The 115343-nt window shown below is 70.9% G+C and carries 98 protein-coding genes, 1 tRNA gene, 2 rRNA genes, 1 other RNA gene, 3 pseudogenes and 1 riboswitch (2 of these 106 only partly in view); of the genes and pseudogenes, 38 read left to right on the top strand and 67 right to left on the bottom strand.

Annotated features, from left to right (window positions below; genetic code table 11):
* Both ACZOOI_RS19105 and ACZOOI_RS19100 read left to right on the top strand, forming a co-directional pair.
* Window positions 1–107: the end of a DUF6325 family protein gene (locus tag ACZOOI_RS19105; protein ID WP_465276994.1), read on the top strand. The gene continues 334 nt to the left of window position 1, outside the view; only the last 107 of its 441 coding nucleotides appear in the window; the start codon falls outside the window, past its left edge; the stop codon is at window positions 105–107.
* Between the two features lie 114 nt (window positions 108–221).
* A complete protein-coding gene (locus ACZOOI_RS19100) occupies window positions 222–686 on the top strand; it encodes a YqhG/Tai3 family protein (protein ID WP_465276993.1) in 465 nt (154 codons plus the stop codon).
* A gap of 112 nt (window positions 687–798) precedes the next feature.
* Here ACZOOI_RS19100 and ACZOOI_RS19095 read toward each other — a convergent pair whose 3' ends face one another.
* Window positions 799–1125: a rhodanese-like domain-containing protein gene (locus ACZOOI_RS19095; protein WP_465276992.1), complete on the bottom strand. Its 327-nt coding sequence runs from the start codon at window positions 1123–1125 to the stop codon at window positions 799–801.
* A gap of 43 nt (window positions 1126–1168) precedes the next feature.
* On the opposite strand from ACZOOI_RS19095, the gene ACZOOI_RS19090 reads away from it, so the two are divergent.
* A complete protein-coding gene (locus ACZOOI_RS19090) occupies window positions 1169–1798 on the top strand; it encodes a TetR/AcrR family transcriptional regulator (protein ID WP_465276991.1) in 630 nt (209 codons plus the stop codon).
* Window positions 1799–1863: 65 nt separating this feature from the next.
* On the opposite strand, the gene ACZOOI_RS19085 is transcribed toward ACZOOI_RS19090, so the two are convergent.
* Entirely contained in the window at window positions 1864–2517 is a 654-nt protein-coding gene (locus tag ACZOOI_RS19085) for a hypothetical protein (RefSeq protein ID WP_465276990.1), read from the bottom strand.
* Between the two features lie 84 nt (window positions 2518–2601).
* A complete protein-coding gene (locus ACZOOI_RS19080; protein WP_465276989.1) occupies window positions 2602–3843 on the bottom strand; it encodes an MFS transporter in 1242 nt (413 codons plus the stop codon).
* A 189-nt stretch (window positions 3844–4032) separates the two neighbouring features.
* On the opposite strand from ACZOOI_RS19080, the gene gndA reads away from it, so the two are divergent.
* On the top strand, window positions 4033–5469 hold the full coding sequence (gene gndA, locus ACZOOI_RS19075) for an NADP-dependent phosphogluconate dehydrogenase (RefSeq protein WP_465276988.1): 1437 nt from the start codon (window positions 4033–4035) through the stop codon (window positions 5467–5469).
* 203 nt (window positions 5470–5672) lie between these two features.
* On the opposite strand, the gene ACZOOI_RS19070 is transcribed toward gndA, so the two are convergent.
* The 3 genes from ACZOOI_RS19070 to ACZOOI_RS19060 all read right to left on the bottom strand — a co-directional run bounded on the left by ACZOOI_RS19070 (window position 5673) and on the right by ACZOOI_RS19060 (window position 7238).
* Window positions 5673–6203 (bottom strand): hypothetical protein, encoded by a 531-nt coding sequence (locus ACZOOI_RS19070; protein ID WP_465276987.1) that lies wholly within the window; start codon window positions 6201–6203, stop codon window positions 5673–5675.
* 136 nt (window positions 6204–6339) lie between these two features.
* Window positions 6340–6423: transfer RNA gene (locus tag ACZOOI_RS19065), tRNA-Leu, on the bottom strand.
* Between the two features lie 179 nt (window positions 6424–6602).
* Window positions 6603–7238, bottom strand: coding sequence for a TetR/AcrR family transcriptional regulator (locus ACZOOI_RS19060; RefSeq protein ID WP_391588959.1), 636 nt, complete (start codon window positions 7236–7238; stop codon window positions 6603–6605).
* A gap of 196 nt (window positions 7239–7434) precedes the next feature.
* Here ACZOOI_RS19060 and ACZOOI_RS19055 point away from each other — a divergent pair, with 196 nt between their 5' ends.
* Window positions 7435–8895 (top strand): purine-cytosine permease family protein, encoded by a 1461-nt coding sequence (locus tag ACZOOI_RS19055; RefSeq protein WP_465276986.1) that lies wholly within the window; start codon window positions 7435–7437, stop codon window positions 8893–8895.
* A gap of 104 nt (window positions 8896–8999) precedes the next feature.
* Window positions 9000–10643 carry an amidohydrolase gene (locus ACZOOI_RS19050; RefSeq protein WP_465276985.1) on the top strand — a complete coding sequence of 548 codons (1644 nt, stop codon included), beginning with the start codon at window positions 9000–9002 and terminating at the stop codon, window positions 10641–10643.
* Between the two features lie 13 nt (window positions 10644–10656).
* On the opposite strand, the gene proP is transcribed toward ACZOOI_RS19050, so the two are convergent.
* Both proP and bcp read right to left on the bottom strand, forming a co-directional pair.
* The gene (gene proP / locus ACZOOI_RS19045; protein WP_465276984.1) at window positions 10657–12117 is read right to left on the bottom strand and encodes a glycine betaine/L-proline transporter ProP; all 1461 of its coding nucleotides are present in this window, start codon (window positions 12115–12117) and stop codon (window positions 10657–10659) included.
* Between the two features lie 88 nt (window positions 12118–12205).
* On the bottom strand, window positions 12206–12682 hold the full coding sequence (gene bcp, locus ACZOOI_RS19040) for a thioredoxin-dependent thiol peroxidase (protein WP_465276983.1): 477 nt from the start codon (window positions 12680–12682) through the stop codon (window positions 12206–12208).
* Between the two features lie 241 nt (window positions 12683–12923).
* On the opposite strand from bcp, the pseudogene ACZOOI_RS19035 reads away from it, so the two are divergent.
* The 7 genes and pseudogenes from ACZOOI_RS19035 (at window position 12924) to ACZOOI_RS19005 (ending at window position 18749) form a co-directional block, all read left to right on the top strand.
* A pseudogene (locus tag ACZOOI_RS19035) lies at window positions 12924–13963 on the top strand (energy-coupling factor ABC transporter permease).
* A 2-nt stretch (window positions 13964–13965) separates the two neighbouring features.
* Complete coding sequence (gene cbiQ, locus ACZOOI_RS19030) at window positions 13966–14727, top strand: cobalt ECF transporter T component CbiQ (protein WP_465276982.1); 762 nt, start codon at window positions 13966–13968, stop codon at window positions 14725–14727.
* Window positions 14728–14760: 33 nt separating this feature from the next.
* Window positions 14761–15525, top strand: a complete 765-nt coding sequence (locus ACZOOI_RS19025; protein ID WP_465276981.1) for an energy-coupling factor ABC transporter ATP-binding protein — start codon at window positions 14761–14763, stop codon at window positions 15523–15525.
* Between the two features lie 110 nt (window positions 15526–15635).
* Window positions 15636–16121, top strand: coding sequence for a DUF3618 domain-containing protein (locus tag ACZOOI_RS19020; protein ID WP_465276980.1), 486 nt, complete (start codon window positions 15636–15638; stop codon window positions 16119–16121).
* Window positions 16122–16306: 185 nt separating this feature from the next.
* Window positions 16307–16609 carry a GroES family chaperonin gene (locus ACZOOI_RS19015; protein ID WP_052173837.1) on the top strand — a complete coding sequence of 101 codons (303 nt, stop codon included), beginning with the start codon at window positions 16307–16309 and terminating at the stop codon, window positions 16607–16609.
* Window positions 16610–16817: 208 nt separating this feature from the next.
* The gene (locus ACZOOI_RS19010) at window positions 16818–17480 is read left to right on the top strand and encodes an RICIN domain-containing protein (RefSeq protein ID WP_465276979.1); all 663 of its coding nucleotides are present in this window, start codon (window positions 16818–16820) and stop codon (window positions 17478–17480) included.
* Window positions 17481–17600: 120 nt separating this feature from the next.
* Window positions 17601–18749 carry an LLM class flavin-dependent oxidoreductase gene (locus ACZOOI_RS19005; RefSeq protein ID WP_465281236.1) on the top strand — a complete coding sequence of 383 codons (1149 nt, stop codon included), beginning with the start codon at window positions 17601–17603 and terminating at the stop codon, window positions 18747–18749.
* Between the two features lie 15 nt (window positions 18750–18764).
* Here the strand turns inward: ACZOOI_RS19005 and ACZOOI_RS19000 are convergent.
* A pseudogene (locus tag ACZOOI_RS19000) lies at window positions 18765–20296 on the bottom strand (molybdopterin-dependent oxidoreductase).
* Between the two features lie 286 nt (window positions 20297–20582).
* Between ACZOOI_RS19000 and ACZOOI_RS18995 the strand changes: the two are divergent.
* On the top strand, window positions 20583–21278 hold the full coding sequence (locus tag ACZOOI_RS18995) for a GNAT family N-acetyltransferase (RefSeq protein ID WP_465276978.1): 696 nt from the start codon (window positions 20583–20585) through the stop codon (window positions 21276–21278).
* A gap of 67 nt (window positions 21279–21345) precedes the next feature.
* Here ACZOOI_RS18995 and ACZOOI_RS18990 read toward each other — a convergent pair.
* The 8 genes and pseudogenes from ACZOOI_RS18990 to ACZOOI_RS18955 form a co-directional block, all read right to left on the bottom strand.
* A pseudogene (locus ACZOOI_RS18990) lies at window positions 21346–21658 on the bottom strand (AAA family ATPase); the annotation flags it as partial.
* A gap of 38 nt (window positions 21659–21696) precedes the next feature.
* The gene (locus ACZOOI_RS18985; RefSeq protein ID WP_465276977.1) at window positions 21697–22806 is read right to left on the bottom strand and encodes a PucR family transcriptional regulator; all 1110 of its coding nucleotides are present in this window, start codon (window positions 22804–22806) and stop codon (window positions 21697–21699) included.
* Between the two features lie 190 nt (window positions 22807–22996).
* A complete protein-coding gene (gene rdgB, locus ACZOOI_RS18980; protein ID WP_391588975.1) occupies window positions 22997–23599 on the bottom strand; it encodes an RdgB/HAM1 family non-canonical purine NTP pyrophosphatase in 603 nt (200 codons plus the stop codon).
* A 116-nt stretch (window positions 23600–23715) separates the two neighbouring features.
* Window positions 23716–24114 (bottom strand): hypothetical protein, encoded by a 399-nt coding sequence (locus ACZOOI_RS18975; RefSeq protein ID WP_465276976.1) that lies wholly within the window; start codon window positions 24112–24114, stop codon window positions 23716–23718.
* A 278-nt stretch (window positions 24115–24392) separates the two neighbouring features.
* Entirely contained in the window at window positions 24393–25118 is a 726-nt protein-coding gene (rph, locus tag ACZOOI_RS18970) for a ribonuclease PH (RefSeq protein ID WP_391588977.1), read from the bottom strand.
* A gap of 53 nt (window positions 25119–25171) precedes the next feature.
* Window positions 25172–25927, bottom strand: coding sequence for an MBL fold metallo-hydrolase (locus tag ACZOOI_RS18965; protein ID WP_465276975.1), 756 nt, complete (start codon window positions 25925–25927; stop codon window positions 25172–25174).
* On the bottom strand, window positions 25924–26739 hold the full coding sequence (gene murI / locus ACZOOI_RS18960) for a glutamate racemase (RefSeq protein ID WP_465276974.1): 816 nt from the start codon (window positions 26737–26739) through the stop codon (window positions 25924–25926). The genes ACZOOI_RS18965 and murI overlap by 4 nt, the downstream gene beginning before the upstream one ends.
* A 185-nt stretch (window positions 26740–26924) precedes the next feature.
* The gene (locus ACZOOI_RS18955; RefSeq protein ID WP_465276973.1) at window positions 26925–27722 is read right to left on the bottom strand and encodes a quinone oxidoreductase family protein; all 798 of its coding nucleotides are present in this window, start codon (window positions 27720–27722) and stop codon (window positions 26925–26927) included.
* Between the two features lie 110 nt (window positions 27723–27832).
* Between ACZOOI_RS18955 and ACZOOI_RS18950 the strand changes: the two genes are divergently transcribed.
* On the top strand, window positions 27833–28144 hold the full coding sequence (locus ACZOOI_RS18950) for a hypothetical protein (protein WP_465276972.1): 312 nt from the start codon (window positions 27833–27835) through the stop codon (window positions 28142–28144).
* A gap of 224 nt (window positions 28145–28368) precedes the next feature.
* On the opposite strand, the gene ACZOOI_RS18945 is transcribed toward ACZOOI_RS18950, so the two are convergent.
* The 7 genes from ACZOOI_RS18945 to clpS all read right to left on the bottom strand — a co-directional run bounded on the left by ACZOOI_RS18945 (window position 28369) and on the right by clpS (window position 33265).
* Complete coding sequence (locus tag ACZOOI_RS18945; protein ID WP_465276971.1) at window positions 28369–29319, bottom strand: PLP-dependent cysteine synthase family protein; 951 nt, start codon at window positions 29317–29319, stop codon at window positions 28369–28371.
* A complete protein-coding gene (locus ACZOOI_RS18940; protein WP_020553365.1) occupies window positions 29319–29600 on the bottom strand; it encodes a ubiquitin-like small modifier protein 1 in 282 nt (93 codons plus the stop codon). Before ACZOOI_RS18940 ends, ACZOOI_RS18945 begins: the two co-directional genes overlap by 1 nt.
* Window positions 29601–29785: 185 nt before the next feature.
* The gene (locus tag ACZOOI_RS18935; protein WP_321170724.1) at window positions 29786–29884 is read right to left on the bottom strand and encodes a putative leader peptide; all 99 of its coding nucleotides are present in this window, start codon (window positions 29882–29884) and stop codon (window positions 29786–29788) included.
* Window positions 29885–30093: 209 nt separating this feature from the next.
* Window positions 30094–30507 carry a M67 family metallopeptidase gene (locus ACZOOI_RS18930; protein ID WP_465276970.1) on the bottom strand — a complete coding sequence of 138 codons (414 nt, stop codon included), beginning with the start codon at window positions 30505–30507 and terminating at the stop codon, window positions 30094–30096.
* A gap of 134 nt (window positions 30508–30641) precedes the next feature.
* Window positions 30642–32051, bottom strand: a complete 1410-nt coding sequence (locus tag ACZOOI_RS18925; RefSeq protein ID WP_465276969.1) for an amino acid permease — start codon at window positions 32049–32051, stop codon at window positions 30642–30644.
* A 250-nt stretch (window positions 32052–32301) separates the two neighbouring features.
* Entirely contained in the window at window positions 32302–32901 is a 600-nt protein-coding gene (locus ACZOOI_RS18920) for a DUF2017 domain-containing protein (RefSeq protein WP_465276968.1), read from the bottom strand.
* Window positions 32902–32974: 73 nt separating this feature from the next.
* Window positions 32975–33265 (bottom strand): ATP-dependent Clp protease adapter ClpS, encoded by a 291-nt coding sequence (gene clpS / locus ACZOOI_RS18915; RefSeq protein ID WP_391588984.1) that lies wholly within the window; start codon window positions 33263–33265, stop codon window positions 32975–32977.
* Window positions 33266–33380: 115 nt separating this feature from the next.
* Between clpS and ACZOOI_RS18910 the strand changes: the two genes are divergently transcribed.
* Both ACZOOI_RS18910 and ACZOOI_RS18905 read left to right on the top strand, forming a co-directional pair.
* On the top strand, window positions 33381–34319 hold the full coding sequence (locus ACZOOI_RS18910) for an RDD family protein (RefSeq protein ID WP_465276967.1): 939 nt from the start codon (window positions 33381–33383) through the stop codon (window positions 34317–34319).
* Between the two features lie 190 nt (window positions 34320–34509).
* Window positions 34510–35235, top strand: coding sequence for an RDD family protein (locus ACZOOI_RS18905; protein WP_465276966.1), 726 nt, complete (start codon window positions 34510–34512; stop codon window positions 35233–35235).
* Here ACZOOI_RS18905 and ACZOOI_RS18900 read toward each other — a convergent pair.
* On the bottom strand, window positions 35219–35422 hold the full coding sequence (locus ACZOOI_RS18900) for a hypothetical protein (RefSeq protein ID WP_158696122.1): 204 nt from the start codon (window positions 35420–35422) through the stop codon (window positions 35219–35221). The two genes, ACZOOI_RS18905 and ACZOOI_RS18900, sit on opposite strands and share 17 nt — an antisense overlap.
* A gap of 182 nt (window positions 35423–35604) precedes the next feature.
* Between ACZOOI_RS18900 and ACZOOI_RS18895 the strand changes: the two genes are divergently transcribed.
* Complete coding sequence (locus tag ACZOOI_RS18895; protein ID WP_465276965.1) at window positions 35605–37404, top strand: immune inhibitor A domain-containing protein; 1800 nt, start codon at window positions 35605–35607, stop codon at window positions 37402–37404.
* 678 nt (window positions 37405–38082) lie between these two features.
* Here the strand turns inward: ACZOOI_RS18895 and ACZOOI_RS18890 are convergent.
* From ACZOOI_RS18890 to ACZOOI_RS18875, 4 genes are all read right to left on the bottom strand, one after another.
* Window positions 38083–38706, bottom strand: coding sequence for an isochorismatase family protein (locus tag ACZOOI_RS18890; RefSeq protein WP_391588988.1), 624 nt, complete (start codon window positions 38704–38706; stop codon window positions 38083–38085).
* A gap of 54 nt (window positions 38707–38760) precedes the next feature.
* Window positions 38761–40065, bottom strand: coding sequence for a nicotinate phosphoribosyltransferase (locus tag ACZOOI_RS18885; protein ID WP_465276964.1), 1305 nt, complete (start codon window positions 40063–40065; stop codon window positions 38761–38763).
* A 319-nt stretch (window positions 40066–40384) separates the two neighbouring features.
* Window positions 40385–41200, bottom strand: a complete 816-nt coding sequence (locus tag ACZOOI_RS18880) for an SDR family NAD(P)-dependent oxidoreductase (protein ID WP_465276963.1) — start codon at window positions 41198–41200, stop codon at window positions 40385–40387.
* 85 nt (window positions 41201–41285) lie between these two features.
* Window positions 41286–41648 carry an FmdB family zinc ribbon protein gene (locus tag ACZOOI_RS18875; protein WP_465276962.1) on the bottom strand — a complete coding sequence of 121 codons (363 nt, stop codon included), beginning with the start codon at window positions 41646–41648 and terminating at the stop codon, window positions 41286–41288.
* Between the two features lie 219 nt (window positions 41649–41867).
* Between ACZOOI_RS18875 and alaS the strand changes: the two genes are divergently transcribed.
* Window positions 41868–43169 carry an alanine--tRNA ligase gene (gene alaS / locus ACZOOI_RS18870; RefSeq protein ID WP_465276961.1) on the top strand — a complete coding sequence of 434 codons (1302 nt, stop codon included), beginning with the start codon at window positions 41868–41870 and terminating at the stop codon, window positions 43167–43169.
* Window positions 43170–43506: 337 nt separating this feature from the next.
* On the opposite strand, the gene ACZOOI_RS18865 is transcribed toward alaS, so the two are convergent.
* Both ACZOOI_RS18865 and ACZOOI_RS18860 read right to left on the bottom strand, forming a co-directional pair.
* A complete protein-coding gene (locus ACZOOI_RS18865) occupies window positions 43507–44367 on the bottom strand; it encodes a helix-turn-helix transcriptional regulator (RefSeq protein ID WP_465276960.1) in 861 nt (286 codons plus the stop codon).
* 621 nt (window positions 44368–44988) lie between these two features.
* On the bottom strand, window positions 44989–46356 hold the full coding sequence (locus ACZOOI_RS18860) for an FAD-binding oxidoreductase (RefSeq protein WP_465276959.1): 1368 nt from the start codon (window positions 46354–46356) through the stop codon (window positions 44989–44991).
* A gap of 72 nt (window positions 46357–46428) precedes the next feature.
* On the opposite strand from ACZOOI_RS18860, the gene ACZOOI_RS18855 reads away from it, so the two are divergent.
* Window positions 46429–46899 (top strand): Lrp/AsnC family transcriptional regulator, encoded by a 471-nt coding sequence (locus tag ACZOOI_RS18855; RefSeq protein ID WP_465276958.1) that lies wholly within the window; start codon window positions 46429–46431, stop codon window positions 46897–46899.
* A gap of 34 nt (window positions 46900–46933) precedes the next feature.
* Here ACZOOI_RS18855 and ACZOOI_RS18850 read toward each other — a convergent pair whose 3' ends face one another.
* The 11 genes from ACZOOI_RS18850 to ACZOOI_RS18800 all read right to left on the bottom strand — a co-directional run bounded on the left by ACZOOI_RS18850 (window position 46934) and on the right by ACZOOI_RS18800 (window position 58733).
* Window positions 46934–47713 (bottom strand): YlbL family protein, encoded by a 780-nt coding sequence (locus ACZOOI_RS18850; protein WP_465276957.1) that lies wholly within the window; start codon window positions 47711–47713, stop codon window positions 46934–46936.
* Window positions 47714–47935: 222 nt separating this feature from the next.
* Entirely contained in the window at window positions 47936–48607 is a 672-nt protein-coding gene (locus tag ACZOOI_RS18845) for an IclR family transcriptional regulator (RefSeq protein WP_391588997.1), read from the bottom strand.
* A 576-nt stretch (window positions 48608–49183) separates the two neighbouring features.
* Window positions 49184–50965, bottom strand: a complete 1782-nt coding sequence (locus ACZOOI_RS18840; RefSeq protein ID WP_396012709.1) for a DEAD/DEAH box helicase — start codon at window positions 50963–50965, stop codon at window positions 49184–49186.
* Window positions 50966–51011: 46 nt separating this feature from the next.
* A complete protein-coding gene (locus ACZOOI_RS18835) occupies window positions 51012–51209 on the bottom strand; it encodes a hypothetical protein (protein WP_465276956.1) in 198 nt (65 codons plus the stop codon).
* Between the two features lie 155 nt (window positions 51210–51364).
* The gene (locus ACZOOI_RS18830) at window positions 51365–52771 is read right to left on the bottom strand and encodes an MFS transporter (protein WP_465276955.1); all 1407 of its coding nucleotides are present in this window, start codon (window positions 52769–52771) and stop codon (window positions 51365–51367) included.
* A 112-nt stretch (window positions 52772–52883) separates the two neighbouring features.
* Complete coding sequence (locus ACZOOI_RS18825; RefSeq protein ID WP_465276954.1) at window positions 52884–55055, bottom strand: xanthine dehydrogenase family protein molybdopterin-binding subunit; 2172 nt, start codon at window positions 55053–55055, stop codon at window positions 52884–52886.
* A gap of 13 nt (window positions 55056–55068) precedes the next feature.
* Window positions 55069–55638 (bottom strand): (2Fe-2S)-binding protein, encoded by a 570-nt coding sequence (locus tag ACZOOI_RS18820; protein WP_391589003.1) that lies wholly within the window; start codon window positions 55636–55638, stop codon window positions 55069–55071.
* The gene (locus tag ACZOOI_RS18815) at window positions 55635–56468 is read right to left on the bottom strand and encodes an FAD binding domain-containing protein (protein WP_465281235.1); all 834 of its coding nucleotides are present in this window, start codon (window positions 56466–56468) and stop codon (window positions 55635–55637) included. Before ACZOOI_RS18815 ends, ACZOOI_RS18820 begins: the two co-directional genes overlap by 4 nt.
* Window positions 56469–57313: 845 nt before the next feature.
* The gene (locus ACZOOI_RS18810; RefSeq protein ID WP_355546342.1) at window positions 57314–57631 is read right to left on the bottom strand and encodes a DUF3039 domain-containing protein; all 318 of its coding nucleotides are present in this window, start codon (window positions 57629–57631) and stop codon (window positions 57314–57316) included.
* A gap of 165 nt (window positions 57632–57796) precedes the next feature.
* Complete coding sequence (locus ACZOOI_RS18805) at window positions 57797–58354, bottom strand: YqgE/AlgH family protein (RefSeq protein ID WP_391589004.1); 558 nt, start codon at window positions 58352–58354, stop codon at window positions 57797–57799.
* Window positions 58355–58358: 4 nt separating this feature from the next.
* Window positions 58359–58733 carry a VanZ family protein gene (locus tag ACZOOI_RS18800; RefSeq protein ID WP_465276953.1) on the bottom strand — a complete coding sequence of 125 codons (375 nt, stop codon included), beginning with the start codon at window positions 58731–58733 and terminating at the stop codon, window positions 58359–58361.
* Between the two features lie 151 nt (window positions 58734–58884).
* Between ACZOOI_RS18800 and murA the strand changes: the two genes are divergently transcribed.
* Window positions 58885–60228 carry a UDP-N-acetylglucosamine 1-carboxyvinyltransferase gene (gene murA, locus ACZOOI_RS18795; RefSeq protein ID WP_465276952.1) on the top strand — a complete coding sequence of 448 codons (1344 nt, stop codon included), beginning with the start codon at window positions 58885–58887 and terminating at the stop codon, window positions 60226–60228.
* Between the two features lie 157 nt (window positions 60229–60385).
* On the opposite strand, the gene ACZOOI_RS18790 is transcribed toward murA, so the two are convergent.
* The 7 genes from ACZOOI_RS18790 to ftsE form a co-directional block, all read right to left on the bottom strand.
* Entirely contained in the window at window positions 60386–60667 is a 282-nt protein-coding gene (locus ACZOOI_RS18790; RefSeq protein ID WP_355539945.1) for an HU family DNA-binding protein, read from the bottom strand.
* Between the two features lie 234 nt (window positions 60668–60901).
* The gene (locus ACZOOI_RS18785) at window positions 60902–62308 is read right to left on the bottom strand and encodes an NAD-dependent malic enzyme (protein WP_391589007.1); all 1407 of its coding nucleotides are present in this window, start codon (window positions 62306–62308) and stop codon (window positions 60902–60904) included.
* A gap of 426 nt (window positions 62309–62734) precedes the next feature.
* Window positions 62735–63104, bottom strand: a transfer-messenger RNA (tmRNA) gene (gene ssrA, locus ACZOOI_RS18780).
* Between the two features lie 161 nt (window positions 63105–63265).
* Window positions 63266–63745, bottom strand: coding sequence for an SsrA-binding protein SmpB (gene smpB / locus ACZOOI_RS18775; protein ID WP_026218821.1), 480 nt, complete (start codon window positions 63743–63745; stop codon window positions 63266–63268).
* Window positions 63746–63859: 114 nt separating this feature from the next.
* Entirely contained in the window at window positions 63860–65107 is a 1248-nt protein-coding gene (locus ACZOOI_RS18770; protein ID WP_465276951.1) for a peptidoglycan DD-metalloendopeptidase family protein, read from the bottom strand.
* A gap of 153 nt (window positions 65108–65260) precedes the next feature.
* Window positions 65261–66166: a permease-like cell division protein FtsX gene (gene ftsX, locus ACZOOI_RS18765; RefSeq protein WP_465276950.1), complete on the bottom strand. Its 906-nt coding sequence runs from the start codon at window positions 66164–66166 to the stop codon at window positions 65261–65263.
* A 56-nt stretch (window positions 66167–66222) separates the two neighbouring features.
* Complete coding sequence (gene ftsE / locus ACZOOI_RS18760) at window positions 66223–66912, bottom strand: cell division ATP-binding protein FtsE (protein ID WP_020553326.1); 690 nt, start codon at window positions 66910–66912, stop codon at window positions 66223–66225.
* Between the two features lie 236 nt (window positions 66913–67148).
* On the opposite strand from ftsE, the gene ACZOOI_RS18755 reads away from it, so the two are divergent.
* Window positions 67149–67331 (top strand): hypothetical protein, encoded by a 183-nt coding sequence (locus tag ACZOOI_RS18755; protein ID WP_465276949.1) that lies wholly within the window; start codon window positions 67149–67151, stop codon window positions 67329–67331.
* Between the two features lie 390 nt (window positions 67332–67721).
* Here the strand turns inward: ACZOOI_RS18755 and ACZOOI_RS18750 are convergent, their stop codons facing one another.
* The gene (locus tag ACZOOI_RS18750) at window positions 67722–67913 is read right to left on the bottom strand and encodes an LPXTG cell wall anchor domain-containing protein (RefSeq protein WP_360307270.1); all 192 of its coding nucleotides are present in this window, start codon (window positions 67911–67913) and stop codon (window positions 67722–67724) included.
* 100 nt (window positions 67914–68013) lie between these two features.
* On the opposite strand from ACZOOI_RS18750, the gene ACZOOI_RS18745 reads away from it, so the two are divergent.
* On the top strand, window positions 68014–68718 hold the full coding sequence (locus ACZOOI_RS18745) for a hypothetical protein (protein ID WP_465276948.1): 705 nt from the start codon (window positions 68014–68016) through the stop codon (window positions 68716–68718).
* A 342-nt stretch (window positions 68719–69060) separates the two neighbouring features.
* Here ACZOOI_RS18745 and prfB read toward each other — a convergent pair whose 3' ends face one another.
* The 3 genes from prfB to ACZOOI_RS18730 form a co-directional block, all read right to left on the bottom strand.
* On the bottom strand, window positions 69061–70173 hold the full coding sequence (gene prfB, locus ACZOOI_RS18740; protein ID WP_391589011.1) for a peptide chain release factor 2: 1113 nt from the start codon (window positions 70171–70173) through the stop codon (window positions 69061–69063).
* Between the two features lie 37 nt (window positions 70174–70210).
* Window positions 70211–72274 (bottom strand): protein kinase domain-containing protein, encoded by a 2064-nt coding sequence (locus tag ACZOOI_RS18735; RefSeq protein ID WP_465276947.1) that lies wholly within the window; start codon window positions 72272–72274, stop codon window positions 70211–70213.
* 148 nt (window positions 72275–72422) lie between these two features.
* Window positions 72423–73910, bottom strand: a complete 1488-nt coding sequence (locus ACZOOI_RS18730; RefSeq protein ID WP_465276946.1) for a serine/threonine-protein kinase — start codon at window positions 73908–73910, stop codon at window positions 72423–72425.
* 289 nt (window positions 73911–74199) lie between these two features.
* Here ACZOOI_RS18730 and ACZOOI_RS18725 point away from each other — a divergent pair, with 289 nt between their 5' ends.
* Entirely contained in the window at window positions 74200–76830 is a 2631-nt protein-coding gene (locus ACZOOI_RS18725) for an FHA domain-containing protein (RefSeq protein WP_465276945.1), read from the top strand.
* A gap of 119 nt (window positions 76831–76949) precedes the next feature.
* Here ACZOOI_RS18725 and ACZOOI_RS18720 read toward each other — a convergent pair whose 3' ends face one another.
* Window positions 76950–78230, bottom strand: coding sequence for a serine hydroxymethyltransferase (locus tag ACZOOI_RS18720; RefSeq protein ID WP_465276944.1), 1281 nt, complete (start codon window positions 78228–78230; stop codon window positions 76950–76952).
* Between the two features lie 32 nt (window positions 78231–78262).
* A riboswitch (ZMP/ZTP riboswitch) is annotated at window positions 78263–78351 on the bottom strand.
* Between the two features lie 158 nt (window positions 78352–78509).
* Here ACZOOI_RS18720 and ACZOOI_RS18715 point away from each other — a divergent pair.
* From ACZOOI_RS18715 to ACZOOI_RS18695, 5 genes are all read left to right on the top strand, one after another.
* The gene (locus ACZOOI_RS18715; RefSeq protein ID WP_465276943.1) at window positions 78510–79721 is read left to right on the top strand and encodes an ABC transporter ATP-binding protein; all 1212 of its coding nucleotides are present in this window, start codon (window positions 78510–78512) and stop codon (window positions 79719–79721) included.
* Window positions 79718–81064, top strand: a complete 1347-nt coding sequence (locus ACZOOI_RS18710; RefSeq protein ID WP_465276942.1) for an ABC transporter substrate-binding protein — start codon at window positions 79718–79720, stop codon at window positions 81062–81064. Before ACZOOI_RS18715 ends, ACZOOI_RS18710 begins: the two co-directional genes overlap by 4 nt.
* Window positions 81065–81073: 9 nt before the next feature.
* Window positions 81074–82435: an ABC transporter permease gene (locus ACZOOI_RS18705; RefSeq protein WP_465276941.1), complete on the top strand. Its 1362-nt coding sequence runs from the start codon at window positions 81074–81076 to the stop codon at window positions 82433–82435.
* Window positions 82436–82455: 20 nt separating this feature from the next.
* Window positions 82456–83352 carry a carbohydrate ABC transporter permease gene (locus ACZOOI_RS18700; RefSeq protein ID WP_465281234.1) on the top strand — a complete coding sequence of 299 codons (897 nt, stop codon included), beginning with the start codon at window positions 82456–82458 and terminating at the stop codon, window positions 83350–83352.
* Window positions 83353–83605: 253 nt separating this feature from the next.
* A complete protein-coding gene (locus tag ACZOOI_RS18695) occupies window positions 83606–84031 on the top strand; it encodes a hypothetical protein (RefSeq protein ID WP_465276940.1) in 426 nt (141 codons plus the stop codon).
* Window positions 84032–84132: 101 nt separating this feature from the next.
* On the opposite strand, the gene ACZOOI_RS18690 is transcribed toward ACZOOI_RS18695, so the two are convergent.
* Window positions 84133–89016, bottom strand: coding sequence for an NAD-glutamate dehydrogenase (locus ACZOOI_RS18690; protein ID WP_465276939.1), 4884 nt, complete (start codon window positions 89014–89016; stop codon window positions 84133–84135).
* A 370-nt stretch (window positions 89017–89386) separates the two neighbouring features.
* On the opposite strand from ACZOOI_RS18690, the gene ACZOOI_RS18685 reads away from it, so the two are divergent.
* Complete coding sequence (locus ACZOOI_RS18685) at window positions 89387–89950, top strand: DJ-1/PfpI family protein (protein WP_465276938.1); 564 nt, start codon at window positions 89387–89389, stop codon at window positions 89948–89950.
* Between the two features lie 24 nt (window positions 89951–89974).
* Here the strand turns inward: ACZOOI_RS18685 and pruA are convergent, their stop codons facing one another.
* From pruA to ACZOOI_RS18670, 3 genes are read right to left on the bottom strand one after another with little or no spacing between them, the layout of a single operon-like run.
* Window positions 89975–91603 (bottom strand): L-glutamate gamma-semialdehyde dehydrogenase, encoded by a 1629-nt coding sequence (gene pruA, locus ACZOOI_RS18680; RefSeq protein WP_465276937.1) that lies wholly within the window; start codon window positions 91601–91603, stop codon window positions 89975–89977.
* Window positions 91604–91659: 56 nt separating this feature from the next.
* Entirely contained in the window at window positions 91660–92319 is a 660-nt protein-coding gene (locus ACZOOI_RS18675; RefSeq protein ID WP_465276936.1) for an HAD family hydrolase, read from the bottom strand.
* A gap of 26 nt (window positions 92320–92345) precedes the next feature.
* Window positions 92346–92807 carry a DUF6912 family protein gene (locus ACZOOI_RS18670; RefSeq protein ID WP_465276935.1) on the bottom strand — a complete coding sequence of 154 codons (462 nt, stop codon included), beginning with the start codon at window positions 92805–92807 and terminating at the stop codon, window positions 92346–92348.
* A gap of 268 nt (window positions 92808–93075) precedes the next feature.
* Here ACZOOI_RS18670 and ACZOOI_RS18665 point away from each other — a divergent pair, with 268 nt between their 5' ends.
* A complete protein-coding gene (locus tag ACZOOI_RS18665; RefSeq protein WP_465276934.1) occupies window positions 93076–93669 on the top strand; it encodes an Rv3235 family protein in 594 nt (197 codons plus the stop codon).
* Between the two features lie 196 nt (window positions 93670–93865).
* On the opposite strand, the gene secA is transcribed toward ACZOOI_RS18665, so the two are convergent.
* Window positions 93866–96634 carry a preprotein translocase subunit SecA gene (gene secA / locus ACZOOI_RS18660; protein WP_465276933.1) on the bottom strand — a complete coding sequence of 923 codons (2769 nt, stop codon included), beginning with the start codon at window positions 96632–96634 and terminating at the stop codon, window positions 93866–93868.
* Window positions 96635–96773: 139 nt separating this feature from the next.
* On the opposite strand from secA, the gene ACZOOI_RS18655 reads away from it, so the two are divergent.
* Window positions 96774–97304, top strand: coding sequence for a GNAT family N-acetyltransferase (locus tag ACZOOI_RS18655; RefSeq protein ID WP_465276932.1), 531 nt, complete (start codon window positions 96774–96776; stop codon window positions 97302–97304).
* Between the two features lie 28 nt (window positions 97305–97332).
* Window positions 97333–98541 carry a winged helix-turn-helix domain-containing protein gene (locus tag ACZOOI_RS18650; RefSeq protein WP_465276931.1) on the top strand — a complete coding sequence of 403 codons (1209 nt, stop codon included), beginning with the start codon at window positions 97333–97335 and terminating at the stop codon, window positions 98539–98541.
* 116 nt (window positions 98542–98657) lie between these two features.
* On the opposite strand, the gene ACZOOI_RS18645 is transcribed toward ACZOOI_RS18650, so the two are convergent.
* From ACZOOI_RS18645 to mtrA, 6 genes are all read right to left on the bottom strand, one after another.
* The gene (locus tag ACZOOI_RS18645) at window positions 98658–99368 is read right to left on the bottom strand and encodes a response regulator (protein WP_052174179.1); all 711 of its coding nucleotides are present in this window, start codon (window positions 99366–99368) and stop codon (window positions 98658–98660) included.
* A gap of 219 nt (window positions 99369–99587) precedes the next feature.
* Complete coding sequence (hpf, locus tag ACZOOI_RS18640) at window positions 99588–100268, bottom strand: ribosome hibernation-promoting factor, HPF/YfiA family (protein WP_355539874.1); 681 nt, start codon at window positions 100266–100268, stop codon at window positions 99588–99590.
* Entirely contained in the window at window positions 100156–100521 is a 366-nt protein-coding gene (locus ACZOOI_RS18635) for a phosphoribosyltransferase family protein (RefSeq protein ID WP_465281233.1), read from the bottom strand. Before ACZOOI_RS18635 ends, hpf begins: the two co-directional genes overlap by 113 nt.
* Window positions 100522–101288: 767 nt before the next feature.
* Entirely contained in the window at window positions 101289–103064 is a 1776-nt protein-coding gene (locus ACZOOI_RS18630) for an LpqB family beta-propeller domain-containing protein (protein WP_465276930.1), read from the bottom strand.
* On the bottom strand, window positions 103061–104845 hold the full coding sequence (gene mtrB, locus ACZOOI_RS18625; protein ID WP_465276929.1) for an MtrAB system histidine kinase MtrB: 1785 nt from the start codon (window positions 104843–104845) through the stop codon (window positions 103061–103063). Before mtrB ends, ACZOOI_RS18630 begins: the two co-directional genes overlap by 4 nt.
* A 16-nt stretch (window positions 104846–104861) precedes the next feature.
* Window positions 104862–105539 carry an MtrAB system response regulator MtrA gene (mtrA, locus tag ACZOOI_RS18620; RefSeq protein WP_026219725.1) on the bottom strand — a complete coding sequence of 226 codons (678 nt, stop codon included), beginning with the start codon at window positions 105537–105539 and terminating at the stop codon, window positions 104862–104864.
* Window positions 105540–105922: 383 nt separating this feature from the next.
* Here mtrA and ACZOOI_RS18615 point away from each other — a divergent pair, with 383 nt between their 5' ends.
* From ACZOOI_RS18615 to ACZOOI_RS18595, 5 genes are read left to right on the top strand one after another with little or no spacing between them, the layout of a single operon-like run.
* Complete coding sequence (locus ACZOOI_RS18615; RefSeq protein WP_465276928.1) at window positions 105923–107347, top strand: hypothetical protein; 1425 nt, start codon at window positions 105923–105925, stop codon at window positions 107345–107347.
* Window positions 107344–108009 (top strand): DUF4129 domain-containing protein, encoded by a 666-nt coding sequence (locus tag ACZOOI_RS18610; RefSeq protein WP_465276927.1) that lies wholly within the window; start codon window positions 107344–107346, stop codon window positions 108007–108009. Before ACZOOI_RS18615 ends, ACZOOI_RS18610 begins: the two co-directional genes overlap by 4 nt.
* The gene (locus tag ACZOOI_RS18605; RefSeq protein ID WP_465276926.1) at window positions 108006–109148 is read left to right on the top strand and encodes a DUF4350 domain-containing protein; all 1143 of its coding nucleotides are present in this window, start codon (window positions 108006–108008) and stop codon (window positions 109146–109148) included. Before ACZOOI_RS18610 ends, ACZOOI_RS18605 begins: the two co-directional genes overlap by 4 nt.
* A complete protein-coding gene (locus ACZOOI_RS18600) occupies window positions 109145–110113 on the top strand; it encodes an AAA family ATPase (protein WP_465276925.1) in 969 nt (322 codons plus the stop codon). Before ACZOOI_RS18605 ends, ACZOOI_RS18600 begins: the two co-directional genes overlap by 4 nt.
* A gap of 6 nt (window positions 110114–110119) precedes the next feature.
* Window positions 110120–111415, top strand: coding sequence for a DUF58 domain-containing protein (locus ACZOOI_RS18595; RefSeq protein ID WP_465276924.1), 1296 nt, complete (start codon window positions 110120–110122; stop codon window positions 111413–111415).
* A 1155-nt stretch (window positions 111416–112570) separates the two neighbouring features.
* On the opposite strand, the gene rrf is transcribed toward ACZOOI_RS18595, so the two are convergent.
* Together rrf and ACZOOI_RS18585 are read right to left on the bottom strand one after the other, a co-directional pair.
* Window positions 112571–112687: ribosomal RNA gene (gene rrf / locus ACZOOI_RS18590) — 5S ribosomal RNA — on the bottom strand.
* Window positions 112688–112813: 126 nt separating this feature from the next.
* Window positions 112814–115343, bottom strand: a 23S ribosomal RNA gene (locus ACZOOI_RS18585); it runs 599 nt beyond the window's last position.

The following is a 115343-nucleotide window of genomic DNA, read 5'->3' as shown; positions in this document are numbered from 1 at the left end:
CTCGGATCCGCGATTCGGGCGGCCGGCTGCTCTCCTACACCCGCTTGCCGCAGTCCGTACTGGACGATGCGGAAGAGGCACTGGCCGGGACGCCCGACGGCACCTGAAGGGGAACGCATCGATTCCCGGATGGTAAAGCCGGGCAAAATGTCGCAACCCGCCCCACCGATTGGACGTCTCCACCGGTGCAAGGGCACATCCCCAAGCAAGCGGAGGTCGACATGACCGCCAGGATTCGCCGTACGGCCGCCATCACACTGGCCGCCGGACTCCTCCTCTCCGCCGGCGCCGCCGCTCCGGCACTCGCCGCCGACGGCGGTGCACCACCCGGCGCGCATCAGTCCCGACGGATCGGTGTCGTGGAGAAGGTAACCGCCTTCTACGACCAGTACCTGTCCGCCGTCAACGGCACCAACCCGAACATGGACCCGACCGAGGTTCGCAACGAGTTCCTCACCCCCGAACTGAACGCCCGCCTGGACGCATGGGCCGAGCAGAACATGGCCGACCCGGTCTTCCGCGCCCAGAACACCCCGCAGAGCCGCGACGTCCGCTACGAGGGCAGCGGCGCGGGCAGCGCAACGGTGATCGTCACCGAACACTTCGGCGACTCCACGATCGACGTCTGGTACCGGGTCCCCCTGGCCGGCGGCCGCATCACGGACCTCACCGACGCACCGCAGTAGCCGGCACCCACACCGGCACACCGGGCGAGGGCGCCTCCGCTTCGGCGGGGGCGCCCTTCCGTGTGCCGGCGGGGGTCGCCGATCAGGTCCGTGCGCCGGCGGGAGTCGCCGGTCAGGCGGATTCGGTCGGGAGGCCGGCGTCGGTCCAGTCCTCGATGCCCTCGGCGTACTTGCGGACGTTGGTGTAGCCCAGGTGGGTGAGGCGGTCGGCGACCTGGCCGCTGTTCGGGCACGCAGGGTTGGAGCAGTACGTGACGATCGCCGCGTCGCGATCGGGCAGCAGGGTCGGGGCGAGCGTGTCCACCTCGTCCCGGACCAGGGCGAGTGCGCCGGGCAGGTGCTGCTTGGCCCAGTACTCGCCGCCGAGCGCGTCGACGACGGTCACGGTGCCGGCCGCGATCTCGGCGCGCAGTTCGTCCCGGGTGATCAGTGCGGTCATGGTGGTGCCTCCATCATGGCAAGAATCGGACTATAGTCCGGTTGTGGCTCACGACGACACTAACGGACCGCAGTCCGGTTATGCAATCCATCTGGACCTGCTCCGCACCCCACCCCCCAGGGAACGCGCCGACGCGGCCCGCAACCGCGCCGCGGTACTCGAGGCCGCCGCAAGACTGTTCGCCGAACACGGCGTGGCGGCGGTATCGATGGACCAGGTGGCGGCGGCGGCCGGCGTCGGCAAGGGCACCCTCTTCCGCCGCTTCGGCGACAAATCGGGCCTGGCCACGGCACTTCTCGACACCCGAGAGCGCGCACTGCAAGAGGCGATCCTGCACGGCCCACCACCCCTGGGCCCGGGAGCACCGGCGGACGAACGCCTCACCGCATTCGTCGACGCCTACCTCGACTACCTACTGGAACACCTGGACCTGGTCCGCATGTCGGAGACGTCCTCCCCCGGCGCCCGCCACCGCATCGGCGCCTACCGCTTCTGGCACCGCCACGTGACGATCCTGCTGGACGACGCCGCGACGCCGGACCCGGAGCACGCGGCACACGCGCTCCTGGCCTCCCTGGCGGCCGAACACGTCACCGCCCTGCTTCCGGACCTGGGCCCGGAACGGATCCGCGCGGGCGTACTCCGCCTGGCCCGCGCCGTGGTGCATCCCTAGCCCGGCTGACGGGCCGACCGATGCCGCGTATCGGTCATCGCGCGAGGCCCCGAAGGGCCGATACGTCAGCGGCCGACCGCCGTTGCGGGGTGCGCCCGCCAACTCTCCTCGTACGGGATCCGCGTGCCCGGCGTGTGGCCCGCGTCGAGGTGCGCGAGCAGAGTCTCGACGTAGAGGTTCTTCCCGTCCGTACGCATCGGGGCGATCTTCGCGCCGGAGAACTTCCGGACGATGCTCGCGTCGGCGTCCGTCCACAGGCGGTCCGCGGCGAGCGCCAAACGGTCGAGGAGGTACTCGAACGTGGCGTGTGAGAACTGGAGTTCCGACCCGGCGGGCGGTTCGAGAGTGGGGTGAGCCGTGAAACCGCGCAGCTTGACCAGCGCGTCGGACTCGGGGATGGCCTCACCCTCCTCGGCCGTCGCCAGGTTCTCCAGATGGTTCAGCCCGTTGCGCAACCGCTGCGTGACGCCCTGCTCGGTGCGCTCCGACACACACCGCCCGACGAGTTCGGCACCGTTCAGCGACAACGACGCGGCGGCGAGATACTGCCCATGGCTCACCAACAGTCCCGCCGACGCGATGAATTCGCGCAGCACACCGGCGGTGTACAGGTACTTGCAGCCGTACGGCGGTATCCCGTACCGCGCGGAGACCGGCGCCCAGACCTCGGCCTCACCCCGCGGCAGCGCGTGCCGGGTACGGCGAATCGATGACTTCATGGCCACATGGGTACCGGTGCGGGCAATCCTCCGACAACCGGATTTCTCCCCGAAGCAGCCCGATCGGCCACGCCGGGGGCGGGCTCAATCGCCCGTCGGCTTCGTGGTTCGGGTGGTGGGTGAGGTCGGGTGTGCCGTCGGGTCCGTCGGGTGGTGGCGAAAGAGGATCGGGGCTGCGGCCAGGGCGGCCAACAGGGTTCCCGCGCCCGCCAGTTGGAGGGCGCCGGCGCCGCCGAGCGAGGTGGCGGCGGGGCCGCCGAGTGCCGTGCCGGTCAGGTTCGCGCCGTTGAGGGCCGCGCCGGCGGAGGCGAAGGCGCGGCCTCGGGTCTCGCGCGGGACGCGGGCGTGGATGAGGTTGCGGATGGCCAGGTTCTGTAGCGCGTTGGCCACGCCGGTGAGGACGAACGCGGCGAAGGCGAAGGCGAATATCGGCACGGTCGCGCCGACGAACAGGGCCCCGCCCATCATCACCCCGGCCCCCGTCAACACCCGGGGCTGCCAGGCCAACGGGATGCGCGCGGCCAGGAACGCCGCGGCGAGGAGCATCCCGATGGTGTGCCCGGCGACCAGCCACCCGTAGCCGGCGTCCGAGGCGCCCAGGTCGTCCCGAATGAAGAAGACCCGCGCCACGTTCATCATCGCGGTGAATACGATCGCCGTCGCCAGCGCCGGGATCGCCACCCGCAACAACCGATCGCCACCGAGCACGCCCACCCCCTGACGCACCTGGCCGAGCCACCCGAGCCGCGCACCGCCGGCCGCCGTCGGCTCCCGGCGGATCCGCAGCACGACGAACACGCCGGCCACCACCGCGAAGGACCCCGCGTTGCCCAGCAGCACGGCCCGATCACCGACCGCGGCCACCAACACCCCGGCCGCCGCCGGGCCCACCGCATTGCCGACCGAGCGAAACGTCTCCAGACGGGCGAACCCTCGGGGCGTGTCCGCGTCGCCCACGATCTCCGGTACGAGCAGTTGCAGGGTCGGCGAAACCACCGCAAGGCCCGCACCCAGCAGCACCAGAAGCACGATGGTGGCCACCACGTCCGTGGTGAGCGCCAACCCGAGCGCGACCACCGCCTGGAACCCGGTCACCGCCACGACCAGCCGACCGCTCTCGACCCGGTCGAGCAACGGTCCCGCCAACGGACCGACCACCACGAGCGGCAGCACACTCGCGATCACCAGCGCGGAGATCACCGCCCCGGACCGCCCCTGATCGTGTAATCGCAGGGTCAACACGACCATCGCCATCTGGTCCCCCATCGAGGACAACCCGTAGGCGGCGGCCACCACGGAGAGCACGACATTCGGATTCCGGCGCATCCGGCGATGCTGCCGGCCACGGGGGCGTCCGGGTATGGCCGGCGTGTTGCGGGCAGGGGATTAACCCCGGGCGCGGACGATGTTGTCGCAGTGATCGCACAAGTCGGTCATGGATCGGGTTCGCGGTCTCGACGGTCGTCCCGGTCCCTCCTCTCCGGATGCCCGGACAGACAGCAGGAGTTGACGAAGATGGCGGAGCGAGCTCGGATCGGTGTCACCGGACTGGCCGTGATGGGGCGCAACCTGGCCCGCAACTTTGCCCGGCACGGCCACACCGTCGCCGTGCACAATCGCACCTCGGCCAAGACCCGTGCCCTGGTCGAGGAATTCGGTGGCGAGGGCACTTTCCTACCCGCCGATACGGCCGAGGAGTTCGTGGCGCTACTGGAGCCGCCGCGGCGGCTGGTGATCATGGTCAAGGCCGGGGCGCCCACCGACGCGGTGATCGACGAGTTCGCCGCACTTCTCGAACCCGGCGACATGATCGTCGACGGCGGCAACGCGCACTTCGCCGACACCCGCCGCCGCGAGGCCGAGCTGCGCGAGCGCGGCATCCACTTCGTCGGCACCGGGATCTCCGGCGGCGAGGAGGGCGCCCTGCTCGGCCCGAGCATCATGCCCGGTGGCTCCCCCCAGTCCTACGCCGCGCTCGGCCCGATCCTGGAGGACATCGCCGCGAAGGTGGACGGCGTACCGTGTTGCGCGCACATGGGCCCGGACGGCGCCGGTCACTTCGTCAAGATGGTGCACAACGGCATCGAGTACGCCGACATGCAGCTGATCGCCGAGGCGTACGACCTGCTCGATCGCGCCTTGGGGATGCAACCCGCGCAGATCGCCGAGGTGTTCAAGACCTGGAACACCGGCCGGCTGGAGTCCTACCTGATCGAGATCACCGCCGAGGTGCTCGCACACATCGACGCGGCCACCGACAGGCCGTTCGTCGACGTGGTCCAGGACCGGGCCGAACAGAAGGGCACCGGCCGCTGGACCGTGCAGACCGCCCTCGACCTGGGGGTTCCGGTCAGCGGCATCGCCGAGGCGGTGTTCGCCCGGTCCCTGTCCGGCCACGCCGACCTGCGCGCGGCGGCGCAGGGTCTGCCCGGACCGACCCGCACCACGCTCGACGGCGAGGACGCGGACCGCTTCGCCGACGACGTCGAGCAGGCGCTGTACGCGTCCAAGATCGTGGCCTACGCGCAGGGCATCCACCAGATCGAGGCAGGCAGTGCCGAATACGACTGGTCGATCGACCCGGGTACGGTCGCCGAGATCTGGCGCGGCGGCTGCATCATCCGGGCCCGCTTCCTGAACCGGATCCGGGAGGCGTACGACGCCGACCGCAAGCCCGACTCGTTGCTGACCGCCGACTACTTCCGGAACGCGATCGGCGGCGCCCAGGACGCCTGGCGTCGAGTGGTGGCCACCGCCGCCGAACTGGGCATCCCCACCCCCGGCTTCGCCGCCGCGCTGTCCTACTACGACGGCCTGCGCTCGCCGCGACTGCCGGCTGCGCTGATCCAGGGCCAGCGGGACTTCTTCGGCGCGCACACCTACCGCCGAGTGGACCGCGAGGGCTCCTTCCACACCGAGTGGTCCGGCGACCGCACGGAACACGCGGTCTGACCGAGGGCCCGGCCCGAAGACCACAGGTCACCGGCCGCCCGCCACCGGCCACAACCCGCCGTCCGCCGTCCGCCGTCCGCCGTCCGGCAGGGACCACAGGTCGGTCCCTGCCGGCTCGGCCCGTCTCAGTCCGGCCCGTCTCACCCCGGCCCGGCCCAGCCCGCCGGGCGCGATCCACACCGGCCAGCCCGATCAGCCCCGCCTCACTCCCACCGCCCCGCCAGCAGCCGGGTCATCGCACCCGTCAACGACCCGCGCAACTGCCGGCGCACCGGCGGTGTCAGGTGCCGCAACCACAGATGCGCCGCCCGATCGCCCATCAGCCCCACACACAACAGCGGATCCTCGAACAGGAACGCCGGGGCATGCCAGTTCATGCACGCGTTCGGATCGGGGTCCACCGCCGGCACCCGCCGGATGCCGACCGCGGCCAGCCCGGTGGCACACAACAGACAACAACCGCTTCCGAGATCGCCGCCCGGGTCGGCGAACTCGCCGGTCTCCAAAGGCAGTCCGAGCATCCGGGCCTGCTGGAGGCAATCCATCTCGGCGTGCAGCCCGCGCTTGGGCGAGCCCTCGAAAATCCGCCGGCCGAAGCTCATCACGCACTCCGCGTCGGGCTTGGCCGGCACCGCCCGCCCGAACGTCTCGACCCGCCCCTCGGCGACCCGCACCCACCCCACCCAGTCACCGGCGATCTTCGGCACGATCATCTCCGCGGGGGGCGTCTGCACCCGGCCACCGGAAACCTTCGGACAGTACTCGCAGTGCATGGCGCCTCCCCAGGGACGACATGCCGCAAGCTAGCGTGCGCGGGGTCGGGGCCGCCAGCACAAGACCGGCCGAAAACCACCGGAAAATCACCACTTGTGCGGCCGAAGGGACTCGAACCCTCATATCCTCTCGGACGGCAGGACCTAAACCTGCTGCGTCAACCAATTGCGCCACGGCCGCGCGCGACCGACCTGCGCGACAACGCCCCGAGGTCGACCACGCTTCATGCTAGTGCCCGCCGCATCGAGCGGCCGGCACATATCCCCCCGCGACCAACCGTCCGGCCGAGCCCGGGCCGCCGCCGAGCCGGTACCGACGCCGACGCCGAGCCGACACCCGGGCGCCCCCAACGCGCACGCTCAGCGAATCAGTCGCCCGGTCGCCCGCCGCGCCATCGCCAACGCGCTCTCCCGAGTCGTCCCGCCGAGCCCGAGCACCGTGCGCGTACTCAACCCCTCCAGCAGCGCGAGCAGCTCCGACGCGACCGCTTCCGGGTCGTCGATCAGCAGTACGTCCCGGTCCGCGCCCCGGACCAGGATCGTGACCAGGTCGGCCTGCCAGCCGAGGTCGATCTCGTCCTGAGCCACCCGCAGTTCCGCGTTGCCGGCCGTCCTGGCCCAGAGCTCCAACCACAACATCCAGCGCGGATCGCGCGGGCCGACCGGCAGGTACAGGTCCAGGAACAGGTCCAGCTTGCGGTCCGCCGCGACCCGGCGCGCGAGCAGTCGGGCGCGCTCCTCGCCCAGCCGGTCCTCGCTCCAGCGCAGCGCGGCCAGCAGCAGCTGATCCTTGCTGCCGAAGTAGTACAGGATGTGCCCGCCGCTGGTGCCCAGGCGCTCGGCGAGGCCGGACATCGTCAGCTTGGCCAAGCCGTGCTCGGCGATCGCCGCGATGGCCTCCTCGAGCATCCGGTCCTGGGCGATCCGACCGTCGCTCCGCCTCGTGGCCACCACCGACACCCGCCTTTCGACCGCGCGGCCGACCCGCTCGCGCAAGGGCTCGACCCTATCCCGCCGGCGACGGATACCTTGAACGACAGTCAAATTCTGGTCGGGTTCGCCACGAACTCTTGACACCCTCCCCACCCACAGCGCACCTTGAGTGGCGTTCAAAGTTCTTGAATGCCATTCAAGCTTCCGGTCCGGTCTCACGTCCTCGAAGCCGAGCCGCACACCACGAAGAGGAGGTCCGGTGACCCTGCCCCGCACGGACTCCACAGGCGACTCCGCGAGCAGAACCGCGAGCGCCGGCCCGAGCGTCACCCCGCCCGGCTTCGGTACGGGGGTCGCCTCCGACGAGCTCTTCCAGGTGGAGACCCACGGCATCGACCCGATCCCGGACGACGAACGGCACGGCAGCGCCAAGGACGTCTTCTGGCTCTGGTTCGGCTCGAACCTGTCGTTCACGTTCGTCATCAACGGCACCCTCGCGGTGATGTTCGGCCTGTCCTTCTGGGCCGCCATCGCCGTGGTCGTGGTCACCGGCCTGTCGTTCTTCGCGGTCGGCGCGCTCGGCTTCGCGGGTGTCCGCACCGGCACCGCGACCCTGGTGATCTCGCGCGCCGCGTTCGGCGTACACGGCAACTTCCCGGCCGGGCTGCTCAACTGGGTCGTCGGAATCGGCTACACGATTCTCAACACCGTCGTCGGCACCTTCGCGCTGGAAGGACTGTTCGCCAAGCTCGGCTGGGCCGGCGGCGACCTCGCCCGGGTGGCCGCGCTCGCGATCACCCTCTCGCTCACCTTCGCCGTCGCGATGTGGGGGCACGCCACCGTGCAGGCCGCCGAACGCTGGATGGCCTACGTACTGGGCATCGGCTTCGGCCTGCTGATCCTGTTCGTGGTTCCGGGCCTGGAGACCGGAGCGGCGCCGGAGACCTCGAACACCTTCCACGCGATCTCGCTCGCCGTGCTCGTCCTGGTCGCCGGCCCGATCTCCTACCTGCCGATGCCCTCGGACTACACCCGCTACCTGCCCCGGGACACCTCGCTGCGCTCGATCACCCTGTGGGGCGCGGCCGGCGGCATGCTCTCCTCGGTGCTGCTCGGCGTGGTCGGCGTGGCCGCGGCCACCCAGGCGGACATGACCGACCCGGTGGCCGGGGTCGCCGACCTGGTGCCGAACTGGTTCGAGGCGCTGTTCCTGCTGCTCGTGGTGGGCGGCTCGATCACCAACTCGATCCTGACCCTGTACTCCTCCAGCCTGAACCTCCAGGTGCTCGGCATCCCGTGGTCGCGCTCCAAGGGCATCCTGGTCAGCACCGCGTTCATCCTGGTCGGCTCGTTGTGGGCGCTGTTCAACGGCAACTTCACCGACAACCTGACCAGCTTCCTGTCCGTGCTCGTGGTGGTGTTCGCGCCGTGGGGCGGGGTGTTCATCGCGGACACGCTGATGCGCCGCTGCCGCTACGACGCCGACGGCCTGCACGACATGCGCGGCGGCGCCTACTGGTACCGCAACGGCTTCCATCCCGCCGGGATGATCGCGCTCGGCGCCGGCATCGTCTTCGCGTGCCTGACCGCCGAGTCCGCGCTGTGGACCGGCGCGCTGGTGGAGACCTTCGACGGCGACTTCACCCTGCTCGGCGCGGTCGTCTCCGGCGTCCTGTACTGGCTGCTCGCCCGCCGCGAACCGCAGTTCGCCGAGCACTGACCCACGGCACACCTCACCCCGAGACCCCCGACCCACACCACCGATCACCCCGAGGCCCCCGGCCCGCCCCCGCACCACGTTTCCGCACCATCCCTGGAGTCACCGTGTCCCGCACCGCCGATCTGGTCCTGCGCAACGCCCGCATCCACACCGTGGACCCCGACCTTCCCGAGGCCGAGGCACTCGCCGTCCGCGCGGGCCGGATCGCCTGGGTGGGCGCGGACGCCGACGCCGCGGACTGGATCGGCCCGGACACCACAGTGCTCGACGGTGCCGGGCGGCGCGTGTTGCCCGGCTTCATCGACGCGCACAACCACGTGCGGCTCGGCTCGGACGACGCGTGCGTGCAGTTGGCGGGCGTGCGCACGCTGGCCGGCATCCACGAGCGGATCGGCGCCTGGCTGGCGGCCAACCCGGACGCCGAGTGGATCGAGGCGGAGGCGTTCGACTACTCGGCGATCCCGGACGGCCGGATGCCGCGCGCGAGCGACCTGGACCCGGTCACGGGCGCGGTGCCGGCCTTCGTGCTCAGCTACGACGTGCACACCGCGTGGCTCAACAGCGCCGCGATCAAGCGGCTCGGCATCACCCGGGACAGCGACATCCTGCCGTTCGGCCGGGTGGACAAGGACGCCGAGACCGGCGAGCCGACCGGCTTCATCAAGGACTTCGCGGTCCGCGGCCTCTCCCGGGACGGGCACCGCGCACTGCGCGACCTGGGCCTGCCGTGGGCGTCGGCCGACCGGCAGTACGGCCGACTGGCCAAGAGCCTGGACGACGCGATCCGGTTCGGCATCACCACGGTGGTCGAGCCGCAGAACTCGCTCGACGACCTGGCCCTGTACACCCGTGCCCGACAGGAGGGCCGGCTGCGCTCGCGGATCGTCGCGGCGCTGTTCCACCCGCGCGGCACCACTGCGGCGGATCTGGACGAGTTCGCCGAGGCCGCGCGCACGTACGCGGACGACCGACTGCGGGTGGGCCCGCTCAAGCTGTACATCGACGACGTGGTCGAACCGCGCACGGCCGCGCTCCTGGAGCCGTACCGAGGTTGTGCGCACCACCGGGGCGAGACGTTCTACCCGGCCGAGGAGTTCGCCGACCTGCTGGCCGAGTTGGACGGACGCGGCTTCCAGTGCTTCGTGCACGCCACCGGCGACCGGGGCATCCGCACCGTCCTGGACGCGGTCGAGCACGCCCGTACGGTCAACGGCGCGCGGGACGCGCGGCACCAGGTCGTGCACGTGGAGTGCCTGGACCCGGCGGACGTGTCGCGCTTCGCCGAGTTGGGCGTGGTCGCCTGCATGCAGCCGCGGCACTGTGCGCCGGAGATCGCCGGGCCCGGTCAGGATTGGGCGGAGAACGTCGGCGAGGAGCGCTGGCACAAGGCGTGGCCGATGCGCAGCCTGCATGCCGCCGGTGCGGTGTTGGCGCTGTCCAGCGACTGGAACGTGGCCGAGATGGACCCGATGGTCGGCGTGTACACCGCGCTCACCCGGGCGCCGCTGGCCGGCGGCCCGTCCTGGATCCCGGCCGAGACGCTCGACGTCGAGACCACCGTGCACGGCTACACGATGGGTTCGGCGTACGCGAACTTCCTGGAGCACGAACGCGGTTCGCTCACCGTCGGCAAGCTCGCCGACTTCGTCGTGCTCTCCCGGGACATCATGACCATCGCCCCGGCCGAGATCCCCGGCACGGTCTGCGACGTGGTCGCGGTCGGCGGCGAGATCGTGCACACCGCCTGATCCCCGGCCGGGATCACCGCTGCGCGGCCACCAGTTCCCGCGCCTCCTCGATCGTCTCCACCGCGGGCGGCGAGCCCATCAGCGGCTTGCGGGCGGTCTCGGACATCGCGAGCGCGGCGACCAGGCCCACGGCCGCCGCGAGCATCATGTACAGGGCCGGCATGTAGTCGTTGCCCGTCCCGTCGACCAGCGCCTCGGCCACGAACGGGGTGGTGCCGCCGAACAGCGAGACCGAGATGTTGAACGAGACGGACAGCGCCCCGGAGCGGATCTCGGTCGGGAACAGGGCGGGCAACGCGGCGGACATGGTGGCCAGGAAGCAGACCAGGACCAGGCCCAGGATCAGCAGGCCGATGAAGATCGGCACCAGGTCGCCCTGCTTGATCAGCACGAAGCACGGCAGCGGCAGCACGATGAAGCCGACGCAGCCGGTGATGATCACCGGCTTGCGACCGATCCGGTCGGTCAGCCCGCCGAGCGGGTGGATCACCGCCAGCAGCACGATCATCACCACGACGATCTGCAGCAGGCCGTGCGTCTCGTTGTAGCCGAGCGTGTCGGAGAGGTAGGTCGGCATGTACGAAAGCAGCATGTAGTCGTTGACGTTGTACGCCGCGACCAGCGCGATGCAGACGACCATCGCCCGCCGCTGGCCCAGGAAGATCCGCTTGAACTCGCGCACGGTCTCGTGCCCGTGTGCGTCCTCCGCTTCGTCCGCCTTCGCCCCCGCCGACTTCTCCATCACCTTCGCGAACGCCGGCGACTCCTCCAGCCGCAGCCGCAGGTACAGCCCGATCACCCCGATCGGGCCGGCCACCAGGAACGGGATGCGCCACCCCCACGTCCGCATCTCGTGATCGCTGAGCACCGCGGTCAGCAGCGTGACCAGGCTCGCCGCCAGGATGTAGCCGATCAGCGTGCCGAACTCCAGGTAGCTGCCGTAGAACCCGCGCCGCTTGTCCGGGGCGTACTCGGCGATGAACGTGCTCGCGCCGCCGTACTCGCCCCCCGCCGAGAAGCCCTGAAGCATCCGGAACAGAATCAGCAGGCCCGGCGCGGCGAGGCCGATCGTGGCATAGCCGGGAATCAGCCCGATGCACAGCGTGCCGCTCGCCATCATCAGCATCGTGATCGCGAGCACCCTCTTGCGCCCGATCCGGTCGCCGAGCGGCCCGAAGAAGAACCCACCGAGCGGCCGGACCAGGAACGCGGCGGCGAACGTGGCGAACGAGGACAACGTCTGCGCGGCGTCGTTGCCGGACGGGAAGAACACCTTGCCGATCGTCACCGCCATGTAGGCGTAGATGCCGAAGTCGTACCACTCCATGGCATTGCCGAGCATGGTCGCCTTGACCGCGGTGTCCACGGTCTTGGCATCGACGACCGTGATGTCTTCCTCGCGCACCTGTCTCCTCTGTCCCGGGGTGGTCCTCGCGTCCCAGGTTGGGGCAGGAGATCGCGCCGGGGCGGGCACGACACAGGTTTTACCGCACAAAAAGCCCTGATCCGCCCCATGATCGGGCGAATCAGGGCAACAGGACTCCGAGCGGGCCGAGTCGGGCTCAGGCGGCGTCCAGCTTGAGATCCTTGATCAGCTTGGCCACGTGGCCGGTCGCGCGCACGTTGTACAGCGCCCGCTCGACCTTGCCGCTCTCGTCGACGACGAACGTCGAGCGGATCACGCCCTTGACGGTCTTGCCGTACATGGTCTTCTCGCCGAACGCGCCGTACGCCTCCAGCGTGCTCTTGTCCGGGTCGGCGAGCAGCGTCACCGTGAGGTTCTCCTTCTCCCGGAACTTGCCGAGCTTCTCCGGCTTGTCCGGCGAGATGCCGACCACGTCGTAGCCCGCGCCCGCGAGCAGCGCCAGGTTGTCGGTGAAGTCGCACGCCTGCTTGGTGCAGCCCGGGGTCAATGCGGCCGGGTAGAAGTACACGATGACCTTGCGGCCCGCGTAGTCGGACAGCGAGACGTCCTTGCCATCGGCGTCGGACAGGGTGAAGGCGGGGGCGGTGTCGCCCGCCTGGAGGCGGTCGCTCACGAAGAACTCCTCGGATCGCTCGGCAACGTACGCCGCAACGCTAGCGCTGTGCTCCGACCGATTCGGGCCCCCGACCCCTCGGCGCGGTCGCGCGTCCCGGGGCACCCCGTTCGTCAACGTCGGGCAAAAAACGATGCGCGCACGCCACTGTTGCCACCATCACCCAATTGCGAGTCTTTTGCAATTGCGGCGACAAGACATAAAATCCGACAGCCGAATCCGGCATTTCGGGAGGGGCCACATGCACATACCCAACGGGTTCATCGACGGCCCCGTATCGGCGGGAGCCGCAGTCGTCGCCGTCGCCGGGATCGCCGTCGGCCTGCGCGGCGCGCGTCGGGAACTGGACGAACGCACCGCGCCGCTGGCCGGCCTGGTCGCGGCCTTCGTCTTCGCCGTCCAGATGCTCAACTTCCCGGTCGCCGGCGGCACCAGCGGCCATCTCCTGGGCGGCACCCTGGCGGCCATCCTGGTCGGCCCGTACACCGGCATGTTGTGCGTGGCGGTGGTGCTGCTGATGCAGGGCCTGTTCTTCGCCGACGGCGGCCTGACCGCGCTCGGCCTGAACATCACCATCATGGGCATCGTGACCGTCGTGGTCGGCTACGGGCTGTTCCGCCTGGTACTGGGCCTGCTGCCCGCGCGGCACTCGTCCGTGCCGGTCGCCGCGTTCGTCGGCGCGCTCGTCTCGGTCCCCGCGGCGGCCTGCGTGTTCACCGGCTTCTACGCGATCGGCGGGACCACCGACGTGTCGATCGGCAAGGTGGCCGGCGCGATGATCGGCGTGCACGTCCTGATCGGCGTCGGCGAGGCGATCATCACCGCGGCCACCGTCTCCAGCGTGCTGGCGGTCCGGCCCGACCTCGTCCACGGTGCGCGCGGCCTCGCGCGTCCGCTCGTACTGCACTCGGCAGGGGGATCCCGATGACCCGCGTCCGTACCCGCACGCTGCTGATCGCGGGCGTCCTGCTCGCCCTGGTCCTGGCCGGCTTCGTGAGCTATTACGCCAGCCAGAGCCCGGACGGCCTGGAAAAGGTGTCCGCCGACAAGGGCATCGACGCCAAGGAGCAGGACCACCAGTTCAAGGACGGCCCGCTGGCCGACTACAGCGTCAAGGGTGTGCACAACGAGCGGCTCTCCGGCGGCCTGGCCGGGGTGATCGGCGTGGGCGCGACCCTGCTGGTGGGCACCGGCGTGTTCTGGTTGGTCCGCAGGCGCTCCACCGGCGCCGACCCGGCCGGCGCCCGCACGGCCGGCTCCGGCGCGGGAACCGGCGCCTGATCGTGTCGGCCGGACCCGGGCATCGGCTGTATCGGCCCGGCGACTCGCCGGTCCATCGGCTGCCACCGCACTGCAAACTGCTCGCGCTGGTCGGCTTCGTGGTGGCCACCGTGTCCACGCCGCGCGAGGCCTACTGGGCGTTCGGCGGGTACGCCGTGCTGCTCGCCGCGGTCGCCGCGGTCGCCCGGGTGCCGGCCGGCTTCCTGCTGCGGCGCATGCTCGTCGAGCTGCCGTTCGTGGGCTTCGCGCTGCTGCTGCCGTTCGTCGCGAACGGGCCGAGCGTCGAGGTGCTGGGCCTGTCGGTCAGCCGGGACGGCCTGCTGGGCGCCTGGAACATCATGGCCAAGGGCACCCTCGGCGTGGTCGCGGGCGTCCTGCTCGCGGCCACCACCGAACTGCGCGCCCTGCTGCTGGGCCTGCAGAAGTTGCGGATGCCGCCGCTGCTGGTCCAGATCATGTCGTTCATGCTGCGCTACGGCGGGGTGATCACCGCCGAGATGGGCCGGATGCGCATCGCCCGCGAGTCGCGCGGCTTCGTCGCACGCGACCTGCGGCAGGCCCCGGCGGTGGCCAAGTCCGCCGGCGCGCTGTTCATCCGCTCCTACGAGCGCGGCGAGCGGGTGCACCTGGCGATGCTCAGCCGGGGCTACACCGGGACCATGCCGGTCGTCCTGGACACCCAGGCCACCGCCGCCCAATGGGCCGCCGCCGCGGCGCTGCCGGGGGCGGCGCTGGTGGTGTGGGCGGGTGCACTCATCCTGTGAACGTGCGCAGACCCCAGGAACGGAGTACCCCACGTGAGTGAAGCGACCGGCGACGCCGCCCCCTCGCTGGCCGTCCGCGGCCTCGCCTACGCCTACCCCGACGGCCACCAGGCCCTGTACGGCGTCGATCTGAGCATCGCCCGCGGCGAACGTGTCGCGCTGCTCGGCCCCAACGGCGCCGGCAAGACCACCCTGGTGCTGCACCTCAACGGCATCCTGACGGCCGGCGCCGGCACCGTCGAGGTGGCCGGCCTGCCGGTGGCCAAGGAGCACCTGCGCGAGATCCGCCGCCGGGTCGGCATCGTCTTCCAGGATCCGGACGACCAGCTGTTCATGCCCACGGTCCGCGAGGACGTCGCGTTCGGCCCGGCCAACCTGGGCCTGCGCGGCGCCGCGCTGGAGGAGCGCGTACAGCACGCCCTGGCCCGGGTGGGCATGGCCGGCTTCGCCGATCGCCCGCCGCACCACCTCAGCTACGGCCAGCGCCGCCGGGTCGCGGTGGCCACGGTGCTCGCGATGGAACCGGAGATCCTGGTCCTGGACGAGCCGTCCTCGAACCTGGACCCGGCGAGCCGGCGCGAGCTGGCCGAGGTACTCCGTTCGCTCGATGTCACCGTGCTGATGGTGACCCACGACCTGCCCTACGCGTTGGAGCTGTGTCCGCGCGCGCTGGTGCTGGCCGGCGGCGTCGTGGTCGCCGACGGGAGCACCCGCGACCTGCTCCTGGATCGTGACCTGATGGCCGCCCACCGACTGGAGCTGCCGTACGGATTCGACCCGTCGTCGGTCCCGGCCTGAACCGCCTCGACCCCGACCGCCGGCGCCACGGCACCCGGTTGACGCGGCTGCGGGGATGTACCTGACAGACTTGGGGAACACACGAGCGCAGGGGCCGGAGAGGACGGGTTGTGAGCGACCACGGGCGGGAACTGTCTCCGGCGGAGTTGGAGCGGCAAGGCCGGGCGGCGTTGGGCCGTCCGGTGACGGCACACGCTGAGCGGAGTCGGGTGGAGTCGGTGAACGGTGCGCACAGGGCCGACGTTGCGAACGCCGGACACAAGGATGGGAAGGCCGTCGACAAGCACACGAACGGCGACCAGCCGGACCGGCGCTCGCCACAGCAGATCGAGCGGGACATCGAGGCGGCCCGGGCGAATCTGGCGGTGACGCTGGACGAGATCGTCGACCGGGTGAAGCCGGCCAATGTCGCGGCTCGCGCCAAGGACAAGGTCCGGGCGCAGTTCATCGACAGCGACACGGGCGCTCCGCGCAAGGAGCGGATCCTGCCGCTGGCCGGCGGGGTGGCGGGGCTGCTTCTGCTGGTCGTACTGGTGAAGACCAAGGGCAACGGCGACAAGAAGGTCAAGACCCGAAAGAACGGCAGGAAGCGCTGAGGTCCGCCGCGCCGACGCCGGGCCGACCTCGCCGGGCCCGGCCGAGGCGGAATCGGATCGGGACATACACCTCCCGGTGACGCATGTTCGGCGTCGGGCGGGTAGCTTGTCGAAGCGTGAGTTCCGACAGGTCCCAGTCTTCGAGTAACAACGCCCACGACCTCGGCGAGAAGCTGCCCATCCGCATGCTGCACGACCGTGTCCTGGTCCGCCAGGACGCGGCGGAGGGTGAGCGCCGTTCCGGCGGTGGCATCCTCATCCCCGCGACCGCGCAGGTCGGCAAGCGGCTGGCATGGGCCGAGGTGGTCGCGGTCGGCCAGAACGTCCGCACCGTCGAACCGGGCGATCGTGTCCTGTACGACCCCGAGGAGCGCGCCGAGGTCGAGGTGCGCGGTGTTCCGTACGTCCTGCTCCGCGAGCGCGATCTGCACGCGGTCGCCGCCGAACGCATCGAGGTCTCGGGCGAGGCCACCGGCCTCTACCTCTGACCTCCGACACCGGGCCGACCGCCGAGAGATCTCCGTATCGCCGACAACGCCGGGTGGTGAGCCGTTCACCACCCGGCGGCTTCGTCCGCGCCCGCATATCGCGGGCCCGGACGGACCCGTTCGGGTCGGGTGACTCCCTCCCGCGGGTGAACTCTTCTGCCAGGATGACCCGATCCGCACGAAGAGCCGGCCAAGAGGAGAGGGACAGATGCCGCGACGTCGGATCTGGATAGCGGCGCTGTGCGCGGTCGCACTGGTGGGTTTCCTGGGCGGCGGCCTGGTCGGGGTGTTCGGCGGCGGTGGCGGTGACACGTCCGCCGCTGCGGCGACGTCGCCCGGATCGAGCAGCGCATCCCCCAGCCCGTCCGCGGCGGTCGCGGCACAAATCAGTTCGCCGCCGACCACCGCCCCGCCCACCTCGGCGTCCCCGTCGCCGTCCAAGAGCCCGTCGGCCAAGCCGGCCCTGGCCGCGGGCGCACGCTATGTGCTGACCCTCGGGGACGGTCGGGCGATGGACGTGAGCGGCGCCAGCGACCGGGACCGGGCGGCGGTGATCGCCTACCCGGCGGGAGCGGGCAAGGCGAATCAGCAGTGGGTGGTGCGCGACGCGGGCGGCGGCTTCGTCCGGCTGGAGTCGGTGCTCTCGCACAAGTGCCTGGAGGTGTCCGGCGGCCGGGAGTCGCGGGCGTATCAGGACGACTGCGGGCGCGCCGAGAACCAGTTGTGGAAGCCGCAGGCCAGCGGTTCCGGGGTGGTGCTGCTCGCCCGCAACGGCTCGGCACTCGGGCTGGGCGAGCAGATCAAGGGCCTCCAGGGGCTCGGTCTGGTGCCGGCCGGCTCGGGCGCGGTGTGGCAGGCCGGCAGCGTGTGAGCGGGTGCCGGACGGCGGGCCGGACCGGCCGAGCCGCGCCGGCGATCGAGTTCGCGTACGACAGCTCCCCTTATGTCCGAATGTGACCCCCTGCACGCCTACCGGACGGAACAGCGCGGGATGCCATGCGGTTGCACCTCAGTGCGAACGCGGAGCACCGGCACGAGCACGGGTGCGCCGATCGGGCGGGCGGGAAACGGGCGAGGAAGAGGACGCGGAGTGGACGCTGTAAAGCTGTCGGTACTGGACGTGGCGCCGGTGGGAACCGGGTATTCGGCGACCGAGGCGCTGCGCACGAGCACCGAGTTGGCCAAGCGGGCCGAACAATGGGGCTTCCATCGGTTCTGGGTGGCGGAGCACCACAACATGCCCGGCATCGCCAGCTCGTCGCCGCCGGTACTGCTCGCCCACCTGGCCGCGCACACCTCCACCCTGCGACTGGGCTCGGGCGGGGTGATGTTGCCCAACCACGCCCCGCTGGTGGTCGCCGAGCAGTTCGGCACGCTCCAGGCGCTGCACCCCGGGCGGATCGACATCGGCATCGGCCGTGCTCCGGGCACCGACCAGGTCACCATGCGCGCGCTGCGCCGCGGTGGCGGCGCCGAATCGGTCGAGGAGTTCCCGCAGGCGCTCGGCGAGCTGATCGGATTCGTCACCGGGTCCTTCGCCCAGGACCACCCCTACTCGCGGATGCACGCGGTGCCCGGTCCCGCGTCCGGGATCGAGGCGGGCGGCGAGTTCGCGACCGCCGAGGCGCCGGTGTGGCTGCTCGGGTCCAGCGGCTACAGCGCCCAACTGGCCGGGATCCTGGGCCTGCCGTTCGCGTTCGCGCACCACTTCAGCGGGCAGCACACGGTGCCCGCGCTGGAGCTGTACCGCGAATCGTTCCAGCCGTCCGCGTCGCTCAAGGAGCCGTACGCGATGATCGCGGCCGGGGTGATCGCGGCCGACACGCACGAGCAGGCGGAGCGGCTCGCGCTGTCCCAGGCGTTGTCCATGTTGCGGCTGCGCAGCGGCAATCCGGGCCGGATGCCCTCGCCGGAGGAAGCCGAGGCCTATCCGTGGACGCCCGCCGAGCGGGAGTTCGTGGCGAACTACCGGCGCCAACACATCAGCGGCGACCGGGCCGAGGTACGGGCCGGCATGCGGGAGTTGCGCGAGCGTACGCAGGTGGACGAGCTGATGGTGATCAGCAACGTGTACGGGCACGACGCGCGGATCCGCTCGTACGAGTTGATCGCGCAGGCGTGGGGGCTGATCGAGGAGTGATCCCGCCGCCGGGACTCAGCGCACGGTGACCTCGATGTGGTGGTGGCCGGTGGCGCCGTCCGGGATCACGTCCGCGTTCCTGGCGGTCTGCACCGCGCCGGTGCCGTCCGTGGCCCGGACCCGCAGGGTGTGCCGGCCCGGTATGGCATTCCACAGCAGGCGGTACTGCCGCCACGTGTCGGTGGTGGTCTGCGGCGCGAGCTCGGCCGGCTGCCACGGGCCGTCGTCCACCTGGATCTCGACCGCGGCGATGCCCCGGTGCTGGGCCCAGGCGACGCCGGCGATCGGGACCGGGCCGGCCTTGACGGTGCCCGCGTCCCTGGGGGTGTCCAGGCGCGACTGGGTCTTGATCGGGGCCTGCCGGGCCCAGCCGAGCCTGACCCAGTAGGCGCTGAACGCGTCGAACCGGGTCACCTCCAGGTCCACGATCCACTTGCACGCGGACACGTATCCGTACAGGCCCGGCACCACCATCCGGACCGGGAAGCCGTGTCTGATCGGCAGCGGCTCGCCGTTCATCGCGTACGCCAGCATCGCGTCGCGCCCGTCCAGCACCTCGCGCAGCGGCGTGCCGATGGTCATCCCGTCCGGTGATCGGGAGACGAGCTGGTCGGCGCCGGGGCGGATGCCGGCCTCGCGCAGCAGGTCGGCCAGCGGGGTGCCCAGCCAGCGGGCGTTGCCGATCAGGTCGCCGCCGACGTCGTTGGACACGCAGGCCAGCGTGATGTCCCGCTCGATCGCGAAGCGCTCCCGCAACTGCCGGTAGTCCAGCCGGATTTCCCGATCGACCAGGCCGTGGATCCGCAACTCCCATTCCTCGGCCCGCAACTGCGGCACGGTGAACGCGGTGTCGATCCGGTAGAAGTCGGCGTTCGGGGTCAGGTACGCGGTCAGGCCGGGTTCGACCAGGCCGGGGCCGGCCGGGGCGGCGGCGCTGATCGGCGTGGGGAGGTTCCCGGCGACCGCGGCACGGGACTTCTCCGCGTTGAACCGGGCGTGCTGGAGCATCCGGCCGCCGAAACCGGCCACCGCGGCGACGGCGGAGGCGCCGACCAGGAGCACCGTGCGGCGCGAGGTGTCGGGAGCCGGTTCGCGCACGTCGTCCTCGGGCGCGCCCGGCAGCGGGCGGGCGAGCGGGCGGCGGTCGACCAGGTCGGGGCGGGTCAGCAGGACCAGCGTCAGCACCCCGAACAACGTGCCCACCGACACCGGGGCCAGGTCGGCGGCTTCGAACGAGGGCCGGTCGACCGCGGTCCATGCGGCGAAGGCGCCGAGCGCGAGCACCCCGGCGATCCCGTAGCCGAGCCGGCGGGCGGCGAGCACGCCCAGCCCGGCGGCGAACAGCGCGAGCAGCACGGCGATCACGGTCAGCAGGAACGCCTTGTCACCCGTCCCGAGGGGCGGATCGCCCACTCGCGCGGCCCCTGCGGCGCACGATCGGTGACCGCTCCGCTGATCGTCACGAACGGGGTGGCCTCCGGCCGTACGAACGCCGCCACCACCTCGGTCACCCCGAGCGCCACCGCGGCCGAGACCACACCGATCAACGCGGCACCGGACCGACCAGAACGCCGCACAACGCCACCTCACGCTCGGAAACGACTCGAAGAACGACTCGGGAAGGAGTCGGAAAGCACTCGGGAACAGCTCATGGAACGGCTCACGGAACCGCGCCCGGAACCGCTCCCCGAACAGGTGCGTCCATCGTGACTCCGGAGCGGCTCGCGCGGGGGAATCCGCTGCTTACCGTTGTGTGACGAAGCGTCAGCGGCTTATTGCGAATACCTTGCAATAAGCTTTCCGGGTCGAGTCGTCGATCCACCGGGGGAAGCAGTGACCACCGTCGTCCGCGAACACCTTCCGTTCTCCGCCGCCGAACTGATCCGGGCCTGGGTCACCGGCTGGGCGCCCGCCCGGGAGGTGCCGCCGCCGGTCGAGGTGGCCGGCGGCTTCCGGTTGCACGTGGGTCTGCCGGGCCATCGGGTGCGGTACGTGCTCTTCGACGTCGAACGGGTGGCCGAGCTCGCCCGGACCCGAACCGCTCCCGGGACCTGGATCAAGGTGCTCGCCCCGGCGGAGCGGCTGCGGCCCCTCCTGACCCCCGCGTGGACCGTGGGCGAGCCGGAGTACCCGATGACCGGGCCGCTGCGGCGGGCGGCGGCAAGTGTGCCGAACGGCTACACGCTCGAGGTCGAGCCGGTCGGCGCGGTGGTCCTGGTCCGGCTGCGCGCCGCCGACGGCACCGTCGCCGCCCACGGTCGGATGGCGGTGACCGGAGAGACCGCGGTGGCGGACCGGATCGGCACCGATGCGGCACACCGCCGTCGGGGTCTGGGCAGCGTGGTGATGACCGCCCTCGGCGACGCCGCCGCCGCACGGGGCGCCCACACCGGGGTCCTGGTGGCGAGCCCGGACGGGTACGCGCTGTACACCACGCTGGGCTGGACGCGGCACGGCGTGCTCACCCCGGCGTGGATCCCGGAGCCGGCGCCGGATTCGGTGCCGGCTCAACCCCGACCCGCCAGGTAGGCCCGCTTCACCCGCGCCCAGCGCACTTCCTCGGCGGGCGTCAGCCGGCCGCGCAGTTCGGCCGGCCCAGGACGTTGTTGCCCAACTCCAGCGCGAAGCCGATCTTCTCGATCTCGCGGCGTGCGGCGGCGTCCGGTGCGGCAGTCGGGTCCAGGGACGGTGGTGCCCTGCCCCGGGGCCGGGCCGTCGATCCGGACGAACGCCAGGCCCAGGCGGGCCGCGACGTACGCCAGGAGCGTGGTCTTGCCGTAGCCGGGCGGCGACAGCAGGAGCAGCAGGCCCTGGCTGTCGGTACGCCGTCCGTCGCCGACGGCACCCGACTGCCTGGCCGGATCGTCGCCGATCAGCGGCAGGTAGACGTCGTCGATCAGCCGGTTGCGGCGGACGCGGCGCGACCCGACGACGAGGCGGGGCGCGGCTACAGCGGGGTGGCGGGCCAGCCCAGGAGCCGGGCGCCCAGGGCGGCGGTCTCCAGGGTGTAGCGCTGGAGCGCGTCGCCGGGGTCGTATCCGGTCAGCGTCCGGATCCGCTCCAGCCGGTAGGAGAGCGTGCGCACGCTGATCCGCAACCGGCGGGCGGCCTCGGCGTTGACGTACCCGGCCGCCGCACACGCGGTGATCGTCGCCAGGAGCGGGCCCGCGCCGCCGCGCGCGTGCACCAGCGGACCGAGCGCGGTACGGACCAGGTCGGCCATCGCCGCCCGGTCGCGCATCAGCACCGGGAACACCAGCAGGTCGCCGGCGTCCAGCACGGTGCCCGGCAGATCCAGCCGCACGGCCAGGTCGAGCGCACCCAGCGCCTCCTCGTAGGACGCCACCACGCCGCTCGCGCCGGCGTGCGGTCGGCCCAGCGCGACCCGATGCGCACCCTCGTGGCCGGGGCCGGTCCGGGTCGCATACTCGGCGAACGCGGCGAGCACCGACTGCTCGTTGTCCGCCGCGATGCACACGAGCCGGCCGTCCTTCGTGGTCAGCAACACGTCGCGCTCGCCGAACCGGCCGATCAAATCCCGCTCGACCCGACGGACCAGCGCGTGCACCTCGTCGTAGTCGTTCGCGCCCACGGCCACCGCGACCGTGTGCGCCCGGGCCAGGCGCAGCCCGAACCGCTCGGCGCGCTCGGCCAACCGGCCCGGGTCGCTGCGGCCGTACAGCAGGTCGTCGACGAACTCGCGACGGGCGGCCTCCTCCCGACGAACCGCCAGCCGCCGCGCGTGCTCGTGTCCCGCACCGAGGGCGGCGATCGCCGCATCCAGCGCGGCCAGCACCGCGTCTCCGCCGCGGGCCGCCTCGCCGACACTCGCCGCGCGCCCGATGCCCGGCAGCGTGCCCCACGCGCGGCGCGTCTCGCGCAGGTACAGCCCGACCAGCGCGCGCCAATCGTGGCCGGCCTCCGCCGCGCGCTCGCCCGCCTCCGCCAGTGCGTGCAACTCCGCCCGCCGCAGCAGCCGTCCGGTCCCGGAGACCTCCCCGAGCACCTCGGCCCACCCGTCCGCGAACTCGACGGATATGCCGTCGCCGCCGTCCACTCCCGGTCCCCCCGAAGCCCCACCACGTTGCCGAAGACCTCGACGGAAACGCTACCAACGTTGCCGATTCCCGGCAGCGACCCGGCTCGGCGGCGCGCCCCGTGGCCACGTACGTTGCTCGGTCGCCCGAGGGCGGTTCGGGATGTGCGGCAGCCGGCCACCGAGCAGACGTTGCCCAGCGGGTCGGGTGTCAGCCGATCAGTTCGGAGACGATCGGCGCCAGGGCACGAAACGCCTTGCCCCGGTGGCTGATCGCGTTCTTCTCGGCGGCGCTGAGCTCGGCGGCGGTACGGGTGTCGTCGGCGACCTGGAGGATCGGGTCGTAGCCGAAGCCGCCGGAGCCGCGCGGTTCGCGGGTCAGGGTGCCCTCGAACCGGCCCTCGACCACCCGCTCGGTGCCGTCCGGCAGGGCGAGCGCCGCCGCGCAGGCGAACCACGCGGCGCGGTGTTCGTCGCCGATGTCGGACAACTGCGCGAGCAGCAGCCGCAGGTTGGCCGCGTCGTCGCCGTGCGTACCGGCCCAACGCGCGGAGAAGATTCCGGGCATGCCGTTGAGCGCGGCCACGCACAGGCCGGAGTCGTCGGCGATCGCCGGAAGTCCCGTGGCCTGCGCGATGGCGTGCGCCTTGAGCAGAGCGTTGGCCGCGAAGGTGAGGCCCGTCTCGGGCACGTCGGGGACCTCCGGATAGGCGTCCATGCCGACGAGTTCCACGTCGAGCCCGACGTCCTTGAGGATCTGCTGAAGCTCGACGACCTTGTTGGCGTTGCGTGTGGCGAGTACGAGACGGCTCATGCGGCAAGCCTAGGCGGTGTCCGGCGGCGCGGGGCCATCGAGATCCGCCGGGCGGCGCGCCGCCCGGAACCGCGCCCGGCGGCCCCGGATGCGATCCGGACCGCCTCGCGGACCTGCTACTTCACACAGATGGTGGTCAGGTTCTTCGCGCCGTTGATCAGCGGCTGCACGTCGCTCGCACTCAGGTTCCCGCCGTTGGCGGTCTTGGTGCTGAGCTGGGTGATCACGTCGCCGAGGCCGTTCGCGGCGTTCTTCGCGTCCTTGGAGTCCAGGTCCTCGGTCTTGTCGTCCAAGGTCTTCTGGAGGTTGTCGAGCGCCTTGCGGGCGGCGGCCGGGTCGTTCAGCACATTGCCCAGGGCGGCGATGTCGTTGGTGAGGTTGGTGGCCAGTTCGGCACACGAGATGGCCTGCTGCGCCTGCTCGCACGCGGCGGTGGCGAACAACGCGCCCGCCATGACGGTGGCCGCGATCGTGGTGCGCAGGACCCGGCGGGAACGGTACGTGGCGCGGAACATGGAGCTCCTCGTCAGGGACGGGCCGATCGGCCCGGTCGTGGCTCTGCTGATCGGGATGACCAGGTGCCACGACCGTACTGGTGCCCGGCCCCGCGCCGGGCCGGCGGTGGCACACCCGATGCGTGCCGGTTGCGCGTACGTGACACTCGCAACCGGCACGTGACCACCACTTGCGGTGATATGCCGGAAAGCGGCCCCGGGGGCCTGCTTCCCCGCTTCCGCCGCTTGCGAAGCTTGTGCCGCGCCGCTTCCGTGGGTGCCCGGGGCTTCGGTGCGGCTCAGGACTCCAGTGCGAGTTGCTGGAGCACCGTGAGTTCCTCGCACCCCTGCGCGCCGAGGTCGAGCAGGTTGTTCAGCAGCACGCGGTCGAACGGCTCCTTCTCCGCGGTGCCCTGCACCTCGACGAAACGCCCGTCGCCGGTGCACACGATGTTCATGTCGGTCTCGGCGCGGACGTCCTCCTCGTACGGGAGATCGAGCATCGGCACGCCGTCGATGATGCCGACGCTGACCGCCGCCACCGAACCGATCAGCGGGTTGGCGCCTTTGCGGGTGAGCTTGTGCTCGCGCGCCCAGGTCACCGCGTCGGCGAGCGCGACGTAGGCGCCGGTGATCGCCGCGGTCCGAGTGCCGCCGTCGGCCTGGAGCACGTCGCAGTCGAGGTGGATCGTGGTCTCGCCGAGCGCCTTGGTGTCGATCACCGCGCGCAGCGAACGACCGATCAGCCGCGAGATCTCGTGCGTACGCCCGCCGATCCGGCCCTTGACCGACTCGCGGTCGCCGCGCGTGTGGGTGGCGCGCGGCAACATCGAGTACTCGGCGGTGACCCAGCCCTCTCCGCTGCCCTTGCGCCAGCGCGGCACACCTTCGGTGACGCTCGCGGCGACCAGGACACGCGTGCGGCCGAACTCGACGAGGACCGAGCCCTCGGCGTGGTCGAGCCACTTGCGCTGGAACGTGACCGGACGGAGCTGGTCGGGGGTACGGCCGTCTACTCGTGACATGGCCCCAGCCTAAGCGGTGCCACGCAGGGTTTCGGACCGGCCGCCCGGTGCGCCTAGACCGTGTGCGAGGCGTCCGGCAGAGCCAGCTCGACGGCGCCGGAGAAGGTCTTGCGGGCGTCCTCGAGATTGCGCCCGCGGCTCGTCCACGGCGGAATGTGGGTGAGCAACAGCCTTCCCACGCCCGCTCGTTCGGCATGCTCGCCGGCCTGCCGACCGTTCAGGTGCACGTGCGGCAGGTCCTCCCGGCCGTGCTCGAAGGACGCCTCGCACAACAACAGGTCGGCGCCGCGCGAGATCCGGACCAGGTCGTCGCTGACCCCGGTGTCGCCGGAGTAGACCAGCGATCGGCCGCCGACCTCGATCCGGTAGGCGTACGACTCGACGGGGTGCGGCATGCGGTCCGCGGTGATCCGGAACGGGCCGACCTCGAACGTGCCGGTGACCACCGTGCGGAAGTCGAACACGTCGGCCATCCGCCCGTTGTCGATCGCGCCCTCGACGTCGTACGCCCGCGCGATCCGCTCGTGCGTGTCGGCCGGTCCGTACACCGGCAGCCGAGGCAGTTCCCCGGCCGGGCAGTACTTGCGGGCCACGAAGTAGCAGGTGAGGTCGAGGCAGTGGTCCGCATGCAAGTGGCTGAGCAGCACCGCGTCGACCGAGGCGAGCGTGGCGTGCCGTTGCAGTGCGCCGAGAGCGCCATTGCCGAGATCGATCAGGATCCGGGCCCCGTCGGCTTCCAGGAGGTAGCACGAGCAGGGGCTGTCCGGCCCGGGGAAGCTGCCGGAGCAGCCGACGACGGTGAGTTTCACGTGAGGGCTCCGAGCGCGTCGACGTGCGCGAGTTCGGGGCCGAGGAACCGGCGACCTACGTCGCGGAACTGGGCGGGATCGCCCGTGGTGAGGAATTGGTGGTCGGGCGCGGCCCGCCCGACGTCGCGCATCAGGCCGCCGGCCGCGAGTGCGCGGTAGACGTCCTTGGCGGTCTCCTCCGCACTGGAGATGAGCGTGACCTGCTCCCCCATCACGTAGGAGATGACGCCGGTGAGCAACGGGTAGTGCGTGCAGCCGAGGATCAACGTGTCCACGCCCTCGGACACGACCGGGTCGAGGTAACCCCGGGCGACCTTGAGCAGTTCGTCGCCCCCGGTCACCCCGCGCTCGACGAACTCGACGAAGCGCGGGCAGGCCTGCGTGGTGAGCCGAATGTGCGGCGCCGCGGCGAACGCGTCCTCGTAGGCCATCGAGGTCTTGGTCGCCTGTGTCGAGATCACCCCGACCCGCCCGTTGCGGGTGGCCGCCGCGGCCCGCCGGGTGGCGGGCTTGATCACTTCGACGACCGGGACGCCGTACCGCTCGCGCGCGTCCCGCAACATCGCGGCGGACGCGCTGTTGCAGGCTATGACGAGGATCTTGACGCCCTCGTCCACGAGCCGATCCAGGCATTCCAGCGCGTACCGGCGGACCTCCGCGATCGGCCTCGGCCCGTAGGGCTGCCGCGCGGTGTCGCCGAGATAGCGGATCGGTTCGTTCGGAAGCTGATCGAGCACGGCCCTGGCCACGGTGAGGCCGCCAAAGCTGGAATCGAAGATTCCGATCGGCGCGTCGTTGGATGCGAATGCCACTCCCCGAGAGTACGCAGTGGAGGGGTACGTCCCGGTGCACAACGGGCACGGGGGTGACCGACGTCATACATAACCGCGCTACGCGCGGGGCGGCTTCGCCGCTCTCCTCGCGCCCCGCCAACCGGGCACCGCCCCGCACTCGTCGACCGAGCGCAGCCCACCCCCGCCCCGCCCGACCCGCCCGACTACGGCACCAACACCACCCGTCCCGACTGCCCCCGCGCGTCCAGCACCCGGTGTGCCTCCGCCGCCGCGGTGAGCGGCAGCCGCGTGTGCACCGCAACGCGCAACCGGCCCGAACCCAGGTGGTCGGCCGACTCGGCCGTGTCCCGACGCGCCTCCGCCGGACTCGCCGCCCGCCAGGCGAGCAGCGAGAACCCGGCCACCGACCGCAACGCGAACAGGTCCGTGACGGGAACGGCGACCAACTCGCCACTCGCCGCGCCGTATACCGCGATCCGCCCCAACGGAGCCAACACGTCGAAGCTCCGCCGCAGTATCTCGCCGCCCACCGAGTCGAGCACGACATCCACCCCTCGCGGCGCCACCTCGCGCACCCGCGCGGGCCAATCCGGGTCGGTGTAATCGATCGCGAAGTCGGCGCCGTACTCCTCGACGAAGGCGAGCTTGTCCGCCGAACCGACCGTGCCGATGACCGTCCCGGCACCCAGCAATGTGGCGAGCTGCACCGCGAGATGACCGATACCGCCCGCCGCGGCATGCACCAACACCGTTTCCCCGGCCGCGAGTTGCCCGGTACGCAGAGCCCGCAGCGCCACCGGTGCGGCCATCGGCAGCGCGCCCGCAGCGCCGGCATCCAGCCCGTCGGGCACCTCGACGAGCCACTCGGCGTCCGCGACGACGAAGTCGGCGAACGCGTCCTCCGCCAGTCCCGCGACCCGGCGGCCGACCTGCCACTGCGTCACATCCGGACCGACCGCCTCGATCACACCCACCACATCGCCCGTGAGCACGCCCGGCAACGGCCGCCGGAACAACGGCCCGGCGGCCGGTCCGAGCCGGGCCGCCGCCCCTGGGCCCGGGTGCCCCGGCGGCCGAGCGGCTGTTCGCCTTCCTCGACGCCATCGTCGACGTGGTCGCTCGCAACAAGGGCCTGCCGGCCGCCCTCGGCCACGCCGACACGACCGCCGCCGCGAAGTCGGACGAGGACCCGCGCACCGCGCACCCCGTCTACGGCTTCTGGCACGGACACATCACCGACCTGCTCGCCGCCGAGCACCCCGACCTGGACGCCGAACTCCAGGCACACATCCTGCCGGCCGGCCTACAGAGTCGGTCGATCCTGCTCCTGCTCGAACAGGGCGAGGCGGCACGCCTGGCCGCCGCCCTCCGCGCGCTGGCCCGCGCCCTGCTGCACACCCCGACCGAGGACACCACCGGCTGAGGACATCCACCGGCTGAGCGCGCGCACGGCCCGCCCACCCGCCGAATCGCGAGCGCACGCGGCATGACGGGCCCGAAACAACCGCCGGACCGCAAAAACCGATCGCCCCCGGCGCCGGGGGAACGGCGCTCGGGGGCGATGGAGGCTCGGGGTGCAACAGGCGTTCGGGAGAGACGCAGGGAACCCGCTCGCGGCTCAGCCCCGCAGGTCGAGCCCGACGAAACTCAGGCCCACAACTGACCCTGCAGGCCCTCGACCGCGGCCTCGGTGGTCTCGGCCGTGTAGATCCCGGTGGACAGGTACTTCCACCCCGCGTCCGCAATCACGAACGCGATGTCCGCGGACTCGCCCGCCTTGACCGCCTTGCGCGCGATCCCGAGGGCCGCGTGCAGCACCGCGCCGGTCGAGATGCCCGCGAAGATGCCTTCCTTCTCCAGCAGTTCCCGGGTACGCCGAACCGCGTCGGCGGAGCCGACCGAGTAGCGCGTGGTCAGCACCTCGGCGTCGTACAACTCCGGCACGAAGCCCTCGTCGAGGTTGCGCAGGCCGTACACGACGTCGTCGTAGCGCGGCTCGGCCGCCACGATGGTCACGCCCGGCACCTTCTCGCGCAGGTAGCGGCCGACACCCATCAGCGTGCCGGTGGTACCCAGTCCGGCCACGAAGTGGCTGATCGTCGGCAGGTCCTCGAGCAGTTCGGGGCCGGTCGTGGCGTAATGCGCGTCCGGATTGGCCGGGTTGCCGTACTGGTACAGCATCACCCAGTCGGGATTCTCGGCCGCGAGTTCCTTGGCCACCCGTACCGCCGTGTTGGAGCCGCCCGCCGCCGGCGACCCGATGATCCGTGCACCCCACATGCGCAGCAGTTCGCGGCGTTCCTCGGAGGTGTTCTCCGGCATCACGCAGACGATCCGGTAACCCTTGAGCTTGGCCGCCATCGCCAGTGCGATGCCGGTGTTGCCCGAGGTCGGCTCCAGGATCGTGCAGCCGGGGGTGAGCAGCCCGTCCCGCTCGGCCGCCTCGATCATGTGCAGGGCCGGGCGGTCCTTGATCGAGCCGGTCGGGTTGCGGTCCTCCAGCTTGGCCCACACCCGCACGGTCGGCGAGGGCGACAGGTTCGGCAGGCCGACCAACGGGGTGCGGCCCACCGAGTCGAGCAACGATTCGTAGCGCATCAGATCGAGCCGCCGGCGACCGCCGGAAGAATGGTGACCGTGTCGCCGTCGTCCAGCTTGGTGGTGAGCCCGCCGGTGAACCGCACATCCTCGTCGTTGAGGTAGACGTTGACGAAGCGGCGCAGTTCGCCGTTCTCCTCCACCAGGCGAGCACGTACGCCCGGGTGCCGGGCCTCCAGGTCGACCAGCAGGTCGGCGAGTGTGTCGCCGGAGCCGGGGACGGCCTTGGCGCCGTCGGTGTAGGTGCGAAGGATGGTCGGGATGCGGACCTCGATGGCCATGGATGCGCTCCTCTGGTGTTGACTCGAACGGAGAGAACGCAGTCCGGACGCGGGCCGCACCCCGACGCTCCAGCGGAGACGGTGGAAACCGTGGAGGCCGTGGGGCGGGGGATCGTTCGCATGCGCCGGTGCTGCGGGACTTGCCTGCTGCCTGGGGTGCCTGGTGAACCGATCCGAAAGCGGGATCAGCCCACGCGCGCAGCGCGACAGAGGGCGCTGGAGAGTCGGCACAGATCGACGTGCAGGCGCGCGACGAGAAGCGCGCCCGGGGCACCGCCCGGCACTGCTTCCGTCGTATTCACGCCCGCATAACGCATATGGTCATGCTAGCCATTCCCCCGGCCCGCTCCGATGTGATCTCGCATGCCGGAACAGCCCATACCGACAGGTGAGACGCGGACGGCCGCGAACGCCCACCATATCGGTCACATCACCCCGAACCGGCCGCCTCGCAAAGCCGCCGACCGGACCGGGGGCGGATCGACCCACCGGATCAATAGGCGTCCACCACGTTGACCTCCTCCTCGGTGATCACCCCGTCGACGATCCGGTACGACCGGAACTCGTACGTCTCCTCGTCCCGCGTCGACACCAGCACGTAGTGCGCATTGGGCTCGGACGCGTACGACACGTCCGTGCGCGACGGGTACGCCTCGGTCGCGGTGTGCGAGTGGTAGACGATCACGGGCTCCTCGTCGCGTTCGTCCATCTCCCGGTAGAGCTTGAACAGGTCGGCCGAGTCGAACTCGTAGAACGTGGGCGACCGCGCGGCGTTGAGCATCGGGATGAACCGCTCGGGGCGGTCGGTGCCCTCGGGCCCGGCAACGACGCCGCACGCCTCGTCGGGGTGGTCGGCACGGGCGTGGGCGACGATCCGATCGCGCAGGGCTGCGGTGATGGTGAGCATGCCCCGAGCGTACTGAGCGCCTCCGAGAGCCGCGCGACACCTCGACCCCACCGCCCGACGCGTGCCCGCCACGCGCCCGCCGCCCCGCCGCCCCGCCGGCGCTCCGCCCGTCCGCCCATCCGCCCATCCGCCCATCAGACCTTCATCGGCCTCCCGCGGCGCGCCGGGATGTACGCCGCGACCAGGAAGGCCACCCAGATCGGCACCACGTACAACGCGATCCTGGTGTCCGCGGAGAACCCGAGCAGGACCACCACCATCGCCAGGAAGGCCAGCACCACCCAGCCCGTGTACGGCGCACCAGGCATCCGGAACCCGTGCCCCTCCAGCCGCCCCCGGTCGACCGCACGCCGGTAGCGCATCTGGCAGGCGACGATCATGCCCCACGTCCACAACGCACCCACGGTGGCCACCGAGGTGATGTACATGAACGCCTTGTCCGGCACCAGCGCGTTGATCAGTACGCCGACGCCCATCACGATCGCCGACACGGTGATCGCCATCGCCGGCACCCGCTGCGAACTGAGCGTGCTCACCTGCGGCGGCGCCTGCCCCTCGACCGCGAGCGTGCGCAACATCCGGCCGGTCGAGTACAGGCCCGAGTTGCACGAGGACAGCGCGGCGGTGAGCACCACGAAGTTGATGATCGCGGCCGCCGCCGGGATGCCCACCCGGTCGAAGACCAGCACGAACGGGCTCTCCTTGGCGTGGAAATCGGTCCACGGCGCGAGCGAGAGGATGACCAGCAGGGCGCCGATGTAGAACAGCCCGATCCGGAACGGGATGGTGTTGATCGCACGCGGCAACACCTTCTCCGGGTCCTGCGCCTCGCCGGCGGTGACCCCGACCAGTTCGACACCCAGGAAGGCGAACATCACGATCTGGAGCACCAGCAACGTCTCGCCGACACCGTTGGGCGCGAACCCGCCGTCCGACCACAGATGCGACACGGACGCCTGGTCGCCGGCCTCGCCGAAGCCGAAGAGCAACACCCCGATGCCGACCAGGATCATCCCGATGATCGCGGTCACCTTGATCATCGAGAACCAGAACTCGAACTCGCCGAACAGTTTGACCGAGATCAGGTTGGCGGCGAACAGCACCAGCAGCACCACCAGCGCGGTGACCCACTGCGGAATCCAGGACCACCAGTACTGCACGTAGACGCCCGCCGCGGTGATCTCGGCCATCCCGGTGACCACCCACATCACCCAGTACGTCCAGCCGGTCACGAAGCCGGCGAACGGCCCGAAGAACTCCCGGGCATACTCGGCGAAACTGCCCGCCACCGGGCGGTACATCAGCAGTTCCCCCAGCGCCCGCATGACGAAGAAGATCAGCACGCCGGCCACCGCGTAGGCCGCCACCAGCGAGGGTCCGGCCTTCTCGATCGCACCACCCGCACCCAGGAAGAGCCCGGTGCCGATCGCGCCACCGATCGCGATCATCTGAATCTGGCGGCTGTGGAGTCCCCGTTCGTACCCTTCGGCGTCGACACTCGGTTCGGCCGCACTCGCGCTCGATCCGGCCTCGGTGTCCGTCATGATCGCTCCCGTTCGTTGGTACGGAGGCCGTATTACCAACGAACACGAGCGGAAACCCGAATTCCGATCGATCCCGGCGTGTCCCCTTTTCCGCGGGTACGTCGTGACCACCGGCGCACACCACGCCGCCCGAACCCACCCGCACACCGAGCGGCCGGCGCCCACTGCACACCAGGTGGCCCCGGGTCCGCGTCCACACCACGCGACCTCGCGGCACGCCGCGGCGCCGCGCGCCCGGCTCGCCGACCGGCTACAGCGCCCCGAGCAACGAGTCCTGCAACCCGCCCAGCCAGTGGAAGACCGCGAACAACCAGCGTCGCGGATCGTCGTCGGCCAATTTGGCCTCGAACTCCTCCATGTCCTCGGTGACTTCGAGCCGGGTGCCGATCACCAGCCGCAGGTCGTTGAGCGTGCCCAGCCAGCCCTGTACACCCTGTGAGTCGAGCACGACGCGGTGTTCACCGCCCTGCGTGCGCAACTCCTCGGCGTCCGCCGGTTCGGTCAGGTCGATCAACTCGGCCAGGTCGGCCAGCACGATCCGCGCGTTGTCCCGCTTGCGCAGCCGCAGGTCGGTCTCGGTGTAGCGGCGGAACTCGGCCGCGGCCTCGGCGTCCTCGGCGTAGGCGTCGGGCAGCAGGCGGGCCAGCGCGGGGTCGTCCGGGGTGACCGGCACGTCGGTCGAGCCGATCCCGGTCAGGCCCAGCTCGGCGGCCAGCGGATCGGTCACGTCGTCGTCGGGCGAGACCATCTCCACCAGTTGACCGCACAGATCGGCCAGCACCCGCACGTGCATGTCCTCCAGGACGATCTCGGGCCGACCCGAGCGTCCGCGCATGAAGAGGCCGTTCACAGGCTGTGCAACTCCCGGAGAGTGTGGGGCGGGAACCGGAGGGGCCGGCCGGGCCGAGCGAACCGAGCGGGTGTCACTTGTCGTGCTGGATGGTGGCCCACAGGCCGAACCCGTGCATCGCGGTGGTGTCGCGCTCCATCTCCTCGCGCGTCCCCGACGAAACCACGGCCCGGCCCTTGTTGTGCACGTCGTGCATGAGCTTCTCCGCCTTCTTCTTCGGATAGCCGAAGTAGGACTGGAAGACGTAGGTCACGTACGACATCAAGTTGATCGGGTCGTTCCAGACGATGCACACCCAAGGGGTCTCCGCCCGGACGTCCTCTTCGGGCTTCTGCTTCTCGACCTCGATGGGAGCGACACTCATGGGTCCCATGCTGCCATCCGGGCTGGGCCCGGGCGAACCGGCTCGACGAGAGCGATCGGACCCGGATATGACCCGGGGCGTACCCGTCACCCGTCCCGTACGGCAAAATGGGCCCATGTCCTCTGCACCCGCACCGGGTTGGTACCCGGATCCGGAGATCACCGGCCACATCCGTTACTGGGACGGCGGTGCCTGGGTGCCGGACAGCAGTCGGCCGGCCGAGGAACCCGGCCGGCCCGCCGCCGAACAACCCGGCCAGGCCGCACAGTCCGGCGCTCCCGAGGCGATCGAGCAGGGCGGCCGGGTGATCCGGGGTGAGGTGCTGTCCGCGCGCGTCGGCGGGTTGTACGACATGTCCTCGACGGGCATGTACGCGCCCCCGACCACCACGCCCGGCCCCGCCGGCCCGGCGGACGCGGGCGCGGCGCGCTCCGGCCCGACGGGTCCCACCGCCCCCACCGGTCCGGCGCGCGACGCGGCGCCCTCGGCCGGCGGGGTACCGCCGCAGCGCGCGGCCGGGGAGCCGGGACCGTTCCGGCCGGTCCAGGCCGACATCTTCGGCAGCAACGAGCGACGGCCGGCACACCTGGGTCGGCGGCTGCTCGCCCGGTTCGCCGACGCGCTGGTGCCGCTCGCAGCCGGTGTCGCGGTCGGCATCCCGCTCGTCCCGGACGCGGTCGAGCACATCCGGGACAAGATCGACCGGGCCCGCTACGAGGGCCGCGACACCACCATCTGGCTGATCGACGGCACCACCGGCACCGCGCTCGCCGTGGTGCTCGGCACCGTACTCGTGGCCGCACTGCTGTACGAGGCACTGCCCACCTGGAAGTGGGGCCGCTCGCTCGGCAAGACCCTGTTCGGCCTGCGCGTCGCCGACCTGGACAGCCACGACACCCCGTCGCTGTGGCAGTCGGTGCGGCGCTGGTCGGTGCTCTACGTCCCGGGCGTATTCGTGGTCGGGGTGTTCGGCGCCCTGTGGGGACTGTTCGACCGGCCCTGGCGGCAGGGGTTGCACGACAAGGCGGCACGCACGTTCGTCGCTCGGGACTGACGGAATCGGGCCGGCAGGCGGGCGGGCACCGACCGAACCCGAGCGCACCCACCTGCCGCCCATCGCTCGTCGCCGCCGCTCGGCACTCGTCGCTCGTCGCGTATCACCCATCACCCGTATAGACGCGACACGCCCAGGTTGGCCGGACGCGTCACGCTGACGTCAGGTTTTGTCCGCTTTACTCAGGTTTATGACAGGTAATGCGCCGCCTCCGCCGCCCGGCCCGTACGGTGACGACCCCTCGGGTCGCAACCCATACGGACAGCAACCACCGCCCGGCCAACCTCCGTACGGGCAGGATCCGTCCGGGCAACAGCCGCCGTACGGTCGGGATCCATCCGGGCAACCGCCGTACGGGCAGGATCCGACCGGGCAGTATCCGTACGGTCAGGGCGGCCCCTATGGTCAGGACCAGCCGTACGGTCGGGACCCGTCCCACGGCGCCGGTCCCGGTGGTGCCGCCGGCGGATACGGCGCGGGCCCCACGCTCGGCGGTCCGCTGCGGCGACTGCTCGCGCGGATCATCGACAGCATCATCGTCGGCGTGGTCGCGGGCCTGATCTCGTGGCCGGTCACCGACAACGACTACAACGACGTGTCGTTCGGCGCGCAGTTCACCTCGGGGCTGATCTTCTCGCTGCTGTACTTCCTCTACGACGGCTTCCAGCTGGACCGATTCGGCCGCACGCTCGGCAAGCGGGTGTTGGGCATCCGGGTGGTGCGGGTGGCCGACGGCGGGCCCATCGGTGGATCGATGGCATGGACCCGCGCCGGCGTGTACACGTTGCCCCTGATCGTGCCCTGCCTGGGCACGCTCTTTTGGCTGGTCAACGTGCTGTGGCAATTCTGGGATCAGCCGTGGCACCAGTGTCTGCACGACAAGGCCGCCCGGACCACCGTCATCCGCGGGTCGTGACCCGGGACGGGTGATGCCGCGCGCGAATGCCGAGCACTGCCGTCGTCGTGCCCAGCGCGACGCCGATGCCCATGGCGACGGCAGCTCCCGCCACGGTGCGCGGCTCCCAGGCCGCCAATAGTGAGACCGTCAAGACGATCGTGACGAATACGCCGTAGCCGAGTCGGAAGAAATCTCCTCTTGCCACGACGCACCACCTCCCCTGCACCCCTTTGTGCACGCCCCCCGCTCTCACGCTACTGCTCGGCCGGCGCCATGTAACCAGTCGATTGCGATCGGGATTTATCGGTCCCGACTCCGGGCACCTTCTCGCGACCGGTCGAAGCGGTGATCTTCGGCCCAGGACCGCCCGAGACCCGGAGAGTCCACGTGAACCCCAGGCGTGTCACCCCTGCCGTCGTCGCCGCGCTGTGTGCGCTGCTCGTCCTGACCGCCGCACCTGCCGCACCCGGCCGCCCGGCCGATACCCCGGCCGGGCACCTCGCCGACCCCGGACCCTTCGTCGAACGCGACGACGACCTGTCGCATCCGTTCACCGAGCGGCGCAGGCAGCGGCGCGAGGCGGCGGTGCAGGCGATGACCGAGGACCCCGGACTCACCTCGCGCACCGTTCCTGCGGGCGAGGCGGGCGCCGCGGAGACCCGTCCACCCGCCGAGGCGCGGGTGTTCGTGATCCTGGTCGAGTTCGGTGATCGCCTCGACCCGCGGAACGGGCAGGCGTACGGCACCCGGCCGGGTCCTCGGCACGGCACGATCCCGGCGCCGGACCGGACCAAGGACACCACGACGACGTGGCGATCGAGCTACGAACGCGACCACTATCGGGACCTGTTCTTCGGCCCGGGTACGGCCGCGCCGTCGCTGGCCTCGTACTACCGCAACCAGTCCGCGGGGCGCTACTCGCTCGACGGCGAGGTCACCGACTGGGTCCGGGTGCCGTACAACGAGGCGCGCTACGGCAACGACCGGTGCGGCCGCAACGTGTGCGAGGACGTGTGGGACCTGGTCCGGGACGCGATGAAGGTCTGGTACGACGGCCGGCTGGCCAAGGGGGCGACCGCCGCGCAGATTCGTGAGCAGTTGGCCTCCTTCGATCGGTGGGATCGGGACGACTTCGACGGGGACGGCGACTTCGACGAGCCGGACGGCTACCTCGACAACGTGGAGATCGTGCACGCCGGCGTGGACAAGGCCCAGGGCGGCGGCGAACAGGGTCGCGGCGCGGTGTGGTCGCATCGGTGGTACGCGTACGCCAACCAGGTCGGCCGCACCGGACCGGCGACGAACCGGTCGGGCGGTACGCCGATCGGGGACTCCGGGATCTGGGTCGGCGACTACACGATCCAGCCGGAGAACGGCGGATTGGGCGTGATCGCACACGAGTTCGGGCACAACCTGGGCCTGCCGGATCTGTACGACCGGGACGACTCGACGGACGGCCCGCCCGGATTCTGGTCGCTGATGGCGCTCGGCGGCTATCTCGGCGACGAGGACGGCGCGGGTTCGCTGCCGGGCGCGTTGTCCGCGTGGGACAAGCTGCAACTGGGCTGGCTGGACGTACGCGTCGTGGACCGCACCAAAAAGACCGTGGTCCACCTCGCCCCGAACCAGTCGATCGGCGACCCGCAGGCCGTGCTGATCCCGCTGCCGCCGCGGCGCGGCGGCAGCGCGAAACGCTGGTACCTCGTGGAGAACCGGCAATATGTCGGCGCCGACACGGCGCTTGTGGCCGGCCCGTACCAACTCGCCTCGGGCAAACGGGTGGCGAACCACTTCCCGTACGGCGAGGGTGTGCTGATCTGGCTGTGGGACACCGCGTTCACCGACAACGACGTGTCCCGGCACCCGGGCGAGGGCCTGATCCTGCCGGTCGACATCCACCCGGCCCCGCTCCTGGACCCGAAGGGCAAACCCCTGCCCACCCGCTTCCAGACCGCCGACGCCGCACTGACCGCACCCGACGAACAAACCTCGGCAATCAACCTGGGCAGCCTGGGCAACTTCCCCTCCCGCCCCGGCGTCCCCACCTTCACCGACAACACCCGGTACTGGTCCGCCGCAGCCCCCGGCACCGGAGTCAAGGTCCCCGACACCGGCACCAAAATCACGGTGGAAGGCCCCACCCGCACCGGCACCGCAACAAGACTCACGGTAGGCCCAACCACCTGACCCACCACCCAAACCCAAAGCCACCCCACCAGACCCGACACCCGAGCCAACCCACCACCCAACGCCGGCAACCATCCACCCCACCCGGCGCATGCGGCCACTCAGCCTGGCCGGCGCATGAGGCCGACCAGCCCGGCCGGCGCTTGAGGCCACTCAGCCCCGCCGGCACTTGAGGCGAACCAGCCCGGCCGGCACTTGAGGCCACCTGAGCCACTCCTCGCCCACCGCCGGCAAAAATCCAGCCCGCCCGGCGCTTGAGGCAAACCAGCCCGGCCGGCGCTTGAGGCCAAACAGCCCCGCCGGCGCTTGAGGCGAACCAGCCCGGCCGGCGTTTGAGGCCAAGTAGCCCTGGCCGGCGCTTGAGGCCAAATCAGCCCCGCCGGCGCATGAGGCGAACCAGCCCGGCCGGCGCATGAGGCCAAATCAGCCCCGCCGGCGCTTGAGGCGAACCAGCCCGGCCGGCGCTTGAGGCCAAACAGCCCCGCCGGCGCTTGAGGCAAACCAGCCCGGCCGGCGTTTGAGGCCAAGTAGCCCTGGCCGGCGCTTGAGGCCAAATCAGCCCCGCCGGCGCATGAGGCAAACCAGCCCGGCCGGCGCATGAGGCCAAATCAGCCCGCCCGGCGCTTGAGGGCAAACAGCCCGGCCGGCGCTTGAGGCCAAAGCCCAGCCCGCCCGGCCTCAGGGCAATGCCGGCTCCCCCACCAATTCCGCCCCCGCCGACCGAAGCTCGGCGAGCGCAACGGTGGTCGTCCCCGCCGCCACCCCCGCCGTCAGCCCCAACAACACCCGCGTCGAAAACCCCTCCCGCACCGCATCGAGCGCAGTGGCCCGCACACAGTGGTCCGTCGCGATCCCCACCACGTCCACCTGGGTGACCCCGCGCGACCGCAACCAGTCCGCCAACGACGTCCCGTCCGAGGCCGCCCCCTCGAACCCGCTGTAGGCGGCTTCGTGTGCTCCCTTGGAGAAAACCTCCTCGACCCGCCCCGACTCGACCGCCGAAGCGAACGCCGGGTGGAACCGCGCCCCCTCGCTGCCGGCCACACAGTGCACCGGCCAGGTCCCCACATAGTCCGGCGTCGCCGAGAAGTGCGCCCCGGGATCCACGTGGTAATCCCGCGTGGCCACGATGTGCGCATACGCCGGCGTCTCCGCGTGCACCGGGTCCGGCGGCTGCTCGGCCGCGTTGGCCGCGACGTGGTGCCGGATCGCCTCGGCGACCGCCGCCCCGCCCGCGACCGCGAGGCTGCCTCCCTCGCAGAAGTCGTTCTGTACGTCGACCACGATCAATGCCCGGGTCATCGCTTCGTGCCTCCTCGTGACCGGCCCGTCGAGTCCGACGGACCCGCTCCGCGTCTACTCGTAGATGGTCGGAAGTACCGGTTCCCCGCGGGAGAGCTGCGTAGCCGAAAGCGGCAGTTCCTCACGCGAACGCGCGTGCCGTGTGCGCGCCGCCGACAGCGGTTCGCGCCCCACGATCTCCCCGTCCACGACCAGCGGGACCAACAATTCCCGCTCGCCCGGCACGGGTTCCGCATCGGCCCGAAACGGGCGCAGCACCTCGGCCTCGGCCACCCCGTCCGCGTCGTAGCGCCGCACCGCGCTCTTGCGCCCGCCGTGGCTCGGCTTGCCCGGCGACTTCTTGGCCACCGGCACCAGCGGCGCGTCCGGCTCGTCGCTCATCGCCCGCGCGACCAGCTTGTACACCAGCGACGCGGTCGGCTGCCCCGAGCCGGTGACCAACTGGGTGCCGACCCCGTACGCGTCCACGGGAGCCGCCCGCAGCGAGGCGATCGCGTACTCGTCGAGGTCGCTGGTGACCACGATCCGGGTCTTGACCGCGCCGAGTTCGTCGAGCTGGGCCCGCACCCGGTGGGCGAGCAGGAGCAGGTCGCCCGAGTCGAGCCGGACCGCGCCGAGTTCGTGCCCGGCCACCTCCACTGCGGTACGCACCGCAGTCGCCACGTCGTAGGTGTCCACGAGCAGCGTGGTGTCCGCCCCGAGTGCGGCCACCTGCGCCGTGAACGCCTCGCGCTCGTCGTCGTGCAGCAGGGTGAACGCGTGTGCGCTGGTGCCCCGGGTCGGGAGGCCGTACCGCTGCCCGGCGCGCAGGTTCGAGGTGCTCGCGAAGCCGCAGATGTACGCGGCGCGCGCGGCGGCCACCGCGGCCTCCTCGTGGGTGCGGCGCGAGCCCATTTCGATGCACGGTCGCCCGGCGGCGGCCGACGTCATCCGGGACGCGGCGGCGGCGACCGCGGCGTCGTGGTTGAGGATCGACAGGATCAGCGTCTCCAGCACCACCGCCTCGGCGAAGCTGCCCTCGACCACTATCAGCGGCGAACCCGGAAACCAGCACTCGCCCTCGGCGTAGCCCCAGATGTTGCCGGTGAACCGGTAGCCGGCCAGCCAGTCCAGCGTCGCCGGACCGACCACGCCGGCCTCGTCGAGGAAGCGCAGCGTCTCGTCGTCGAAGCGGAAGTCCTCGATGGCATCGAGCAGCCGCCCGGTACCGGCGGTCACGCCGTAGCGGCGACCGTCCGGCAGCCGGCGGGCGAAGACCTCGAACACCGAACGACGGTGCGCCGCACCGCTACGCAGTGCGGCTTCGAGCATCGTCAGCTCGTAGTGGTCCGTCAGCAAGGCCGTGGTTGCGGTGTCCATGTCGTCAGCATAACACGATTACTCGTCAGTTTGACGATTACTCGCAAAGGTGGCGCGCATCACGGAACTTCACCCGACTATGCCCCGATTTACCCACCCTCGGCATCCACCCCGACGCCCGGCCGACCTCGGTGGACCTCCGCAGACCTCCGCGGCCCTGCGCGGCCCTCGGCGAATCTCGACGGACCTCGGCGGGCCTCGGCGGGCCTGCCGAACGAACCCGGACCCGCGCCCCGGCCCCGAGCGCCGGCCTGCCCCTGTCCCGCCCCCGACCCGAGCCTGGCCCCGAGCCCTGGCCTTGGCCGGCCCGAGCCCTGCCCTAACCCAGCCGGTCCTCCTCCGGCGTCGGCGCCCACGTCGAGCCGTTGATGTGCGTGCCGCCGCCGACGAACAGTGTGTTGCCGGTGACATAGCGCGAGTCGTCACTGGCCAGGAACAGCGCGGCCCCGCCGATGTCGGTCTCCGGGTCGCCCATCCGGCCCATCGGGTTGGCCGACTCGGCGACCGCGGCGGCCTCCGGGTTCGCCTTGGCGTAGGCGGCGAACGCCTCGGTCTTCGCGCCGGGACAGATCACGTTGGCCCGGATCTGATGCGGTGCCCACTCACGCGCGGCCGAGCGGGTCAGCGCCCGCAGCGCCTCCTTGCCGACGTTGTACTCGGCGGTGAACCGGTGCGCGTTGACGCCGTTCAGGCTGGCGATGTTGATCACGCTGCCGCCGCCCGCGTCCCGCATCGGCTCGAACGCCGCGCGCATCGTCCACCAGCCGGCCCACAGGGCCATGTCCAGCCCGTGCTGGAACATCTCGTCGGTCTTGTTCTCCAGGCGATTGATCCGGCCGCCGCCCCACGCGTTGTTCACCAACGTGTCCAGCCGGCCCCACCGGCCCAGCGCGGCCTCGACCAGGCCGACCGCCTCCGCCTTGACCATGACGTCGGCGACGACCGCGAGCGTTTCAACGCCGAATGCGTCGGTGATCTCGGCGGCGACCCGATCCGCCGACTCGGCCTTGATGTCGTTGACCAGGATCCGACAACCCTCGGCCGCGAACCGCCGGGCGATGCCCCGCCCGATGCCCGCCCCGGAGCCGGTGATCACCGCGACATGGTCCTGAAGACGTCCTGCCGGTCCTGCCATGGCGTTGCCTCCCACGTTGATCGTTTGCGTCCGTGGGTATCCGCAACAGCCTTACAAAACAAGGGCTTCCCGCCGAATCCGCAGGTCAGCTGGGCCGCCATTGATGATCGCAGTCCCGACACTTGCGGTCCCCGTACGGCATCGAGGACACCTTGCCCGAACCGCACTCCGGACACGTGGGACCGTCGGCGGCGGTCGGCGGTCGCCAGCGCGCGGCACACGAACCGCAGACGTAGTCGCCGACGATGTCGGTGCTCACCTTGGTCGAGCCGCACTTGCCGCACTGCACCTCGACGTGCCGCCGCTTGCGCGGCGCGGCCCGCCCGATCGCGGCTTGGCGTTCGCGCTGCGCGGAGAAACCCCAGTAGGAGCGCAGCCGGTCGGCCATGTCCGGCCGCAGATCGGCACCTTGGCCGTACGACGCCTCACTGCTCGGCTGGTCGCTCATGACCGTCACCGTAGGCCATGCCGGCGGCCGGGCGGCGCCGGTTCGCGGCGCAATAATCGCCTCGCCTTCGGCGGACCTTCGGTTATCGTCGAGATATGTGGATCAACGGGCAGCGAGCTACCGGCGTCGGGCCGGCGAACCGAGCGCGATAGACCGCTCGGCCCGGCTCGGCGTGTGTGTACTCCCACAGCCCGCTGCTCTCGCAAAGGCCGATTCGCCATGCTCTCGCCACAGATCCGTTCCACCTTCCTCGACTTCTTCACCGCGCGCGGACACCGCCTCGTGCCGTCCGGGTCGCTGCTGCCACCCGATCCGAGCCTGCTCGTGTCCAACGCGGGGATGAACCAGTTCAAGCCCTGGTTCCTGGGCGACGTCGAGCCCGACTTCCCACGCGCGACCTCGGTACAAAAGTGCGTGCGCACCGTGGACATCGACAACATCGGACGCACCCGCCGGCACTCGACCTTCTTCGAAATGCTCGGCAACTTCTCCTTCGGCGACTACTTCAAGGAGGAGGCGATCGGGTTCGCGTACGAATTGCTGACCGGGCCCTTCGACCTCTCCCCCGACCGGTTGTGGATCACCGTCTACGAGGACGACGACGAGTCGGCGCGCATCTGGCGCTCGGTCGGCGTGCCCTCGGAGCGGATCCAACGCCTCGGCGCGGCGGACAACTTCTGGTCGATGGGCGTGCCGGGGCCGTGCGGCCCGTGCTCGGACGTCACCTACGACCGGGGCCCGGCGTACGGACGCGACGGCGGACCCTCGGTCGACTCCGAGCGCTTCGTCGAGTTGTGGAGCCTGGTCTTCATGCGCAGCGTGCGCGGCGAGACCGAGCCCGGCGGCGGCTTCCCGGTACTCGGCGACCTGCCGCGCACCGGCATCGACACCGGTCTGGGCCTGGACCGGCTCGCGACCGTGCTCCAGGACGTGGACAGCGTCGTACGGACCGACCTGCTGCGACCCACACTGGCGACGGTCGAGGAACTGGCGGGCCGGGACTACTCCCCCGTCGACCGCGAGGACCCCGATCGGGTGTCCTTCGAGGTCCTCACCGACCACGCGCGGGCGATCGCGTTCCTGCTCGCGGACGGCATCCGACCCGGCAAGGAGGGCACCGAGTACGTGCTGCGCCGCCTGATCCGAAGGGCGATCCGCCACGGCCGCCGGCTGGGCATCGAGGGCCCGATCCTGCCACCCGTCACCGCGAGCGTGGTCGCGAACCTGGGCACCGCATGGCCGGAACTCACCCGCGGCGCGTCCCTGATCGAGGACCTGACCACCCGCGAGGAGGAGTCCTTCGACCGCACCCTCCGCCGAGGCACCCGCCTCCTCGACAAGGCAATCCGCCGCCGCCTGGAAGGCGGCCACCCCGACCTGCCCGCGGAAACCGTCTTCACCCTCTACGACTCACACGGCTTCCCCCCGGACCTCACCCTCGAAGCAGCACAAGAAGCGGGCCTGACGGTAGACACCCCCCACCTACACTCCCTCCTCCCCTCAACAACTCCCCACCCCTGACCCACCCCTCAGCCCAACCCAACTCCAAACGCCGGCGGGGCACTTCCAGCCCGGCCGGCGTTGGAGGCCAAGTAGCCCGGCCGGCGCTTGAGGCCACTCAGCCCGGCCGGCGCATGAGGCCAAACAGCCCGGCCGGCGCTTGAGGTCACCCAGCCCCGCCGGCGCTTGAGGCGAACCAGCCCCGCCGGCGCTTGAGGCGAACCAGCCCCGCCGGCGCTTGAGGCCACTCAGCCCCCGCCGGCGCTTGAGGCGAACCAGCCCGGCCGGCGCATGAGGCCCAACAAACCCGCCCAACGTGCGCATGAGGCCAACCCCGCCGCCGCCAACCCACCAACCACTAGGCCGACATCGTTTGCACGCCAACCACCCGCAACAGCGCCAACCGCCCCGCCGCCGAGCTCCCCGCAGGAGCCGTATAGACGACCACCCGCACCCCCGCCTCCACAGCAACAAGCACCTGACGCCGCACGGTGATCTCCCCGATCTCCGCATGCCGAACCGTCAGCTCCACCTCGCGCAACCCACCGGCATCGCGCCGCCCACCCACCTCGGCTCGCCCACCCACCTCGCCCCAGAGCGAAGCAAACTCCGCCGACCCAGCCCGCAGCCGCGCCACCAACGCCGCAGGCCGAGGATCGTCCGGCCGCCCCACGAGCGCGGCGCGCAGATCGGCCACGTACGCCCGGGACATCCCGTCCGCGTCCTCCGCGCGATAGCGCAACCGCGAGGCCCGCTCGGTGAACCACCGCACCACGACGTTGCGCCCGACGTTCGGCCCGAGCAGCGCCGCCGCCATCGCGTTCTGCGCGAGCACGTCACCCGAGTCCGACATCACCTGAGCCGGCACGTCGTGCAGACGATCCAGGATCAGCAATATCGCCGGTGACACGTGCTGGTCCGCACCGGAGGACCACTCCGGCGGAACGTACCCGGCCAGGTGGAAGAGCCGATCACGACCGTCCTGCTCCAACCGCAACGCACGCGCCAGTGCGGCAAGAAGTTGCCGCGACGGGTGCGGCCCCCGGTTCTGTTCCAGACGCGCGTAGTAGTCGACCGACATCCCGGCCAGCCGCGCGACCTCCTCACGGCGCAGCCCCGCGGTACGCCGCCGGGCCCCATCGGGCAGCCCCACGTCCGCCGGGCACAGCCGTTCCCGGCAGCGCCGGAGAAAGCCGGCCAGTTCCTGTCGATCGTTCATGCCCTCAGGATCCGACGTCACAAGTCCGGTATCCAGGGACCATCCGTCCCTGGATATCCAGTCCCCGGTTGGGCATTTCCCGGGTGATCCGGCGCAGCCAACCATCCGACGGAGCCGGCCGACGGCAGGCAACCCGTACAGCACGCGCCCGCCACACCCGCACCCGCCGCGCAGGCGACCGAACGATCAGGCGGCGCGGCGGATCGCGGTGACGAGTCGGGCGGTGGCCTGCGCGCGTGCCTGTCGACGGCGGCGCAGCGCGATTGCCGCGACCCGTACCTCTCGACTGTCCCGCTTCTCCACGACCGCCACCTCCGAACGAACCCGTCCCGCCCGAGAAGGCGACACCGTGCGCCCCAGCAGGGGCGACATCCACAAACCTAGGTGTCGCACCCCCCGTGCGGCGTCGCCCGGGAGTGCCGATCGGCCCTACTACCGGAGGACGACCCGAACCCCGAGGTACCCCCGATGCATGCCACCCCGGGAGTACACGACGGGACTTCCGACGGAGTCCGCTCCGCCCCGCTCACCCACGGCAACGCCCCCGGGCCCGCGCGTCACCCCCGGCGCCCGAGACCAACCCCGCCCCGGAACCACGCCCCGCCCGCGCCCCCCCCGGCCTCAGATCACCTTCCCCGGGTTGAGGATGCCCAGCGGGTCGAACGCGGCCTTGACCCCCCGATGCACCCGCACGCCCACCGGCCCCAGTTCCTCGGCGAGCCAGTCCCGCTTGAGCATGCCCACGCCGTGCTCCCCGGTGATCGTGCCGCCGAGGTCCAGCCCCAGCCGCATGATCGCGTCGAACGCGACCCCGGCCCGATCGACCGCCGCCGGGTCGGTCGCGTCGAAGATCACGATCGGGTGGGTGTTCCCGTCCCCCGCGTGGGCACACACCCCGATCACCGTGTCGTGCCGCTTCGCGATCGCGGCCACCCCGTCGAGCATGTCGCCGAGCCGCGAGCGCGGCACCGCGACGTCGTCGATCATGCTGGTGCCCAGCCGTTCCAGCGCGGGCAGCGCGAGTCGACGCGCCTGCATGAACAGCGCCGAGTCCTCGGCGTCCTCGGCAGTGAACGCCTCGAACGCGCCCGCCTCGGTACAGATCGCCTCGATCGCGGCCAACTCGGCGGCGGGCTCCGGGGTGTCCACCGCGACCAGGAGCAGCGCGGCGCTGTGCTCCGGCAGGCCCATGTTCGCCATCGCGTTCACCGCACGCAGCGTGGTGCCGTCCATCAGTTCCATCAGCGAGGGCGTGTGTCCGGCCGCCATGATCGCCGACACCGCGCCCGCCGCCGCGGTGGTGCTCGCGAACTGGGCCACCGTCACCAGCGCGGGCGGCGGCGTGGGACGCAGCGCGAGGGTGGCCCGGGTGACCACGCCCAGGGTGCCCTCGGCGCCGACGAACAGCCGGGTCAGGTCGTAACCCGCGACGCCCTTGGCGGTCCGCCGCCCGGTGCGCAGCAGTTCCCCGTCGGCGAGCACCACGTCCAGCCCGAGCACGTACTCGGCGGTCACCCCGTACTTGACGCAGCACAACCCGCCCGCACCGGTGCCGATGTTGCCGCCGATCGTGCAGGTCTCCCAACTGGACGGGTCCGGCGGGTAGACCAGGCCGTACTCGGCGGTCGCCCTGGACAGATCGGCGTTGATCACCCCCGGCTCGACCACGGCCGTACGGTCGACGGGGTCGATGTGCAGGATCCGGTTCATCCGTACGAGTGAGAGCACAATGCAGCCGTCGACCGCGTTGGCACCGCCGGACAGGCCGGTGCGCGCGCCCTGCGGGACCACCGGTACCCGCAGTCGGGTGGCCACCCGCATGACGTGTTGCACCTGCTCGGTGGTCTCGGGCAGAACCACCACCGCAGGGTCACCGGCCGCACACAGGCCGGCCATGTCGCGCGCGTACGATGCGGCGATGTCCACGTCCGTCACCAGGGCGTGCGCGGGCAGCTCCTCCCGCAGTGCCGCGATCAGGTCGGTGGTCATACTGCCTCCCGGTGTGGCCGTGAATGGCCCCAGGGTAGGCACCGGGAAACCAGTCCCCCGAGGGAGGGCACCTTGCAGATCGACCGGTTGGATGCCGCGCTGATCCGGCTGCTGGTGGAAACACCGCGGATCGGTGTCGTGGAGTGTTCGCGCCGGCTGGCGGTGGCGCGCGGCACGGTACAGGCGCGCCTGGATCGGCTGCGCGAGGCCGGAGTGATCAGGGGTTTCGGGCCGGACGTGGATCCCGCCACGCTCGGCTTCTCGGTGACCGCTTTCGCGACCCTGGAGATTCGCCAGGGGCAGGGGCGCGACCTGCGTAAGCAGCTGGAGTGTGTGGCGCAGGTGCTCGAGGTGCACGCGATCACCGGTCGGGGCGACCTGCTGTGTCGGATCGTCGCGCGCTCGAACGCGGACTTGCAGCGGGTGATCGAGCAGATCATCGAACTGGACGGCGTGGTCCGCGCGTCCACCACGATCGCACTGGAGAATCCGGTGCCCTACCGGGTGCTGCCGCTGGTCGAATGCGCGGTGACCGAGGGGTGAGGACGCCACCGGAAGCGCCCGAGCCCACCCGACATCAACACGAAGCCACCTTGCCCCCGGCGTTCAACGCGTTGAGCGCGTCGACCGCCCCCGAGAGCGTCTCGACCGGAACCAACCGAAGCCCACCGGACCCCACCCGCCCGGCCTCCCCGCACTCCCCCTTGGGCAGAACGAAAACCGTCGCCCCGGCCCGCTTCGCAGCCAGCAGCTTCATCGGCAGCCCGCCGATCTCGCCGACCTTGCCGTCCGCGTCGATCGCCCCCGTGCCGGCAATCGTCCGCCCACCGGTGAGCTGACCCTCGGTCAGCTTGTCCACGATCCCGAGTGCAAAGAACAACCCCGCGCTCGGTCCGCCGACATCGTTCAGGTGCAGCGTGACCTTGACCTGGTCGGGCGACTTGCCGAGGTACCTGAGCGCCGCGACGGTCGCGCTGTCCTGCGACTTGACCATGTCCTTGACGTTGGTCTCGACGACCTGCTCGACCGACTTGCCGTCCGGGTAGACGGACTTCCTAGGCACCACCGACTCGTCCGTGTCCAGCCACGCACCGAGCAGCGACCCCAGCCGGCGCTTCTCGTTGCGCCCGCTCGCATGGATCGTGGTCAGCAGCAGGTGCCCGGTCGTCGGGTACACCGCGACCGGGCCGGAAATCTCGACCACCGGCCGCCCCCCGTCCTCGCCGAGCGTGTCGGCCACCGATCCCGGCGTGATCAGGACATACGGCATCGGCACCAGGAACGCGAACCCGAACAGGATCGCGACGAGGAGCAGGGACACCGGGAGGGTGAGCTTGGTACGGGCCACGCCTGGCATTAAACACGGCGCCGCCCCGCCCGCCGTACCGGAGTCGCCTCACCGACCCCGCACCCGGCCATCCACGCCCGAAATCCGCCACTTCGCGACAACACCCGGCACCTCGCGGCAGCGCCCCGCACCGCACGACAACACGCCGGCGCCTCGATGCGGCACCCCGCATCTCGCGGCAGCGCCCGGCGCCTCGCGGCGGCGCCCCGCCCTTCGCCGCAGAGCCGGGCCCTACGCGGCGGAGACCCGCACCCCGCCCAGCTCGTCCGACAGTTCGGCCGCCGCCTGGGCCACCCGGCGGCCCAGCCGCTCGGTGTCCAGGTTGCCGAGCGAGACGATCCCGACACTCGACTCGACCGCCGCGAGATCCGGCACCGAGGCCGCGATCCCGGGCACCGTGTGCCGACCGTCGCCGGGGGCGTACACGTAGGACCTGGGCCCGTCCAGGCCCGCCACCACCCGGCGCGCGGCGAGGATGGCCAGACCCGCGGCCCCCGCGTCCAGTGCGTGTCGCGATCCGACCCGGTAGGCCACGTGGTAGTCGGTCCAGGTGGGCTCGGCCACCGCGACCACCAGGGCCTCCATGCCGTCCACGATGGTCAGGTGCGCGGTGGCGCCGGTCTCCTCGGCGAGTCGGCGCAGACAGGGCACCGCCGCGTCCCGGACCAGCGGGTGTGCCCGACGGGCCAGTTGCAGCGCGCCCAGGCCGAGTTTGGTACGTCCGCTCTCGTCGCGCCGGACGAGACCGTGCTGTTCCAGCGTGGCGAGGATGCGGTAGACGACGGTGCGGTTGACGCCGAGTGCGGCGGCGATGTCGTGTACCGACAGGCCGTCCGAGGCATCGGCGAGCAGTTCGAGGACCTTGAGACCTCGGTCCAGGGTCTGTGACGTTTCGGCGACCACCGGCCCCCCTCCCTTCGCGTGACGTTGCATTACGTCCAGCGGCGTTCGATCCCCGAACGAAACACCACATTCGCGAGGCTGTGCGGCGCCAGATCATGGGGCCAGGACACCTACTCGTCACCACTCGGCGGGCAGGCCGAACGGATTCCCACGCTCGAGAAGGACGGTTTCTCCTTCGCGGCGCGTCGGGAGATCACGCTAACCAGAGGGGGCAGTTTTGGCACTGGATATCCGGGATACGGACAGGAAAAATATCCGCCGAATCGGGATGCATACCACAAACTTCACAAATCGCCGAATGCGATCCTCGACACGCGTCCCGGAGCGCGAGGCGAGGCAGTCCCGTACTCACCAGCCGGACAGACCGTCCCAACCCATGAGACCGCCGCCCGGATCGGCACCGGCAACCGGACTCCGATCAACACCCGCAACGGGGCTCCGCTCCGCACCCTCGACCCGGCCCGGCCCGAACCGCACTGCCACTCGGCCCGCTCCGCCCCTCGGCCGCGCCGCCACCCGCCTTCGTGCCGCCACACCCCCGCGACCCGCCCTCGCACCGTGGCCACACCCCCGGCCTCAACGGCCCGAGGTGGCCCACTCGCGGATCTTCCCGATCCGCGCCTCCAACTGCCCGGCCGACGCCTGGGCCACCGCCGGCCCGCCGCACACCCGACGCAGCTCGTTGTGGATCTGCCCGTGCGTCTGCCCGGTGCGGTGGTGCCACGCGGCCACCATCGAGTTGAGCTCCTTGCGCATCGCGGTCATCTGACGGTGCGTCACCACAGGGCGCTGATCGGCCGGTTTCTCCGACAGGTCGGCCTGGTGGTCGGGCTTGCGCCGGCTCTTGGCCACCTGCTTGGCCTGGCGCGACTGCAACAGCATCTGCACCTGGTCGGGTTCGAGCAGACCGGGCAGGCCGAGGTACTCCTCTTCCTCCTCGCTGCCCACGTGCGCCTGGAGGCCGAACTCCGCACCGTCGAACAGCACCCGGTCGAACCGCGCCTCGCTCTCCAGCGCCTCGAACGCGAACTCCTCCTGCTGTCCCGGCTCGTCCTTCTGCGCGTTGGCCTGCGCGAGGAGGGCGTCCTCCTCGTCGTACATCCCGCCCTCCTTCTTCGGGCGGTCCAGCACGTGATCGCGCTCGATCTCCATCTCGTTCGCGTGCTGGAGCAGCGTCGGCACGGAGGGCAGGAACACCGACGCCGTCTCACCCCGGCGCCGGGCCCGGACGAAGCGGCCCACGGCCTGCGCGAAGAACAGCGGCGTGGAGATCGTGGTGGCGAACACCCCCACCGACAGCCGCGGCACGTCCACGCCCTCGGAGACCATTCGCACCGCGACCATCCAGCGGTCCTCGGACGCGGAGAAGTCCTCGATCTTCTTCGACGCGCCGGTGTCGTCGGACAGCACGAGGGTGGCGCCCTGCCCGGTGATCTCGCGGATCATCCGCGCGTACGCCCGAGCCGACTCGTGGTCGGTGGCGATCACCAGGCCGCCGGCGTCCGGAATGGCCTTGCGCACCTCACCCAGCCGCTTGTCCGCGGCGCGCAACACCTGCGGCATCCACGCACCCTGCGGATCCAGCGCGGTACGCCAAGCCTGACTGATCGCGTCCTTGGTCATCGGCTCGCCGAGCGAGGCGGCGATCTCGTCGCCCGCCTTGGTCCGCCAGCGCAGGTCGCCGGAGTAGGACAGGAAGATCACCGGACGCACCACGCCGTCCGAGAGGGCGTGACCGTAGCCGTAGGTGTAGTCGGCGGACGAGCGGCGGATGCCGTCCTTGCCCTCCTCGTACGCGACGAACGGGATCGGGTTGATGTCCGAGCGGAACGGGGTACCGGTCAGCGCGAGCCGGCGGGTGGCCGGTTCGAACGCCTCCATGCACGCCTCGCCCCACGACTTGCTGTCGCCCGCGTGGTGGATCTCGTCCAGGATCACCAGCGTCTTGCGGTTCTCCACCCGGCGCCGGTGCAACATCGGGTGCACGCCGACACCGGCGTAGGTGACCGCGATGCCGTGGTACTCGCGGGACACCGGGCCCGAGGAACTCGAATAATTCGGGTCGATCCGCAGACCTATCCGCGCGGCGGCCTCGGCCCACTGCTTCTTCAGATGCTCCGTCGGCGCGACGATGGTGATCTGGTGGATCACATGCGCGTCCAACAACTCCGACGCGATCCGCAACGCGAACGTGGTCTTGCCGGCACCCGGCGTGGCCACCGCAAGGAAGTCGCGCGGCTGCCGCGCGAGATAGGTGTCGAGGGCCCCCTGCTGCCACGCACGCAGCTTGTTCGCGGTACCCCATGGGGCACGATTCGGGAAGGCCGGGGACAGATGGGACGCGGCTGCGGTACTCACTGCGACGGGTCTGCTCCAAGCCGAGAGGACGATCAAGGGCAAGCGCTCAGGCTACCCGAGCAACCACCAAGCTCCCCGCCCCGAGGTCGACCACCCGACACGGCGTCTGGGGCATCGGATGCAACACGTCGCGATGGACCTCCCGGAAGCTCACGCTCTCGTTCTGCTCCACCAGTTCCGAGGCGTCCTCGGCACACCCGGCTGTCCCCCGGGGCCGCGAGGCATCGCCGACCACGTCCGTCATGCCCACACGCTACGACCGCGACGGGCCGCCGGAATCGGCAGTCGCGTCGGAGCAGGCGGTCGGGACTCAGGGTAGTCGGGGGATTGCGTGGGTGTAGTGGAATTGCTGCGGTGGGCGGGTGGTGCGCGGGGGTGGCTGCGGGTGGACGTGTGGGATCAGGGCTGCGAGTCGGGGCGGCGGATTCTCGGGGCCAGGAGGGCGCCGAGGAGGGAGACGCCCAGCATGATGGCGAAGATCAGGGTGAAGACGCCGGCGTCCTTGCCGGTGCCCTCGTGCAGGGCGGCGAAGATGGCGCCGGCCAGGCCGACCAAGACGATCGTGCCGAGCGAGTCGGCGACCTGGAGAGAGGAGGAGTTGGTGCCGGACTCCTCCGGCGTGGACAGGTCGAGGGTGAGCACGCTCACCGACGAGACGGCCATGCCCATGCCGGCGCCGCCGAAGAACCAGCCGACGGTGACCGCGTACGGGGAGACCCCGGGGAGCAGCGCGAGCAGCGCCCCGCCGATCGCGATCGCCACGAACAGGAAGCCCGCCTGGACCAGGCGCGGCCGTCGCTCGTGCGGCGAGCGGCCCTGGTACCAGGACCCCAGCGCCCAGGACAGCGCGCCCACGGTCAGGGTCAGCCCCGCCTCGGTCGGCGACAGGCCGTGCTCGCTGACCAGCATCAGCGGTACGAAGGACTCGACCGCGAAGAACGCCCCCGCGAGCACGCCCCGGGACAGGATCACCGCCGGCAGCCCGCGCACCGCGCGCAGCGTGCCCACCGGCAGCAGCCGAGGCACCGTCGCCGCCATCAGCGCCAGGCCGGCGACCAGCAGCAGTACGCCCACCACGTTCAGGTGTTGCCCGCCGTACTGCAACATGCCCGCGCCCACCGAGGCGCCGATCGCCGCGCCGATCCGGCGCCGGTTCATCCGCGCGTCCGGGTCCGGCTCGCCCGCCATCCGCCGGAGTTGCGGCAGCATCATCACGATCGGCAACACCACGAGCACCGGGATGGCCAGGAACACCCAGCGCCACCCCAGGTGATCGGTGACCAGCCCGGACACCGGCGGCCCGACGATCGAGGGCAGCACCCACGCCGCGGAGAACGCCGAGAACACACGTGGGCGCAGCGCGGACGGGTACGCCTTGCCGACCACCACGTACAGCGACACGATCACGAGCCCGCCGCCGAGGCCCTGTACGGCCCGGCCCACGATGAACGGCCACATCGACTGCGCGGTGCCGGCCAGCACGAGTCCGGCCGCGAACGCCCCGATCCCGCCGAACAGGGGCAGCCGGGGTCCACGCGCGTCACACCATTCGCCGGAGACCACCATGGCGAGCAGACTCGTGGTGAAGAACGCGGAGAAGGCCAGGGCGTACAGCGGCACGCCGTCGAGTTCCTTGACCGCCACCGGCATCGCGGTGCCCACGGCCATCGCCTCGAAGGCGATCAGCAGGACGACCGACACGATCCCGAGCGTGAGTTGAAGATAGGGCCGGGTCAGTACGCCGGGTTCCCGGTCGGACTTCTCGGCGCTCCGTCGCGCGGACTTCGACTCCCCTACGGCTGTCACCGAGACAGCCTAGACCCTGCCATATCAACCTACTTATCAATGCAATCGGCGCGGCCTGTCAACCACGCCGACACGCACGAGCCCCCGCGACCCGGTCCCGCCCCCACGCCCCCTAATCCACCACCACGTCCCGAGGCCGCAGCGGCAGCCGCGGCAGTTCCAACCCGGTCGCATCCCGCACCGCCGCCGCGACCGCCGCCGGCACCGGCACGATGGCCGCGTCGCCCAGGCCCTTCGCGCCGAACGGTGCGCCCGGTTGCGGCTCCTCGATCCACGCGGCCACCCGCACCGGCGGCACGTCCCACGTCCCCGGCGGCGACCACGCGAACTCGATGTCCTCCGTCAGCGCGAGCCCGAGCCCCATCGCCACCGAGCTCTCCACCCGCACCCGGGCCTGCGCGGGATCCAGCACCCGCCCCGCGTCGTAGGCGCCGGTCACGTCCACCACCCGGATCGTGCCCAGTTCCGGGTCCAGGTCGACCACGACGCGACAGGCCGAGAAGGCCACCGCCGGATAGGCGTTGCCCTGCCCGGCGTCGTCCAGCGGTTCGGTGCTCGGCGCCCGGCACGCACCCGCCGTGGTCACCGTCGCGGTGTCCTCGTACATCGCGTCCACCGACAGGTCGATCAGCCCGTCGTAGGACTTGATCCGCCCCTCCCGCACGTCCAACAACCGCGCCGTCATCCCGTAGCGTGCCGCCACCGGCGCCAACAGCCGCTCGCGGATCTCCCGTGCCGCCTGCTCCACCGCGCCCGCCGTCAGCCACGTATGCCGCCCCACCCCCGGCGCCCCCGCCGTCGGCAGCGCGATGCCGGCCTGGAGCACGATCGCGTCCGGCACCCCCAGCACCTCGTCCACTATCTGCCGCGCCAGCGTCACGAAGCCCTGCCCGACCTCGACCGCCGCGCACGTCACCGTCACCACGCCGCCGTCGAGCCGCACGGTCGCCGTCGAGGACTCGTCCGCCCCCTCGATCCCCAGCAGCGGCATCAGCCCGACCGCGTACCCCGTCCCGCGCAACGTCCCCGGCGCGGGCGGCGCGGGCGGCGGCGCGGCCTCCGCCACCGCCCGCAGCGCGGCGCCCACCGGTACCGGCCCGTCCAGCACCTGACCCGTCGTCAACATCGTTCCGGAGCTGAGCGCGTTGCGCAGCCGCAACTCCACCGGGTCCATCCCGAGCGCGTCCGCGAGCTTGTCCATCTGCGCCTCGTGTGCGAAGCACACCTGCACCGCGCCGGGCCCGCGCATCGCCCCCGCCGGCGGATTGTTGGTCCGCACCGCCCACGCGTCGACCACCGCGTACGGCACCATGTACGGCCCAGCCGCACAGCCGATCAGCCGCCCGATCACCTCCGCCGAGACGCCCGCGTACGCGCCGCCGTCCAGGATGATCTGCGCCTCCACGCCGAGCAGCCGGCCGTCCCGGTCCGCCCGGTGGGTGTACTTCATCCGCGCCGCGTGCCGATGGCCGCCCAGCCGCAACGACTCGTCCCGCTCCAACACCGCCTTGACCGGCCGGCCGGTGCGCAGCGCCAACAGCCCGACCACGGCGGTCAGTCCGACGTCCTCGCGTGTGCCCGAGGAGCCGCCCACGCCGGTGGGCATCAGTCGGACCATCCCGGCGGGCAGCCCCAGACACTCCGCGACCTGGTCCCGGTCCGCGTGCGGGTACGGCGAGGCCACGTGCAGTTCGACGCCGCCGTCCGGCGAGGGCAGCGCGAGCGCGGCGTCGGTGGCCGGGTTGGCCTGGTACTGCGCGGGCACCTCGTACAGCCCCTCGACCACCACCTCGTCCACCGGCGTACCGTCCCGGCGCAGCTTGACCGGTCGGCCGTGGCGCAGCGCGATGTGCCGCAGCACATTGCCGTCCGGATGCAACGGCGGTCCGGCGAAGGCGTGTTCGGGATCCGAGGCGGCCTCCAACGGCTGGTACGACACCAGCACCGCCGCGGCGCCGGCCCGCGCCGCGTGCAGGGTCTCCGCGGCGACGGCGGCAACCGCCTCCCCGGCGAAGCGCACCACGCCGTCCGCGAGCACCGGCCGGTCCGCCACGATCACACCGTGGCACGCGCCCGGCGGCAGATCCGCCGCGGTGACCACGCCGCGTACGCCCGGCACCGCGTAGGCCGGGGCCGCGTCCACGCCCAGGATCCGCGCGTGTCGGTGCGGCGAGCGCACCAGCACGCACCACAGCAGGCCCGGCGCCCACAGGTCGCCGGTGTAGGAGAACCGTCCCCGTGCCTTGGCGTCTCCGTCGGGGCGCGGTGCGGACTTGCCGATCACTTGGTCTCGCCGATCACTCGGTGCCGCCGGCCGCCGGCGGCGCGATCACGTTGAACATCATCGTCGAGTGGGTCTCGCTCGGTGCGCGTCGGCGCGCCGCGGTGCGCACGGCGTCCACCATCGGATGCGGCCCGGCGCACCGGCAGGGGTGCCCGTCCAGCGCACGCCGGATCTCCACCTCGCCCGGCTCCGACCCACGGGCCAGCAGCGCACACGCGGACGCGACCACTCCGGGCACGCAGTATCCGCACTGGACCGCGCCGGACTCCACCAGCGCACGCTGCACCTCGGCGGTCTCCGGGTCCTTGTCCAGGTCCTCGATGGTGCGCACCTCACGGTCGCCGAGGGTGGCCGCCGCGACCAGGCACGCGGACACCGCGACCCCGTCCAGGTGCACCGTGCAGGTCCCGCACACGCCCTGTCCACAGCCGTCCTTGGCGCCGGGCAGGCCGAGCCGCTCGCGCAGGACGTACAGCAGGTTCTCGCCGATCCAGGCGTTCTCGATCAGCCGCGCCTCGCCGTTGACGCGCAGGATGTACGACGTCGTGGGGACCGCGTCGAAGTCGAACCCGGGGCCGCTCATCCGCCGAACGCCCGTTGTACCGCGCGCCGCGCGCACACCGCGACCACGTGCCGCAGGTGCGCCCGGGCGGCCCGCTGTTCCGCGTCGGGCCGGACCTCGTCCGCGACCAGCCGGCCGAAGTCGGCCGCGTCGCGCGGGTCCGCGAGCCGACCCGTGTGCGGGTCCATCCGTCCCGCCAGCCACTGTTCGGCCTCGAACGCGCGTACCGGACCGGGATGCGCCCCGCCGACCGCGCAGCGCACGTCGCCGACCACGGGGCCGGCCACCAGCGCCAGGGTCAGGTGCCGCCCGCCGCCCACCGGTGCCTTGACGAACTCCTGCACGCCGCGCAGCAGCGGCACCCGTACTCCGGTGATCAACTCCCCCGGGCGCAAAAGCTGTTCGGCGATCGCACCCGCCTTGGGCGCGAGCAGGTGCGGGGCGACCTCGCGCACTCCGCCCGGCGAACGGCACGACACGGTGGCCTCCAGGGCCGCGAGTACGGGCAGCGAGTCGGCGGCTCGGCCGCTCGCGAGGATGTTGCCGCCGAGGGTGCCCATCGCGCGCACCTGCGCGGTGCCCACCTCGTTGGCGGCGGCGGCCAACGCGGGGACGAGCGAGGCCAGGTCGGCATCCGCGAGCCGGGCCCAGGTGAGTCCGGCGCCGAGCATGACGAAGTCGCCCTCGTAACCCCACCGCCGCAGGTCGGCGACCTTCGCCAGGCCCACCAGGGCCGGCGGTCGCACCGTTCCGGCGTTGACGCGGGGCATGAGGTCGGTCCCTCCGGCCACCGGCAGTGCCCGGGGATCGCGCGCGAGGGCATCCACGGCCTCGTCGAGCGACAGCGGCATCAAGATCGTCGCGTCCACAGCGCCGCCCACCCTATTGCCACGCACCCTCCAACGGGCCGTCCCCACCGAGATTTGAACCAACCCGAAACCACACCACCCCCGCACCAGACCAGTCCCCCACAGACCCACCCCGAAGCCGCAAACCCCAACCCTCCACCAAAACAAAACAACCGAACCGAGCGGCGTACGCGCCGGCCGACGAACGGCCGGTCGGGCGGAGCGGACGAGCGAGCGGGCAGGCGGGCAGGCGGACTTGCGGGCAGGCGAGCGAGCGGGGGCTCCCGGGCAAGCGGCCGAGCCGGTGGGCCGGCGGAACAGGCGAGGGCAGGCGGCGCGGACTGACGAGCGAACGGACCTGCGGACCGGCGGCCGGACCGGCAGGCCGGCGGGTCGGCGTCCGGGCCGGCCGGTCGGCGGGCGGACGCGGGCGAGCCAGCCGAACAGACAGGCGGGTCGGCGGACGAGCAAACAAGCGGGCGAGCCGGCGGCCAGGCGAGCGGGCGCGCGGACTGGCGAGAAGCGAGTAGGCGGGCGAGCCGGAGGGCCGGCAGGCGAGCGCGGTCGGGGCCGGCAAGCGAGCCGGCGGGCAAGCGGACGGGCCGACAGGCAGGCGGGCGGGCCGACAGGCAGGCGGGCGGGCAGGTGGGCGACCGATGGGCGGACCGGCCGACGGGCGACCAAGCCGGCGGGCGGCAGGCCTTCGGGCCGCCGCCGGGCCGGTCGGTCGGCGGCGCCATCCGGTCGGCGTGTGGCCCGCCAACAACTCGACCCGCGCACACCCCGCCCATGCAAGAGGCGTCGGCCGTTCCGGCCGACGCCTCAGCGACCTGCGTGTACCTCGGCGACTACTGCTTGCCGCCGCTCTTGCCACCGCTCTTGTCCTTGTCGCCACCGGCCCCGCCGGCCGGCATCGTCTCGTAGATCTCCTTGCACATCGGGCACACCGGGTACTTCTTCGGGTCGCGACCCGGCACCCAGACCTTGCCGCAAAGGGCGATGACCGGGCTCCCGGACATCGCGCTTTCCATGATCTTGTCGCGCTGGACGTAGTGCGCGAAGCGCTCGTGGTCACCGTCGCCGTGGGAGAGCTTCGGCGTCTCCTCGATCAGCGTGCCGGTGCCCGTCCCGTGCTCCGGCTCCGGGAAGCTCTGGGGAGTGGTCATACCCACCAGGATAGCCAGACGCCGGCGGCACCCAACGGCGCGTTGGATCACGCGCGCGTCCCGCCCCGCCCCGGCCGGCGCACACCCGGGTCGCGGCCTCGATCGCAGCCCCGATCGCAGCCCGACCGCAACCCGATCGCAGCCCCGATCCGCCCCGGCCCGACGTCAGTTCAGCGTCGGATCCTCCGGGTACGTGGCGACCATGGCCAACTCGCCCACCTGCCGCCGCAGTACCGCCCGCCAGAGCCGGTCCGGCGTGGGCGTGAACGCGTCGCCGGGCTCGGAGTCGACCACGTACCACGCGCCGGACTTGAGTTCGGTCTCCAACTGCCCGGGCCCCCAACCCGCATAGCCGGCGAAGACCCGCATCGAGCCGAAGTCGGCGGCGACCAGTTCCGGCGGTACGTCCAGGTCGACCAGCCCCAGGCCGCCGTGCACGCGACGCCAGCCCAGCGGCTCGGCGCCGCCCGGCACCGACGCGATGGCCAGCGCCGAGTCCATCGCGACCGGGCCGCCCTGGAAGACCACGGGCGGCTCGCTGACGATCTTGGACCACGGCACGAGCACGTCGTTGACGTCCACCGGACTGGGCCGGTTGATCACCACGCCGAGGGTGCCGTCCTCGTCGTGCTCCAGTAGGAAGACCACACACCGGTCGAAGTTGGGATCGGCCAGCGCGGGCGTGGCCACGAGCAGGCGTCCGGTGAGCGTTACCTCGGTCATGGGGTCATGATCCCGCAACCGCCGCGTCGTGGTGCGCCACCCCGCGAGGAAGTCGGCCGGCGAACACGAGCGCGCCGGTGCTACCGAGCAGGTCCGCGGCCACGTCCCACGGGTCCCCGCTGCGGTGCGGCAGCAGGAAGTGCTGGATCAGTTCACTCTCCACGGCGTGTGCCGCAAGTGCCGCGCCCAGCACGAGCGGACCGATTCCGACACGCCGACCGGTCCAGGCAATGGCCGCGAAGGAGAGAAAATGCACGATCTTGTCACGATGCGGAACAAACGGCGTCGGGTCCCCCGGACTGCCCGGATTGAACAGGAGGACCAGATTCACCAGCACCGCTCCCGCGAATGCCCAGTACGCGAGCTTGTTCCCGGCCATCCCACCCCTTCGGTCACGGGCCGAACGACCCTTTTTTCCGGGCCCTTCGGCTCCACGAGTCGGCACGGGAGCAAGGCGGATCCGACTACCGTGTAGCGCTGTCGGCCCATCTCCCCTGTCGGCTTCGGTACCCACAGAAGTGCGAGGATTCATGCAAGACGACGTGCTCTTGGTTCACGGCGGTTCCCCGCTTGAGGGCGAGGTTCGCGTCAAGGGCGCCAAGAACCTGGTGCCGAAGGCGATGGTGGCCGCGCTCCTGGGCGAGGCGCCGAGCCGACTGCGCAACGTCCCGGAGATCAGCGACGTGCGCATCGTCAAGGGCCTGCTGCAACTGCACGGCGTGGCGGTCCGCGACGGCGAGGAGCCCGGCGAGCTGCTGATGGACCCGACCCAGGTCGAACAGGCCAACGTCGCGGACATCGACGCGCACGCGGGTTCGAGCCGGATCCCGATCCTGCTCTGCGGACCGTTGCTGCACCGACTGGGCCGCGCGTTCATCCCGGACCTGGGCGGCTGCATGATCGGCGACCGACCGATCGACTTCCACCTCAGCGTGCTGCGCGAGTTCGGCGCGGTGATCACCAAGCGTCCCGAGGGGCTCTACATCGAGGCGCCCAACGGCCTCAAGGGCACCAAGGTCAGCCTGCCGTTCCCGAGCGTGGGCGCCACCGAGCAGGTGCTGCTCGCCGCGGTGCGCGCGGAGGGCACCACCGAGCTGTCCAACGCGGCGGTGGAGCCGGAGATCATAGACCTCATCTGCGTGCTCCAGAAGATGGGCGCGATCATCTCGGTGACCACCGACCGGGTGATCCGGATCACCGGCGTGTCCAAGCTCGGCGGCTACGACCACCGCGCCCTCCCGGACCGCCTTGAGGCCGCCTCCTGGGCCTGCGCGGCGCTCGCCACGCACGGTGACATCTACGTCCGCGGCGCCCGCCAGCTGGACATGATGACCTTCCTGAACGTCTTCCGTCAGGTCGGCGGCGCGTTCTCGATCGACGACGAGGGCATTCGCTTCTGGCACCCGGGCGGCCCGCTGAACGCCATCGCGCTGGAGACCGACGTGCACCCCGGTTTCCAGACCGACTGGCAGCAGCCGCTGGTGGTCGCGCTGACCCAGGCCACCGGGCTGTCCATCGTGCACGAGACGGTCTACGAGCGGCGGCTCGGCTTCACGTCCGCGCTCAACCAGATGGGTGCCACGATCCAGCTGTACAGCGAGTGCCTGGGCGGCACGCCGTGCCGCTTCGGCCAGCGCAACTTCCAGCACTCCGCGGTCATCTCCGGGCCGGCCAAGCTGCACGCGACCGACCTGGACATCCCGGACCTGCGTGCGGGCTTCTCGTACCTGATCGCCGCGCTCGCCGCGGAGGGCACCTCGCGGGTCACCGGCATCGACCTGATCGAGCGCGGCTACGAGGACTTCCAGGCCAAGCTGGAGGCGCTCGGCGCTCGTGTGGAGCTGCCGATGCGGGTCACCGAGAGCGTCGCCTAGCGATTTCCACCCGGCCGCTCGGGCCCCGATGCCCCTTCCCGGGGCCACAGGGGCCCGAGGAGGGCCGGAAACGGTCCCGGTGGACCCGACAACGCCGGAAGGGCGGCTTCCCCGAGGGGAAGCCGCCCTTCCGGTTCTCCACCGGGGCGCTACGGACTTACTTGCCCGAGGCCGCGGCCTTGAGCTTCGAGCCCGCCGAAACCTTGACGCCGAAGCCGGCCGGGATGTCGATCGGGTCACCGGTCTGCGGGTTCCGCGCGGTGCGGGCGGCACGGTGGGTGCGCTCGAAGGTGAGGAAGCCCGGGATCGAGACCTTCTCGTCACCCTTGGCGACGATCTCGCCGACGACGTCGGCGAGCGCGCTCAGTACGGCATCCGCGTCCTTGCGGGTCACGTCGGCGCGCTCCGCGAGGGCGGCCACCAGCTCACTGCGGTTCATGTGTCACTCCCGTGTCTTGCTGACCTCCGCCGACGACCACGAACGTGGTCGCAAACGTGGTTCAGTCCAACTCGCTGTTCTTGCCCCGGGGACGAATCCTGCACTCATCCATGCCCGGAAGCTAATCAAGGACACGCGAAATCACTGGGAAAGCCCCGTGATTTCGCGGTTCCGGCAGATTACGGGGCCGTTCGGGGGCCCCTGCAACCGGGATCCGTACGGACAGTACGACGATCATCCCGCAGGGTTCTGACGCTCCGCCAACACCGCGTCCCGCACCGCCGCGGCCACCACGGCGGACACCTCCGGGTGGAAAACACTCGGAATGATGTAATTCGGGTTCACTTCGTCGTCGGAGACCACCGACGCCAGTGCCCGCGCGGCGGCGAGCAGCATGTCGTTGGTGATGTGCCGGCTCTGCGCGTCCACCAGGCCTCGGAAGACACCGGGGAAGACGAGCACGTTGTTGATCTGGTTCGGGAAGTCGCTGCGGCCGGTGGCGACCACCGCGGCGTGCTCCAGGGCCGCCGCCGGGTCCACCTCGGGATCCGGGTTGGCCAGCGCGAACACGATCGAGTCCGGGGCCATCGCGGCGATGTCGGAGCCGGCGAGTACGTTCGGCGCCGACACGCCGATGAACACGTCCGCACCGACCACGGCCTCCTTGAGGGTGCCGGTGAGGGCCTGCTCGTTGGTGTGCTCGGCGACCCAGCGCAGGTCCTCGCCGAGGTCCGTACGACCCGTGTGCACCACGCCGTGCACGTCCGCGACCACCACGTGGCCTGCGCCCGCGGACAGGAGCAGTTTGAGGATCGCCGTGCCCGCCGCACCCGCGCCGGACATGACAATGCGCACATTCTCGATCTTCTTGCCGACCACCCGCAGCGCGTTGGTGAGCGCCGCCAGCACCACGATCGCGGTGCCGTGCTGGTCGTCGTGGAAGACCGGGATGTCCAGCGTCTCGCGCAGCCGGCGCTCGATCTCGAAGCAGCGCGGTGCGGAGATGTCCTCCAGGTTGATCCCGGCGAAGCCCGGCGCCATCACCTGCACGGCCCGGACGATCTCGTCCGGGTCCTGGGTGTCCAGGCAGATCGGCCAGGCGTCGATCCCCGCGAACCGCTTGAACAGGGCCGCCTTGCCCTCCATCACCGGCAGCGCGGCCTTGGGGCCGATGTTGCCCAGGCCCAGCACCGCGGAGCCGTCGGTGACCACCGCGACGGTGTTGCGCTTGATGGTCAGCCGGCGCGCGTCGTCCGGGTTCTCCGCGATGGCCAGACACACTCGCGCCACGCCCGGGGTGTAGATCATCGAGAGGTCGTCACGATTGCGGATCGGATGCTTGGACTGCATCTCGATCTTGCCGCCGAGGTGCATCAGGAAGGTCCGGTCCGAGACCTTGCCGAGGGTGACCCCCTCGATCTCCCGGATCGCCGCGACGAGCCGGTCGGCGTGATCGGTCGAGGTCGCGGCGATCGTGACGTCGATCCGCAGGCGCTCGTGGCCGGACGCCGTGACGTCGAGCGCGGTGATCGACCCCCCGGCGGATTCGACCGTGTTGGTGAGTCGACTGACCGACGGTCCCCCTGCGGGGACCTCCAGTCGAGCCGTGATCGAGTACGAGGCGCTGGGCGCTGCGGGCATGAACTCTTTCTCCTCCGATCGCTGCGACGCCCGTTTCCCACGGCGTCGCATCGCCCTCGATGGTCTCACTTCGTGGACACGGGCGGTTCCGGGGGCCGCGGCGCGGCCCGTCCTACCCGTCGCGAGCGGCCTCGCAAACTGTGATCCTCGTCCTTCGCCGATCATTCCGACGCCGGCGAGTGGTCGGTTACGCTGTTCAACGACACCGGCTCGATCCAAGCCCCCGGGCCCAACCATTAGTCCCTACGAGGGACCACTTGCCGAGAGGCGAGCATTGGCGGGTCGGTGTCCTCGACATCACGAACCGGCGTCCCTCAGGGGCCGCCGGTTCGTCGTTTTCCGGGCACGGGTCGCACCCGTGCCCCCGCCCGAACGGGCACGCGAGAAGGCCCGGTGTGCAAGCACACCGGGCCTTCTCGTCAACAGGGGTGGAGGTGGCGGGAATTGAACCCGCGTCCTACGGTGCGGAACCAGAGCTTCTCCGAGCGCAGTCCACAACGATTTTCTCGGCCCCGGTGTTCACGTGGACAAGACACCGACGGGCCCAGTTACTGTTTTTTGTCCCGCATGACCCCGTAACCGGGTCGTACGGTGGAGTCCCCTAGATTATGCCAGGATCCGGGGCGGGGACGCACCCGGTCTGACACCTTCGGATACTCGCTTAGGCAGCGAGGGCGAAGGAATCGCGCTTGGTATCGGCGATTATTTGTTTGCGACAGGTGGTTAACGAGATCATTGTCGCTTCCTCGGCTCGCTTCCTCTGCTTCGACAGCCGCAGTCGAAACCGATCACCCCCTATTGAATTTTCAAGCAACCACCGAGGCTCCGAGGAACCCGGGTGTCCTGCTCGACGGCCCGACCCGCCACACTTGCTCGGCCCGAACCACGCACATCGTACGGTCCAACGTCGGACCGGTCCACTTCATTCCCGATGGGTCACCGCCGATTCCCGGTGGGTCACTGCCGGCGGCCGCGCACGTACTTCGACATCACGCGGTCCGTCTCGCGCTTGTCCTGCTGTTCGCGCAGGGTCTGTCGTTTGTCGTAGTTCTTCTTGCCCTTGGCCAGCGCCAGTTCGAGTTTGGCCCGACCGTCCTTGAAGTACAGGCTGAGCGGCACCAGGGTGTGACCCGTTTCCTGGGTCGCCTGGACCAGCTTGTCGATCTCGTGCCGGTGCAGCAGCAGCTTGCGCTTGCGCCGCGCCGCGTGATTCGTCCACGTGCCCTGCGAGTACTCCGAGATGTGCACGTTGTGCAGCCACACCTCGCCGCCGTCGATGCTCGCGTAGCCGTCCACCAGGGACGCCTTGCCGGCCCGCAACGACTTGACCTCGGTGCCGGTCAGGACGAGGCCGACTTCGAGGGTGTCCTCGATGAGGTAGTCGTGCCGCGCCTTCTTGTTCTGCGCGATGAGCTTGCGCCCGGTCTCTTTCGCCATGATCCCTGCATTCTCGCGCATGGCCGCAAGCTCATTACCCGTCCGGGTGGGTGGTCTTTCCGCCCCGGTCGTCCCCGCCGCCGTCCCGGTCTCACCACCGCCGCATTCCCGGCCTCACAACCACAGCGCCGGATCGACGAAGTCACCGTCCACGAGCACCTCGAAATGCAGGTGTGCGCCGGTGGACCAGCCCGTGTTGCCCGATCGGCCGACCTGCTCGCCGCGGGAGAGTCGCTGCCCCTCGCGCACGGTGATCCGGGACAGGTGGTTGTAGGTCGTGGTCAGCGCGACCCCGCCGACGCGCCCGTGCGAGAGCACCACGCGGTAGCCGTACGCCGCGTTGTAGCCGGTCTGCACGACCGTGCCCGCGCGGGCGGCGCCCACCGAGGTGCCCTCGGGGACCGCGAAGTCGGTGCCGGTGTGCAGCTTCGTGTATTCCAAAATCGGGTGGTAGCGCATCCCGAAGCCCGAGCTGACCGGCCCGCGCACCGGGTACGACAGCGCGCCGCCCTGCTTCGAGGACGCCGCCGGGCGGCCGGCCGTCCGGGCCGGCGCATTGCGCCGGTTCACCAGCTCGGTCAGCCGCTTCTGCTCGATCCGGGTCGCCTCGTAGCGCTGCTGGTCGGCCGCCTTCTCCTCGCGCGCCGTGGTCAGCGCGGCCTCGCGCTGCGCCGCCAGCGCGGTCACCTTCGCCGCCGCGTCGGCCGCGGTCTTCTCCAGCGCGACCTGCTCGGCCAGATGCCGCCCGGCCTCCGCGTGCCGGATTCGGGCCTCCTCGCGGCGCCGCTCCAGTTCGGCCCGCCGCACGTCGATCGCGTCGCGGGTGCGCTCCAGCCGGGCGATCGTCTCGTGGTCGGCCTGGAGCATCTGCCGGTAGCCCTGGAGGCTGCTCAGCAGCTCGGCCGGGGTCTGCGCGCGCAGGATCATCGACAACTGGGCCATCCCGCCGTTGCGGTACGCCCGACCCACCAGCCGCGTGACGTCGTCGCGCACCGCCTGGGTCGACGCGGCCACGTCGTGCAGCTCGGCCTCCGCGGTGCGCACCGCGGCCTCGGCCAGGTCCACGCCGTGCCCGAGCTCGGCGGTCCGGGCCTGCGCCTGGGCCACCCGCACGCGCGCCGCGTCCAAGGCGGCCTGCGCACCCGGCTGGGCCGCCACGGCCTCGGCGTACGCGGTCTCCGCGCGGGCGAGTCGGGCCGGCGACGTGTCCAGATCCGCCCGCATGTCCTTGGCCGCGACGTCGGCGCGCTGCTTGCGGGCGGGCGCGTCGCCGTCGGCGTGCGCGGGCACGAAACCCACCGCGGCGGCCGTGATCACCACGAGCGCCGACAATCCGAGTCGCCTGGTCCGAATTCTGCGCATGATCACAAGAAACGCGTAATCGGCGCGAATTGCCACGACCCACACCGGTATGGAAGTAATACGAACCCATCCGGCCGCGTGCAAACGTTCGAAGGCCCTGTCCCGTCGCACGGAACAGGGCCTTCGAAGCGGATCCGGGCCGGATCCCGGGGGTCAGACCTTGAGGTACTTGAGCAGCGTGAAGAACGACGCGATCGCGGACATCAGCACGCCGAAGACGACCAGGAGCGGCAGGGTCGCCAGAACCGGACCCCACCCGATCAACTCGAACGCGTTGAACTGCTGGCCGAGCCCCTTCTTGACGCCGAAGAAGAACCCGGTGCTCAACAGACCGGAGGCCAGCGCACCGCCCAGCAGCCCGGCGATGGCGGATTCCATGATGAACGGCAATTGGATGTAGAGATTCGACGCGCCGACGAGCCGCATGATGCCGGTTTCCCGCCTACGGCTGAACGCGGACACCCGGGCCGTGTTGACGATCAGCAGGATCGCCACCAGAAGCATGAAGCCCATCACGCCGATGGCGGCCCACTGTGCGTTGTTCAGCAGCTTGAAGAACGGCTCCAGGATCTTGCGCTGGTCCTGTACCGACTGCACACCCGGTCTGCCCGCGAAGGCGCTCGCCACCACCGTGTACTTGGTCGGGTCCTTGAGCTTGACCCGGAAGGATTCCGGCAGCTGGTCGGCGGTCACGCTGCCGGAGAGCGGGGATTCCTTGTTCTGTTCCTTGAAGTGCTGGAAGGCTTCCTGCTTGGTCTCGTAGTAGGTCTTCTCCACGAGCGGCATCCGGCTGAGCTCGGCCTTGATCGCCTCGCGCTGCTCGTTGGACACCTCGCCGCCCGCACATCCGGCGTCCTTGTCGCTCTTGCCGCACAGGAAGATCGAGACCTCGACCCGGTCGTACCAGAAGTCCTTCATTTCGTTCACCTGAACGCGCAGCAGCAGACCCGCTCCGGCCAGCGTGAGGGACAGCGCGACGCTGACGATCACCGCGATCGTCATGGTCAGGTTCCGGCGGAGACCGACTCCGATCTCCGAGAGGACGAACTGGGCGCGCATGATGTCCTAGTCGCTAGGGGCGCGGCCGGACTGCCGCGCCGTGGTGGTCCGGTGGATCAGTGCTGGTAGCCGTACACGCCGCGAGACTGGTCGCGGACCAGCCGGCCCTGCTCCAGCTCGATGACGCGCTTGCGCATCTGGTCCACGATCGCCTGGTCGTGCGTGGCCATCAGAATCGTGGTGCCCGTCCGATTGATCCGGTCGAGCAGCTTCATGATGCCGACGCTGTTCTGCGGGTCGAGGTTGCCGGTGGGCTCGTCGGCGATGAGGATCATCGGCCGGTTCACGAAGGCACGGGCGATCGCCACGCGCTGCTGTTCACCACCGGACAGCTCGCCGGGCATGCGGTCTTCCTTGCCGCCCAGCCCCACCAGGTCCAGAACCTCCGGTACCACCTTGCGGATCGTGCCTCGGGGCTTGCCGATCACCTCGAGGGCGAACGCGACGTTCTGGTAGACCGTCTTGTTGGGGAGCAGTCGGAAGTCCTGGAAGACGGTGCCCACCTGGCGGCGCAGAGCCGGCACCTTCCAGTTGGACAACCGGCCGAGGTCCTTGCCGGCCACGAAGATGTTGCCGAGCGACGGCCGCTCCTCTTTGAGGACGAGCCGCAGGAAGGTGGACTTACCCGAGCCCGAGGACCCGACGAGGAAGACGAACTCACCCTTCTCCACTTCGAGGGAGACGTCGTGCAACGCGGGGCGCGGCTGCTTCGGGTAGGTCTTGCTGACGTTGTCGAATCGGATCACGGTTGCATCACGGTGCGCCAGTGTAGGGGGCAGGGCATACGGCTGGGGGCACAGAGGTGGCCAAGGGACCACACTGCCCGGAGCCGGGCGCCCAGGCTCGAACAGAGTGGTCGTCGGGCATGGCCATGCCGTGAGTGTAAGCGGCACAGTGGTAGGCGACGGGAACTTCCCATCGCGTCGTGAGCGTTATGCGTATCGATGCGTGATAGCGGAGCAATCGAGGCGGAGGAGTCGCGATGACCTTGGACCGCCTGGTGTGCGCGAACTGCGCCGGCCTGGTTGCGGAGGGTCGCTGCCCGACGTGCCGGGCCAGCCGCGAACGGCTCCAGCGCTCCGGTGGACTCAACCCCGCGATGCTCGCGGCGATCGCACTGCTGGTCCTGGTATGTGCGCTGCTGGTGGCCCGCGTGGGCGGCTGAGCCTGCCGCGGCCGAGCCGCCGGGCCTGATCGGGCACGGCGCGGGTGATCGACCCGCCCGCGGCCCCTTGCGAACGACACGAAGGCCGTAGACGACACGAAGGCCCTGGGTGCCCCCAGGGCCTTCGCGCTGTACAGCGGCGTTCCGCAGCTTCCGGAACCCGGATCGGGCCTTGTCGGCAGCTGTCCGACACGGACCGACCCGAGCGGGCGCCCCGTTCTCGATGCCGGGCCAGGGCCCGGCCTCGTACCGCGGTGCCGCCCACCGTCCGTGATCCCGAGCCGACCGTTTCACAGACGCACTCGCGATGACGCGGTGCGCCCGGCTCGGAACGCCGGGACGGCGGATTCAGTGCCCCGGAACCGCCGCGCCGGGGCACAAGTCTTCGGCTCAGGCCGCGGAGGCCTGCTGACGGCGCTTGAGTCGCGCCGGCAGGACGGTGAAGGTGAAGCCACCGGCCGCCATCGCGGCACCGCCGACGATCAGGAACGCCATGTTGGCGCCGGAACCGGTCGAGGCCAGTTCCTTGTTGGCGGGCTGCTGCGCCGCCGGAGCGGTGTCGCCGCCACCGAAGTCGCGCACGGGGGCGTTCTGCTGGTCGCCGTTGCCGCTGGTGGTGCGGGTGTTCCCGTCGCCGCCGCAGTTCAGGTCGAGCCCGCCCGAGGCGTGCGTGGCGTCACACGTGTTGCCACCGCCGGTGCTGCCGCCGCCCGAAGAGCCCTTCGAGGTGCTGCCGCCGCCGGAGGAACCGCCCTTGGTGGTGCTGCCACCGCTCGTGGTGCCGCCACCGGAGGTGGTCGCACCGGAGCTGCCCGAGGTGCTGTTGCCGGTGGTCGAACCCGACGTGGTGTTACCAGTGGTCGAACCCGACGTCGTGTTGCCGGTGGTCGAACCCGACGTCGTGTTGCCGGTCGTCGAACCCGACGTCGTGTTGCCGGTCGTCGAACCCGACGTCGTGTTGCCGGTGGTCGAACCCGACGTCGTGTTGCCGGTCGTCGAACCGGAGGTGGTGTTGCCGGTGGTCGCGCCCGACGTGGTGTTGCCCGTGGTCGCGCCCGACGTCGTGTTGCCCGTGGTCGAACTCGACGTGGTGTTGCCTGTCGTCGCGCCCGACGTCGTGTTGCCCGTGGTCGAACCCGACGTCGTGTTACCGGTGGTCGCACCGACGACGGTGCCGCCCGTGGTGGCACCCACGACGGTGCCGCCGGCGGTGGTACCGCTGGTCGAACCCGCGGTCTCACCGCCCGGGCACGTGTGCGTCTGCTCGCACCCGTCGCCGTCCGTCGCGCTCGCGACGCCCGCGACCGCGAAGGACGCGCCCGCCGCGAACAGCGCGGCGGCGGCTATCCGAGCCGTCCGGACGCGCATTTTGGTTGTCATCAATTAACCCCCAGTTGGATGAGATCCCCGTGTCCGCGCCGGCGCGGGTGGGGTCCCAAACGCCGTTGGGCATCACCTCGGCGCGCGTCCGTGCCATCTGTCGATGCGCCTCGGACTCCGATCGGATGCGTCGCGGTAATGCCGCCGTTCAGACTGGTAACCGGGCGGATGCCGCGTCAAGGGCGTTCGGAGAGGGTTGCGGGGGTAATTCCGATTCGCCGAGAAAATCGGCACGAAAGCGCAACGCGGCATACCACGAAGGCCCCCGCGAATACGCGGAGGCCCTCGTGGTCACGAATCGGGTTATTGCGCCCCGTCTTTGTCGAGGCGGGCGCCGCCCGCCGATGCACTACGCGGCGGCGGTCTGCTGCTGCTTGCGCCAGCGGATACCGGCCTCGATGAAACCGTCGATTTCGCCGTCGAGCACCGACTGCGGGTTGCCCACCTCGAATTCGGTGCGCAGGTCCTTGACCATCTGGTACGGGTGCAGGACGTACGAACGCATCTGGTTGCCCCAGGACGAGCCCTCGCCCTTGAGCGCGTTCATCCGGGCCTGCTCCTCCTGGCGCTGACGCTCCAGCAGCTTGGCGGAAAGGACCGCCATCGCGGACGCGCGGTTCTGGATCTGCGAGCGCTCGTTCTGGCAGGACACCACGATGCCGGTCGGGATGTGCGTGATGCGCACGGCCGAGTCGGTGGTGTTGACGCCCTGGCCGCCGGGACCGGACGAACGGTAGACGTCCACCCGCAGCTCGGACTCGTCGATGTCGACGCGGTCGCTCTGCTCCACGACCGGCAGCACCTCGACGCCCGCGAACGAGGTCTGTCGACGGCCCTGGTTGTCGAACGGCGAGATCCGCACCAGGCGGTGCGTGCCCTGCTCGACGGACAGGGTGCCGTACGCGTACGGCACCTTGACCGCGAAGGTGGCCGACTTGATGCCGGCCTCCTCGGCGTAGGACGTGTCGTAGACCTCGGTCGGGTAGCCGTGCCGCTCGGCCCAGCGGGTGTACATCCGCAGGAGCATCTCGGCGAAGTCGGCGGCGTCCACGCCACCGGCCTCGGAGCGGATGGTCACCAGCGCCTCGCGCGAGTCGTACTCGCCGGAGAGCAGCGTGCGCACCTCGAGTTCGCCGACCGCCTTGTGCACCGAGGTGAGTTCGTTCTCGGCCTCGGTGCGGGTGTCCGCGTCGTCCTCGGCCTCGGCCAGCTCGAACAGGACGTTGATGTCGTCGAGGCGCCGGCGCAGCTCTTCGACCCGGCGCAGCTCGCCCTGGAGGAACGAGAGACGACTCGTCACCTTCTGGGCGGCTTCCGGGTCGTCCCACAGGTCCGGCGCAGCCGCCTTTTCGTTGAGCGCGGCCACATCGGCCCGCATCTTGTCGAGGTCGAGGACGGCCTCGATCGACGTCATGGTCGACTCGACGGACTTGAGCTCTTCGGAAGGATCAACGGCAGCCACGCGACCATCCTAAGTGGACGGCGGGCCGGACTCGGACTCAGCCCGCGTCGGGGCTCGACGAGGCGGCCTGGAGCCGGCCGTTGTCGGCCCGGATGTACACGTCCACCCGATCGGGTCCGACGGCCACCGCGGCGGGGGCGTCGGCGGTGGCGGTGTTCGGGTCGACCGGCCGCCAGCCGCCGTCGCCGGGCACCGCGCCGAGCAGTCGGCCGTTGCCGTCGCGGGCCAGTACGACCAGGCCCCGGCCCTGGCTGTAGGCGGCGGCCGGGCGGGCGGAGGCGGCCAGGCCGACCCGCTCGGGCTCGCGCCAACCGCCCTCGACGAAGGGGATGTGCAGCACCGCGTGGTCGCCGGCGCGCACCACGAACGCGTCCAGCGTGCCGGGGGCGCCGGCGGTGAGCGCGGGCGCGGCCTCGATCCGGCCGGCGCTGGGCACGGTGGTGAAACCGCTCCAGCCGGCCCCGGTGAGCGATCCGGCGGCCAGGCCGTCGGTGCCGGTGCGGGCGACGATGTCGATGCGATCACCGGTGGCGACCGCTGCGGGCGCGCCGCCGAGCTTGGTCTTGGCGTCCGTCCTGGTCCATTCGCCGAAGCGGCCGTCGGCCAGCGTCGTGCGGTAGAGCAGCTTGTCGGTCGATCCGACCGCGAACACGTCCACCCGGCCGGGCGCGGCGCTGACCACGGCGGGATCGTCGGCGGTGCGGAAGGCGGGCAGTCGGCGCCACTCGCCCCAGCGGGGCCCGTCGCTGCCGAGGTACCACAGCGCGCCCTCGCCGTCGCGTTGCACCACGTAGCTGTGCTCGGCGTCGGCACGGGTCACCGCCGGGCCGCCCTGGAGCAGCACCGGCGCGGCGGGCAGCGGCGCGAACGCGGCCCACGTGTAGCCGCCCGCGGCGCGCCCCGTGCCCGGCCCCGCGGAGTCGGCGGGCGCGGGCGGGATCGGCCGCGGGGCGCCGGAGGTCTGTCCGGCGGGTCGGGTCGGGGTGCCCTCGTCCCGGGTGAACCAGACCGCGCCCGCACCGACCGCCGCGATGGCGAGCACACCGCAGATCACCGGGATCAGCCGCCGACGCGCACCGCCCTGGCGTCGGGCCGGTTTACTGCGCCGGTGCGACTGCACCGGCGCCGCTCCGTCGAACACCGGGCGGGTCAGGTTGGTGTGCGTGTCCCGGCTGCCGTCGGCGGCCTCCGAGGTGCCCGAGACCAGGGGGACCACGCCGGCCGGGCGGGGCACGGGGGTGTCCTGGCGGCCGACGTTCCCGTTGGGGTCGGGCACGTCGAACGCGGGCAGGCCGATCAGCGCGGGCAGCGCGGAGCGCAGCCGTTCGCCGAACTCGCGGGCGGTCAGCCGGGCGGCGGGTGCCTTGGACAGACAGGACGCGAGCACCGCGGCGAGCGGGTCGGGCAGCCCGGGAATGCCCGGCACCGGTTCGGTCACGTGCCGGCGCAGCACCGCGCCGGGGTGTCCGCCGCCGAACGGGGTCCATCCGGTGAGCAGTTCGTACAGCACGGTGGCCAGCGCGTACACGTCCACGGCGGCGGTCGGCTGCAGGCCCTCGATGATCTCGGGGGCCAGGTAGTCGGGCGTACCGATGATCCGGGTGGCCCGGGTCCGGCGCGGCGCGTCGACCAGACGGGCGATGCCGAAGTCGGTGAGTCGGGCCCGGGAGACCCCGCCCGAGTTGTCGATCAGGATGTTCTCGGGTTTGACGTCGCGGTGGATCACGCCCTCGGCGTGCGCGGCGGACAGGCCGTCCGCGACGTCGGCCACGATCGCGGCGGCCAACCGGGGCGTGAGCACGCGTTCGCGCTCCAGCCGGGCGCGCAGGTCGGGACCGATCACCAGGTCCATCACCAGCGCGAGGTCGGTGCCGTCGACGACCAGGTCGTGCACGCCCACGATGTTGGGGTGGTCCAGGCTGGTCAGCGCGGTGCGCTCCTGGACGAAGCGGGCGACCAACACCTGGTCGGACGCCAGGTCTTCGCGCAGCAGCTTGATCGCGACGGGTCCCTCGGGGCCCTCGCCCTGCCAGACGGTCCCGCTGGCGCCGCGCCCGAGCACCTTCAGGGCGACGTATCGGCTACCGATCTTGCGTGCCAAAGCAGCTCCGTGGACCCAGCGAGCGTGGTGCTCACAGCGGACTTCCCCGACCGCACCCTACGCGGCCGGCTCCCGGAAACGGGGACCGTCGGGTAGGACGGCGTGTACGAGGTCGTCCTCGACACGGGCGATGGGGGATGACTATGCGTCAATTCTTCTTGTCGCCGCCGCTGTCGCCGCCGGTGACGAAGTCCTTGACGGTGTCGTACCAGCCTCGAACGGTATCGAACCCGTCGATAGCGGAGTTCACCCAGTCGCGCAGCGGGCTGAACCAGTAGACGGCGAACAGGATCGCGGCCATGATCACCAGCCGCAGCAGGCAGCCGATGGTGCAGCCCACGCCCGGGATGCTGGTGAGCCGGAAGCCGCGCCGCCGGCGTGGCTCGCGTTCGCGGGGCTCGCGCTCCCTGGGTTCGCGTGGTTCGCGGACGACGCGTTCGCGGCGCCGCGGCTCGCGCTCGGGTGCCTCCTCGCGGCGGTAGCGCGGCGGCGGTGGCGGAGGTCCGGGGTCGGCGGGCGGCGGTGTGGCGGCCGGCCGGGCATGCTGCTGCACCGGCTCGGCGTAGGCCGGCTGCGGCGGGTAGTGCTGCGGCGGTTGCGGGTAGCCGGGCGGCTGGGTGCTCATCACCCGGGTCGCATGGGGTGGGCTCGGCGACACGGGCGGCGGTGTGGTCGGCGGCGTCGGATAGCCGACCTGCGTCTGCGGAAGAGCGCGGGTGGGGTCGGCGGCGGCCTGCGCGCCGAACGCGCTCGCGGCCAGCACCTGCGCGAGCGAACCGTCGTCGGGCCGGGCGCCGGCGACGATGTCGGCGGCCAGCCGCAGGGCCCGGCCCAGGCCCGCCGCGTCCGGGCGGCTCTCCGGCCGCTTGGCCAGGCAGCGCTCGGTGATCAGCCAGTAGGCGTCGGGCATGCCGGCCGGGCGGGTGGGCACCTCGGTCAGGTGGTGGTGCAGCAGCGCGATCGGGTTGGTGTCCCGGAACGGCGGGTGCCCGGCCACCAGTTCGTAGAGCACCACGCCCGCGGCGTAGATGTCCACGGCCGGGGTCAGCGGACGGCCCTCGGCGGTCTCGGGCGCCACGTAGCTGGGTGTGCCGACGAGTTCGTGGGTGCGGGTGAGCGCGGGCGAGTCGGCCAGGCGGGCGATGCCGAAGTCGGTCAACATCGGGTAGAGCGAGTCGCCGTTGCGGGCGAGCATGATGTTGGCGGGCTTCAGGTCCCGGTGGATCACCCCGTCCGCGTGCGTCACGCGGAGCGCGTCGCAGATCTGAGCCATCGTCAAGGCGGCCGCGGCCGGCGGCAGCGGGCCGTTCTCGCGGAGGTAGGTGCGCAGGTCGGGCCCGTCGATCAGGTCCATCACCAGGGCGAGCGTCTCGCCCTCGACGACCAGGTCGCGCACGTGCACGAGGTTGGGGTGGCGCAGATTCATCAGCAGCGAGCGTTCGCGCAGGAAGCGGGTGACCACGTCCGGGTCGGTGCTCAACTCCTCGCGCAACACCTTGACCGCGACGATCTCGCCGGAATCGCGCACGCTCGCGCGCCAGACGGTGCCACTGGCTCCACGCCCCAGGGTTTCCTGAAGCAGATATTTGCTGCCGACCGGCCGGTCCACGACGCTCCCCACTGTCCTGTCCGCCACCTGGGCGGTGGTGCCGGGTTGCCTTCCACCCTAGGCGCTACACGGCCGAGGACGCATCGACCCCAGGTACGGTTCGGTTCCTGCCTCCGACGTCGTCGGACCGATACTCGGCGATACGGGCGGCCGGGCCTGTCCGGGGTGTCCGCATCACGTTCGGGCGATTCGCCGGCGACTCGGTCGCTTACGGTCGAAATTCGGACAAGATCCGTCGTCTGTCCGGCCGTAGGCGACATGACGGTCGCGGGTGCGAGGATGCCTCTTGTTTTCTGCTCGGAGGAGGGAGGCGCGCATGCAGATCCGGCTCACCGTGCACGGCCCGCAGCGGACCGGACCGGGCGCCGACGTGCTCGTCACCGCGCCGTCCGGGACGACGTTCGCGGGAATCGCGGGCGCGCTGCGGACCGCCTCCGGGACCGACGGCCAACGCTTTTGGGTGGGCGACATCCGGCTGCGCGACGACACCCCCGTGGGTCGGCCGCCGCTGGTGGACGGCGCGCTGATCACCGTCGACGCGCTCGGCTCGCCCTCCCCCTCGGCCGGCTCCCCGCAGTTGCGCGTGGTCGGCGGCCCGGACGCGGGCGGCGTGCACCTGCTGCACCAGGGCGGGGTACGGATCGGCCGCGCGCCCGAGGCCGAGGTGCGACTGGGCGACCCCGACCTGTCCCGGCTGCACGCCGAATTGTGGATAGAGCCCGGCCGGATCCGGATCGCCGACCTCGGCTCGACCAACGGCACCACCGTCGACGGGATGCCGATCGGCCGCGAACCGGTCGACCTGCCGCCGGGCTCGCTGCTGCGGGTCGGCGAATCCACCCTGCAGACCTTCCTGCCCCTGCCGTACGGCTCCCCCGAGGACTCCTCCGGCGCCTGCGCCCGGGCCGACGGCAGCGGACACATCGAGGTGCGCCGCACCGCCCGCGCCCAACTGCCGGTGCCCGCCCGGGCCCGCTTCGAACTGCCCGAGGAGAGCGCGGGCCGGCGCCGCCCGTTCGCGCTGCGTCGCCGGACCGCCGGGACCGAGCGCGAGACGATCGAGGCGGCGGCCCGCTCGGCGCTGCTGGACGAGGTCCGCTGGCGCCGCGACCAGTCGCCGGACCCGGCGACGCTGTTGCTGGACGCGCTGGCCACCGGCGAGCCCGGCCCGGCGGGTCGGTTGTGGGAACGTGGGGCCGGCCACCCGGAGGCGCTCGCCGTGCGCCTGGGGGTGGGCGACCTGCCCTCGCGGGTGACCCTGGTGGAGCCCTCGACCGTCGCGGGCACCGATGGCGAGGAACGCAGGCTGACCGCGTTCTCGGTCCCGGTCACCGTCTCGCTCAAGGACACCGTGCTCGGCCTGGCCGGCCACCGGCCCCGACTGCTGGGCCTGGCCCGCTCGGTGGTGGCCCAGATCGCCGGACTGCACGGACCGCAGGACGTGGAGCTGGTGGTGCTGTGCGCGGACCCCGGCACCGCCGCCGACTGGTCCTGGGCCCGCTGGCTGCCGCATCTGCGGCCCGGCGAAGGCCAGGACTGCCGGCTCCTGGTCGGCCTGGGACCGGATCAGGTGCAGGCGCGGGCGGGCGAGTTGCTCGATCGCATCGACACCGCCGAGCGGGTCCCGGTCCGGCGCACGGTGGTGGTCCTGGACGGCGCGGGCCGGCTGGCCGCCCGCCCGGAGATCGTCCGGCTCCTGGTCGAGGGGCCGGCGGCCGGCGTACACGCGCTGTGCCTGGACGAGCGGGCCGAGGAGTTGCCCGTGCAGTGCTCGGCGGTCGCGCACGTCACCGGCGAGGTGGGCACCCGGATCGATGTGATCGGGCCGGGCACCCGACGGGTGGAGGACGTGGTCGCGGACGCGGTGTCGTCCGCGTGGGCGGACCGCTTCGCCCGTGCCCTGGCGCCGTTGCGCGAGGCCACCCGGCGGGTCACCTCGCCGCTGCCGGAGTCGGTCCGGCTGCTCGACCTGCTCAACCTGGACCTGCTCACCCCCGCCAAGCTGCTCGCCGGCTGGCGCGAGGCGGGCCGCTCGCCGCGCGCGGTGCTCGGCTCGGATGCCCGCGGCGCGGTCACCGTGGACCTGTCCACCGACGGGCCGCACGTGGTGATCGGCGGGGCCGCGGGCTCCGGCCGCTCCGAGTTGCTGGCGTCCGTGTTGTGCTCGCTCGCGGTGGCCAATCGGCCGGACGAACTCGCCATCGCGCTGGTCCGGGGGCCCCAGGGGCTCTCCGAACTGCCCCACGTGGTGGGCTGTCTCGCCGACGCGGAGATCCCGGCCACCGGCGATGCGATCGCGGCCGTGCGAGACGAACTGGACCGCCGCGAGGGGCTGCTGCGGGGCGCTTCGTTCGAGACGTACCGACCGGGTCCGGATCGGCCGCTGCCCCGGCTCGTGGTGGCGGTGGACGACATAGACCTGCTGGCCGAGGCGTACCCCGGCTTCGTCAAGGGCCTCGCCGACGTGGCCCATCGCGGCGGCGCGCACGGCGTGCACCTGCTGGTGACCACCGGCCGGCCCGCCCGGACGCCGGAGATCGAGGCCGCCGCGGGCGCCGAACTGCGGATCGCCCTGCGGGTGGACGACCCGCAGGCCTCGCGGGTGCTGATCGACGTCGAGGACGCGGCGGGGGTGGACGAGGACTATCCCGGCCGCGGCTTCGTGCGCGGGCGGGACGGCGCCGTCGTCCCGTTCCAGGGCGGACGGGTGACCGGCCGGATGCCGCGCACGGCCACCCTGCGCCCCACCGTGGTGCGCCAGGAGTGGCAGGAGATGGGCAACCGCCTGGCCCGCCGCCCCACGCCCGTGGGCGGCGGCAAGGGCCCCACCGACCTGGCTCTGCTCACCGGCGCGGTCCGCCGGGCGGCCGAACAGCTCGGCACCCCGCTCCAGGCCCCGCTGTGGCCCGCAGCCCCGCTGGAACACCTGGCCCGCAAGGCCCGATGACCCCACCCACCCCGAAGCCGCCCGGACCTCGTCAGGCGCACCGCCGCCGAAGAATCCGCAGCCCTGTACACCCGAGGCAACGGGTGGGCGGGCGGGCAAATCCCGCCCGACGCAACCGACTACACAGGCAACCCGGGCGCCGGGAACCCGCCCAAGAGCTCCCGCACCTCACCACGCACCACGGCGATCTCGTCCTCCGACCCCACCGCCGCCCTCGTCACGATCCGATCCATCCACCGCGCGATCAGCGGCATGTGCTCCTCGGAGAGCCCCCGCGACGTGAGCGCGGGCGTCCCGATCCGGATCCCGGAGGGGTCGAACGGCGAGCGGGTGTCGAACGGCACCGTGTTGTAATTCACCACGATCCCCGCCCGATCCAGCGCCTTCGCCGCGACCTTCCCGGCCACCCCTCGCCGGGTCAGATCCACCAGCAGCAGATGGTTGTCCGTCCCGCCCGACACCAACTCGAAGCCGCGCGACGCGAGTTCTTCGCCCAACCGCTTCGCGTTCGCGACCACCTGCCGTGCATAGGCCCGGAATTCGTCCGTACCGGCCTCGCGCAGCGCCACCGCGATGGCCGCCGTGGTGTTGTTGTGCGGCCCGCCCTGAAGGCCCGGGAAGACCGCCTTGTCGATCGCCTTGGCATGTTCGGCGCGGCACATCAGCATCGCCCCGCGCGGCCCCCGCAGCGTCTTGTGCGTGGTCGTGGAGACCACGTCCACGTGCTCGACCGGCGACGGGTGCACCCCACCCACGATCAGCCCGGCGATGTGCGCCACATCCGCGACCAGGATCGCGTCCACCTCGCGGGCGATCGCCGCGAACCCGGCGAAGTCCACCGTGCGCGGCACCGCCGTACCGCCGCAGAAGATGATCCGCGGCCGCTCGCGCAGCGCGAGATCACGCACCTCGTCCAGATCGGTGCGCCCGGTGTCGGCACGCACGCCGTAGCGAACCCCGCGGAACCAGGTCCCGGTCGCGGACACGCCCCACCCGTGGGTGAGATGGCCGCCCATCGGCAGCGCCATGCCCAGCACCGTGTCGCCGGGCCGGGCGAAGGCGAGATAGACCGCGAGATTGGCGGGCGAGCCCGAATACGGCTGCACGTTGGCGTGATCCACGCCGAACAACGCCTGCGCCCGTTCGCGGGCGATGATCTCGATCGGGTCGATGTTCTGCTGGCCCTCGTAGTACCGACGGCCCGGATAGCCCTCCGAGTACTTGTTGGTGAGCACCGTCCCGGTCGCCGCCAAGACCGCGGCGGAGACGTAGTTCTCGCTCGGGATCAGCCGCAGCGTGTCCTGCTGGAGTCGTTCCTCGGCGTGCACCAGCGAGGCGATCTCCGGGTCGGTGCGCCCCAGTTCGTGGTGGCGGTCGGTCATGTGCCCGTGCATGTCCATGAGTTCTCCGGCTCGGTTCACAGGGAATGTGATCCGGGTGCCCAGGCGGACGACACCTCGTCGGTGGAACCGCCGCTTCCTCGTGGTCGATCCCACGCGTACGCCAGTCGCGGCCCGCTCAGCATACGGAGCGCGACCGGCACCCGCCGGCTGATCACGCAGTGATGATCAAAAGTCACGAATAGAGCTCGTTGCACGGGGCAAGGCTTGTGGCGAGCGCCACACCAGGCGTACCACAGGACATCAGAAGGCGGCATCTGTCCATCCTCGGGGGATTTCGTGGCGGAAGTGGTTCTGGATGGAGTCGGAAAGCTGTATACGGACGGCACTCGAGCGGTCACCTCGCTCGATCTCGCCGTCGAGGATGGTGAGTTCCTGGTTCTGGTAGGCCCGTCGGGATGCGGCAAGACCACCGCGTTACGGATGGTCGCCGGCCTGGAGGAGATCAGCGAGGGCACGATCAGCATCGGCGACCGGGTCGTCAATCGCATTCCCTCGCGCGATCGGGACGTGGCGATGGTGTTCCAGAGCTACGCGCTGTATCCGCATCTGAATGTCCGGGACAACATCGGATTCGGGCTTCGATTGCGGAAGTTGCCCAAGAACGAGATCCGCGAACGGGTCGACAGGGCGGCCCGGACCCTGGGCCTGGAGGAGCACCTCGGCCGAAAACCGCGGCAACTCTCCGGCGGCCAGCGCCAACGGGTGGCGATGGGCCGGGCGATCGTGCGGGAGCCGCAGGCGTTCCTGATGGACGAACCGCTGTCCAATCTCGACGCGAAGCTACGCGTGCAGATGCGCGCCCAGATCGCCCGACTGACCCGCGAACTCGGGGTCACCACGCTGTATGTGACGCACGATCAGACCGAGGCGATGACCCTCGGCGATCGGGTCGCGGTGATGAAGAAGGGGGTCCTGCAGCAGGTCGCCCCGCCGCAGGAGTTGTACGACCACCCGGTCAATCTGTTCGTGGCCGGTTTCATCGGTTCGCCCGCGATGAACCTGATGACCGGGACCCTGAAGCGCGACGACGCGGGCGGCACCACGGTGGACATCGGCAGCCAACGGTTGACCGTGCACCCCGACGTGCTCGCCGCGCGCCCGGCACTGGCCGGCTACCACGCCCGCCCGCTGATCGTCGGCATCCGCCCGGAGGACCTGTACGACACCGCCCTGGAGGGCGCCGAGCCCGCCGAGGGCACGGTCCTGCGCGCCGAGGCCGACCTGGTCGAGGCGATGGGCTCGGAGGTGCTCGTACACGTGCGCGTGGACGCGCCCCCGGCGGTCACCGAGGACGTCCAGGAACTGGCGCGCGACGTGGGCGCGGAGGACACGGTGCCGGACGCCGACGCGGCGCATTCCGAGCTCGTGGCCCGCTTCGGGCCGCGTACCCGGGCCCGCGAGGGCACCGACGTGGTGATGCGGGTGGCAACCGACCGGCTGCACTTCTTCGACCCGGAGACGGGTCTGTCCATAACGGAGGATGCGTGAAGCGGTTCGTGGGCGCCTTGGCGGTCGCCTCGATGCTCGCCATGGGTCTCGCGGCCTGTAGCGACGACGGTGACGACAAGGGCAAGAAGAACGACCCGACGCCCGGCGGGAGCGGCGCGCCGGCCGTACCCCGGCTCGACGGCACCACGGTGAGCGTCGCCGCGGTGTGGACCGGCGACGAGCAGGCGGCGTTCAAGAAGGTGCTCGCCGATTTCGAGAAGCGCACCGGGGCCAAGACCGAGTTCATTCCCACCGGCGACAGCGCCTCCACGTTCCTGGGCCAGCGGGTCGAGGGCAACGCGCCGCCGGACGTCGCGTTCCTGGCCCAGCCGGGCGTACTCCAGCAGTTCGCCCAGAAGGGCTGGATCAAGCCACTCGCGGCCGACGTGCAGCAGGCCGTGCAGGCCAACTTCTCGTCCCAGTGGCAAAAGCTCGGCTCGTACCAGGACAAGCTCTACGGCGTCTACTACAAGGGCGCCAACAAGTCGCTGGTCTGGTACAACGCCAAGGTCTACGAGAACGCGGGCGCGACCGAGGCCAAGACCTGGGACGACCTGCTCAAGAACGCGGGGCTGATCTCCGACTCGGGCACGGCGCCGTTCGCCATCGGCGGCGCCGACGGGTGGGTGCTCACCGACTGGTTCGAGAACATCTATCTGAGCCAGGCCGGCCCGGAGAAGTACGACCAGTTGGCCAAGCACCAAATCCCGTGGACCGATCCCACGGTCAAGACCGCCCTGGAGACCCTGGCCCAGGTCTTCGGCAAGAGCGACTGGTTCCCCGGCGGCAGCGGCGGCGTGCTCCAGACCGAGTTCCCCGCGTCCGTGCCGCAGGTGTTCGGCGACCCGCCGAAGGCCGGGATGATCGCGGGCGGCGACTTCATCGGCACCAACATCCTCAAGGACACCAAGGCCAAGATCGGCACCGAGGCGAAGTTCTTCGGGTTCCCCGCGGTCGGCACCGGCAAGGCGCCGGTGGTCACCGGCGGCGACGTGGCCGTGGCGATGAAGGACTCCCCCGGCGCACAGGCGCTGCTGAAGTACCTGGCCTCGCCGGAAGCCGCCAAGGTGTGGGCGGAGCAGGGTGGTTACCTCTCGCCGAACAAGAACCTGGGCATGGCGTCCTACCGCGACAACGCCACGCGCAAGATCGCCGAGAACCTGATCACCGCGGGCGACGACTTCCGCTTCGACCTCTCCGACCAGGCACCCGCCGCCTTCGGCGGCACCAAGGGCGAGGGCGAGTGGCGCGATCTCCAGGACTTCCTGCGCAACCCCTCGGACGTGGCCGGGGCGCAGAGCAAGCTCGAAGCGGACGCCGCCAAGGCATACGCGGGCGGGTGATCCGCTGTCATGAGTGACAAGGCACCCGTACCGGTCGCGGTGCCCGAGAAGACGAAGCCGATGCCCGCGCGCGAGTCGCGCGGGCTCGGTTCGGGCGCCCTGTTGGGCTGGCTGTTCCTGCTGCCGGCCATCGTCATGCTCGCCGTCCTGGTCGCCTATCCGATCGTGTGGTCGCTGCTGCGCAGCCTGTTCGGCGCGGACGGCTGGTCGGACTTCGTGGGGATCGACAACTACAAGGAACTGTTCACCGACGACGACACCTTCACCGCGCTCAAGAACAACCTGATCTGGGTCCTGGTGGTGCCGGCCGCGGTCACCTCGCTCGGTCTGATCTTCGCGGTGCTGACCGAGCGGGTCAGGTTCGCCACGGCGTTCAAGCTGATCGTCTTCATGCCGATGGCCGTGTCCATGTTGGCCGCGGGCATCACCTTCCGGCTCGTCTACGACCGCGAGCCCGACCAGGGCGTGGCCAACGCGGTGGTCACGAGCGTGCACGACATCTTCAGCGAGGGCGCGCCGTATCCGGGGGCCCGTCCGCGCAACGACACCGTGCTCACGCCGCAGGCCGGCGGCTTCATCACCAGGGCCGGCACCGAGCCCGGCGGCACGGCGCTGCTGCCGCTGGTCTCGCTGCCCCCGGAGAAGATTCCCGGCGACGCGCGGGAAGCCAAGCCCGGCGTGCCGCCCGCCGGCGGACTCGGCGGCGTGGTGTGGGTCGACTTCACCAAGGGCAACGCGGGCAAGCCCGGCGCGGTCGATCCCGGCGAGAAGGGGCTGCCCGGGGTCAAGGTCGAGGCGGTCCGCGGCGGGAAGACCGTCGCGAGCGCGACCACCGGCAAGGACGGCTCGTTCACGATGCCCGCCTCCGCCGCCCGCGGGGGGCCGGTGCAGATGCGGCTGACCGAGGCCAACTTCGCCAAGTCCTTCGGCGGCTACGACTGGCTCGGGCCGAACCTGATCACCGCGGCGATCATCGGCGCCTACATCTGGATGTGGGCGGGCTTCGCGATGGTGCTGATCGCGGCGGGCCTGGCCGCGATCCCGCGGGACGCGCTGGAGGCCGCGCGGGTGGACGGCGCGACCGAGTGGCAGGTCTTCCGCCGGGTCACCATCCCGCTGCTGGCCCCGGTGCTGGTGGTGGTGATGGTCACCCTGGTGATCAACGTGCTCAAGATCTTCGACCTGGTGTTCATCATCTCGCTGGGCTCGTCGCAGAAGGAGGCCAACGTCCTGGCCCTGCAGATGTACATCGCCTCCTTCGGCGGCGGCAACAACCAGGGGTTGGGCAGTGCCATCGGCATCCTGCTCTTCCTGCTGGTGCTGCCGGCGATGTTGTTCAACATCCGCCGCTTCCGAAGGGAGAACCGGTGAGCGCGTCCGCAGCCCCCGACCTGACGAAGCCTCGACAACCGCCGGCGGGCCGGGAGGGAGGCATCAAGCGCGGCCTCGCCTCGCGGATCGTGGGCCGCACCGGCGGCGGCCTGGCGGCGATCGTGCTCGTGCTGATCGCGCTGTTCTGGCTGATGCCCACGTTCGGCCTGCTGGTCTCCTCGCTGCGCGATCCGCAGGAGATGAGCAAGTCCGGCTGGTGGAAGGTGCTGGGCAAGCCGAGCGACCTGACCTTCTCGAACTACGACAAACTGCTCGACAACAAGGACATGACCCGGGCGTTCTTCAACACGATCTGGATCACCGTGCCCAGCACGCTGTTGGTGATCCTGATCGGCTCGCTCGCGGCCTACGCCTTCGCGTGGCTGGAATTCCCCGGTCGGGACTGGCTGTTCCTGATCGTGGTCGGTCTGCTGGTGGTGCCGGTACAGGTCGCGCTGATCCCGATCTCGAAGCTGTACGGCAACACCGGCCTGTTCGGCACCATCCTGGGCGTGGTGTTGTTCCACGTCGCCTTCGGCCTACCGTTCGCAGTGTTCCTGTTGCGCAACTACTTCGCGGGCATCCCCCGCGACCTGCTGGAGGCCGCCCGGATGGACGGCGGCACCGACCTGACCATCTTCTTCCGGGTCATCCTGCCGCTGGGCCTGCCGGCGATCGCGTCGCTGGGCATCTTCCAGTTCCTGTGGGTGTGGAACGACATGCTGATCGCGTTGATCTACGCGGACACCGAATCGGCGCCGCTGACCGTCGCGTTGCAGTCCCAATCCCGGGCGTTCGGCGCCAACATCGACGTGCTGGCGCCCGGCGCCTTCCTGTCGCTGATCGTCCCGGTGATCGTCTTCTTCAGCTTCCAGCGCTACTTCGTCCAGGGCGTGATGGCGGGCGCCGTGAAGTAGCCGAGCGGATCGAGCACACCATCGACGCCGAAGTGGCGTCGTGGGCAACGGCCGCGGGGCCGTCCGGCAACGTCCGGACGACGCCCCGCGGCCTTTGTGTTTCGTGCCGTGTTTCGTGCCGCCATCGTTACGGATCCGACTTCGGGAACGCGATTCCGTGTGACATCGTCCGAAGGCGTAGGGTGCTCCCCGCCGCTTCGGAACCGGCTCGGGGGTGTACCGAACGGGGGGCAAACGTCATTTCGGGGGAACAATGAGGGGAAATCGTCGAATCGGTTTTCTGCGGACCCTGCTGATCGCACTGACCATCGAAACGGTGCTGATGGGCGCGACCGCGATCACGCTGGCGATCATGTCGTTCGCGGTTCGCGACGATCGCAAGAGCCTGGAAGGGCTCGGCGACCTGCTGCTGATCGCATCGGTGTTGTGCGCGGGCATCGCGGTGGTCTGCGGCATGGGTGTGGCCGGCGTGCGCGACGCGATGCGGCGCGGCACCGGGGCACTGGCGCGCGCCGCCGCGGTGGGCCTGATCCACGTGTTCGTCGCGCTGGTGGCGGCGCTGATGGCCTGCCCGACCTGGTCGATCCTGGTGGCCGGTCTGCCCGCGCTGATCTACCTGCCGTGCTGGTGGGCGGTGCGCGAACGCAGCCACCACGAGCTGCTGATGCTCGAACCGTAGTCGTCGCCGCACAGGCCGCCGGCCCGGAACCCACTCGGGTTCCGGGCCGGCGGCACGCGTGCCGTGCCTGGCGGGTTGCCGGGCACGGCACGGTGCAGCGATCAGCTCTTGCTGCCGGTCCGCAGCAGCGTACGGATCGTCCGCATCGCGACCGAGAGCGTCGCGAGGTCGTAGTTCTCCGCCTCCTGCAGCTCGTCCAGCGTGGACCGCGCCCGGGTGAGCACCGGCGCGTTCTTGTGCTCCCACGCCTTGAACCGCAGCTCGGGGGTGTCCTCCGGCTCGCCGGAGCCGAGCACCTCCGCGGTGAGCCCGGCCTGCGCGGCGTACAGGTCCTCCCGCAGCGAGGCCCGGGCCATCGACTTCCACCGGTCGCTGCGCGGCAGTTCGATGATCCGGTCGAGCAGGTGCGCGATCGGCAGCCGGTCGGCGATGTCGAAGTACACCTGCGCGACGTCGAGCACCGCACGCTCGGACTCGCCCGCCACCTCGACGATGTCCAGTGCCGCATACGCCGAGGACATCCCGGCCACCGCGGTGGCCAGTTCGGTCGGCACGCCGGCCTCGGTGAACTCGTCGTACAGCCCGTCCATCCAGGCCAGGTCCGAGCCGCGGAGCAGCTTGGGCAGACGTGCGATCACCTCGGCCACACCGTCGCGGAAGAACTCCACCTGCGCGGCGATGTCGATCTCGCGTCGGCTGCCCAGGAACCAGCGGGTGGCCCGCTCGATCAGCCGCCGACTGTGCAACCGCAGCGTGGTCTGCGTCTCGGCCGGGACCTGGTTGTCCAGCGCCGCGATCGCACCCATGATCCGGTCGATGCCGAAGATCTCCCGCGCGGTGATGTGCGCCCGCGCGACCTCCTCCGCCGACGCGCCGGTCTCCTCGCGCATGCGGAACATGAACGAGAGGCCGGCCAGGTTGACCACCTCGTTCACCACCACGGTGGTGATGATGTCCCGGCGCAGCGGGTGCCGGTCCATCTGCTCGACGAACCTCGCCCGCAGCGCGCTGGGGAAGTACCGGTGCAACTCCCGGGCCAGGAACGGGTCGTCCGGCAGGTCCGAGGCGACCAGGTCCTGCGCCATCACGATCTTGGTGTACGCCAGCAGCACGGCCAGCTCGGGCTGGGTCAGCGCCTGCCCGTTCTGCTGCCGCTCGCGCAGTTGCCGATCGGTCGGCAGGAACTCGATCTCCCGGTTGAGGTGTCCGTCCCGCACCAGCCGGCGCATGTACCGCATGTGCACGTGCAGCAGGCTGCCGGCCTGGGAGACCGCGTTGGCCAGCGCGCAGTTCTGGCCGTAGTTGGCGGCCAGCACCAGGTGCCCGACCTCGTCCGTCATGGCCGCGAGCAGCTCGTTGCGCTGCTTGAGCGTCATGTCGCCGGCGGCGGTGACCTGGTTGAGCAGGATCTTGATGTTCACCTCGTGGTCCGAGGTGTCCACGCCCGCCGAGTTGTCGATCGCGTCGGTGTTGATCCGCCCGCCCGCGAGCGCGAACTCGACCCGGCCCAGCTGGGTGCAGCCCAGGTTGCCGCCCTCGCCGACGACCTTGACCCGCAGGTCGGCGCCGTTGACCCGGATCGCGTCGTTGGCCTTGTCGCCGACGTCGGCGTGCGATTCGCCGCTCGACTTGATGTAGGTGCCGATCCCGCCGTTCCAGAACAGGTCCGCGGGGCTCTGCAGGATCGCCTTCATCAGCTCGGCCGGAGTGAGCCGGATCAACCCGTCCGGCAGTCCCAGCGCCTGGCGCACCTGGGCGTTGATCGGCACCGACTTGGCGGTGCGCGGGTACACGCCGCCGCCCGCCGAGATCAGCTCCTTGTCGTAGTCGGCCCACGAGCTGCGCGGCAGGTCGAACAACCGGCGCCGCTCGGCGAAGGAGGTCGCCGCGTCCGGGTTCGGGTCCAGGAAGATGTGCCGGTGGTCGAAGGCGGCGAGCAGCCGGATGTGCTCGGACAGCAGCATGCCGTTGCCGAACACGTCACCGGACATGTCCCCGATGCCGACCACGGTGAAGTCCTCGGTCTGGGTGTCGTGACCCAGTTCGCGGAAGTGCCGCTTGACCGACTCCCACGCACCGCGCGCGGTGATGCCCATGCCCTTGTGGTCGTAGCCCGCCGAGCCGCCGGAGGCGAACGCGTCGCCGAGCCAGAAGCCGTACGCCTGCGCCACCTCGTTGGCGATGTCGGAGAACGTCGCGGTGCCCTTGTCCGCGGCCACCACCAGGTAGGTGTCGTCCGCGTCGTGGCGCACCACGTCCGCCGGCGGCACGACCGCGCCGTCGACGAGGTTGTCGGTGATGTCGAGCAGCGCGCCGATGAAGGTGCGGTAACAGGCGATGCCCTCGGCCAGCCAGGCCTCGCGGTCCGTGGGGTCGGGCAGCTGCTTGCAGAAGAAGCCGCCCTTCGCACCGACCGGCACGATCACGGTGTTCTTCACCATCTGTGCCTTGACCAGGCCCAGGATCTCGGTGCGGAAGTCCTCGCGCCGATCCGACCAGCGCAGCCCGCCGCGCGCGACCGCGCCGAAGCGCAGGTGCACGCCCTCGACCCGGGGCGAGTAGACGAAGATCTCGAACCTGGGCCGCGGCGCGGGCAGGTCGGGGATCTCCTGCGGGTCGAACTTGAGCGAGAGGTAGTCGTGCGCCTCGCCGTCCTCGCGGTGCTGGAAGAAGTTGGTCCGCAGGGTCGCCTTGACCATCGCCAGGAACGAGCGCAGGATGCGGTCCTCGTCCAGGCTGGCCACCTGGTCCAGCGCACCCTCGATGGCCTCGACGATGCCGTCCACCAGCTCGGTGCCGGCCTGCTGGTGGCCCGGCGAGAAGCGGGCCTCGAACAGGTTCACCAGCAGCCGTGTGGTGTGCGGGTTGGAGACCAGCACACCCTCGATGTACTCCTGCCCGAAGGTGGTCCCGGCCTGCCGCTGGTACTTGGCGTACGCGCGCAGCACCATCGCCTGGCGCCAGGTCAGCCCGGCCCGGAAGACCAGTGCGTTGAACCCGTCGTTCTCCGCGCGCCCGGTCCAGGTCGCCGAGAACGCGTCCTGGAAGAGCTCCTTGACGTCCTCGGGCTGCCCGTACATCGCCGACGCGTCGTAGCGCAGGCCGAAGTCGTACACCCACGCCACGGTCCCGTCGGCGCGGCGCAGCTCGTAGGGCCGCTCGTCGACGACCTCCAGGCCCATGCGCTGCAGGATCGGCAACACCTCGGAGAGCGACACGTGCCCACCGGAGCGGTAGATCTTGAACCGCCGCTCGCCCGGCAGTGCTCCTATCGGCTCGTACAGGTGCAGCTTGAAGTCCGCCTCGGGGGTCAGTTCCTCGATCCGCTTGAGGTCGGCCACCGCGGTCCGGGGCGGGAAGTCGGACTTGTAGCCCTCGCTGAACGCGTGCGCGTAGCGGCGGGACAGTTCGGCCGCGCTCTCCTCGCCGCATTCGGCGACGAGGGCCTCGCCGAAGTCGTCGATCCACGAGCGGGTGGCCTCGGACAGCAGCCGTTCGATGTAGTCCACGTCCGGGTCGCCGAGTTCGGCGCCGGTGGGCACGCGCACGGTGAAGTGCAGGCGCGCGAGCACGGACTCGGTGTTGCGCGCGGTGTAGTCGACCACCGAACCGGCCAGCTCGGCGAGCAGGATGTCCTGCATCTTGAGTCGGACCTCGGTGGTGTACCGGTCGCGCGGCAGGTAGACCAGGGCCGAGTAGAACCGGCCGTACTCGTCCTTGCGCAGGAACAGCCGCAACCGGCGGCGCTCCTGGAGGTAGAGCACGCTGATCACGATGTCGTGCAGCTCGTCCACGGCGATCTGGAACAGGTCGTCGCGCGGGTAGGTCTCCAGGATCTGCAGCAGGTCCCGGCCGTCGTGGCTGACCGGGGGGAAGCCGGCCTTGTCCAGCACCGCGTGCACCTTGCGGCGCACCACCGGGATGCGCTGGACGCTGTCGGTGTACGCGGCGGAGCTGAACAGCCCCAGGAAACGACGCTCGCCGATCACGTTGCCGGCCGCGTCGAACTTCTTCACGCCGATGTAGTCGAGGTAGGCCGAGCGGTGCACGGTCGCCCGCGAATTGGCCTTGGTCAGGATCAGCAGCTGTTTTTCCCGGGCCTTCGCGCGCGCCCGGGTGGAGAGCCGGCTGAAGGACGCGGACAGGTCCTGGTCGGCGCGCAGGATACCGAGACCGGTACCGGGCACCGCCCGCAGCACGTCCTCGTCGTCCTCGCACACCAGGTCGTACTCGCGGTACCCGAGGAAGGTGAAGTGATCCTCGGAGAGCCAGCGCAGCAGCTCCCACGCCTCGCCGATCTCCTCCTCCGGCAGCGTCGCCGGCGGGTCGTTGGCGAGCTCGTCGGCCAACCGCAGCGAGGTGTCGCGCATCTTGGCCCAGTCCTCGACCACCTCGCGCACGTCGCTGATGATGCGCTGCAGACCCAGCTCGACCGAGCGCAGGTCCTCGCGGTCGCTCTCCCGGTCGATCTCGATGTGCATCCAGGACTCGAGGACCGCGTCCTCGGGCACACCGTGCGCGTCCGTGGTGTCCACGATCTCCAGCAGCTCGCCGGCGATGGTGCGCCGCACGATGAGCTGCGGGTGGATCACCACGTGGATGCTGCGTTCCTGGCGGGAGAGTTCGTTGGTGACCGAGTCCACCAGGAAGGGCATGTCGTCGGTGACCACCTCGACCACGGTGTGCCCCGAGGCCCAGCCGTTCTCCTCCACCGTGGGCGTGTACGCCCGGACCCGCGCGGTGCCCTGGGGGCGCTCCGCCGCGAGTCGACAGTGCGAGATCGCCGCCCCGTACACGTCGACCGGATCGCGATCGATCAGGTCGTCGGGTGCGGTGTGCCGGTAATAGCGGGACAGGAGGACGTCGAGGTCCACCCGGTTCGGGCCCTCGGGCCCGCCGCCTCCGTGCTGTGACGATGCCGCTCGTGCCGCTTCCGCCGCTCGGGCGAGAAGCTCCGCCTTCGCCTCGTCCAGCTTGCTCTGCATGATGCTGCCGCTCCTGTCGCGCGCCGTTGCGTGACCATTGCCGTCCCCGGGCGTGCCCGGCTGTGTACTGCCGATACCCGCTTTGTCGCGAGTACCTGTTTCAGGCGACGTCGTCCGACCCGCGGTGGTTCCGGGACTCCGTCGTCCCGGCCCGCGGCCGCGCGGCGTCGCCGCATCGTCAGGCTACTCGCGTGCCCCCCGACCGCCGAGAGGGGACCTTGGATCAGGCTGTAAGTAATTGCCCGGTCGCTCCGGACACCTCGTACCCATTGCCCCCGAGGCAGCGCCCGGGGCACCGTGGAGGCTGGGCGCCGGCCCTGGCGCGGGACGCAACGCACGGCGGGACGAACTCGGTGGGGAGACGATCGTCATGGCCAAGAAGGTGCTGCTGATCACCGGCGACGCGGCGGAGTCGCTGGAGGTGCTCTATCCGTACCAGCGCCTGCGCGAGGAGGGGTACGACGTGCACGTGGCCGGACCCTCGCGCAAGAAGCTCGGCTTCGTCGTGCACGACTTCGTCGAAGGCTTCGACACCTTCATCGAGCGGCCCGGCTACACCTGGCCGGCCGACTTCGCGTTCGTGGAGGTGCAGCCGGAGAACTACGTCGCCCTGGTGCTGCCGGGCGGTCGGGCTCCGGAGTACCTGCGCAACAACCCGGTCGTACAGCGCCTGGTGCGGCACTTCTTCGAGGCGGACAAGCCGGTCGCGCAGATCTGTCACGGCCCGCTGATCGCCGCCGCCGCAGGCATGCTGGCCGGGCGCCGGACCGCCGCCTACCCGGCGATCGCACCGGACGTCAGGGCCGCGGGCGGCACCTGGGTGGACGGCGAGGCGGTCGTCGACGGCACCTTGGTCTCCGCCCGCAGCTGGGTCGACCACCCGGCCTGGATGCGCGAGTTCGTCCAGGTCCTGCGGGCCAAGGCGCCGGCCTGAGGGGTCGGCCCGGGCGTGCAGCGCTCAGCCCATGTGCGGGTAGCGGTAGTCGGTCGGCGGGTCGAAGGTCTCCTTGATCGTGCGGGTGCTGGTCCACCGCATCAGGTTCTGCATCGCGCCCGCCTTGTCGTTGGTCCCGGACGCCCGGGCACCTCCGAACGGCTGTTGGCCCACCACCGCGCCGGTGGGCTTGTCGTTGAGGTAGAAGTTGCCGGCCGCGAACCGCAGCAGGCCCGAGGCCTCGGCCAACGCACGCCGATCGCGGGCGATCACCGAACCGGTGAGCGCGTACGGCGCGGCCGACTCCATCTGCCGCAACATCGCGTCCCAGTCGCGGTCCTCGTACACGTGCACACCCAGGAGCGGCCCGAAGTACTCGGTGGTGAACACCTCGTCCCACGGGTCCTCGGCAAGCACCACGGTGGGCCGCACGAACCAGCCGACCGAGTCGTCGTAGGTCCCGCCCGCCAGGACCAGCAGGCCGTCGGCGGCGTGTGCCCGGTCGATGGCCGTCTTGAGCCTGGCGAACGCGCGCTCGTCGATCACCGCACCCATGAAGTGCCGCAGATCGGTCACGTCGCCCATCGACAGGCCGTCCACCTCGGCCAGGAATGCGTCCCGGAAGCCGCTCTCCCAGATCGAGCGCGGGATGTAGGCGCGCGAGGCGGCCGAGCACTTCTGCCCCTGGTACTCGAACGCGCCGCGCACCAGCGCGGTCCGCAGCACGTCGTGGTCGGCGCTGGGGTGCGCGACCACGAAGTCCTTGCCGCCGGTCTCACCGACGATCCGCGGATAGCCGCGGTAGGTGTCCAGGTTCGTGCCCACGGTGCGCCACAGGTGCTTGAACGTCGCGGCCGACCCGGTGAAGTGCAGCCCGGCGAAGTCCGGGTCGGTCAGCGCGACGTCGGAGACCGCGACGCCGTCGCCGTGCAGCAGGTTGATCACTCCCGGCGGCAGCCCGGCGGCCTCCAGGAGCCGCATCAGGTGATGCGCGGCCAACGCCTGGGTGGGCGAGGGCTTCCACAGCACCACGTTGCCCATCAGCGCGGGCGCGGTGGGCAGGTTGCCCGCGATGGCGGTGAAGTTGAATGGCGTGACCGCGTACACGAAGCCTTCCAGCGGCCGGTGATCCAGCCGGTTCCACACCCCGGGCGAGTTGATCGGCTGCTCGGCCATGATTCGCCGGGCGAAGTGCACGTTGAACCGCCAGAAGTCGATCAGTTCGCACGGCGCGTCGATCTCCGCCTGCTGCACCGTCTTGCCCTGACCCAGCATGGTCGCGGCGGCGATCGTCTCGCGCCACGGCCCGGCCAGCAGGTCGGCGGCCTTGAGCAGGATCGCCGCGCGGTCGTCGAAGTCCAGCGCACGCCAGCCGGGCGCGGCCTCGCGCGCCGCGACCAGCGCCGCCCGCGCGTCGTCGTGGGTCGCGTTCGCCAGCGTGCCGAGTTCGCCCGCCCGCCGATGCGGCTGCACGATCTGCACGCGCTTGCCCGCCCCCATGCGATGCTCGCCGCCGATCGTGTGCGGCAGGTCCACCGGCTCGGCGGACATCTCGGCCAGCGCCGCGGTCAGGCGCTCCCGTTCGGGAGAGCCCGGCGCGTAGCCGTGGACGGGTTCGTTGCTCGGCCGGGGCACCCGGGTCACAGCATCCATGGATGCGCAGTGCCCACGAACCGGACAATCGATGCGCCCCACCGCGCCCGCGCGCCTCAACCCGAGTACGTGCGCGCCAGCTCCACCGCGTCCGCGAGCGAGTCCACCACCGGCACGCCGACCTGCTCCAGACTGGCCCGCGCGTGCGAACCGCCCGCGTACAGCACCGCCCGCGCGCCCACGTGCAGCGCGGCCGCCGCATCGTCCGCGGCGTCGCCGATCAGCACCACCTCGGCCGGATCCCGGCGCAGTGCGGCCAGGTGCCGCACCAGGTGCTCGGCCTTGCCCCCACCGGGCGGACCCACCCGCCCGTCGACCCGGACGAAGCGTTCCTCGATGCCGAACCGGCGCACGAACGGCATCAGCGCCTCGTGCGCGGTCAACGACAACAACGACTGCGTACCGCCCTCGCGCTGCCAGGCGTGCAGCAACTCGTCCGCACCGCGGGCGAGCTCGCACAGTGCGCTGTGCGCGGCGTAGACCTCCTGGAAGGCGTCGTCGAGCAGGACCCACTCGGCCGGATCGGGGACCCGGCCGGTGACCTTCTCGTAGAACTTCGGCACGGGCACGCAATAGAGCTCGCGATAGCGCTCCAGCGTCATCGGCGGCAGCCCGAGCAGTGCGAACGAGGCGTTGGTGGCCGCGATGATCGCGTCCATGTCATGGAACAGCGTGCTGTTCCAGTCCCAGACCAGGTGCGGAGGTCGACTCTTCATGGACCTTCATTGTGCCGTGGGTGCGCTCACAGCAGATCGGCAAGCTCCTGTGTCGCGAACCACAACAGCTCGTGCTCCTCGGTCGCCTCGATCAGCTCGTCGGTGAGCCCGCCGGCCAGCGCCGCGGCGATCGCGCCCTCGGCGTCGGCTGTGTCCATGTGCACCGCCGCGATCCGCTTGCGCGGCACCGTCGCGTCCACCAGGACCGCGCCCGGCCCGTCCTGCTCCCGCACGCTCACCAGCGCGTCCGGCACATCCGCCGCCAGCACGACCCGGCGCGGCGCCCCCGGCTCGGCCGCGAGCAGGCGCAACGAGGCCTCGGCGGCCCGGGTCAGCGCGCCGTACTCCAGCTCCTCCTCGTCCCCGCTGTCGTACCAGGCGCGAAACGCGTCGGTGACCGCGTAGGCGGCCGACGGCGCCGAGACGATCCCGCCGTCGGCGTGCACCGAGGCCAGACCCTCGGGGGTGGTGGGGATGAACACGCGCATCGGGCGACTCCAATCGAGTGAAATCCCGACATCCCTTCGTGTTCGTCGGGAGCCGGGGCGACGGTCGACCTACCGCCACATTGCGTGAGTCGACGCGTCAGCGTAATCCCCGGGCCGGCCGAACGAATGGTTGACCGTGCGTCGCGGGCCGGCTAGGAAGTGCCTGCACACGTCCCGGTCGGGGGAACGAGCGGAACGAGTGCGGCACGCCCATACCCGGCACGTCGGCGTCGGGTACCTCATGTTCGGCACTTCTCGGGGAGGACCCATGGTCCACACGAACACCGCCCGCACCACTTCGCCACCGCACCTGTACGTGGTGCGCGCGCCCGCCGGCGAAAGCCCCTTCGACCCGGCCCCGGCCGGCCGACCCGGGCGCGACCCGCTCCCGCCGGGCGCGCCCGCGCACCGGTCCGCACGGGTGTACGGCTCACTCGCACTCGCACCCGAGCCCGGCTTCGTCGCCCGACCGGTGTCGCGGCCCGCGCTGCGGCTGATCCACACGCCGGCCGAGCCGGACCCGACCGAGGCCCGCCTGCGCGCCCGGCGGCTGGCCCACGCGCTGGCCGAGATCGGCTCCGGCCTGCGGGCGGTGGGCCAACTGCGTCCGTACGCCTCCACCGCCGTCTATGCCACCACGCAACACCTGGTCCGCCGACTCGCCGCCCGCCGGGTCGGCCGGCTGAGCGTGGAATCGTGCGGCGGTCGCACCCCGGCCGACGGCGTCGCCGAGGGCTACGCCCGCCTGCGCGCCGCCTCCTGGGTCCTCACCCTGGCCTTCCGCCTCGAACGCGACGCACCCACCCGCCACCCCACCGACACCTGGCTGTGCACGGCCCTGGAACACGACAACCTGACCTGACCCCGACCCGGCCCCGAACGCCCGAGGGCCCGGACCGCAACCGCGATCCGGACCCTCGGGTCGGCCATCCCATCGGGCAAGCCGTCGACCACCGGCCTGCCCAGCACCCTCCGGCTCGTCCGGCGTTCGAGGACAGGCGGGCCACTGGCCGGCCGCCCTCCCCGACCCACCGCGCCGGCCGAACCGGGAGGAGCGCCTACTTCTTCTTGCGCTTCGCGCGCTGCGCGCGCCTGCGCTCTGCGCGGGTCGCACCCTCGTCGACCTCGACGTCGTCCTCGTCGAAGTTCTCCTCGGAGGTGATCACACCGCCCTCGCCGTCGATCGTCGGCGCGGTGTACTGCAGGTGCGCCGGTCGCTGCGGGGCGTCCAGGCCCTTCGCGTGGATCTCCGGCAGCGGCGCGGCCTTGTCGATCGAGATGCTCGGCGCCTCGGGCACCTGCTCGATCTCGACCTCGACGTTGAAGAGGTAGCCGACCGACTCCTCCTTGATGCCCTCCATCATGGCGTTGAACATGTCGAAGCCCTCGCGCTGGTACTCCACCAGCGGGTCGCGCTGCGCCATCGCCCGCAGGCCGATGCCCTCCTGGAGGTAGTCCATCTCGTAGAGGTGCTCACGCCAGCGGCGGTCGAGCACCGAGAGGATGACCCGGCGCTCCAGCTCGCGCATGACCTCCTCGCCGAGCTTTTCCTCACGCAGCGCGTAGGCGGCCTGGGCGTCCGCCCGAAGCAGTTCGACGAGCTGCTCGGTGTCCAGGTCGGAGCGGTCGCCGAACTCCTCCTCGACCTCCTCGATCGTGATGCTGACCGGGTAGAGGCGCTTGAGGTTGGCCCACAACTTCTCCAGGTCCCACTCCTCGGCGAAACCCTCGGTCGCGCCGTGCACGTACGCCTCGACGGTGTCGTCGATGAAGTGGCCGATCTGCTCCTGCAGGTTCTCGCCCGCGAGCACGCGGCGGCGCTCGCCGTAGATCACCTCGCGCTGGCGGTTCAGCACCTCGTCGTACTTGAGCACGTTCTTGCGGATCTCGAAGTTCTGCTGCTCGACCTGGGTCTGCGCGGACTTGATCGCGTTGGAGACCATCTTCGATTCGATCGGCTGGTCCTCCGGCACGTTGGCCAGGGTCAGCACGCGCTCGACGATGTTGGCCTTGAACAGGCGCATCAGGTCGTCGCCGAGGGAGAGGTAGAAGCGCGACTCGCCGGGGTCGCCCTGACGGCCGGAACGACCGCGCAGCTGGTTGTCGATCCGGCGGGACTCGTGCCGCTCGGTGCCCAGCACGTACAGGCCACCGAGCTCGGAGACCTCCTCGTGCTCGGCCTTGACCGCCTTCTTGGCCTTCTCCAACGCGTCCGGCCAGGCGGCCTCGTACTCCTCCGGCGTCTCGGTCGGGGTGAGCCCGCGCTGGGCGAGTTCGGCCGCGGCGAGGTGGTCGGGGTTGCCGCCGAGCATGATGTCGGTGCCTCGGCCGGCCATGTTGGTGGCCACCGTGACCGCGCCCTTGCGCCCCGCCTGCGCGACGATCTGCGCCTCGCGCTCGTGGTGCTTGGCGTTGAGCACCTCGTGCGGCACGCCGCGCTTGCGCAACTGGGCGGAGAGGTACTCGGACTTCTCCACGCTGGTGGTGCCGACCAGGACCGGCTGGCCCTTCTCGTGCTTTTGCGTGATGTCGTCCACGACCGCGTTGAACTTGGCCTCCTCGGTCTTGTACACGAGGTCGGACTGGTCCACGCGCTGCACCGAGCGGTGGGTGGGGATGGGTACCACGCCGAGCTTGTAGATCTGGTGGAACTCGGCGGCCTCGGTCATCGCCGTACCGGTCATGCCGCCGAGCTTCTTGTACAGGCGGAAGAAGTTCTGGAGGGTGACGGTGGCCAGGGTCTGGTTCTCGTCCTTGATGTCCACCCCCTCCTTGGCCTCGATCGCCTGGTGCATGCCCTCGTTGTAGCGGCGACCGGCGAGGATGCGGCCGGTGTGCTCGTCGACGATGAGCACCTCGCCGTCCACGACCACGTATTCCTTGTCCCGCTTGTACAGCTCCTTCGCCTTGATGGCGTTGTTCAGGTAGCCGACCAGCGGGGTGTTGACCGCCTCGTAGAGGTTGTCGATGCCCAGGTAGTCCTCGACCCGGCTGACGCCGGACTCGTGGATCGCGACGGTGCGCTTCTTCTCGTCGACGTCGTAGTCGCCGGTCTCCTCGATGCCCTTGAGCGGGTTGGCCGCCTCGCCGCGCTTGAGCCGCTTGACCATCTTGGCGAAGTCGGCGTACCACTTCGTGGCCTGGTCGGCCGGGCCGGAGATGATCAGCGGCGTGCGGGCCTCGTCGACCAGGATCGAGTCGACCTCGTCGACCACCGCGAAGAAGTGGCCGCGCTGCACCAGCTCTTCGGACGACCACGCCATGTTGTCGCGCAGGTAGTCGAAGCCGAACTCGTTGTTGGTGCCGTAGGTGATGTCGTAGCCGTACGCCTTGCGGCGCTCGTGCGGCGGCATGTTGGCCAGGATGCAGCCGACGGTCAGGCCCAGGAAGCGGTGGACGCGTCCCATCCACTCCGAGTCGCGCTCGGCGAGGTAGTCGTTGACCGTGACCACGTGCACGCCCTCGCCGGCGATCGCGTTCAGGTAGGCGGGCAGCGTGGAGACGAGGGTCTTGCCCTCGCCGGTGCGCATCTCGGCGATGTTGCCCAGGTGCAGTGCGGCACCACCCATCAGCTGCACCTTGTAGTGCCGCTGGCCCAGGGTGCGGCGGGCGGCCTCGCGAACGGTGGCGAAGGCTTCCGGAAGCAGGTCGTCGAGGGTCTCCCCGTCGGCGTAGCGCTGCTTGTACTCGTCCGTCAGTGCCCGAAGCTCGGCATCGGAGAGGTCCTTGAAGTCATCTTCGATCGACTCGATCTGATCTGCGATGCGGTTGAGCTTGCGCAGGATTTTGCCCTCGCCGGCGCGCAGGACCTTGTCGAAGATAGACACGCTGGATGAGCTCCTTGCCCGACGGCGCCCGCCCGCCTTTCGGACGTGACGGCACGGCGGGGCCCGTCCCGCCGATACGGCCATCGTATGCGAGGAGGCAAGCCGGGATCGAGCCTCGCGGGCCGGCACAGTGACCGGCATGGAACCTGTGGAGATCGCGGCGGGGCGCTTTCAGCTCCGGCCCTGGAACGAACACGACGTCGAGGTGGTCGGCGATGCCCTCGCCGATCCCGGGATCACCCGCTGGATGGCGGCGCCGACGGACGGTGATCCGCACGCGTGGCTGGCCGCCCGCACAAAGCGGTGGGCAACCGGGGAGAGCGCCTCGTTCGCGGTGATGGACGCGGTGACGGGCGAGGTCCACGGCCATGTGGCACTCAAGAACATCGTCCCGAAACGGCGCACGGGCGAGATCGGCTACTGGACGCTCGCGAGCGCGCGCGGTCGTGGTGTGGCCCGGCACGGGGTGGGCGCGGTGACCCGGTGGGCGTTCGGCGCACTGGACCTGCACCGGGTGGAACTGCGGCACGCGGTGGGCAACGCCGCCTCGTGCGCGGTCGCGAACGCGGCCGGATATGCACTCGAAGGAGTACTCCGGGACTGCGTCATCGGCGCCGCCGAGCCCTTCACCGACGTACACCTGCACGCCCGGCTCGCCACGGACACCTGATGCGAACACACGTTCTAAGGTGGCGGGCATGACCTCTTCGCCGACCATCGCGCCGAGCATCGAGTTGACCGCCGACGAGGCCCGCCGGATCGTGCTGGCCGCCCAGGGTCTCCTGGGCGCACCCGACCGCCGCGCGGGCGTACTCGGCGTGCTGCACTCGCTCGGCGCGGTGCAGCTCGACACCATCTCGACCCTGGCCCGCTCACACGAACTGGTGCCGTACGCCCGCCTGGGCCCGGTCGGCCGACCGGCCGTCGAGAGCGCCTACTGGAACGGCACGACGGCCTTCGAGTACTGGTCGCACGCGGCCTGTGTGCTGCCGATGTCCACCTGGCCGGACTTCGCCTTCCGCCGTCGGCACTACCGCGGGCGCGGCCGGCTGTGGGGCCATCAGGTCGCCGAGGACGCCTACAAGACCATCCTGGAACGGCTGCGCGCCGAGGGTCCGCTGACCGCCACCGGCCTGGGCGGCGCCAAGAACAAGGGCGAGTGGTGGGACTGGAGCGAGACCAAGATCGCGGCCGAACGCGCGCTCGCCTTCGGTGACGTGGTCTGCGTGCGCCGCGAGAGCTGGAAGCGGGTGTACGACCTGCCGGAGCGGGTGATCCCGCCGGCCCTGCTCGCCGAGGAGCCCGACGACGCCGAGTGTGTGCGCCGCCTGGTCGCCCTGGCCGGCCGGCAGCTGGGCGTGGCCACCCGGGCCGACCTGATGGACCAGTACCGACTGACCCGGGCCCAGGTGGACGCCGCGCTCCCGGACAGCGGCCTGATCCCGGTCACCGTCGCGGGCTGGGGCGAGCGGGCCGCACGCGAGGGCACCTGGGCCGATCCCGACGCGCTGGCCGCTCCCCTACGCGGTCGCCACCGCACCACGCTGCTGTCGCCGTTCGACGCGCTGGTGTGGGACCGACCGCGCACGGCAAGGGTGTTCGGCGGCTTCGAGCACCGCCTGGAGGCGTACGTGCCGGCCGCCAAGCGGGTGCACGGCTACTTCGTGATGCCGCTGCTCGCGGGCGGGCGTCTGGTCGGTCGGGTGGACCCGGCGCGCGAGGGACGCACGCTGGTGGCCCGGCGGTTGTCCTTCGAGGCCGGCGCCAGGGTCGGCGAGCGCACGCTCGCGGCCGCGGCCGACGCGCTGCGCGAGGCCGCACGCTGGGTGGGCTGCGAGGATGTCCGGATCGAGCAGATCGACCACGAAACCACCCGCGCACCCCTGAACGCCCTGCTCGCCGGCTGACCCGACGCCACACCGATCCCCTACGCCACGCCGACCCCACCCGCCGGCCGAGCCATCCGACAGCGCGGCCGGCGCCCGAGGCCGACCGGGTGGCCCGGCCGGCCCGCGTGCGGGATCTAGTCGCCGATCTCCAGGATCTTCTCCCGCATCGCGTAGACCACGGCCTCCATGCGTGAGTGCAGCTGGAGCTTCTCCAGGATGTTGCGCACGTGGTTCTTGACCGTGTTCTCGCTGATGAACAACTGCTTGGCGATGTCGCGATTGTTGCGCCCGGTGGCCACCAGACGCAGCACCTCGATCTCGCGATCGGTCAACCGTGGCGCCGGCACCAGGCGTCGTTCGTCGTCGCGCCGGCTCATCGACTTGAACTCGGTCAGCAGCTTGACCGCCATCGACGGGCTGATCTGCGACTGCCCGTCGGCCACCGCGCGAATCGCCGAGGCCACTTCGCCGTGCGAGATCTCCTTGAGCAGGTAGCCGGTCGCGCCGGCCTTGATCGCGTCGTAGAGGTCGGCCTCTTCCTCACTCATCGTCAGCATGATGATCTGCGTGCTGGGCGCGACTTCCTTGATCGCCGTACACGCCTCGATGCCGCCGCGTCTGGGCATCCGGACGTCCATCAGGATGATGTCGGGCAGCAGATCCTGTGCGGCTTCCAGCGCCTCGGCGCCGTCCCCCGCCTCGCCCACCACCGTGATGTCCGGTTCGGGCGCGAGCACGATGTCCAGACCCCGGCGAAACAGATCGTGGTCGTCGACCACCAGCACGCGAATCGGTTCGCCCGCTGAGCCGTGGTCCACGCGGGTCGGAACAGACTGTTCACCCACCGTGTTTCCCCCCTGGGTCGGCACGATCCGTGTCCAGGACATGATCCCACGTGATCGCCACGACGCCAGGCCCTGATGGGTGTTATGTGCGGAACGTACTTGCGAAGCGGAACTTTCGCCAGGGAACGCCAGGGTCGAGGACGCAACCGACGCCGAAACCCCGAGGGGTTTCGGCGTCGGATGACCGCCGGAGGGCGCGACGGGACGGCCCGACCGCTGCTACTGCGGTCCGCCGTCCTCGCGGTCCTCGGGCTTGAGGTGGATCACACCGTAGTCGTAGCCATGCCGGCGGTACACCACGCTCGGCCACTTGGTGCTCGAATCGATGAACAGATAGAAGTCGTGGCCTACCAACTCCATCTCGTACAGCGCCTGGTCGAGCGCCATCGGACGCCCGGCGTGTACCTTCTCGCGAACCACGAGGGGGCCTTCGCCGTCTACCTCGATCGGGCCCGCCATGTGCGGCTGGGGCCTCAATTCGCCGTTCTTCACAGCCTCGATGTCTTCCGCGGACGCCACCACGGCCCCATTGAGCCGATCGGCGTGATTGATCTCCGCAGTGGCCGCGCCCACCGATACGGGGGAGCGGTGACCATGGTGCACGCGCCGCCGGTCGGCGGCCTTGCGCAACTGCGCCTCGAGTCTCGCGCACGCCATGTCGAGTGCGGCGTATGGGTCGGACGCGGCGGCTTCGCCCCGGATGACGGGACCACGCGTGTTCAACGTGATCTCCACCCGGTCCGAACGCTCCGCCAGCCGCGGGTTCCGCTCCTTGGAGACCTCCACGTCAACGCTGATCACCTTGTCGTCGAGCTTGCGGATCTTCTCCAGCTTCTCGACACAGTGCCTGCGAAAACGCTCGGGTACCTCGGTCTTGCGGCCCTTGACGACAATGTCCACGCAGAACTCCATCCATTGCGCCATGCCGGAGGGGTGGGCACCCATCCGGCCGACCAAGCCGTCGATGCTCCTGCTCCGTCGCGCGCCGCCGGGCGGTCGCGGCCACCACAGCCGCCGCCTCGACTCGCCCTCCCGCGGCTCGGACCGCACGGGTCGCCTCCGCGAGAGTTGCGCCGGTGGTGCAAACATCATCGACGACGATCACCACACTAATGCCCGTAAACAAGGGCGCCAACCTGTCCGAAACGATCATTGCTCGGCGGACGTTCATCCGTCGTTCATGCGCGGAAAGGCCGGATTGGTCCCGTACACGACGGGTATGTCGCAGCGCCGGCAGCACCCGTGTGGGCACCCCGGCGGCCCGCAGACGACCGGCCGCCCGCAGGGCCAGTTCGCGGGTGGCGTCCCGCCCCCGGCGACGTACCGCGGCCCGGGTCGAGGGCACCGGGACCAGCAGGGTGGGCCCGGCCGGTTCGGGCAGCCCAGCCGCCGCGGCCCGCGCAAGCGCGTCGCCGAGGGGGCGCGCCAGCCGGCGTGCGCCGTGCTCCTTGTACGCGGCCAGCACCGAGCGCACCGGTCCCGCGTACGCGGTGATCGCGTGCACCGGCGGCAGGCCCTCCGGCGCGGACGTCGGTCGCACGGGCGCGGGCTCCGGAGCGAACACCGCGCGGCATCGCCCGCACAGCAGCGCACCGGGCTCGGCGCAGCCCGTGCAGGACACGGGCAGCACCAGGTCGGCCCATGCCGCGAGCACCCGACGCCGTTCCATGCCCCCAAGCTCGCACGCCCGGCCCGAAAACGGATCCGCGGCACCCGGAACCACCCGATCCGGTCATGGCGCGCCGTGGCGGACGATCGAACCGGCCACCACCCGACCCGATCCGACCGAAACGGATCGGCCGGCGGCACCCGCGGCCGGGCCCCCGGGGCGGACCCGGGCCCCGGTCCGAGTCGGCCCGCCGGACCTCGGCGAGGCCGCCGGGAGCCCTCGGACTCCGCCGGCCAGGCCCGGGGCAGGCCCTAGCCGGGATAGACCGGATACATGCCGCTGTGCACCTTGGTCCAGTTGTTGCCCTGGGACAGCTGGTAGATGTTGTCCTCGCCGGAGTCCGCCAGCAGGGGCTGGTCCGAGCCGTCCGGGGCCGCGATGTGCAGCATGCCGTTGACCGAGGCCACCGACACCGAGAGGCCGCCGTCGATGTCGACGATCTGCGGCGCCAGCGCGCCCTGGCCCTCCTTGCCCAGCACCACGAGCCGGTCCGGGCCGTTCCAGGAGATCGCCTTGACCTCGACCAGCGAGGGGATCACCGAGCGCGGTGCGGCGATGGTCAGGGCCACCGCGCCGTTGCTCACCCGCCGCTCCACCCGGCCGATCAGCACCTTGCCGTTGTCCACGATCAGCGCGGCCCGGGTGCCGTCCGGGGACAGTCGCAGGCCGGTGATCCGCGCGGCGGTGATGCCCTGCACGTCGACCGAGACCCGGGTGATCTGCTTGCGCTCGTCCTCGTACAGCGCGAGCACCCGTTCGGCGTCCTTGCTGCGATCCAGCACCCACAGCACGCCGCGGCCGTCCCAGGTCGGGCTGAACAGCGACGCCGGGCCGGTGGTCAGCCACTCCTGGACCTCGCCGTGGCCGTCCACGTCGCCGACCATCAGTCGGCGACCGTTGGTGTCGATGCCCGCGATCCGCCGGCGGAACGGGTCCCGCGAGACGGCGATCTGGTCGACCTTGTAGGTGCCGTCGCCGAACGGTCCGGGCAACACCGGCGGATTGCCGTTGGGGCCGGGCACCACGTTGACCACGTTGCCCTTGGCGATGAAGTAGCCGGTGGGCGCGGACGTCCTGGCGGCCCGCCCGGGGTCGTACTGGGCGGCGTCGTCGTCGGAGAGCGAGCACATCGGCTCGCCGCCACCGGTGATCGAGACGGAGTCCACGCCGGAGACCTGGCGCAGCGTGTACAGCAGCTGGGCGGCCATCCGCTCGCAGCCCTTGGTCTGGGCGAGCCTGGCCTGTCGGTTCAGTTGCACCCGGGCGGTCCGGTTGTCCTCGATCGAGACGACCCGGTCGGCGGGTTCGGTGCCTGCCGGGAACGCGCTCTCCACCACGGGCCGCAACCAGTCGGTCGGGCCACCCACCAGTTGGCGCACCAGTGCCGAGGTCAGCCCGACGCGGCTGCGCAGGTAGACCGGGTCGGGCACGAGGATTTCCTTGCCCACCGGCATCGCGGTGGCGAACCAGTAGGTGTTCACCGACCGGTAGATCCGGTGGAACTCGGCCCGGGACAGGATCAGCCCGTCCGGCAGGTCGGCGATCCGCCACTGGTTGTCGGTGCCCAGGCGCAATTCCAGGGTCGCCCGGTACTGCGCGTTCGGCTGCTGCTCGGGCTGGTAGGCGTGGCGGTTGTCGACCGTGCCCACCCGGGTGCCGGACACCTCCGCCTGGTAGGTCCGCTCGTCTGCGCCGGGCACCAGTTCGATCCGGGCGATCCTCTCGAGCACCACGATCTCCCGGTCGGGCGCCCATTTGGACCCGGCCTCGGGGGTCAGGTAGGCGCGCGCCGTCACGTAGTCCGGCTCGTCGCTGGTGACCGCTTCCAGGAAGCCGGCGACCATCCCGTGCGGCTGCTCGCCGGGCTTGGGCGGCACGGCGAAGACCCTTACCTGCTGCTCGGGCCCCTGGTCCTTGCTGCCGCCCTTGGCGGCCTCGCGCACGCTGCCGCTGTGCGGCATGGACGCGCACGCGCCGAGCGTGCACACCACGCACACCAGGGCCAGGAACGAGCCGATCCGCCTCATCGATTGCCTCCCGCGGGGCCGGCCGCGCGCACGGTGCGCCGATACGGCGAGCCCGCCGGGCCCAGGCCCCGATTGGCCCGCGAGTCCTCGGGTTCCAACGGCAGCGGCGAGCGCACCAGCTCGCCGCCCGCGGTCTTGGGCAGGCTCAGCCGGAACTGCGAGCCGCCGCCGGGCTCGCCCCACGCCTGTAGCCAGCCGCCGTGCAGGTGCGCGTCCTCCAACGCGATCGACAGGCCCAGCCCGGTACCGCCGGTGGTCCGGGCCCGGGCCGGATCGGCCCGCCAGAAGCGGGCGAACACCAGCGAGGACTCGCCGGGCTTGAGGCCCACGCCGTAGTCGCGCACGGCCACCGCGACCGAGTCCTCGCCGCCCGCCACGGTGACCACCACGTCGTGGCCCTCACCGTGCTCGACCGCGTTGACCACCAGGTTGCGCAGCACCCGGTCGATCCGGCGCGGGTCCACCTCGGCCACGCACGGCTTGTCCGGCACACGCACCACCAGCCGGCTGCCGCGCCGCTCGGCCAGCGGCTCCGCGCCCTCGACCACCCGGCGCACCAGGTCGCGCAGGTCCACCGGCTCGGCGTCCAACACGGCCGCGCCCGCGTCGAAGCGGCTGATCTCCAACAGGTCCGACAACAACGCCTCGAACCGGTCCAGCTGGTTCTGCAACAACTCGGCCGAGCGCCGGGTGGCCGGGTCGAAGTCCTCGCGGGCCTCGTGCAGCACGTCGGCGGCCATCCGCACGGTGGTCAGCGGAGTGCGCAGCTCGTGCGAGACGTCCGAGACGAACCGGCGCTGCACCCGCGAGAGCTCCTCCAGTTGCCGGATCTGGTTCTGCAGATTGGAGGCCATCTTGTTGAACGAGGAGCCCAATCGGGCCAGGTCGTCCGCGCCGACCACGCGCATGCGCTCCTCCAGGCGACCGGCGGCCAGCCGCTCGGCGATCCGCGCCGCCATCCGGACCGGGGTGACCACCCACCGGGTCACCAGCGCCGCGATCGCCACCAGGAGCAGCACCAGGAACACCCCGGCGGTGGCCAGGGTGCTGCGCACCAGGCCCAGGGTCTTCTCCTCCGGGCCGAAGGAGAAGAAGTAGTAGAGCTGGTAGGACCCGCCGTCCGGGTCCTCCAGTTGCGCGCCGACCACCAGGCCGGCCTCGCGGGTGGTCTCGGCCGAGCCGTCGCCGTGCTGGCCCTCGCGCACGATCTGGGTGTACTGGAGCAGTGCCACGCCGCGCTTGAGCCCGACCTCGCGGCGCAGTGCGGCGGGCACGCTGGAGTCGGGGACCACGTCGCCGGAGGCCCGGGGGCTGCGGCCGGACCCGGGCGGGTTCTCCGCCGTGTCCTGACTGGTCGCGGCCACGTCGTACACCCCCTGGCCGCCGCTGGAGAGCTGTTTGACCAGCGCGTTGAGCCAGTCGCCGGTGTTCACCCGGTTGCCGGACCCCGGCGTGGCGGCCGGCACGCCGGTGGGCACCTGGACGTGCCGGCTCGGGTTGGTGGCGATCTCGTCGGCCTGCGCGCGGGCGTCCGCGAACCCGCCCTGGGCCTGGGACCGGGCGGAGGCCACCTTCGCGTCCAACAGACCGTTGCGGACCTGGCCGACCACCACCACCCCGAGCAGCACCATCACCGCGACGGACAACACCAATGTGGTGGCCACGACCCGAAACTGGATCGATCTGTTCCACAGCGCCATGACCCGGCCCACGCCGCCGCGCACGCGACGCAGGGCGAGGGACCAGGCCGATGGGGACGGCGACCGCTGTGCGGTGCTCACCGGAACGAACTCAAGGTCAGGCCGGTCCCGCCTTGTAGCCGACCCCGCGCACGGTGACCACGGTCTCCGGACGCTCGGGGTCGCGCTCGATCTTCGAGCGCAGCCGCTGCACGTGCACGTTCACCAAGCGGGTGTCGGCCGCGTGTCGATATCCCCAGACCTGTTCGAGAAGCACCTCGCGGGTGAACACCTGCCAGGGCTTGCGGGCGAGTGCGACAAGGAGGTCGAACTCCAGCGGGGTCAGTGCGATGTTCTGCCCGTCCCGCTTCACGGCGTGGCCGGCCACGTCGATCACCAGATCGCCGATCACCAACTGCTCCGGGGTGGGTTCTTCGGCTCTGCGCAGGCGGGCCCGCACACGAGCGACAAGCTCCTTGGGCTTGAACGGTTTGATCACATAGTCGTCGGCTCCGGATTCCAGCCCGACCACGACGTCGACCGTGTCGCTCTTGGCGGTGAGCATCACGATCGGCACGCCGGACTCGGCACGGATCTGGCGGCAGACGTCGATGCCGTCTCGGCCGGGCAGCATCAGGTCCAGCAGCACCAGGTCCGGTTTTACATCCCGGAAAGCCTGGAGTGCCTTGTCGCCGTCCGCCACGAACGACGGCTCGAACCCTTCGCCACGCAGCACGATGCCGAGCATCTCGGACAGTGCGGTGTCGTCGTCAACGATGAGGACGCGTCCCTTCATGTGCATCATCGTCGCATTACCGGATTGTGACCTGCACTCATCCGACCGATTCCGGCCGCGTCCATCAGTGACAAAACACCCCAAATACCGACGATTGCGGCCGAGGAGAGTGTGGAGTCACGTCGATTTCCGGGCCGTACGCCGACCCTCCGCCCGGCGCAACGGACGTTTCGGCCACGAACCCGACCGCCACCGACCCCCGCCGGCGCCCGCCGACGACCCGGCCGGGGCGGCGCCGGAACGTGTGGCGCGTGCTCGACGTTGTCCCCGCGGCCGATGTGCCCGTGCGGGCGGACCGGATCCGATGGCCGCCCGTTCATCCGAGCCGCACACAGGCATGCCACGATGAGTCACCACCCGATCAGGACGAGGAGCGCAATCGCATGACGGACTCGCCCGGCTCGGCCGGCCCGGACGCCCCGGGGCCGGACGGAGAACGCCCGGCGGACGACGCCACGTCACCCGACCGGTCCGCACCCGCGCCCGCCTCGCCGTCTCCGGCCACGCCCCCGTCCCCATCCTCGTCCGCGTCCGCGTCCGCGTCCGCGGACAAGCCGCCGTCCCCGGACAAGCCGTCCCTGGACAAGGCACCCGCTCCGGACGAGCCCACGACCCCGGAACAGCCGGCCCCCAAGGCCCCAGCCCCCGGCTGGGCCCCGGTCCAGCCGCCCGCCGCCGGCTGGGGACCCCCGCACCAGGGCCCCGCCACCGGCTGGGGAGCCCCACACCAGCCCCCGGGCGCCGACCCGCGCTGGGGCACCGCCGGACAGCAGCCGCCGCTGTGGGGTGCGCCTCCCGGCTGGAACGGCCCCTACGTGCAGGCCGCCAAGCCCGGCGTGATCCCGCTGCGCCCGCTGAGCGTCGGCGAGATCCTGGACGGCGCCTTCGCCGCCATGCGCGCGCACTGGAAGGTCATGATCGGCATCGCCGTCGTGGTCGCCCTGCTCACCCAGTGCCTCGAAGTACCGGTCACCTGGCTGCTGAACCGCGAGTTCTCGCCCAGCGACCTCGGCGACGACCCCACCGGCGAGGAGGCGTGGCGCTACCTGCGCGACACCGCCGCACTGGTGATCGTGCCGATCGTGGTGGCCACCCTGGGCCAGATCGCCGCCACCGCGATGCTCACCGTCGTGGTCAGCCGCGCCGTGATCGCCAAGACCATGTCCGCCGCCCAGGCCTGGACGGCGGTCCGCCCGCTGCTCCCGCGCCTGCTCGGCGTCACCTTCGCCACCTGGCTGATCCCGGTCGGCACACTCCTGGTGGCGATGTTGCCGGGCCTGCTCCTGCTGGCCGTCGGCGCCGAGGGCCTCGGCGCCCTGCTGCTGCTCCCGGGCATGATCGGCGGCATCGTCGCGGCGATCTACCTCTACGTCTGCCTCTCCCTCGCCGGCCCCACGCTGATGCTCGAGAAGCAGTCGGTGCGCAAGTCGCTGGAGCGCTCGCGCAAGCTGGTCACCGGCTCGTGGTGGCGCGTCTGCGGCATCCTGCTGCTGATCGCGCTGATCATGACGATCGTCGGCGGCATCATCCAGACACCGTTCCTGCTCGCCTCCGACGGCATCTCCGCGATCACCGCGTCCAAGGCCTCCGACATCCCGGACCCCTCCTTCGTCGACCTGCTGATCACCGGCGTCGGCTCGGTGATCGCCGCCGCGCTGCTCTACCCCTTCGCCGCCGGCGCCACCGCACTGCTCTACATCGACCAGCGCATCCGCCGCGAGGCACTCGACCTCGACCTCGCCCGCGCGGCCGGCGTCCTGGACGAAGAGCCCGGCGGCGACGCGACCTCGGGACCCGCGCCGGCGTGACCCGGCACGCGCTCGCGACCCTGGTCCGGGACTGGGACCCGGTGGACATCCCGCGCGACGACGCGCGGGATGCCGCCCGGGACGAGCTCTCGCGCACCGAATACCACCGCAACGACCCCGGCCCGGTCCGCCGGGCGCTGGACTGGTTCCTCGACCGCCTGGGCGACCTGATCTCCCGGGCGGGCGACCACAGCCCCGGCGGCGGCCTCGGCCTCGTGGTGATCGTGCTCCTGGTGATCGCCGCGCTCGTGGTGCTGCGGCTGCGGCTGGGCCCGCTGCGCACCGCCCGCCGCGCCGAGCTCCCGCTGTACGGCGACCGGGGCCCGCTGTCGGCCGCCGAGCACCGCGCGGCCGCCGACGCGCATGCCGCCGGGGGCCGCTGGGACGAGGCGGTCCGGGAACGCTTCCGCGCGATCGTGCGGGCCCTGGAGGAACGCGCCGTGCTCGACGTACGCCCCGGCCGCACCGCCGACGAGGCCGCCGCAGAGGCCGGCCGCGCGCTGCCCGAGGCGGCGGCGGACCTGCGCGCCGCCGCCGCGACGTTCGACGACGTGCACTACGGCGGCCGTACCGCCGACCGGGACCTGGACCGGGACCTGCGCGACCTCGACGCCCGCTGCGCCGCCGCCCGGCCACGCGTCGACGAGCGGATGCCCCGATGAGCGACACCGCGCTCGGCCCCACCACCGAGCAGCTGTGGCGCCGGGTGCGCATGCCCCTGGCCCTGTTCGCCCTGGTCCTGATCGTGGTCTCCGCACTCGTGCTGATCCGCGGCGACCGCCACGAGGGCCGACTCGACCCGCGCTCCACCCACCCCCAGGGCAGCAAGGCCCTGGCCCAACTGCTGCGGGCACGCGGCGTGGAGGTGCACCGGGTCCGCTCCGCCGAGGAGGCGGCCCGGACGATCCGCCCGGACAGCACCCTCGTGGTGCCCTTCCCGAACCTGCTCGCCGACGCGCAGCTGCGCACCCTCGCCGCCGCCGGCCCGGCCCGCACCGTCCTGGTCCGCCCCGACGAGGCCGCGCTCGCGATCCTGGCCCCCGGCGTACACACCGCCCCCGACGCGCACCACCGCACCCTGCAACCGCGCTGCCCGCTGCCCGCCGCGACCCGGGCCGGCGACGCGGACACCGGCGGCGTGCGGTTCGACACCGACCTGCTCCCCGACGCCACCGGCTGCTACCCCGACGCGGGCCGCCCCACCCTGGTGCTCACCCCGCCCCGCGCCGGCCACGACTCCGTCGTACTCGGCTCCGGCAGCCCGCTGGTCAACGACCGCCTCGACGACAACGGCAACGCCGCCCTCGCCCTGAACCTGCTCGGCGCCCACCCGCACCTGGTCTGGTACCTGCCCGGCGCCGACGAACTCCCGCCCGCCGACGACTCGCTGTGGGACCTGCTGCCCGCCGGCTGGCGCTGGGGCGCCGCCCAACTGGCCGTCGCCGCCGTCCTGCTCGCCCTGTGGCGGGCCCGCCGACTGGGCCCGGTGGTGGCCGAACCGCTCCCGGTCGTGGTCCGCGCCGCCGAGACCGTCGAGGGCCGCGCCCGGCTCTACCGCCGCGGCCGCGCCCGCGACACCGCCGCCGAACTGCTGCGCGCCGCCACCCGCGAACAACTCGCCCGCATCCTGGGCGCCGAGCCCACCGAGGCCGCCCTGATCGCCTCGATCACCACCCGCACCGACCACACGAGCGCGCACGTGCACGCCCTGTTGTACGGTGCGAGCCCGGAGAGCGACGAGGCCCTCGTCACCCTGTCCGACGAACTCGACGCGCTGATAAGGCAGGTACGCACGACGTGAGCGCACCCGAGCAGACCCGCGAGGCGCGCGACGCGCTCGAAGCCCTGCGCGGCGAGATCGGCAAGGCCGTGGTCGGCCAGGACGCCGCCGTCACCGGACTGGTGATCGCCCTCCTGTGCCGCGGCCACGTGCTCCTGGAAGGCGTGCCCGGCGTCGCCAAGACGCTGATGGTGCGCGCCCTCGCCCGCAGCCTGGACCTGACCACCACCCGCGTGCAGTTCACCCCGGACCTGATGCCCGGCGACGTCACCGGCTCGATGGTCTACGACGCCCGCACCGCCGCGTTCTCCTTCCGCGAGGGCCCGGTGTTCACCAACCTGCTCCTCGCCGACGAGATCAACCGCACGCCGCCCAAGACCCAGGCCGCACTGCTCGAAGCCATGGAGGAGCGCCAGGTCTCGGTCGACGGCACCACCCGCCCGCTGCCCGACCCGTTCATGGTCGCGGCGACACAGAACCCGATCGAGTACGAAGGCACCTACCCGCTGCCCGAGGCCCAACTGGACCGCTTCCTGCTCAAACTCACCCTGCCGCTGCCCGAACGCGCCGACGAGATCGTGGTGCTGCGCCGGCATGCCGAGGGCTTCGACCCGCGCGACCTCGAAGCCGCCGGCGTCCGCCCGGTCGCGGGCGCCGCGGACCTGGCGGCCGGCCGCCGAGCCGTGACCGACCTGCGCATCGAACCGGACATCCTGGCCTACGTCGTGGACGTCTGCCGAGCCACCCGGACCTCCCCGTCGCTGGCCATGGGCGTCTCCCCCCGCGGCGCCACCGCCCTGCTCGCCGCCGCCCGCGCGTGGGCCTGGCTGGCCGGCCGCGACTACGTCACCCCCGACGACGTCAAGGCACTGGCCCGACCGGCACTGCGACACCGCGTACGACTGCGTCCCGAGGCCGAGATGGAGGGTGTGACCCCCGACGTGGTGATCGACGCCGTCCTGGCGCACACCCCGGTCCCGCGTTAACCGCCGATGGCCCTGACCGGTCGCGCCGTCCTGGCCGCAGCACTGGGCGTCCTGGTGGTCGGCCTGCTGCTGCCCTCGCTGATCGGCCTGGCCGTGGTCGAGGGCGCACTGCTGCTCGGCATCCTCGCCGACCTGCTGCTCGCCGCCGGCGTCCGCGGCCTGACCTTCGAGCGGGGCGGCGACACCGCGGTCCGCCTCGGCGAACGCGCCGAGGTCACGCTGACCGTCACCAACCCCGGCACCCGCCCCCTGCGCGGCCGACTGCGCGACGCCTGGCCGCCCAGCACCGGCACCACCACCCAGCGGCACGACCTGAACATCCCCGCCGGCGAACGCCGCCGCCTCACCACCACGATGACCCCCACCCGCCGCGGCGACCGCAACGCCCACCGGGTCACGGTCCGTTCCGTCGGCCCGCTCGGCCTGGCCGCCCGCCAGGGCTCGCACCACGTGCCCTGGCGACTGCGCGTGCTGCCCGGCTTCCCCAGCCGCCGACTGCTCCCCTCCAAGCTGGAACGGCTGCGCGAACTCGACGGCCGCTCGGCCCTGCTCACCCGAGGCGCCGGCACCGAGTTCGACACGCTGCGCGAGTACGTCCCCGGCGACGACGCCAAATCGATCGACTGGCGCGCCTCCGCCCGCAACCAGGGCGTCGTGGTACGCACGTGGCGCCCCGAACGCGACCGGCACATCCTGGTCGTGCTGGACACCGGCCGCACCTCGGCCGGCCGCATCGGCGACATCCCCCGCCTGGACGCCGCGATGGACGCGACCCTGCTGCTGACCGCGGTCGCCAACCACGCCGGCGACCGGGTCGACCTGCTCGCCTACGACCGCCGGGTACGCGCCGAGGTCCGCCGCGCGCCCCGGAACGGCACACTCCCGGCCTTCGTCCAGGCAATGGCCACGCTGGAACCGGAGTTGGTCGAACCCGACGCCCGGACCCTGATCGCCGAGATCCTGCGCCGCACCCCGCGCCGCTCGTTGATCGTGCTGATCACCGGCCTGGAACGGGAGGCGGTCCAGGAGGGCATCCTTCCGGTGCTGCCGCAACTGGCCGCACGACACGAGGTGATCGTGGCGGCGGTCGCCGACCCGGCGATCACCGCCATGGCCGCCCACCGCGGCGACGCCACGGCGGTCTACGAAGCCGCCGCCGCCGAACGCGAACTCGCCGAACGCCGCTCCACGGCCGCCGAATTGCGCCGAAGGAACGTCACCGTCGTGGACGCGCCCCCGGGCGAACTGGCTTCGGGGCTCACCGATACGTACCTGGCTTTGAAACTGGCGGGGCGGTTGTAGGGCGGGGCGGCTGTAGGGCGGGGGCGCTGGGGTGTCCTCTGGGATGGATGCTCTCTGGGGCTTCCCTTGGGCTTTTCCCTGGGACTTCCCCTGGGTCGTTCCCTGGGAATTCCCTTCCGGCAGCGGGAGTTCGAGTCATCTGCGGTGCGGTTTCGGCGGGCTGGGGCGCGGGTGGCTTTGTGCTCACCGGTCGGCGTGGTCCGGCGGAGATCGGCCCGGTCCCACGGTCACCGGCGGTCAGGAGCCCTGGGCTCCCCGGCGAGAGACAGGCCTCGCCCGCGGAGAAAAGCGCTGGCAACGGCGCGGAGGGTGGGCAGCCCCGTCAGGTCCGCCGGGGGACCCTCCCGGGTGGGTCGGGCCGTTTCGACGGGCGTTTCGGGTCGGGTCGGCCGGGAGGAGACTCCTTCGGGGGCTGGCAGGTCCCGATCCGGATCCCGAGACGCTTTCCAGCCCGCAGTCTTTCGCCGACCTGCGGTTTTGCATCACCGGCCGGTGAAAGCGCGTTCGGCGGGCGGGGTTTCGCACTCCGGCGACCGAAACCGCCCGCTCCCCGCCCCACTTCCCCCCGCCCTCGCCACCGAACGCCCACCGCACGCCGAAAACACCCGGCCCACTCGGGAAGGCTCCCCGGCGGACCTGACCGGGCTGCCCTCCTGCTCTGCCGTTGCCAGCGCTTTTCTCCGCAGGCGAGGCATGTGTCTCGCCGGGGAGCCCAGGGCTCCTGACCGCCGGTGACCGTGGGACCGGGCTGTTCTCCGCCGGTCCACGCCGACCGGTGAGCACAAAGCCACCCGCTGCCCATCCAAGCGCGACCGCCGGCCGAGAACGCGCGACCCACTCGGGAAGGTTCCCCGGCGGACCTGACCGGGCCGCCCACCCCACCGCGCCGTTGCCAGCGCTTTTCCGGCAAGCAACACCCGTGTCTTGCCGGGGAGCCCAGGGCTCCTGACCGCCGGTGACCCTGGGACCGGGCCGATCTCCACCAGGCCACGCCGACCGGTGAGCACAAAGCCACCCGCGCCCAAGCCCACCGAAACCGCACTGCAGCTCGGAACCCAAGAGCCGGCGCACCCCCGGGGAATCCCCGGGAACCCCGGGATTGCCCGGGAAACGCAAAAGGCCCATCCCTTTCGGGATGGGCCTTTCACACGTAGATTCCGGCGGCGTCCTACTCTCCCACACCCCTTCGAGTGCAGTACCATCGGCGCTGGAGAGCTTAGCTTCCGGGTTCGGAATGAGACCGGGCGTTTCCTCTCCGCCAAGACCACCGGAAAACCATCGAACCCAACAATAGGGCCGTTCGGTGAACCAGAAATCACATGCGGTGATTCAATTATCAAAACGGGTTCCCCGAAACCGATTGCGGTTCGGGAACCACACAGTGGACGCGTAGCAACTGAGGACAAGTCCTCGGCCTATTAGTACCGGTCAGCTCCACCCCTTACAGGGCTTCCACACCCGGCCTATCAACCCGATCGTCTCTCGGGGGCCTTACCCAACCGAAGTTGGTGGGAGTCCTCATCTCGAAGCAAGCTTCCCGCTTAGATGCTTTCAGCGGTTATCCCTCCCGAACGTAGCCAACCAGCCATGCCCTTGGCAGAACAACTGGCACACCAGAGGTTCGTCCGTCCCGGTCCTCTCGTACTAGGGACAGCCCTTCTCAAGACTCCTACGCGCACAGCGGATAGGGACCGAACTGTCTCACGACGTTCTAAACCCAGCTCGCGTACCGCTTTAATGGGCGAACAGCCCAACCCTTGGGACCTACTCCAGCCCCAGGATGCGACGAGCCGACATCGAGGTGCCAAACCATCCCGTCGATATGGACTCTTGGGGAAGATCAGCCTGTTATCCCCGGGGTACCTTTTATCCGTTGAGCGACGGCGCTTCCACAAGCCACCGCCGGATCACTAGTCCCTGCTTTCGCACCTGCTCGACCTGTCGGTCTCACAGTCAAGCTCCCTTGTGCACTTACACTCGACACCTGATTGCCAACCAGGATGAGGGAACCTTTGGGCGCCTCCGTTACCCTTTAGGAGGCAACCGCCCCAGTTAAACTACCCATCAGACACTGTCCCTGATCCGGATCACGGACCCAGGTTAGACATCCAGCACGACCAGAGTGGTATTTCAACGATGACTCCACGAACACTGGCGTGTCCGCTTCAAAGTCTCCCACCTATCCTACACAAGCCGAACCGAACACCAATATCAAACTATAGTAAAGGTCCCGGGGTCTTTCCGTCCTGCTGCGCGAAACGAGCATCTTTACTCGTAGTGCAATTTCACCGGGCCTGTGGTTGAGACAGTCGAGAAGTCGTTACGCCATTCGTGCAGGTCGGAACTTACCCGACAAGGAATTTCGCTACCTTAGGATGGTTATAGTTACCACCGCCGTTTACTGGCGCTTAAGTTCTCAGCCTCGCCCCGAAGAGCTAACCGGTCCCCTTAACGTTCCAGCACCGGGCAGGCGTCAGTCCGTATACATCGTCTTACGACTTCGCACGGACCTGTGTTTTTAGTAAACAGTCGCTTCTCGCTGGTCTCTGCGGCCACCACCAGCTCGGAGAGCAAGTCTCCTCACCAACAATGGCCCCCCTTCTCCCGAAGTTACGGGGGCATTTTGCCGAGTTCCTTAACCACAGTTCACCCGAACGCCTTAGTATTCTCTACCTGACCACCTGAGTCGGTTTGGGGTACGGGCCGCCACGACACTCGCTAGAGGCTTTTCTCGGCAGCATAGGATCATCCACTTCCCCACAATCGGGTCGGCATCAGGTCTCAGGCTCGTGTTGTGCGGATTTGCCTACACAACGCCCTACACCCTTACCCCGGGACTACCACCGCCCGGGCTGGACTACCTTCCTGCGTCACCCCATCGCTCACCTACTACCCGATTGGTTCGGCGGCTCCACCAAAACCGTTCACCCGAAGGATCCCGGCGGCTTCACGGCCTTAACATCACGAGGTTCAGCGCTGGCGCATCGTAGCGGGTACGGGAATATCAACCCGTTGTCCATCGACTACGCCTGTCGGCCTCGCCTTAGGTCCCGACTTACCCTGGGCGGATTAGCCTGCCCCAGGAACCCTTGGTCATCCGGCGCACACGTTTCTCACGTGTGATTCGCTACTCATGCCTGCATTCTCACTCGTGCAGCGTCCACCGCTGGTTTCCACCGCGACTTCACTCGCTGCACGACGCTCCCCTACCCATCCGTACGCCTGAACCACGAAGGCTTGGCTATATGCACGAATGACACGACTTCGGCGGTGCGCTTGAGCCCCGCTACATTATCGGCGCGGAATCACTTGACCAGTGAGCTATTACGCACTCTTTCAAGGGTGGCTGCTTCTAAGCCAACCTCCTGGTTGTCTCTGCGACTCCACATCCTTTCCCACTTAGCGCACGCTTGGGGGCCTTAGTCGGTGCTCTGGGCTGTTTCCCTCTCGACCACGGAGCTTATCCCCCGCAGTCTCACTGCCGCGCTCTCACTTACCGGCATTCGGAGTTTGGCTTATCTCAGTAACCTGGTGAGGCCCATCAACAATCCAGTGCTCTACCTCCGGCAAGAAACACACGACGCTGCACCTAAATGCATTTCGGGGAGAACCAGCTATCACGGAGTTTGATTGGCCTTTCACCCCTAACCACAGGTCATCCCCCAGGTTTTCAACCCTGGTGGGTTCGGGCCTCCACACGGTCTTACCCGCGCTTCACCCTGCCCATGGCTAGATCACTCCGCTTCGGGTCTTGGGCGCGCGACTCAATCGCCCTGTTCGGACTCGCTTTCGCTACGGCTACCCCACACGGGTTAACCTCGCCACACACCGCAAACTCGCAGGCTCATTCTTCAAAAGGCACGCAGTCACGGCCACCCACGACTAAACGCGGATGACGACGCTCCCACGGCTTGTAGGCACACGGTTT

The organism is Embleya sp. L77, from assembly GCF_055557415.1.
The sequence above is the reverse complement of the archived record's forward strand: the minus strand, read 5'-3'. Positions and strand labels throughout refer to the sequence as shown.

Excerpts from the sequence above, each read along its gene's own strand:
- ACZOOI_RS19015 (WP_052173837.1), top strand. The coding sequence starts at position 16,307 with ATGCTGCACGACCGTGTCCTGGTCCGCCAGGACGCGGCGGAGGGTGAG.
- rdgB (WP_391588975.1), bottom strand. The coding sequence starts at position 23,599 with ATGAGCCGTCTCGTACTCGCCACACGCAACGCCAACAAGGTCGTCGAG.
- ACZOOI_RS18690 (WP_465276939.1), bottom strand. The coding sequence starts at position 89,016 with ATGCAGAGCAAGCTGGACGAGGCGAAGGCGGAGCTTCTCGCCCGAGCG.
- ACZOOI_RS19095 (WP_465276992.1), bottom strand. The coding sequence starts at position 1,125 with ATGACCGCACTGATCACCCGGGACGAACTGCGCGCCGAGATCGCGGCC.
- ACZOOI_RS18820 (WP_391589003.1), bottom strand. The coding sequence starts at position 55,638 with ATGAGCGGCCCCGGGTTCGACTTCGACGCGGTCCCCACGACGTCGTAC.
- ACZOOI_RS18800 (WP_465276953.1), bottom strand. The coding sequence starts at position 58,733 with ATGGCCGGGAACAAGCTCGCGTACTGGGCATTCGCGGGAGCGGTGCTG.
- ACZOOI_RS18945 (WP_465276971.1), bottom strand. The coding sequence starts at position 29,319 with ATGCGCTACGAATCGTTGCTCGACTCGGTGGGCCGCACCCCGTTGGTC.
- ACZOOI_RS18705 (WP_465276941.1), top strand. The coding sequence starts at position 81,074 with ATGAGTGACAAGGCACCCGTACCGGTCGCGGTGCCCGAGAAGACGAAG.
- ACZOOI_RS18885 (WP_465276964.1), bottom strand. The coding sequence starts at position 40,065 with ATGGACACCGCAACCACGGCCTTGCTGACGGACCACTACGAGCTGACG.
- ACZOOI_RS18665 (WP_465276934.1), top strand. The coding sequence starts at position 93,076 with ATGGTCCACACGAACACCGCCCGCACCACTTCGCCACCGCACCTGTAC.
- ACZOOI_RS18670 (WP_465276935.1), bottom strand. The coding sequence starts at position 92,807 with ATGCGCGTGTTCATCCCCACCACCCCCGAGGGTCTGGCCTCGGTGCAC.
- ACZOOI_RS18850 (WP_465276957.1), bottom strand. The coding sequence starts at position 47,713 with ATGCCAGGCGTGGCCCGTACCAAGCTCACCCTCCCGGTGTCCCTGCTC.
- ACZOOI_RS18685 (WP_465276938.1), top strand. The coding sequence starts at position 89,387 with ATGGCCAAGAAGGTGCTGCTGATCACCGGCGACGCGGCGGAGTCGCTG.
- ACZOOI_RS19085 (WP_465276990.1), bottom strand. The coding sequence starts at position 2,517 with ATGAAGTCATCGATTCGCCGTACCCGGCACGCGCTGCCGCGGGGTGAG.
- ACZOOI_RS18675 (WP_465276936.1), bottom strand. The coding sequence starts at position 92,319 with ATGAAGAGTCGACCTCCGCACCTGGTCTGGGACTGGAACAGCACGCTG.
- mtrA (WP_026219725.1), bottom strand. The coding sequence starts at position 105,539 with ATGAAGGGACGCGTCCTCATCGTTGACGACGACACCGCACTGTCCGAG.
- ACZOOI_RS18905 (WP_465276966.1), top strand. The coding sequence starts at position 34,510 with ATGACAGGTAATGCGCCGCCTCCGCCGCCCGGCCCGTACGGTGACGAC.
- ACZOOI_RS18785 (WP_391589007.1), bottom strand. The coding sequence starts at position 62,308 with ATGCCCGCAGCGCCCAGCGCCTCGTACTCGATCACGGCTCGACTGGAG.
- ACZOOI_RS19100 (WP_465276993.1), top strand. The coding sequence starts at position 222 with ATGACCGCCAGGATTCGCCGTACGGCCGCCATCACACTGGCCGCCGGA.
- ACZOOI_RS18815 (WP_465281235.1), bottom strand. The coding sequence starts at position 56,468 with ATGCCGCTGTCGCTCGACGAGGCCGTGGATGCCCTCGCGCGCGATCCC.
- ACZOOI_RS18695 (WP_465276940.1), top strand. The coding sequence starts at position 83,606 with ATGAGGGGAAATCGTCGAATCGGTTTTCTGCGGACCCTGCTGATCGCA.
- ACZOOI_RS18880 (WP_465276963.1), bottom strand. The coding sequence starts at position 41,200 with ATGGCAGGACCGGCAGGACGTCTTCAGGACCATGTCGCGGTGATCACC.
- rph (WP_391588977.1), bottom strand. The coding sequence starts at position 25,118 with ATGTCACGAGTAGACGGCCGTACCCCCGACCAGCTCCGTCCGGTCACG.
- ACZOOI_RS18770 (WP_465276951.1), bottom strand. The coding sequence starts at position 65,107 with ATGCGCAGAATTCGGACCAGGCGACTCGGATTGTCGGCGCTCGTGGTG.
- alaS (WP_465276961.1), top strand. The coding sequence starts at position 41,868 with ATGCTCTCGCCACAGATCCGTTCCACCTTCCTCGACTTCTTCACCGCG.
- ACZOOI_RS18635 (WP_465281233.1), bottom strand. The coding sequence starts at position 100,521 with ATGATCGTTTCGGACAGGTTGGCGCCCTTGTTTACGGGCATTAGTGTG.
- ACZOOI_RS18910 (WP_465276967.1), top strand. The coding sequence starts at position 33,381 with ATGTCCTCTGCACCCGCACCGGGTTGGTACCCGGATCCGGAGATCACC.
- ACZOOI_RS18755 (WP_465276949.1), top strand. The coding sequence starts at position 67,149 with ATGACCTTGGACCGCCTGGTGTGCGCGAACTGCGCCGGCCTGGTTGCG.
- ACZOOI_RS18925 (WP_465276969.1), bottom strand. The coding sequence starts at position 32,051 with ATGACGGACACCGAGGCCGGATCGAGCGCGAGTGCGGCCGAACCGAGT.
- ACZOOI_RS18725 (WP_465276945.1), top strand. The coding sequence starts at position 74,200 with ATGCAGATCCGGCTCACCGTGCACGGCCCGCAGCGGACCGGACCGGGC.
- ACZOOI_RS18865 (WP_465276960.1), bottom strand. The coding sequence starts at position 44,367 with ATGAACGATCGACAGGAACTGGCCGGCTTTCTCCGGCGCTGCCGGGAA.
- ACZOOI_RS18835 (WP_465276956.1), bottom strand. The coding sequence starts at position 51,209 with ATGACGGACGTGGTCGGCGATGCCTCGCGGCCCCGGGGGACAGCCGGG.
- ACZOOI_RS18615 (WP_465276928.1), top strand. The coding sequence starts at position 105,923 with ATGACGGACTCGCCCGGCTCGGCCGGCCCGGACGCCCCGGGGCCGGAC.
- smpB (WP_026218821.1), bottom strand. The coding sequence starts at position 63,745 with ATGGCGAAAGAGACCGGGCGCAAGCTCATCGCGCAGAACAAGAAGGCG.
- ACZOOI_RS18630 (WP_465276930.1), bottom strand. The coding sequence starts at position 103,064 with ATGAGGCGGATCGGCTCGTTCCTGGCCCTGGTGTGCGTGGTGTGCACG.
- gndA (WP_465276988.1), top strand. The coding sequence starts at position 4,033 with ATGGCGGAGCGAGCTCGGATCGGTGTCACCGGACTGGCCGTGATGGGG.
- ACZOOI_RS18805 (WP_391589004.1), bottom strand. The coding sequence starts at position 58,354 with ATGACCGAGGTAACGCTCACCGGACGCCTGCTCGTGGCCACGCCCGCG.
- ACZOOI_RS18860 (WP_465276959.1), bottom strand. The coding sequence starts at position 46,356 with ATGACCACCGACCTGATCGCGGCACTGCGGGAGGAGCTGCCCGCGCAC.
- ACZOOI_RS19010 (WP_465276979.1), top strand. The coding sequence starts at position 16,818 with ATGCCGCGACGTCGGATCTGGATAGCGGCGCTGTGCGCGGTCGCACTG.
- ACZOOI_RS18875 (WP_465276962.1), bottom strand. The coding sequence starts at position 41,648 with ATGAGCGACCAGCCGAGCAGTGAGGCGTCGTACGGCCAAGGTGCCGAT.
- pruA (WP_465276937.1), bottom strand. The coding sequence starts at position 91,603 with ATGGATGCTGTGACCCGGGTGCCCCGGCCGAGCAACGAACCCGTCCAC.
- ACZOOI_RS18605 (WP_465276926.1), top strand. The coding sequence starts at position 108,006 with ATGAGCGACACCGCGCTCGGCCCCACCACCGAGCAGCTGTGGCGCCGG.
- ACZOOI_RS19005 (WP_465281236.1), top strand. The coding sequence starts at position 17,601 with ATGCCATGCGGTTGCACCTCAGTGCGAACGCGGAGCACCGGCACGAGC.
- ACZOOI_RS19080 (WP_465276989.1), bottom strand. The coding sequence starts at position 3,843 with ATGCGCCGGAATCCGAATGTCGTGCTCTCCGTGGTGGCCGCCGCCTAC.
- ACZOOI_RS18890 (WP_391588988.1), bottom strand. The coding sequence starts at position 38,706 with ATGACCCGGGCATTGATCGTGGTCGACGTACAGAACGACTTCTGCGAG.
- murA (WP_465276952.1), top strand. The coding sequence starts at position 58,885 with ATGCAAGACGACGTGCTCTTGGTTCACGGCGGTTCCCCGCTTGAGGGC.
- ACZOOI_RS18650 (WP_465276931.1), top strand. The coding sequence starts at position 97,333 with ATGACCTCTTCGCCGACCATCGCGCCGAGCATCGAGTTGACCGCCGAC.
- ACZOOI_RS18940 (WP_020553365.1), bottom strand. The coding sequence starts at position 29,600 with ATGGCCATCGAGGTCCGCATCCCGACCATCCTTCGCACCTACACCGAC.
- ACZOOI_RS18720 (WP_465276944.1), bottom strand. The coding sequence starts at position 78,230 with ATGGACATGCACGGGCACATGACCGACCGCCACCACGAACTGGGGCGC.
- ACZOOI_RS18655 (WP_465276932.1), top strand. The coding sequence starts at position 96,774 with ATGGAACCTGTGGAGATCGCGGCGGGGCGCTTTCAGCTCCGGCCCTGG.
- clpS (WP_391588984.1), bottom strand. The coding sequence starts at position 33,265 with ATGAGTGTCGCTCCCATCGAGGTCGAGAAGCAGAAGCCCGAAGAGGAC.
- ftsX (WP_465276950.1), bottom strand. The coding sequence starts at position 66,166 with ATGCGCGCCCAGTTCGTCCTCTCGGAGATCGGAGTCGGTCTCCGCCGG.
- ACZOOI_RS18790 (WP_355539945.1), bottom strand. The coding sequence starts at position 60,667 with ATGAACCGCAGTGAGCTGGTGGCCGCCCTCGCGGAGCGCGCCGACGTG.
- ACZOOI_RS18810 (WP_355546342.1), bottom strand. The coding sequence starts at position 57,631 with ATGACCACTCCCCAGAGCTTCCCGGAGCCGGAGCACGGGACGGGCACC.
- ACZOOI_RS18930 (WP_465276970.1), bottom strand. The coding sequence starts at position 30,507 with ATGCTCACCATCACCGCAGCCCTGCGCGATCGGATCGTCGCCCACGCC.
- ACZOOI_RS18595 (WP_465276924.1), top strand. The coding sequence starts at position 110,120 with ATGGCCCTGACCGGTCGCGCCGTCCTGGCCGCAGCACTGGGCGTCCTG.
- ACZOOI_RS18975 (WP_465276976.1), bottom strand. The coding sequence starts at position 24,114 with ATGTTCCGCGCCACGTACCGTTCCCGCCGGGTCCTGCGCACCACGATC.